The sequence below is a fragment of the Paenibacillus sp. Marseille-P2973 genome, assembly GCF_018101095.1.
Classification (GTDB): domain Bacteria; phylum Bacillota; class Bacilli; order Paenibacillales; family Paenibacillaceae; genus Fontibacillus; species Fontibacillus vini.
Genome location: NZ_JAGQEH010000001.1, coordinates 537,268 through 652,610, shown reverse-complemented (window position 1 = coordinate 652,610; position 115,343 = coordinate 537,268). Strand labels below are relative to the sequence as shown.

The 115,343-nt window shown below is 50.8% G+C and carries 90 protein-coding genes (1 of these 90 running past the window's edge); 72 read left to right on the top strand and 18 right to left on the bottom strand.

Features of this window, described 5'->3' with window-relative positions; genetic code table 11:
* Positions 1-15: 15 nt before the first annotated feature.
* Positions 16-1,632, top strand: coding sequence for a DHA2 family efflux MFS transporter permease subunit (locus tag KB559_RS02870; protein ID WP_211020064.1), 1,617 nt, complete (start codon positions 16-18; stop codon positions 1,630-1,632).
* A 327-nt stretch (positions 1,633-1,959) separates the two neighbouring features.
* Positions 1,960-2,637, top strand: coding sequence for a hypothetical protein (locus KB559_RS02865; protein WP_211020063.1), 678 nt, complete (start codon positions 1,960-1,962; stop codon positions 2,635-2,637).
* Positions 2,638-2,725: 88 nt separating this feature from the next.
* On the opposite strand, the gene KB559_RS02860 is transcribed toward KB559_RS02865, so the two are convergent.
* Positions 2,726-3,349 carry an acetate uptake transporter gene (locus KB559_RS02860; RefSeq protein WP_211020062.1) on the bottom strand — a complete coding sequence of 208 codons (624 nt, stop codon included), beginning with the start codon at positions 3,347-3,349 and terminating at the stop codon, positions 2,726-2,728.
* A 241-nt stretch (positions 3,350-3,590) separates the two neighbouring features.
* Here KB559_RS02860 and KB559_RS02855 point away from each other — a divergent pair, with 241 nt between their 5' ends.
* The 7 genes from KB559_RS02855 to KB559_RS02825 all read left to right on the top strand — a co-directional run bounded on the left by KB559_RS02855 (position 3,591) and on the right by KB559_RS02825 (position 17,813).
* Positions 3,591-6,221, top strand: a complete 2,631-nt coding sequence (locus KB559_RS02855) for a winged helix-turn-helix domain-containing protein (protein ID WP_211020061.1) — start codon at positions 3,591-3,593, stop codon at positions 6,219-6,221.
* Positions 6,222-6,444: 223 nt separating this feature from the next.
* Entirely contained in the window at positions 6,445-11,433 is a 4,989-nt protein-coding gene (locus KB559_RS02850; RefSeq protein WP_211020060.1) for an S-layer homology domain-containing protein, read from the top strand.
* 189 nt (positions 11,434-11,622) lie between these two features.
* Positions 11,623-12,603 carry a formylglycine-generating enzyme family protein gene (locus KB559_RS02845; protein ID WP_211020059.1) on the top strand — a complete coding sequence of 327 codons (981 nt, stop codon included), beginning with the start codon at positions 11,623-11,625 and terminating at the stop codon, positions 12,601-12,603.
* Positions 12,604-12,673: 70 nt separating this feature from the next.
* Positions 12,674-14,164, top strand: a complete 1,491-nt coding sequence (locus tag KB559_RS02840) for an arylsulfatase (protein WP_211020058.1) — start codon at positions 12,674-12,676, stop codon at positions 14,162-14,164.
* Between the two features lie 19 nt (positions 14,165-14,183).
* Positions 14,184-15,431, top strand: coding sequence for an anaerobic sulfatase maturase (locus tag KB559_RS02835; protein WP_211020057.1), 1,248 nt, complete (start codon positions 14,184-14,186; stop codon positions 15,429-15,431).
* Positions 15,432-15,442: 11 nt separating this feature from the next.
* On the top strand, positions 15,443-16,276 hold the full coding sequence (locus tag KB559_RS02830; RefSeq protein ID WP_211020056.1) for a helix-turn-helix domain-containing protein: 834 nt from the start codon (positions 15,443-15,445) through the stop codon (positions 16,274-16,276).
* 136 nt (positions 16,277-16,412) lie between these two features.
* On the top strand, positions 16,413-17,813 hold the full coding sequence (locus KB559_RS02825) for a sulfatase family protein (protein ID WP_211020055.1): 1,401 nt from the start codon (positions 16,413-16,415) through the stop codon (positions 17,811-17,813).
* 90 nt (positions 17,814-17,903) lie between these two features.
* Here KB559_RS02825 and KB559_RS02820 read toward each other — a convergent pair whose 3' ends face one another.
* Positions 17,904-19,682 carry a sensor histidine kinase gene (locus tag KB559_RS02820; RefSeq protein WP_211020054.1) on the bottom strand — a complete coding sequence of 593 codons (1,779 nt, stop codon included), beginning with the start codon at positions 19,680-19,682 and terminating at the stop codon, positions 17,904-17,906.
* Positions 19,679-21,115, bottom strand: a complete 1,437-nt coding sequence (locus KB559_RS02815) for a response regulator (protein WP_211020053.1) — start codon at positions 21,113-21,115, stop codon at positions 19,679-19,681. The genes KB559_RS02820 and KB559_RS02815 overlap by 4 nt, the downstream gene beginning before the upstream one ends.
* Positions 21,116-21,363: 248 nt before the next feature.
* On the opposite strand from KB559_RS02815, the gene KB559_RS02810 reads away from it, so the two are divergent.
* The 7 genes from KB559_RS02810 (at position 21,364) to KB559_RS02780 (ending at position 32,718) form a co-directional block, all read left to right on the top strand.
* Positions 21,364-22,305 (top strand): ABC transporter permease, encoded by a 942-nt coding sequence (locus tag KB559_RS02810; RefSeq protein ID WP_244861597.1) that lies wholly within the window; start codon positions 21,364-21,366, stop codon positions 22,303-22,305.
* Positions 22,306-22,341: 36 nt separating this feature from the next.
* Positions 22,342-23,229 carry a carbohydrate ABC transporter permease gene (locus tag KB559_RS02805; RefSeq protein ID WP_211020051.1) on the top strand — a complete coding sequence of 296 codons (888 nt, stop codon included), beginning with the start codon at positions 22,342-22,344 and terminating at the stop codon, positions 23,227-23,229.
* 52 nt (positions 23,230-23,281) lie between these two features.
* The gene (locus tag KB559_RS02800; RefSeq protein WP_211020050.1) at positions 23,282-24,916 is read left to right on the top strand and encodes an extracellular solute-binding protein; all 1,635 of its coding nucleotides are present in this window, start codon (positions 23,282-23,284) and stop codon (positions 24,914-24,916) included.
* 74 nt (positions 24,917-24,990) lie between these two features.
* A complete protein-coding gene (locus KB559_RS02795) occupies positions 24,991-26,892 on the top strand; it encodes a beta-N-acetylhexosaminidase (RefSeq protein ID WP_211020049.1) in 1,902 nt (633 codons plus the stop codon).
* 20 nt (positions 26,893-26,912) lie between these two features.
* Positions 26,913-28,661 carry a glycoside hydrolase family 35 protein gene (locus KB559_RS02790; RefSeq protein WP_211020048.1) on the top strand — a complete coding sequence of 583 codons (1,749 nt, stop codon included), beginning with the start codon at positions 26,913-26,915 and terminating at the stop codon, positions 28,659-28,661.
* Positions 28,662-28,866: 205 nt separating this feature from the next.
* Positions 28,867-30,387 (top strand): glycoside hydrolase family 43 protein, encoded by a 1,521-nt coding sequence (locus KB559_RS02785; RefSeq protein WP_211020047.1) that lies wholly within the window; start codon positions 28,867-28,869, stop codon positions 30,385-30,387.
* Between the two features lie 24 nt (positions 30,388-30,411).
* Positions 30,412-32,718, top strand: coding sequence for a glycoside hydrolase family 95 protein (locus KB559_RS02780; RefSeq protein ID WP_211020046.1), 2,307 nt, complete (start codon positions 30,412-30,414; stop codon positions 32,716-32,718).
* 153 nt (positions 32,719-32,871) lie between these two features.
* Here the strand turns inward: KB559_RS02780 and KB559_RS02775 are convergent, their stop codons facing one another.
* The gene (locus tag KB559_RS02775) at positions 32,872-34,290 is read right to left on the bottom strand and encodes a family 43 glycosylhydrolase (protein WP_211020045.1); all 1,419 of its coding nucleotides are present in this window, start codon (positions 34,288-34,290) and stop codon (positions 32,872-32,874) included.
* 323 nt (positions 34,291-34,613) lie between these two features.
* Here KB559_RS02775 and KB559_RS02770 point away from each other — a divergent pair, with 323 nt between their 5' ends.
* The gene (locus KB559_RS02770) at positions 34,614-36,140 is read left to right on the top strand and encodes a carboxylesterase/lipase family protein (RefSeq protein WP_211020044.1); all 1,527 of its coding nucleotides are present in this window, start codon (positions 34,614-34,616) and stop codon (positions 36,138-36,140) included.
* Here the strand turns inward: KB559_RS02770 and KB559_RS02765 are convergent.
* On the bottom strand, positions 36,121-36,894 hold the full coding sequence (locus tag KB559_RS02765) for a helix-turn-helix domain-containing protein (protein ID WP_211020043.1): 774 nt from the start codon (positions 36,892-36,894) through the stop codon (positions 36,121-36,123). The genes KB559_RS02770 and KB559_RS02765 overlap by 20 nt on opposite strands.
* A gap of 184 nt (positions 36,895-37,078) precedes the next feature.
* Here KB559_RS02765 and KB559_RS02760 point away from each other — a divergent pair, with 184 nt between their 5' ends.
* The 7 genes from KB559_RS02760 (at position 37,079) to sigK (ending at position 46,083) form a co-directional block, all read left to right on the top strand.
* Positions 37,079-38,644: a PucR family transcriptional regulator gene (locus KB559_RS02760; protein ID WP_211020042.1), complete on the top strand. Its 1,566-nt coding sequence runs from the start codon at positions 37,079-37,081 to the stop codon at positions 38,642-38,644.
* Between the two features lie 141 nt (positions 38,645-38,785).
* Positions 38,786-40,054 carry a cytosine permease gene (locus KB559_RS02755; protein WP_211020041.1) on the top strand — a complete coding sequence of 423 codons (1,269 nt, stop codon included), beginning with the start codon at positions 38,786-38,788 and terminating at the stop codon, positions 40,052-40,054.
* Positions 40,051-41,154 (top strand): DUF917 domain-containing protein, encoded by a 1,104-nt coding sequence (locus tag KB559_RS02750; protein ID WP_211020040.1) that lies wholly within the window; start codon positions 40,051-40,053, stop codon positions 41,152-41,154. Before KB559_RS02755 ends, KB559_RS02750 begins: the two co-directional genes overlap by 4 nt.
* A complete protein-coding gene (locus KB559_RS02745) occupies positions 41,147-42,700 on the top strand; it encodes a hydantoinase/oxoprolinase N-terminal domain-containing protein (protein WP_211020039.1) in 1,554 nt (517 codons plus the stop codon). The genes KB559_RS02750 and KB559_RS02745 overlap by 8 nt, the downstream gene beginning before the upstream one ends.
* Before the next feature lie 64 nt (positions 42,701-42,764).
* Complete coding sequence (locus tag KB559_RS02740) at positions 42,765-43,598, top strand: AraC family transcriptional regulator (RefSeq protein ID WP_211020038.1); 834 nt, start codon at positions 42,765-42,767, stop codon at positions 43,596-43,598.
* A 100-nt stretch (positions 43,599-43,698) separates the two neighbouring features.
* Positions 43,699-44,685, top strand: a complete 987-nt coding sequence (locus KB559_RS02735) for an aldo/keto reductase (protein ID WP_211020037.1) — start codon at positions 43,699-43,701, stop codon at positions 44,683-44,685.
* A 699-nt stretch (positions 44,686-45,384) separates the two neighbouring features.
* On the top strand, positions 45,385-46,083 hold the full coding sequence (gene sigK / locus KB559_RS02730; RefSeq protein ID WP_211020036.1) for an RNA polymerase sporulation sigma factor SigK: 699 nt from the start codon (positions 45,385-45,387) through the stop codon (positions 46,081-46,083).
* 218 nt (positions 46,084-46,301) lie between these two features.
* On the opposite strand, the gene KB559_RS02725 is transcribed toward sigK, so the two are convergent.
* Positions 46,302-46,853, bottom strand: coding sequence for a helix-turn-helix domain-containing protein (locus tag KB559_RS02725; RefSeq protein WP_211020035.1), 552 nt, complete (start codon positions 46,851-46,853; stop codon positions 46,302-46,304).
* Positions 46,854-46,997: 144 nt separating this feature from the next.
* On the opposite strand from KB559_RS02725, the gene KB559_RS02720 reads away from it, so the two are divergent.
* From KB559_RS02720 to KB559_RS02710, 3 genes are all read left to right on the top strand, one after another.
* Positions 46,998-47,411 (top strand): DoxX family protein, encoded by a 414-nt coding sequence (locus KB559_RS02720; protein ID WP_211020034.1) that lies wholly within the window; start codon positions 46,998-47,000, stop codon positions 47,409-47,411.
* Between the two features lie 46 nt (positions 47,412-47,457).
* Positions 47,458-48,228, top strand: a complete 771-nt coding sequence (locus tag KB559_RS02715) for a DODA-type extradiol aromatic ring-opening family dioxygenase (protein WP_211020033.1) — start codon at positions 47,458-47,460, stop codon at positions 48,226-48,228.
* Positions 48,229-48,440: 212 nt separating this feature from the next.
* Positions 48,441-49,313 carry a YitT family protein gene (locus KB559_RS02710; RefSeq protein WP_211020032.1) on the top strand — a complete coding sequence of 291 codons (873 nt, stop codon included), beginning with the start codon at positions 48,441-48,443 and terminating at the stop codon, positions 49,311-49,313.
* Positions 49,314-49,369: 56 nt separating this feature from the next.
* Here the strand turns inward: KB559_RS02710 and KB559_RS02705 are convergent, their stop codons facing one another.
* A complete protein-coding gene (locus tag KB559_RS02705) occupies positions 49,370-50,224 on the bottom strand; it encodes an SDR family NAD(P)-dependent oxidoreductase (RefSeq protein WP_211020031.1) in 855 nt (284 codons plus the stop codon).
* A gap of 173 nt (positions 50,225-50,397) precedes the next feature.
* Between KB559_RS02705 and KB559_RS02700 the strand changes: the two genes are divergently transcribed.
* The 13 genes from KB559_RS02700 to KB559_RS02640 all read left to right on the top strand — a co-directional run bounded on the left by KB559_RS02700 (position 50,398) and on the right by KB559_RS02640 (position 64,074).
* Complete coding sequence (locus tag KB559_RS02700) at positions 50,398-50,892, top strand: MerR family transcriptional regulator (protein WP_211020030.1); 495 nt, start codon at positions 50,398-50,400, stop codon at positions 50,890-50,892.
* A gap of 55 nt (positions 50,893-50,947) precedes the next feature.
* Positions 50,948-52,027, top strand: a complete 1,080-nt coding sequence (locus tag KB559_RS02695; protein WP_211020029.1) for an AI-2E family transporter — start codon at positions 50,948-50,950, stop codon at positions 52,025-52,027.
* A 271-nt stretch (positions 52,028-52,298) separates the two neighbouring features.
* On the top strand, positions 52,299-53,447 hold the full coding sequence (locus tag KB559_RS02690) for an amino acid deaminase/aldolase (RefSeq protein ID WP_481856409.1): 1,149 nt from the start codon (positions 52,299-52,301) through the stop codon (positions 53,445-53,447).
* Positions 53,435-54,775: a D-arabinono-1,4-lactone oxidase gene (locus KB559_RS02685; RefSeq protein WP_211020028.1), complete on the top strand. Its 1,341-nt coding sequence runs from the start codon at positions 53,435-53,437 to the stop codon at positions 54,773-54,775. Before KB559_RS02690 ends, KB559_RS02685 begins: the two co-directional genes overlap by 13 nt.
* 202 nt (positions 54,776-54,977) lie before the next feature.
* Positions 54,978-55,244 carry a CD3324 family protein gene (locus KB559_RS02680; RefSeq protein ID WP_211020027.1) on the top strand — a complete coding sequence of 89 codons (267 nt, stop codon included), beginning with the start codon at positions 54,978-54,980 and terminating at the stop codon, positions 55,242-55,244.
* 145 nt (positions 55,245-55,389) lie between these two features.
* A complete protein-coding gene (locus KB559_RS02675; RefSeq protein WP_211020026.1) occupies positions 55,390-56,040 on the top strand; it encodes a FusB/FusC family EF-G-binding protein in 651 nt (216 codons plus the stop codon).
* Positions 56,041-56,116: 76 nt separating this feature from the next.
* Entirely contained in the window at positions 56,117-56,425 is a 309-nt protein-coding gene (locus tag KB559_RS02670) for a hypothetical protein (protein WP_211020025.1), read from the top strand.
* A 560-nt stretch (positions 56,426-56,985) separates the two neighbouring features.
* On the top strand, positions 56,986-58,707 hold the full coding sequence (locus KB559_RS02665; protein ID WP_247681505.1) for a sensor domain-containing diguanylate cyclase: 1,722 nt from the start codon (positions 56,986-56,988) through the stop codon (positions 58,705-58,707).
* Positions 58,704-59,975, top strand: coding sequence for an ABC transporter substrate-binding protein (locus KB559_RS02660; protein ID WP_211020023.1), 1,272 nt, complete (start codon positions 58,704-58,706; stop codon positions 59,973-59,975). The genes KB559_RS02665 and KB559_RS02660 overlap by 4 nt, the downstream gene beginning before the upstream one ends.
* Before the next feature lie 250 nt (positions 59,976-60,225).
* Entirely contained in the window at positions 60,226-60,843 is a 618-nt protein-coding gene (locus KB559_RS02655; RefSeq protein ID WP_211020022.1) for a helix-turn-helix transcriptional regulator, read from the top strand.
* A 13-nt stretch (positions 60,844-60,856) separates the two neighbouring features.
* Positions 60,857-61,660, top strand: a complete 804-nt coding sequence (locus KB559_RS02650; RefSeq protein ID WP_211020021.1) for a pyruvate, water dikinase regulatory protein — start codon at positions 60,857-60,859, stop codon at positions 61,658-61,660.
* 22 nt (positions 61,661-61,682) lie between these two features.
* Complete coding sequence (gene glpX, locus KB559_RS02645) at positions 61,683-62,657, top strand: class II fructose-bisphosphatase (protein WP_211020020.1); 975 nt, start codon at positions 61,683-61,685, stop codon at positions 62,655-62,657.
* A 229-nt stretch (positions 62,658-62,886) separates the two neighbouring features.
* On the top strand, positions 62,887-64,074 hold the full coding sequence (locus tag KB559_RS02640; RefSeq protein ID WP_211020253.1) for an amidohydrolase: 1,188 nt from the start codon (positions 62,887-62,889) through the stop codon (positions 64,072-64,074).
* Positions 64,075-64,130: 56 nt separating this feature from the next.
* Here KB559_RS02640 and KB559_RS02635 read toward each other — a convergent pair whose 3' ends face one another.
* The 6 genes from KB559_RS02635 to KB559_RS02610 all read right to left on the bottom strand — a co-directional run bounded on the left by KB559_RS02635 (position 64,131) and on the right by KB559_RS02610 (position 71,677).
* Positions 64,131-65,018 (bottom strand): sugar phosphate isomerase/epimerase family protein, encoded by an 888-nt coding sequence (locus tag KB559_RS02635; protein WP_211020019.1) that lies wholly within the window; start codon positions 65,016-65,018, stop codon positions 64,131-64,133.
* Positions 65,015-65,746, bottom strand: a complete 732-nt coding sequence (locus KB559_RS02630; protein WP_211020018.1) for a rhamnogalacturonan acetylesterase — start codon at positions 65,744-65,746, stop codon at positions 65,015-65,017. Before KB559_RS02630 ends, KB559_RS02635 begins: the two co-directional genes overlap by 4 nt.
* 84 nt (positions 65,747-65,830) lie before the next feature.
* Complete coding sequence (uxaC, locus tag KB559_RS02625; protein WP_211020017.1) at positions 65,831-67,228, bottom strand: glucuronate isomerase; 1,398 nt, start codon at positions 67,226-67,228, stop codon at positions 65,831-65,833.
* Positions 67,229-67,653: 425 nt separating this feature from the next.
* Positions 67,654-69,141, bottom strand: a complete 1,488-nt coding sequence (locus tag KB559_RS02620) for a UxaA family hydrolase (protein ID WP_211020016.1) — start codon at positions 69,139-69,141, stop codon at positions 67,654-67,656.
* Positions 69,126-70,562 (bottom strand): tagaturonate reductase, encoded by a 1,437-nt coding sequence (locus tag KB559_RS02615; RefSeq protein ID WP_211020015.1) that lies wholly within the window; start codon positions 70,560-70,562, stop codon positions 69,126-69,128. Before KB559_RS02615 ends, KB559_RS02620 begins: the two co-directional genes overlap by 16 nt.
* Positions 70,563-70,681: 119 nt before the next feature.
* Complete coding sequence (locus KB559_RS02610) at positions 70,682-71,677, bottom strand: LacI family DNA-binding transcriptional regulator (protein ID WP_211020014.1); 996 nt, start codon at positions 71,675-71,677, stop codon at positions 70,682-70,684.
* Positions 71,678-71,847: 170 nt separating this feature from the next.
* Here KB559_RS02610 and KB559_RS02605 point away from each other — a divergent pair, with 170 nt between their 5' ends.
* Positions 71,848-74,100, top strand: coding sequence for a helix-turn-helix domain-containing protein (locus KB559_RS02605; protein WP_211020013.1), 2,253 nt, complete (start codon positions 71,848-71,850; stop codon positions 74,098-74,100).
* A gap of 84 nt (positions 74,101-74,184) precedes the next feature.
* Here the strand turns inward: KB559_RS02605 and KB559_RS02600 are convergent, their stop codons facing one another.
* On the bottom strand, positions 74,185-75,069 hold the full coding sequence (locus tag KB559_RS02600; RefSeq protein ID WP_211020012.1) for a carbohydrate ABC transporter permease: 885 nt from the start codon (positions 75,067-75,069) through the stop codon (positions 74,185-74,187).
* A gap of 386 nt (positions 75,070-75,455) precedes the next feature.
* On the opposite strand from KB559_RS02600, the gene KB559_RS02595 reads away from it, so the two are divergent.
* The 8 genes from KB559_RS02595 (at position 75,456) to KB559_RS02560 (ending at position 85,204) form a co-directional block, all read left to right on the top strand.
* Positions 75,456-76,313: an ABC transporter permease gene (locus KB559_RS02595; RefSeq protein ID WP_373316832.1), complete on the top strand. Its 858-nt coding sequence runs from the start codon at positions 75,456-75,458 to the stop codon at positions 76,311-76,313.
* A gap of 42 nt (positions 76,314-76,355) precedes the next feature.
* On the top strand, positions 76,356-77,897 hold the full coding sequence (locus KB559_RS02590) for an extracellular solute-binding protein (protein WP_211020011.1): 1,542 nt from the start codon (positions 76,356-76,358) through the stop codon (positions 77,895-77,897).
* Between the two features lie 122 nt (positions 77,898-78,019).
* A complete protein-coding gene (locus KB559_RS02585) occupies positions 78,020-79,132 on the top strand; it encodes a glycoside hydrolase family 88/105 protein (protein WP_211020010.1) in 1,113 nt (370 codons plus the stop codon).
* Positions 79,133-79,184: 52 nt separating this feature from the next.
* Complete coding sequence (locus tag KB559_RS02580) at positions 79,185-80,549, top strand: glycoside hydrolase family 28 protein (RefSeq protein ID WP_211020009.1); 1,365 nt, start codon at positions 79,185-79,187, stop codon at positions 80,547-80,549.
* Between the two features lie 12 nt (positions 80,550-80,561).
* Positions 80,562-82,160 carry a glycoside hydrolase family 43 protein gene (locus KB559_RS02575; protein WP_211020008.1) on the top strand — a complete coding sequence of 533 codons (1,599 nt, stop codon included), beginning with the start codon at positions 80,562-80,564 and terminating at the stop codon, positions 82,158-82,160.
* Between the two features lie 31 nt (positions 82,161-82,191).
* Positions 82,192-83,109, top strand: coding sequence for a dienelactone hydrolase family protein (locus KB559_RS02570; RefSeq protein WP_211020007.1), 918 nt, complete (start codon positions 82,192-82,194; stop codon positions 83,107-83,109).
* A gap of 101 nt (positions 83,110-83,210) precedes the next feature.
* The gene (locus tag KB559_RS02565; protein ID WP_211020249.1) at positions 83,211-84,200 is read left to right on the top strand and encodes a pectinesterase family protein; all 990 of its coding nucleotides are present in this window, start codon (positions 83,211-83,213) and stop codon (positions 84,198-84,200) included.
* 26 nt (positions 84,201-84,226) lie between these two features.
* Complete coding sequence (locus KB559_RS02560; RefSeq protein WP_211020006.1) at positions 84,227-85,204, top strand: sugar kinase; 978 nt, start codon at positions 84,227-84,229, stop codon at positions 85,202-85,204.
* Positions 85,205-85,228: 24 nt separating this feature from the next.
* Here the strand turns inward: KB559_RS02560 and KB559_RS02555 are convergent, their stop codons facing one another.
* From KB559_RS02555 to KB559_RS02545, 3 genes are all read right to left on the bottom strand, one after another.
* Complete coding sequence (locus KB559_RS02555) at positions 85,229-85,585, bottom strand: hypothetical protein (RefSeq protein ID WP_211020005.1); 357 nt, start codon at positions 85,583-85,585, stop codon at positions 85,229-85,231.
* 1 nt (position 85,586) lies between these two features.
* Positions 85,587-86,189: an ImmA/IrrE family metallo-endopeptidase gene (locus KB559_RS02550; RefSeq protein ID WP_211020004.1), complete on the bottom strand. Its 603-nt coding sequence runs from the start codon at positions 86,187-86,189 to the stop codon at positions 85,587-85,589.
* Positions 86,190-86,320: 131 nt separating this feature from the next.
* Complete coding sequence (locus KB559_RS02545; RefSeq protein WP_211020003.1) at positions 86,321-86,677, bottom strand: helix-turn-helix domain-containing protein; 357 nt, start codon at positions 86,675-86,677, stop codon at positions 86,321-86,323.
* Positions 86,678-87,143: 466 nt separating this feature from the next.
* Between KB559_RS02545 and KB559_RS02540 the strand changes: the two genes are divergently transcribed.
* Entirely contained in the window at positions 87,144-87,587 is a 444-nt protein-coding gene (locus KB559_RS02540; RefSeq protein ID WP_211020002.1) for a phage holin family protein, read from the top strand.
* 86 nt (positions 87,588-87,673) lie between these two features.
* On the opposite strand, the gene KB559_RS25345 is transcribed toward KB559_RS02540, so the two are convergent.
* Positions 87,674-87,796, bottom strand: a complete 123-nt coding sequence (locus KB559_RS25345; RefSeq protein ID WP_282103116.1) for a hypothetical protein — start codon at positions 87,794-87,796, stop codon at positions 87,674-87,676.
* Positions 87,797-87,962: 166 nt separating this feature from the next.
* Here KB559_RS25345 and KB559_RS02535 point away from each other — a divergent pair, with 166 nt between their 5' ends.
* The 22 genes from KB559_RS02535 to KB559_RS02430 form a co-directional block, all read left to right on the top strand.
* Positions 87,963-88,238, top strand: coding sequence for a hypothetical protein (locus KB559_RS02535; protein WP_247681503.1), 276 nt, complete (start codon positions 87,963-87,965; stop codon positions 88,236-88,238).
* Position 88,239: 1 nt separating this feature from the next.
* A complete protein-coding gene (locus KB559_RS02530; RefSeq protein WP_211020001.1) occupies positions 88,240-88,455 on the top strand; it encodes a hypothetical protein in 216 nt (71 codons plus the stop codon).
* A gap of 149 nt (positions 88,456-88,604) precedes the next feature.
* Positions 88,605-90,185, top strand: a complete 1,581-nt coding sequence (locus KB559_RS02525; RefSeq protein ID WP_211020000.1) for a DUF4127 family protein — start codon at positions 88,605-88,607, stop codon at positions 90,183-90,185.
* Positions 90,186-90,297: 112 nt separating this feature from the next.
* Positions 90,298-91,410, top strand: coding sequence for an amidohydrolase/deacetylase family metallohydrolase (locus KB559_RS02520; protein WP_211019999.1), 1,113 nt, complete (start codon positions 90,298-90,300; stop codon positions 91,408-91,410).
* Positions 91,376-92,482, top strand: coding sequence for a DgaE family pyridoxal phosphate-dependent ammonia lyase (locus tag KB559_RS02515; protein WP_211019998.1), 1,107 nt, complete (start codon positions 91,376-91,378; stop codon positions 92,480-92,482). Before KB559_RS02520 ends, KB559_RS02515 begins: the two co-directional genes overlap by 35 nt.
* 2 nt (positions 92,483-92,484) lie before the next feature.
* A complete protein-coding gene (gene dagF, locus KB559_RS02510) occupies positions 92,485-93,240 on the top strand; it encodes a 2-dehydro-3-deoxy-phosphogluconate aldolase (protein WP_211019997.1) in 756 nt (251 codons plus the stop codon).
* Entirely contained in the window at positions 93,233-94,249 is a 1,017-nt protein-coding gene (locus tag KB559_RS02505; RefSeq protein WP_211020246.1) for a sugar kinase, read from the top strand. Before dagF ends, KB559_RS02505 begins: the two co-directional genes overlap by 8 nt.
* Positions 94,250-94,260: 11 nt before the next feature.
* Positions 94,261-94,977, top strand: coding sequence for a GntR family transcriptional regulator (locus KB559_RS02500; protein ID WP_211020245.1), 717 nt, complete (start codon positions 94,261-94,263; stop codon positions 94,975-94,977).
* 1,584 nt (positions 94,978-96,561) lie between these two features.
* Complete coding sequence (locus KB559_RS02495; RefSeq protein WP_211019996.1) at positions 96,562-97,581, top strand: glycoside hydrolase family 130 protein; 1,020 nt, start codon at positions 96,562-96,564, stop codon at positions 97,579-97,581.
* Positions 97,582-97,898: 317 nt separating this feature from the next.
* Positions 97,899-99,206 carry an extracellular solute-binding protein gene (locus KB559_RS02490; RefSeq protein ID WP_211019995.1) on the top strand — a complete coding sequence of 436 codons (1,308 nt, stop codon included), beginning with the start codon at positions 97,899-97,901 and terminating at the stop codon, positions 99,204-99,206.
* Positions 99,207-99,328: 122 nt separating this feature from the next.
* Positions 99,329-100,204, top strand: a complete 876-nt coding sequence (locus KB559_RS02485; protein WP_211019994.1) for a carbohydrate ABC transporter permease — start codon at positions 99,329-99,331, stop codon at positions 100,202-100,204.
* Positions 100,205-100,222: 18 nt separating this feature from the next.
* On the top strand, positions 100,223-101,053 hold the full coding sequence (locus KB559_RS02480) for a carbohydrate ABC transporter permease (RefSeq protein WP_211019993.1): 831 nt from the start codon (positions 100,223-100,225) through the stop codon (positions 101,051-101,053).
* A 31-nt stretch (positions 101,054-101,084) separates the two neighbouring features.
* Positions 101,085-102,890: a sensor histidine kinase gene (locus KB559_RS02475; RefSeq protein WP_211019992.1), complete on the top strand. Its 1,806-nt coding sequence runs from the start codon at positions 101,085-101,087 to the stop codon at positions 102,888-102,890.
* Positions 102,880-104,475: a response regulator gene (locus KB559_RS02470; protein WP_211019991.1), complete on the top strand. Its 1,596-nt coding sequence runs from the start codon at positions 102,880-102,882 to the stop codon at positions 104,473-104,475. The genes KB559_RS02475 and KB559_RS02470 overlap by 11 nt, the downstream gene beginning before the upstream one ends.
* Positions 104,476-104,513: 38 nt before the next feature.
* A complete protein-coding gene (locus KB559_RS02465) occupies positions 104,514-106,838 on the top strand; it encodes a glycoside hydrolase family 3 N-terminal domain-containing protein (RefSeq protein ID WP_211019990.1) in 2,325 nt (774 codons plus the stop codon).
* 214 nt (positions 106,839-107,052) lie between these two features.
* Positions 107,053-107,880 carry an SDR family oxidoreductase gene (locus KB559_RS02460; RefSeq protein WP_247681502.1) on the top strand — a complete coding sequence of 276 codons (828 nt, stop codon included), beginning with the start codon at positions 107,053-107,055 and terminating at the stop codon, positions 107,878-107,880.
* Positions 107,881-107,912: 32 nt separating this feature from the next.
* On the top strand, positions 107,913-108,569 hold the full coding sequence (locus tag KB559_RS02455) for a ThuA domain-containing protein (RefSeq protein WP_211019988.1): 657 nt from the start codon (positions 107,913-107,915) through the stop codon (positions 108,567-108,569).
* Positions 108,570-109,028: 459 nt separating this feature from the next.
* Positions 109,029-110,516, top strand: a complete 1,488-nt coding sequence (araA, locus tag KB559_RS02450) for an L-arabinose isomerase (RefSeq protein WP_211019987.1) — start codon at positions 109,029-109,031, stop codon at positions 110,514-110,516.
* Positions 110,517-110,643: 127 nt separating this feature from the next.
* A complete protein-coding gene (locus KB559_RS02445; RefSeq protein ID WP_211019986.1) occupies positions 110,644-111,744 on the top strand; it encodes a GntR family transcriptional regulator in 1,101 nt (366 codons plus the stop codon).
* 121 nt (positions 111,745-111,865) lie between these two features.
* Positions 111,866-112,561 carry an L-ribulose-5-phosphate 4-epimerase gene (araD, locus tag KB559_RS02440; protein ID WP_282103115.1) on the top strand — a complete coding sequence of 232 codons (696 nt, stop codon included), beginning with the start codon at positions 111,866-111,868 and terminating at the stop codon, positions 112,559-112,561.
* A 54-nt stretch (positions 112,562-112,615) separates the two neighbouring features.
* Entirely contained in the window at positions 112,616-114,286 is a 1,671-nt protein-coding gene (locus KB559_RS02435) for a ribulokinase (protein ID WP_211019985.1), read from the top strand.
* 77 nt (positions 114,287-114,363) lie between these two features.
* A protein-coding gene (locus KB559_RS02430; protein ID WP_211019984.1) for a sn-glycerol-1-phosphate dehydrogenase crosses the window boundary here: on the top strand, positions 114,364-115,343 show its 5' portion. The gene runs 151 nt beyond the window's last position; only the first 980 of its 1,131 coding nucleotides appear in the window; it begins with the start codon at positions 114,364-114,366; its stop codon lies beyond the right edge, outside the window.

Genomic DNA, 115,343 nt, shown 5'->3' with positions numbered 1-115,343 from the left:
GGTGGAGATAGAAAAATGGAGCATTTGTCATTAAAACGCAAAGTGTCGATCATGATCGCCGTTATGGCAGCCATGTTCTTTGCGGCAATCAACCAGACGATTGTCAGTACCGCGATGCCGCGGATCATTGCTATCCTTGATGGCATGGATTATTACACCTGGACAATCAATATTTATTTGCTGACTTCCACGATCGCAACCGTACTTGTCGGTAAATTGTCCGATATGTTTGGGCGTAAGCCTTTTATATTGCTAGGGATCCTGTTGTTTATGATAGGGGCGTTCCTTACAGGTACTTCTTCCGATGTATTCCAATTCATTACTTACCGCGGGATCCAAGGGATTGGCGCCGGTATTATTCAATCGACGGCTTTTACTGCCGTAGGCGACCTGTTTGCTCCGCGTGAACGCGGCAAATGGATGGGTCTTATGACCGCAATCTTCGGTTTCTCCAGTGTTCTGGGCCCAACGCTTGGCGGATATCTGGTCGACAATATGGATTGGCACTGGTTGTTCTGGATCTTCTTGCCGCTCGGTATCGTCGCTTTCATTATGATTCTGACGTTGTTCCCGAAAATGGAACGCAAGCCTGGCGAAAGTATCGATTATCTCGGTTCCCTGTTCATGACTACGACGATCGTTCCGCTGCTGCTGGCGTTTTCGTGGGCAGGTACGCAGTACGATTGGGGTTCCGTCCAAATTCTCGGACTTCTCGCTGCAACTGTAATATCCGCAATTATTTTTGTATTCGTAGAATTGAAAGCAAAAAATCCGATTTTGCCTATGCATCTGTTTAAGAACGGCGTAGTTACCGTTTCTAACTTAATCGGTTTTATTATGAACTTCGGCTTGATGGGCGCGATGATCTACATTTCGTTCTTCGTTCAAGGCGTAATGGGTATTTCGCCGACTTATGCCGGTTATGTAACGATGCCTATGAGTATTTTCATGGTCGTTACAAGTGCAATAACAGGTCAACTCATTGCAAAACAAGGCAAGTACAAACGTTTTGCCCTGATCGGTGTGCCGATCATGATTCTGGGTATGGCGGTAATGGTATTTATGAACAGCGTCTGGATGGCCGTCGTGGCTATGATCATCTTCGGGATCGGCCTTGGATTGGGTATGCCGGTATTTTCGCTGGCAACACAAAATGCGGTTCCGCATAAAGAGCTCGGGGTTGTAACAGCTTCCACGCAATTGTTCCGTAACCTCGGGGGTACGATCGGTATTGCCGTCATGGGTACGGTTATGTCCAACAGCCTGACCAGTAACCTGAAGAGCGCAATGACCTCGTCCAGCGCTCCGGACATGAGCAAAATAGATCCGGAAATGGCGAAGCAACTGACGGCATTTGCGAACCCGCAAACGCTGATGAATAAGCCGTTGATCGAACAAACGCAGGCTAGTCTTCCAGCCGATATCAAGCCTTTGTTCACGCAAATGATCGCGGGAATCCGCGATGCGCTCGGCGATACGCTGTCCCATGTATTCTTGACAGGTACGCTTGTCTTGGTCGTAGCTTTCATATTGGTCTTCTTCCTGAAGGAGCTCCCGCTTCGCACTACGAACCAAGCGGCGCCAGCTGAAGCTGCGCCTGAGAATGCCAAAGAAGGCATCCCGGCACATTAAGTTTCAGGAGCTAAGATGCTAAGGATAGAATAGAGCAAGTAGTTATGTGAAATGTAGGGGTATCTCAGAAGGTCATAATTTGACCTGAAGGATATCCCTTGTTTTTTATTGACTGTTTGCATTAATATTTCGAAGTGAGTAATTCTTGACTTATAATAAGGTGTGGTATAAATTGTATTTCAAGGGAAATTTAACATTGTCATCATTTTAACCGACCAGGAGCCTTGCCCCTGGTCGGTTATTTTATGGAAGGTGATTCTCATATTCAAACGAAAAATGATCTTATTCATCTGTTTTTTAACGATGGTGACCGGGTTTTCTTTACTAGTGAATCACTTAACATCCGAAAAAAAAACTGTTGGAATTGAAACGATCAAAGACTATTTTGAAGAGGGAGGAAATATTTCCGGAAAAACGAAGGAGGAAAAGGCCGTATTCGCAGCACTGGACGAACTCATTTCCAGAACGAAGCGTACGGCAGAGAAAGAACTGCCGGAAAAGGAAAAAGAACTGGAGATGCTTAAATCCAATTTGATTGCAATATTAGATAAGGATAGCGGCAGCACCTTGTACATTCACCCTTCGGCGGAGAAAATAACAAAGGACTCTTTTCAGTTGTTAATTGTCGGGAACGGATCGTCGCACGGAATTTATGGAGGAGTAAGTTACGTTGGCGATAAAAAGTTGAATATGAAAAATATCAGACTTAAAATGCATAAGGTCGTATTTGACATACCCGTTGAGCCTTATTACCTGATCGAGGAATCGAGAGGAGAAAAAGTGAATGAAAGATACAATTTCATATTGGACTCGACTCAGTTGTGGGTAGTCAGACGCGGAATAAAGTCAGGTGATCTCGAGATTACAATCGAAGGTGAAGAGAAAGATGTCGACATTTCTATTAGCGAAAATGAATTACAGGCCACAATTGAAGTTCTTGAAGTGTATGATGCGATGAGAGAGGTTGAGTATTTGAAGGAATTATCGGCAGATCAGGAAGAATAATTGATTTTATATAAGGTGAATTAATAACAAAGCCGCCTAATTGCGCGTATCGGAGCGCTTAGGCGGCTTTGTTTTTTTGTATTGCGGCTTAGTCCCGTGCTTTGAAAATGCCAAAGGGGCGGCCTACCGGCAAAAATACCCGGCCAAAGTGAACGTTCAGTACCGCTGCACCGGCGCCGTAGAGCGAGAGCAGGCCGATGCCCATTTCTGCATAAGCCGCCAGACTATGAAACAACTCCGGGGCGATCCCGAATGCATCGAAGGAAAGGCCAAGGAACAACAGGTCGATCAAGACGAAAATGAAGAACAGGACCTTATGCGTCTCCATAGCGCCGATGGTCATAAATAGCGTAAATATGAGATATCCGGCAAACGCAAAGCCGAGCTGCTTGCCGTCCACGCCTGCTGCCAGCTCCGGGCCCAATACGCCAAGCTTGATCAGCCAGCTGGTACCCATAGCAAACCAGAAGAAGGCGTACGCGCCAAATGCGGTCATACCGAATGTGTTGTTATGTTTGGCATCTTGAATGCTGGCGAACAGCTGGGCGAACGCTCCGAGGAAAATCGCCCAAGGAATGGCGTAGCTCAAACCGTCTGTGATTCCTAGCTTTTGGGAAGAGGCGACCAACGTTACGATTGCCAGTCCAAACAGGCCGATTCCGCTAGGATCGGCCGTCATGATTTTTACGTGTGTAGATGATGCGTTTTGCATAGTTCAGTCAAAGCCTCCAGAAGATCATTTGCTTCTCATTCCGCCGATACCGGAATGAATACTGATGTATTGTAATGGATTTGGGAGGGTTCGTACAGTGTATAAAATTACAATTGCGCTTAAAGGCACTTATTCTCGTTGAATCAGAACCGAAAGGATGAGAGGGAATACTCCTGGAAAAGGGATTGTTTTGTAGTAAAATAGTAGTATAATGCGGCATGATTTAGGAGAGATGCATTCAATGTTTAACGATCCATCCGTACATCGCCATTGGCTCGATTTCATGATCGTTCCTTCGAAATTCGAACTACCTGAACTCCCGGAAGGTTATGTCAAGAGGACGAGGCTGGACAAAAAATTGCATGGAGCTCACCAACGGCGTCTGACCGTTATTGTAGGACCTCCGGGCTCGGGGAAAACAACGTTGATCAGCGGGTGGGCAGGAAGCCATTCTTCTCCGGTCGCCAGCATCACGCTGGAGGAAGCGGACAATCATCTGCTACGTTTCTGGCTCCAGGTTATAGCCGCGCTGCAACGGGTTACCCCTGGTCTTGATGCCGGGTTGACCGAACGATTTATCGAGCAATTCATGCAGCAGCCAGGACGGGCATTGAGCGAGCTCATTAATGAGTTTTCCAAGCTGTCGGCACCGGTAACACTCGTGTTGGACAACTATCATGTCATCGAAATGGACGAAATTCATAGCATGCTGACGGAATGGATTAAGAATATGCCTCCCCATCTTCATTTGGTGCTTGTCAGCCGCATCGAGGTGAAGTTGAAGCTGCCTAAAAGTGCGATGTACCGGATCGCTTGGCCTAGTCTGGCATTTACCCCGGCAGAAGCAAGACGGTTTTGCCATTCGCTGAAGCTTCGAATTTCTAATCAGCAGCTGGAAAATTTGATGGTGCAGACGGAAGGCTGGGCCCTTGGACTAAGAATGCTTGGAACCTCCGGTTGGTCCGAAGAACAATCATCCGAAGCAATGCCGAACCAAACAGAACTTCAGTTAGACTCTAAGGCAGACCATATTACCGTTTGCAGCCGGATGATGGATAAGGTGATGCTCAGATTATCTCAGGACGCCGTTGCCTTTTTACTCCGCACGTCGATCCCTGAGCGGATTAACGAGGAGCTCTGCAAGGAATTGGCGGGAACCGATCAAACCGCCGGGCTGCTAGCAGAGTTGGAGCGGGAGAATTTGTTCTTTCAGCGAGTGAGCGACGCCAACGGAACATGGTATAAGTATCACCCGCTTATAGCCCAAAAACTGCGCGATATGCTGCATCGGGAGGATGCCCGATTATGGCGGTCACTTCAGCGAATAACGGGCCGCTGGCTCGAGGACAGCCATTATCCGATGGAAGCGATGGAGCACTATCTAAAAGGCGAATGTTATGATGAAGCGGGACGATTACTTGAAGTGTTGTTTAACCAGTTTATCCTGCAAGAGGCCTGGACGCTTCGTAGCTTCTTCTCCAGAATTCCGGAGGAGATCATTCAAACCCGGCCGAAGCTGTATTTATCGTTTCTCTTCTTTGCCGCAAGCGAGCAGGATCCGGCCCGTACGCTGGAACAGCTTGATTCGGTGGAGCGAAGGATCGCTTCCGGCGAAGGAGGGCTAAGCGCAAACAAACGGGAGTATTCCATGCGCGTGATTAAAGTCATGCGTGCTTACGTATGCATTTTCAAAGGGGATATGGAAGGCCTTGCTTATCATTTAAATGATTATCTGGATATTGGCTTTTCGCCGACGGATGAAATCTTCACTTACATTGACTATGAGATGCATCATTTCTCCAGGTTAAGAAGCTTTCCGGGAATCACCGGGTATCTGCAACAGGCGGAAAAAGGTTTCGATCCGATCATGGCCCGATGGCAAAACATCCGATGTTATAACACAGCTTATTATGCGATCGGGTACGCAGAGCTTCTCTATGAACGGAATCGGCTGCGGGAATCGGAGACGTTTGCCGAGCTTGCCATTTCAATCGGGGAGGAGCTGGAGCAACCCGCGTTAATGGTTCCGGCGGCGATTGTACAAAGCCGCATTGATTATGGCAGGAACCGGTTCCATCAGGCGGTCCAGGGAATACGCGATATTAGTCAGCGCCTAAAGGGCAAGGAAAGCCAATATTGGATGCCGATATTGGACGCATGCGAAACAAAACTTCAGCTTCAGTCGCCAGAAGGTGAAGCAGACGCGGGAGCAAGGTATCTGAAGGATTATCCGAAACCTCCCGCGGAGCTTCGCGGTTGTAATGAAATGCTCTGCGCGCTGGTTTATGCGCGGGCGCTGATCTCAATCGAACAGGATGGCGAGGCTCGCGCCTTGCTGAAACGAATTCAGAAGCAATCCGCGGAGCAAGGGCGGTTAATGGAACAGCTTGAGAGCCATGTCCTGTTGGCACTCCTTTACGCAAAGCAAAACAAGGCAACTCTGGCGTCGAGAACTTTCGGAAAAGCGGTTCTTTTGTCGGGAGCGGAAGGTCACCTCAGAATTTATATTGATGAAGGGGAGGATCTTCGAAGAATCGCGGAGCATTACCGGCAAACGAGGCATGATTACAAAACGGAGGAGAGACAGGTTTCCGTCCGATATATTGACCAGATTTTATTTGCTTTTGAAGCGCAGTCTTCTGCTGGCGGCCAGGCTTCGGATATAGGCCGGAACCCTCTCAGCGCTATGGAGCGGGAGGTTCTTCGCGGAGTGTCGAGAAGCTGCTCCAGTAAGGAAATTGCAGCTTCGCTCGGTGTAAGCACGGGAACGGTCAATACGTATATTCAAAGAATTTTTACAAAGCTGGAGGTAAACAAGCGCAAGGATGCGGTACTGACGGCTTACAGACTGGGCTGGCTGGATCAAGAATAGTCATTCGGGTGAAAACCCCCACAAAAATATAGACAATTTCCTGATATCGAAGCAAGAATGCGGGGATTTGTATATATTTTTAGGGGGTTTTTTTACTATTTAAAAACTTTAAAATTAAATATATTAACGCAGAAGGAGGGAGTTAGACATATTTCTTAAGAATGATAGACGCTTGACGAATCTTGGCGCAAAAAGAGTTTTCCTCTTGTGCGGGGTTCTGGTTATGCTATTTAGCCACCTTGGACCTGGAGACAAGGCGCTGGCCTTCCCGGATACGGACAAGCATTGGGCCGGGCAACAAATTCAGGACGGGGTGTCAAGCGGCTGGGCAAACGGGTATCCGGACGGAACCTTTCAGCCGGACCGGGCGGTGACGCGCGCCGAAGCAGCTGCATTGATCAATCGGGCGCTCGGAATTCCGGGTGATCTGGGTGCCGATTTGACAGGATATCGCGACATGCATCAGGGAAGCTGGGATTGGGGTCCTCTTTCAACGGCGGTTGCGGCCGGATACATGAGCGGATATGATGACGGGACGTTAAGATCGGGCCGGGAAGTCAGCCGTCAGGAAATGGCGGTCATGCTGGCGCGTGTTGCCGGTCTGTCTGAGGATGGAAATAACGATGCCTCGATCACATTTACGGACTCGATTCCTGCATGGAGTCAAGGCGCAATCAAGACTGCGGTAAACGAGAGCTGGATGCAAGGGTATCCGGATGGCAGTTTTCAGGCGCAGAAATCCTTGACTCGAGCTGAGGCCATCGTGATTCTGGGGCGTTTTATCCAAGGAGAATCCTGGCCACCCCGGGAAACCCGCTATATGACAAGCGGCGTCTATGGTCCGGATACAGGGCGTCAGAATGTGGGGGGCAGCGTGACTGTCGGTTCCAGCGGAGTCGTCTTGCAGAACATGACGATCGCCGGTGATCTGACGATCACGGAGCAGCTTGGAGAAGGCGAGGCGGAACTTCGGGGCGTTGTAGTAACAGGAAAAGTTATTATCCAAGGCGGCGGGGAGAACAGCATCGTCCTTCAGGATAGCGAGATTCCGGAACTGGCCGTTCATAAAAAGAACGGAAAAGCCGTGCGGGTTTTGGCTACAGGAACTACAACCGTCGGACAAGCAAATATTCTGTCCAGTGCGATATTGGAAGAACATGATCTGACGGGTCCCGGCTTCAAGGAAGTTCGGATGCCAAAGGATTTGATCCTGAACAGCTTGGTCCGGCTCCGCGGGCATTTTGAAACGGTCGCCGTTCATTCCTTGGGAGCGATCCTTGAACTGGAATCCGGACGGATCGGATTGCTCGACATTGCTGGTGAGGCGCGTAACACCCGTATTTCGCTTCTGGCCGATACCGGGGTGGATGTTGCGAGAATCGGCGGTCCGGTTGAATTTAGTGGACAGGGAAGAATAGCGAATGCGGAAATAAAGGCGGAAGGCATTAAGTTTGACCGAAAGCCGGATCGCGTGAGCTGTGTATCGGGGATTAACCATGCTTTGTGCGTAACTAGTGCAGGTAGCTTCAGCTCCGGTTCGGGTTCTTCCGGAGGAGGAAACTCAGGGGAAGGAAATCAGCCCGCAACCGTTACTGCTTTGGTGTACGAACCGGAAACGGTCTTGCTTACGCAACCCGGAGATGCGTTGCAACTGAAACTAAGCGCACAATGGAGTAACGGGAACATGACGGACGTTACAAGTTCCGCGAAGTGGAACTCCCGAAATCCGGGCATCGTCACGGTAAGCGAGACCGGGTTAATCACCGCTGTGGAAGATGGTCTTACGGTAATTGAAGCGAGCTATGGAGGACTTCGGAGAGAAATCCCCGTCCGGGTAACCGGCGAGATCATACCGCCGGAAACTCCGACCGTGACGGAATTGGTATACCAGCCGAAAAGGGTCTTGTTGACTGCTTTTGGGGAGCAAGCCCCGATTCAGTTGACCGCCGTATGGAGTGACGGTACGTCCAGCGACATTGTCAGTGAAGCGTCTTGGCGCTCGCTGGATACGAAGGTGGCAACTGTCAGAAGCAATGGCGTGATCGAAGCGGCTGGGGAAGGATCCACAAAGGTGGAAGCTTCTTATAAAGGTCTAACTGTTTCCATACTGGTTGATGTGGTGCTGAATCCCCAGATGGGAGAGGCCAAGACGGTGACGGCTGAAATAGCCAATTTCGCTCCGTCCGCAGGGGCATCCAACACGCTCGATCTTATTGTTAAGCGTGCGGATGGAAGTCTCGATACAAGCTTTAGCGGTATAAAGAAGGTGACTTTGAGCCTGAGCGGACCTATCCGCGGTTCCATCTATGGATTCGGTACCTGGAATGGGGAGCAAATGATGCAAACCACTCATGAGTCTGAGGTATCTTTCCATGAAGGGAAGGCAAACGTAAATCTCGCGTTATTTAAAGCCGAACCGCATACGCTCACCATTCATGTGGAAGATGTTGCCGATCCGGAAGCCGTTCTGCATGTCACCCCGACAGCCGTGGAGCCTGCTCGCATGCTTGTGAGTAAGCAAGAGACGGAAGGAACCGCCAAGTCGGGCATGTTGTTCTTGAATCTGGCTGTCGACTTGCTGGATCGCTATGATAATTTGGCTGTGAATCCAGCAGTCCAAGTGAAGGTCTCCGTGAACGGTACCAGTTCGGGCGGTCAGGATCTTGTAGGTAACAGCAGGGTTACTTCAGTAAATGGGCGGGCGGTGTTTGAAGATTTGTACGGCCGGGGTGTGGGGAATTTGGTTCTCGACATTACGGCGGACGGTCTGCCTCGCTATGAAGCGCAGCCTATTCTGATTAAAGCTCCGTTTGCGGGAAGCGGCACGGCGAGGGATCCTTATCAGGTCGGCTCCGCCGAGCTTTTGAATGAGGTGCGTTATTATATGAGTGCTTCATTCAAACAAGTGGCCGATATCGATTTATCCTCCTACAGTTCAGGCGAAGGCTGGGCCCCTATCGGTGAAATTAACGTCAGGAACAACACTCAATACGCTAATCCCTTCAAGGGTTCTTTCGACGGGGGCGGTTATGCCATCTCAAATATGAATATCAAAGCTGAACGGAACTGGCTTGGGTTGTTCGGATATGTTAATGAGGCCAGTCTGAGCGATATCCATCTAAAGAATGTCTTTGTGGAGGGTACGATTTATATCGGAGGCCTGATCGGTCAGGCGGATCAGAGTCTTATCACCGGCAGCTCCGTAGAAGGTGAAGTTCGCGGAATTTCTGTTTTTGGCGGGCTGGTTGGCAGAGCTTCAGGTGGTTCGATTCATAGCTCATCCGCCCTCGTGAGCTTGGCAGCTACGAAGGCATCGTCTTCCGTAGTTATTGGTGTAAACGGCGGGATCGGCGGATTGGTAGGTAACGGGTTCAGCGTAGCGATCACCGACTCCTACGCGGAAGGCTCTATACTCACGGATGACTATGATTACTATAGCGGCATCGGAGGCTTGGCCGGTACCTTAAGCGGATTTACAACGAATCCGAGCTCAGTAGAGAAATCCTACGCTAATTTTGATATGCAGATCCAACACGGCTCCACAGCCGGGGGTTTGGCAGGAAGCATTATTAATAGTAAATTGATCAATAATTATGCGTTGGGGAAGCTGGTTATCGGTTCTTCGAATTATCATCAAGGAGCAGGCGGATTAGTAGGTAATAGTATCGAGAGCATTATACAATCCTCTTATGCCGCCGTTAAGATTGCAGCCGATCCGACCCAAGTGACGGGCGGGCTCGCAGGCAAGACGGATGCAAAGACTGACGTCCTGGACAGTTATTATGACAGCGAGGTATCGGGTCAAAATGATACGGGCAAGGGAGTGCCTGCAAATACAAATACGATGAACATGTATTCGACTTATACGGGATGGGATTTCCAGAGCGTCTGGTCCATCACCAACGGCTGTGGGTATCCTTTTTTATCCTGGCAAAAGAAGGATCCTTCATCCTTAGCCTGTTTTCAGGTGCGGCTGCTTGAAGAAGGCGTAAAGACGGAAGGCGAGAGGTTTCAACTCCGGATTACCGGGGCGAAGGATTCAGCAGGACGTGCTTTGACTGGTTACGTTGTCGTCTATGTGTATTTGAATACGACTTCTTCGGCTCCGATCTATTCGGGTCAGGTCGAACCCTTTGTAAACGGAGAACGAACGATGGACCTGGCAGTCCATGAATCGGGTCAGGTCCGTCTCATCATCCGCATCGCTAACGTAAGCGGTTCGCAATCCTTGGATGTTGAATTGGCACCGCACCCGTTCGATGGAGGAAAAGGGACTTCGGAGGATCCGTATCTGATCAGCAAGGCGGAGCAATTGGACAAGCTGCGGAATTTCTCAACTTCCTATTTTAAAATGACGAGAGATATCGACCTGAATGTCGCACCTTACAATTCAGGTGCGGGCTGGGTGCCGATCGGCGATGATTCCGTGCAGTTTCGGGGGGGACTGGACGGGAACGGATACGCGATCCGCGGGTTGAAGATCAATAACACAGCGGCTATTCCAACCGGATTGTTCGGCAGAACCCAAGGTGCGAAAATTCGCAATTTGCAGTTGACCGATGTGGATATCACTACGACCGCTCCACGAACGGGCGGTCTTGCCGGATACTTCTTCGCGGGTCAGATTGAAAACGTCTCCGTTCAAGGCAGAATTACTTCAACCGCAGATAAAGCGGGCGGGGTGGCAGGCATTCTTACCGCAGATGCCAAACATATCGAGACAGATGTAGCATTAAAGGGGAATTTTGATGTCGGAGGCATAGCCGGCGTGCTTGAAGTCGGCAAGATCATTGAATCTTCCTCTTCAAGAGGCAGTGTGGAGGCGTCCTATGTGAATGCCGGCGGTCTTATCGGAAACGCGATGCCGAACAGTATCATCCGCAATGCTTACTCGTTAAGCGAAGTAAAGGCGGACAACAATGCCGGAGGCATTGCCGGCAGAGCGTGGGGCTTGGTTGAAAAGTGCTACGCAGCAGGCCCGTTGCAAGGAAATGCTTCTATAGGCGGAATCGCTGGAGGAGGCACCGGAAGCACCATTACCGACTGCTATTACGATAGCGCCGCAACTGGTGTTACTAATGTAGCCGGCGGCGACCCGAAAACTCCGGAAGATATGAAGAGCCAGGGAACCTATGTGAACTGGGATTTTACGAATGTGTGGGTGATCACGGAAGGCGCAGGATATCCTGTGCTGCGGTGGTTTGCTCCTTAAAGGGTTAAATGTAAGTTGGGAGGCCAGCCCTTGGTGGGGCTGGCTTCTTTCATATGTAATTGAATCATTCTATAAAAACTTAATTTCGTTTTGAAAAAAAGTGTTATAATGAAGCTGAAATCAAAAAAACACTGATATTGTATTCACATCCACTTAGAGCAGGGATCATCGCAGATTGGAGATTTGAATATGGCAGATAACTTTAAAGCTTGCTGCTCAGCCAGTCGTCATCAAGTCAAGGTCAATGGTTCCCTCGATGGATCGTCCCAAGTGAAGAAATCGATCCAAGCATCGACCGGGAAGAAAGACTTATCGGGTATGATTCTTATCGAGGGAGGTCCATTTCTGATGGGGACGGATGATAAGGAAGGCTTCCCGTCGGATGGAGAGGGACCGGTTCGGGAAGTGACAGTCTCTTCCTTCTATATAGAAGCGACAGCGGTTACAAATGAGCAGTTCGCGCTCTTTGTAGAAGATACCAACTACGTTTCGGAAGCGGAGCGTTTCGGCTGGTCTTACGTCTTCCATTCTTTCGTTTCCGAAGAAACAGGCAAGAAGGTTACCCAAGTGGCAACTCAAACCCCTTGGTGGTGGGTCGTAGAAGGAGCGGACTGGCGTCACCCGGAAGGCCCCGATTCTCATGTGAAGGAGCGGCTGGATCATCCGGTTGTTCATATGTCCTGGAATGATGCCGAAGCTTATTGCCGCTGGGCCGGCAAGCGTCTTCCGACAGAAGCGGAGTGGGAGTATGCTGCCCGGGGAGGACTTGTCCAGAAACGATATCCTTGGGGGGACGAATTAAAGCAAGGCGGAGAACACCAATGCAATATTTGGCAAGGGAAATTCCCCGACAAGAATCATGCCAGCGACGGTTATGCAGGCACGGCTCCTGTAAAATCCTACCGGCCTAACGGTTATGGCCTTTACAATATGTCGGGAAATGTATGGGAATGGTGCGAGGATTGGTTCGCGCCTGACTATCACCGGTCTTCCGATTCCGTAAATCCGCGAGGCCCGGCAAGCGGTGTGGCAAGGTCGATGCGCGGCGGATCCTATTTATGCCATAAATCTTATTGTAACCGCTATCGTATCGCGGCCCGAAGCAAGAATACGCCGGACAGCTCTTCAGGGAATATCGGGTTTCGGTGCGCAGCGGATGTTATAAAGTAAATCCGTTGAGGAAACTCACTGAAGCTATAACTTGTATCGTCTAGTATTTCATCAAGAGGAGGCTTTTGAAATGGAATCAGGAACGAGTTCTAAACGTCCAAACATTTTACTGATTACGGTAGACCAGATGCGCTTTGATTGTTTAAGTATACTAGGGCATCCCGTCGTGGAGACGCCTAACCTGGATGAGTTGGCCCGAACCGGTGTGAGATTTGATCATGCTTATTCGTCGACGCCGACCTGTGTGCCTGCCCGGGCAGCTATATTCACGGGGATGAAGCAAACCTCTCACGGACGAGTCGGCTACCAGGAGAGGGTGCCGTGGAATTACCCGAACACATTACCGGGAGAACTGGCTAAATCGGGTTACCATACGCAATGTGTCGGTAAAATGCATGTCTATCCGGCACGGAGTCTGCTTGGGTTCCATAATGTTGTCCTGCATGACGGTTATCTGCACTATAATCGCGATAAACAGAATACTCCCCTACAAGAGCATTTCGAAGAAGTGGACGATTACTTGCCTTGGCTGCGCGGACAAGTCCCGGGAGCGGACCTCTTGGACCTTGGACTGGATTGTAATGCTTCCACAGTTGCAAGGCCATGGGCTCTGCCGGAACACCTGCATCCTACCAATTGGACTGTAAGTCAATCGATCGATTTCTTGCGGCGTAGAGATCCGGGCAAACCGTTTTTCCTGTGGATGTCGTTCGTGCGCCCTCATTCTCCTCTTGATCCGCCGCAAGCCTATCTGGATATGTACAAGGATCTCGATTTTCCCGATCCGGTGATTGGGGAATGGGCCATGAAGGAAGACCCGGAGGGGAACGGGTTTAATCCCGTGACTTCCAAGGGCATCGTTCCCAAGCGTCGCTTAAGAACAGCTATGGCTGCTTATTACGCGTTAATTACCCATATCGATCATCAAATCGGACGTTTTCTGCAAGTGTTGAGCGAATACGGCGAACGGAATAATACGATCATCATGTTTACTTCGGATCATGGGGAGCTGCTGGGCGACCATCATTTGTTTAGAAAGTCGTTGCCTTATGAAGGGAGCGCCCACATTCCATTTATCGTAAATGATGCGGGAGGACACCTGGATTTGGCTTCAGGATCCGCCGTGTCCGAGATCATTGAATTGCGCGATATTATGCCTTCTTTATTGAATGCGGCTTCGGCCGAGATCCCCGGTTCCGTCGATGGGGAGAGCATCTGGGATTTAGCGCGCGGCGATAAGGAGCCCCGGGAAAAGTCTTGGCGTGAGTACCTGCACGGGGAACATACCCAAGGCATCATGTCCACGCAGTGGATTACGGATGGGCGCGAGAAATATATATGGTACTCTCAAACCGGGGAGGAACAGTTCTTCAATTTGACTCAGGATCCCGGCGAACTGCACAACCTAATTCACGATCCGTCGCTGCAGGAAAAAATTCAATATTGGCGTTCTATCCTGATTCATGAGCTTCAGGGCCGCGAAGAAGGATATGTGCAGGGCGGTTGTCTGGTTGTTGGACGCGAACCTGTTTCTGTTTTGTCTCATATTAAACAGGCATAACAATGGGGGATAGAACTCAATGAGCGCATGCATTCAAACATCCAGGCCGCAACATCTTCATGTCATGTGGAAAACCGTCTCCGAGGATTGCAATCTGGCCTGTGATTATTGTTACTACAGTACGGCCGGCGGGGTTCCTCATCAACCGGTTCGAGTGATGGAGCCGGTACTTCTGGATCGGTTTATCTCTCAGTATATGAAACGGTCCTCCGGACAGGCTACATTCTCCTGGCAGGGAGGAGAGCCCTTGTTGGCCGGATATCCGTATTTTGAACAAGTGGTCTCGCTTCAGGCCAAGTATGCGCCGCCTCATACTCTGATAAGCAATGCGCTGCAAACGAATGGTACGCTTATAAATGAGACTTGGGCGCGATTTTTCAAACGTTACAACTTTCTGATCGGAATTAGCCTCGATGGACCGGAGCATATCCATAATGCCCACCGTGTAACGGGATCAGGAAAAGGCAGCTTTGACCTGGTTATGCGTGGGGTACGTCATTTGCAGCAGGCGGGTGTGGAATATAACATTTTGACGGTGATTCATGAAGATAACGTGACGAAGCCGGACGAAGTGATGGCCTTTTACAAAGAGCAGGGGTTTACATATATTCAGTTCATCCCTTGTATGGATTTTGTTTCTCAAAAGAGCGGGATGCCCGGAGTCTTCCGGATCACGCCGGAACAGTATGGGGAGTTTCTGTGCCGCACCTTTGACTTGTGGTACAACGAGGGGAATCCGGAAATATCCATTCGTATGTTTGAGAATATGGTACTTGCCATGCTGCATCGTCCGGCGGAGCTGTGCGTTCACAGCTCGCACTGTCCGAAGATGATGGTGCTTGAGACGAACGGGGATGCCTACCCTTGTGATTTCTTTATTGACGAAGAGCACAGGTTAGGAAATATCGGTCAAAGCGACCTGGAATCATTGCTTGCCAGCCCTGCTTATGAACACTTTTTGCAAATGAAGCCGATGATAAATGAAGCATGCCGCAACTGCGAATATCTCAGCTTTTGCCATGGAGGATGCCCCCGCAACCGGAATTGGCTCGATGTCAATGACCGGTCCGAGGTGGATTATTTTTGCCAAAGCTATAGGATGTTTTACGCCCATGCGTACGACAGGATGACTATACTTGCTAACCGGCTCAAAACGGAACAGTTACAAGCGTACAGGAACAGCGGTCAACCGCTCCCGGGCCGAAATGAACCTTGTCTTTGCGGAAGCGGGAAAAAGTTCAAGAACTGCTGTCAGCAGCTTGTTTAGGAGGGAGTTTCATGTCCTCTATCATTCAAAGTCAGTTTGGTGTAAACGTCCTGGACGTTATCAAAATTCAATACAAGACGCGAATCATTTTTGATTATGTTCAGTCTTGTTATACCGTCTCTTATATACAAAAGGGAGAGATGTTGACGACATCCTCCGAAGGGGAATATGTGGCTTCCGCCGGGGATGTGATGATTCATCGTCCCAATGAGCCTTTTAATGTCATTTCTAAAAGAGATGGCGTGCATTATTTGTTTAATATCAACGCTACTGTGGGTGCCGGGGATGACTTCTTCAAATTGTTTCCTTTAGGCAAGGTGATTCGAGTACGGGACCGGGACGTGTATGAGCGAAAGTTCGACGAACTGCGGAGCTTATGGCTGCAGGAGGAAGACGAATTAAGAAACGTTCAGGTCGGTTCGCTCGTTTTTTATCTCCTTTATGAAATTGTCGAAAGCACCAAGCATGGAGGCCGTCGCGCCTCTAGTGATCCCGCCGTTACGGACCGATTTAACGAAGCGCTGCAATTCATGGAGGACCGGCTGGATCAGGAGATTACCAGAGAAGAGCTTGCCAAGCTTTATCATATGAATCCCGTCTACTTTAGTAGGGCGTTCCAGAAAATATACAAGCTGACGCCGATGCAAATGCTTCGTAAGCTTCGGCTGCAGCATGCCAAGCAGCTGCTCGAGAGTACGGATTATACGATGGAGCATATCTCCGGCAGATGCGGATTTTATGACGCTTCGCACTTCAGTAAAGCATTTCAGACCGTGTATGGCAAAGGACCGTCCGAGTATCGAAAAAGTATCAAATTTACAAAAACAAGCATCGCTTCTCCATAGCCGGATGTGCCGGATTCATTTACGCTTATTATCATGAGCGGATCGCATTTGATCAGCACGATGTCGATTCGTAATCTTTCCCATTATCTATTTTATCAGTTCATCTTAGTATAAATAGAAAGGCAGGGAATCAATCATGAGAATCTTGTATTTGGATTTGGACTCGCTTCGCCCGGATCATCTGGGGTGCTACGGCTACCATCGGAATACGTCCCCGAACATCGATGCCATTGCTAAGGAAGGGGTCACCTTTACCAATTATTACTGCTCGGATGCTCCGTGTCTGCCATCCCGCTCCGCATTAATGTCGGGGCGTTTCGGCATTCATAACGGAATTGTAGGACATGGCGGTACCGCTGCCGATATGCGCAGGGAAGGGGCAAGCCGGGAATTCAATGACCGCCTGGGCATGGAGAGCCTTCCCGCTGTATTAAGGCAAGCGGACATGAAAACCGCGTCGATCAGCACGTTCTCCGAACGGCACTCCGCCTGGACGTTCAACGCCGGTTTTCACGAGGTGTTCAACGTGGGCGGAAGAGGGCATGAGACGGCGGAACAGGTGCTTCCCGTAGCGCTTAAATGGCTTGAGGATAACGGAAGCTCGGAGAATTGGTTTCTGCATCTGAATTTTTGGGATCCGCATACGCCTTATCGTACGCCCGAGGATTATGGCAATCCGTTCGCACAGGACCCCTTGCCCGCCTGGCTCACCGAAGAGGTATTCGAGCTTCACCGGAACAAGAAGGGGCAGCACAGCATTGAAGACATGAACGCGCTCGCCAAATCGCACTATCACCGTCATGCCCGTCACCATCGGAGCATAGATCAGCACGACGATTTGCGGGTTATTATCGACAACTATGATACCGGGGTTAAATATCTGGACGAGCATCTCGGGCAAGTATTCTCCAAGCTGAGGCAGCTTGGGGTGATGGAAGATACGGCTATCATTATCAGTGCGGATCACGGAGAGAACCTGGGCGAGCTCGGGATTTATTCCGAACACGGCACGGCGGATGAAGGGACCTGCCGTATTCCGATGATTGTTTCCTGGCCGGGCGGCAGGAAGGGAGCCGTGGATGACGGCCTCCATTATCATCTGGATCTCCCGCCGACCTTAGCGAGTCTTCTGAAATTGGAAGCCGCTCCATCCTGGGACGGAGAAAGTTATGCCGAAGCTATTACGGAGGAAATCCCGTCCGCCGGGCGAGATTATCTTGTCATTTCACAATGTGCCCATGTGTGTCAGCGCAGCGTCCGATTCGGGGATTGGTTATATATGCGTACCTATCATGATGGACATCATGGATTTCCGAAAGAAATGTTGTTCAATTTGAAGCACGACCTTTATGAACAACATAATCTCGCTGAAGAACGCAGAGATATTTGCAAAGAGGCCGTGTATTTGTTAAATGAATGGCATGACGAGATGATGAGCTCCATGGACTGCGATATTGATCCGATGCGGACGGTACTGAAAGAGGGCGGACCTTATCATGCCAAGGAGTACGCGGACGCCTCCGGTCATAAAGCATAGCGGTTAAAATGATACATTTTATTTGGGCTTAAAAAGGGGGTGTCCCATCTGTCATCTATAGATGACAGATGGGACACCCCCTACTTTCTGCTAAGCACCGTATTCTTGCGGTTCTATCAAAGTTCCGGGAAGCATCAACACGGTCTTCGTTCCGCTTCCCTCCCGGCTGTAGAGCCGGACACCGCAAGGATCTCCGTATTTAAGATGCAGGCGGTTATTCACGTTAAGAAGACCGATATGATCGCCCGATTCTATATTTTTCTGCGCCAGCAGTTTGGTGAGCTGTTCAAGCCTGTCGGCTGGAATTCCCACTCCATTATCTTCGACCGCGATCTCCAGCAGTCCCTCTTCGCTGGCCTCCACCGAGATCAGCAAAACTCCGCTGCCCTGAGCTTCAAGTCCATGAGCCAGCGCATTTTCGATAATGGGTTGAAGAATCATTTTTGGTACGGAAATATGAAGCCATTCCTGCGGACAGAACAGCGTGTACGTGAACTTGCCCGGAAACCTCCCCTGGTAAATCTTCACGCAAGCTTCCGCGATTTTGAGTTCCTCACCAAGAGTTACTTCCTCTTTGCCTTTGATGCTGTATCTTAGCATGGTGCTTAATGCGGTGGTCATTTCAAAGATCTCCCGGTTTCCTTTTACAATGGCAACGCCTTTAATGGTATCCAAAGTGTTGCTTAAGAAATGCGGGTTGATCTGGCTCTGCAAATAAGAGTATTCGGCCCGCTGCTTTTCCAAATCGGACTGGTAGAGCTGGGTTGAAGCATCCACTAATTGCCCCGTCAAATCATGAATCCGTGTGGTCATATCGTTGAACTGCCGGGAGATGATTTCCATCTCGGCATAGCCTCTAAGATCAACCTTATTGTTGAGCACCTGCAGGCTTCCAGCCTTCAACTGATTCATATAACGCATCAGCCGGGACAGCGGCCGCAAGAGATTCATCACAAGCACGGAGTATGGGATGGAGACGACCAACAGGGTTAAGGCCAACAGCCAAATGCTGAACTTCTTCAACTTCTCCAGTTCCTTCATTAAACTGTGGACAGGAACTGCGGTTACGATTCTTCCCGATATTTCAGGCAACTGAAAGGATTGAATGGCGTATTTCTTCCCGTTGATCGTTTCGACGGTTGACTTGCCGTCTTCGTAAGCGGCTCGGTTAAGAATCGGTTCCAACATAGCTTCCGGTTCGTTGCTATTGGAGTAAATTACGCCTTTATCATCTATCATAAAAAAGCTGGTTCCGGCCAGGCGGGGGTACTCCGAGAATTCAGTCTGAATCGCTCTCATATCCATAATAACGGCAAGATATCCGATCTTTTCCCCATATTTCGACGTATCCCCGGAAGCAAAGATATTCATCCCGAAGAGCAGCTTGCTCTTGTCGAGGATTTTATCAGGAGGGCTATAACCCCGATATTGAACGATCCCGTCATCTCCGGCTGTATCCATGAGATCTTCCACATATTTTGTTCTCCCCGCGATAGAAACTCGAGTGTTCGAACTTCCCGTCACAACAATATCCAGAATATCCGTATTCATATTTCGGGCGATGCTCAGCAACCCTTCTACCTTTTGAGATAAGTCATAGACCCGGAGCTTATCCTTCTCCAGGAGAAACTTCTGGACGGTCGAATCGTATCCCACGTTCATCATCATGGATGAAATGTTGGCGTAGTTGGCGGAAATCCGCTCTTTGAGTAGCGAGACCAGCTCCGTATTGTATTGCGTATTCTGGTTAATAATCGTTTCGCTGGATAGTTGATAGACCCGCGAGATAATAACGGGAATGAGAGCTATAATAAACAATCCGAATAACAGAACCTGGGTACGGATAGATAGTCTCTTAATTGTTTTCATTGGTTTTTGTCCCTATATTGCGTCGGCGTCATTTTAAGATGCCGCTTGAAGATCCGCGTAAAATAGAAGTAATCATGAAACCCGCATTTTTCCCCGATTTGATAGATGGAGAGATCGGTCTCCACCAGAAGCTTGCAAGCGCATTCAATCCTTAGGCGGCTAATATGCTCTACAATAGTCTCGCCGACTTCTTTCTTAAATAACTGGCACAGGTAATTGGGACTTAAGTAAAAATGATTAGCCAAATGCTGAATAGATATCTCTTGATTAAAATGGTCGCGAATATACAGCAAGATTTCTTTGACTTTTTTGTTTGAGATTTGCGAAGTATCCGCCTCGTACCTCTCCCTGAACGTATCAAGCGTCATCAGAACCAGATCATCGATCATCGCTTCGGCTGTGCCGTAACGGTAGTAGAGCTGTTCATATCCTTCAAAAAAGCGGCCGCTCACCCTGGCACCTTCCCGTGGAAATAAGTAAAGGATCGAGGTATAGAGCAGGTAAGCTTCTTTTATGGTGAAGATTCCCTCTCTGAATAACTTCTTTATCGATTCCATAGCCGCTATGAAGCCTAGCCGGTCTTTGTTTTGAAGCAGTTGAGAAATCTCCTTGAGCTTCTCGTCGATCGGATTCTCCACGGGTTGATTCCCCAAATAACATCCGGGCTTGCCTGTTGCAAACATGCTGAAGGCAGCCAGGGAGGCTGATTCCAAAGATGCGTCCAACTGGTGGATGTCCGATATTGGCGGGCCGATCCCGATGCCGCATTCTCGTGCAGCGTTCGCTTGCTCAAGGATCTGGAGGAAGGTGTCATATTGACTCTCTTCCAATAGATAGCCATATCGCCGGCGACTCATCGGAAAGACCAGGGAAGAGGTTGGTCCGACCTCGATGGGGGAACCGAGCCCTTGGATAACAATCGGGATGTGTGGCGTAGAGCGGGACAAGGGCACTCGCTTCTCATCCAACCATTGAGTGATTTGCTCGTGATCCCCTGAGCATACGGCTTCATACAGTTCATAGGTGTGATTAGAAACGGGGGGTTCCTTAACTGTTTTGGATTTGAGCTGTTGGGCTATCCGGTTGAGAATTCCTTCAATTTCTTCGATTTCAAAGGGTTTCAGGCAGTATCCGTAAGTGCCGTAATTCATCGCTTTTTGGGCATAAGCGAACTCGGCATGTCCGCTCAATACGATAAAAATAGTATCCGGCGCTACGGCTTTGCCGCGTTGTATAAGTTCCAGTCCATTCATGACGGGCATTTTGATATCCGTCAATACAAGAGTAGGGTGAAGCGATTGGATTAAGTTGAGAGCTTCTTGCCCGTTTTCGGCGTCGTCGATAACTTCAAAGCCGTATTTATTCCAATTCACCCCTGCTTTAATTCCTTCTACGATCCACTTCTCATCATCTGCAATAATCACGGAGTGCATAGGCAATCCCCCTGTCTCTCTGGTGTTCTTAGATTCATCCTAGCTATTGAAGGCCCTTGGGGGTATGGATTATTTTACGCTCACTATGTCGGATATTAAGGGTCACGGAAAGGCCAATCGAAGAAATATAAAAAATCCACATGCATGGAGTTGGATTCTCTATACTCGACAAATTCCTCTCCCCCTATAATTTATCATATAAAGCGCTTACTCGCATTGCAATCTCAGACAGAAAGGTGGGGGGAAGATTGGCTGAACCTGTAACCGTCCGCACTCCCAAGCGCAGCTTGGGCAAAACGATTTTACAGTATAAGTATTTCTACCTCATGGTGCTGCCGATATTAATCTGGTATGCCCTCTTCAGCTATGCTCCTATGTACGGTGTTACGCTGGCATTCAAAACATTTCATTACGGCAAGGGGATTTTGGGAAGTCCCTGGGTCGGCTTGGAGAACTTTCAGACCTTGCTGACCGACCCCGAGTTTCGCAGAGCATTTTGGAATACCGTCATTATCAGTTTAATGAAGTTGTTAATTCATTTTCCGATGCCTATCATTCTGGCCATTGTGTTATATGAATTTTCGAAGACCAAGATCAGAAGATTCTTTCAGACGATTCTGACCTTCCCGCATTTCATTTCCTGGGTTGTACTCGCGGGGATTGTTATCAATATTTTAAGCAAGGACGGGATCTATAACCAGATCATTATGTTGTTCGGCGGAAACCCGAGCTCCCCGCTCGTGGATGAAGGCGCGTTTAGGCCGGTGCTGTACATCACCCATGTTTGGCGGGAGATTGGTTGGGACTCGATCATTTACTTGGCAGCGCTTTCTGGAATTAACCCTGAGTTGTTCGAAGCGGCCGAGGTGGATGGCGCGAACCGCTTCCGCAGGCTGTTGAATATTGCATGGCCTGGTCTTAAGAGCACAGTAGCCGTCTTGCTGATTCTACAAGTTGGACAACTGCTGACTCAAGGGTCCAGCTTCGATCAGATCTTTAACCTGTACAGCTCACCGGTATATTCAGTGGCCGACACGATCGATACGTATATCTATAGAACTTCATTCACCGTAGGCGGCGATTTCGGTTATATGACCGCTGTAGGTATGGTTAAATCCGTAATCAGCCTGGCGCTCTTATGGGCGGCCAATACCTTCGCTAAGAAGATGGGGGAAGAAGGCCTGTACTAATTTGCAAGTAAGGGGGAGACACAATTGACTGACACAATGGAAAAAAAGACAAAGAAGTGGAGTGCTTTTGATATTGGTGCCTTCGTGATTTTGGGGCTGCTAGCGCTCATTACCTTTTTTCCCTTCTATAACGTTCTAATTATCTCGGTTGCCAAGTTTGAAGCGATCAGCAAAAGCGACTTCTATATCTTCCCGCGATCGTTCGATCTATCGGCTTACAAATTGCTGCTTCAGGATATGAAGTTTTGGACTTCTATCTTAAATTCGGTCATCGTAACCGTGCTCGGAGTCTTGTTCAGCATGACGATCTCTGTGGCTGGAGCCTATGCCCTGTCCAAACGGGGAATGCCTGGCAGAAACGCGATGCTTAGTTTGATCTTGTTCACGATGTTTTTTAACGGCGGATTGATTCCGTTTTATCTGATCGTGAAGGATTTGGGCTTTGTAAATAATATCTTCGTTATGATTATACCTGCGGGCCTGAACACCTTTTACCTGATTATAATGAAAAATTATTTCAACACGATTCCCGAAAGTCTGGAAGAGTCGGCCAAGCTTGATGGAGCGAACGACCTGTATATCCTGCTCAAAATTATTATTCCGATCTCTGCTCCGTTTATGGCAACATTTGCCCTGTTCTATGCCGTAGAAAGATGGAATGAATGGTGGTATGCTTTGATCTTTATCAGCGATGCTTCAAAAACGCCGCTTCAAATTTATTTGCGGGAAACGCTCATTACTTCTAATTCCTTACTCGGTCTCATGGCACAAACCATGGCCGAACAGCAGCAGACTGCGAAGGTTTACACGCCTGCACTGCAAATGGCAGCTGTTGTGGTGTCTAGCATCCCTATCATTGCCGTCTATCCGTTTCTTCAGAAGCACTTTAATAAAGGGATTATGGTGGGCTCCATTAAAGGATAAGAACATTCAAATACAGAGTATTATCCTAAACAATTAAAGGGAGGTTTCAAGCATGCGTAGAAAGAAAATATTAACGCTGGCAATGTGTATTACCTTAATGGCTTCGCTGCTGGCAGCTTGCGGCGGAGGCAATAATGACAAAGGGCAAACGGCAGCGAATGGGGAAGGCTCAAGCTCTGCGAACTCTTCTTCCACAGATAATCCCTACAAAGACCCTATGACCATTTCAGTAGGTTACTGGGACGCGGATGTCGAAATTGCTAACATTGAAAAAGATAAGATCGTTCAACAAATACTGGAGAAATTCAATATTACCTTAAAACCGGTCAATACGACTTGGGATGACTATGCTCAGAAGATTCAAATGTGGGCTGCCTCCGACCAATTGCCTGACATCTTCGCGATCGACGCCGTCGGCACGCAATATCAGCGCAAATGGGTTGAGCAGGGCGTCGTCAAGGCGCTTCCGGATCTCTCTCCCTATCCAAATCTTGCAAAATATTTCGAAGCTCCGGACATTAGCGGCTTAAGCGTTGACGGCAAGCATTATACCGTTCCTCGCCGGATGTTCCCAAGCGTGGACTGGAGTGCGTTGGACCGTGTTGTGCTCTATCGTTGGGACCTCGCCCAAAAAGCCGGCATCACCAAAGAACCTGAGACATGGGAAGAGTTTGAAGCCATGCTGGATGCCATCGTCAAGGCGGATCCGGAAGGCAAGAATATTGCAGGTTTGACATCGACTACTACCAAAATGCTGGGCGGTTTCTTCTGGCTGTACGGTAACCCGGTTGCCACGAGCGATGGCAGCGGCAGCGATTTCAAATGGATCAAAGAGGATGACAAGTATATCCCGGCTATTTTCTCCAAGAAGACGCTTCCGGCGCTTCAAAATATGAAAGACATGTATAACAAAGGATTGATCGATCCCGATATCGCACTAGTGAAGCCTTCGGATTCCTATGACAACTTCGTAGCGGGTAAATCGGCAGCTCTCCTGAGCGGCGGCGGGTTTATCAATTACAATAAAGAAATTTATGAAAAACGTTGGAAGTCCGCTTACCCGGATCAAGATATCACTCAGAGCGTTAAGGTACTTAAGCCGCTCGTCGGTCCGGATGGAGAACGTTCACACGCTATTTTCAAAACCTACTGGTCGGAAAGCTACTTCAGCAACAAGGTCGACGATAAAAAGATGGCCCGGATTATGGCACTCTATGATTATGTATTATCCCCGGAAGGTAAAGATTTGTTGACCTACGGCATCGAAGGCGAGGATTACAAGATCGAGGACGGCAAAAAAGTAATGATCGAAACGCGTTCTTTGATCGAGAAGTATCCGGCCCGTTTATTCCTGAAGGAATTGGTGGCTTACGAAACTTCGGACAGATACAACATGGACGACCCGACGATCGCTAACGAAGCCATACGAAAAGAAGCCGTCGATTATATCGACTGGATTTTGAAAAATACAAAGGTTCCGGACTACAATATTCTATTAACTTATATCTCCACGCCTACAAAGGATAAATTCTCGGTACTTGACCATGATGATTTGCTCAAAATCATGCTCTCCAAGGAATCGGTTGAAGATTCGTGGAATAGTATTCTGAAGGATTATAAGGCAAAAGGTCTCGATAAAATGATTGAGGAAGTAAATGAGAAGGCCAAAGAAGAAGGTATTGAGTAATCGGGTATAGAACCCGAACATACAGAGGGTGCGGCAGGGAATGGCCGCATCCTTCTACAATTTGGAGGGAAGCGATGATGATAACCGGAATTCACTTGAAGGGATTAAGTGTACAGCAGTTGTCGGCAGTCTCCGAAGTGGCGGAAATTCTGAGCATCCGAATGGATCAGGCAGGCATTCCAGTGGATTGCAAGAACCAAGGGAAAGGCATCCGTGTGTCATTTGGCGCGGGTCAGGCTACTATCGAGTTCGAGAAGGAGCATCAGTTGATTCGGGGGATCAGCCGGTTTCTCGAGCACGTACGCCGAGGAGAAGAAACGTTTGAAATCAAGGAACAGCAGGCCTATGAACAGCTAGGCTTTATGGCGGACTGCTCGCGCAACGCTGTTCTAAACGATCAAGGATATAAGGAATTGATCCGCCGTTTATCGCTCATGGGTTATTCGTCGGTTCAACTGTATACGGAAGACACGTATGAGCTGAAGGAATATCCTTACTTCGGTTATATGAGAGGGAGATATACCGGCGGACAAATTCAGGAGATGGACAAGTACGCTGCACTTTTTGGCATAGAGCTGGTTCCTTGCATTCAGACGCTGGCCCATCTGGGTCAAACCTTGAAATGGCAGGCTCATGCACCGTTGGTGGATTGTCAGGATATTCTCCTGATCGACGAGCCCGGGACTTATGATTTGATCGATCGTATGTTTGCTTTCATGGCCGTAAATTTCCGCAGCCGCCGAATCAATATCGGTATGGATGAAGCACATATGATGGGACTGGGAAAATATCTCGACAAGCACGGTTACCATGATCGTTCAACGTTGATGCTTAAACACTTCGGCAAAGTGATGGAGATCGCCAGGAAATATGGTTTCCATACGATGATGTGGAGCGACATGTTTTTCCGTCTGGCAAGCTCGGGAGAGTATTATGATACGGAGAGTCCGATTCGCCCCGACATTATAGAGATGATTCCGGAAGATGTTACGTTGGTCTATTGGGATTACTACTCGGAAAAGCAGGAGATTTATGACGGAATGCTTCGTAAACATAAGCAGCTCAGCGACAACATCGGGTTTGCTGGCGGAGCCTGGAAGTGGATGGGCTTTGCTCCGAACAACGAATTCAGCCGCAAGGTCAGCCTGCTGGCACATGAGAGCTGCATCAAATATGGCGTTAAAGACGTGCTGGTGACAGCCTGGGGAGATAATGGCGCCGAGGCTTCCGTCTTCTCGGTACTTCCATCCCTTCAACTATGGGCAGAGTTATGCTACACGGGACGTTCGGAGGAAGATTATATGCGGGAGAGATTCACCACTTGCACAGAGGGCAATTACGATGACTTCATGACCCTTGACGCGGCTAATCTGGTTCCAGGCAACCCCGCACCCGGAGGAAATTCCATCAATCCGGCAAAGTATTTGTTGTATCAGGATATTATGTACGGGTTGTTCGACCGCCATGTTGTACCGGATGCATATACGGAGCATTACCGGTTGAGTGCGGAAAGACTTGAAGCGGCGTTATTGCGCAATCCGGCTTGGAAGCCCCTATTCTCCGTCCAGGCAAGCTTATGCCGATTGCTTGAGGTCAAGAGCGAAGCAGGAATACGCATCAGGGATGCATACCGCCGAGGAGATTCGGAGACACTGGCCCGTTTTGCCGATGTGACTTTGCCGCTGCTTTCCGATTTGACCGAAAGGTTTATGGACGAATACCGGATCCAATGGGAGAAGGAAAACAAGATATTCGGGCTTGATGTCTTTGATCTGCGGATGGGAGGCTTGCTTCAGAGAATCCAAACTGCCATTCGTCGAATCCATCGTTATGTAGAAGGGGATCTGGACCGGATTCCGGAATTGGAAGAGGAACTCCTGACCTTCGACGGTCTCGTTGATGAAGACGGTCCAAGAGCGATCAGCGCGAATTTATGGCATACGATCGCAACCCCTTCCGTGATCGCAGGGGTTTAGGGAGAAAGGAAGAAGAAACTATGAGTAATTTATCCATATCGGGCGACCAGTTTCTGTTGAACGGTCAGCCGTTCCGTCTTCTCTCCGGGGCTCTGCATTATTTCCGGATCGTTCCGGAATATTGGCGGGATCGTATGTTGAAGCTGAAGGCTTGCGGACTGAATACGGTAGAAACCTATATTCCTTGGAATTTGCATGAACCGGAGGAAGGCCGCTTTTATTTTGAAGGTCTGGCTGACATTGAAGCCTTCGTTCGACTAGCCGGGGAACTGGGCTTGCATGTGATCCTGCGGCCGAGTCCCTTCATTTGTGCCGAGTGGGAATTCGGCGGCTTGCCCGCATGGCTGCTAGCGGATGACAACATGCAGCTCCGCTGCGATTATAAACCTTATTTGTCCAAGGTTGACGCTTACTTTGACGAACTGCTTCCGCGTTTGCGGCCTCTGTTAAGCACCCAGGGCGGCCCCGTGCTCGCGCTTCAGGTTGAGAACGAATACGGGAGCTATGGAACCGACAAAGCTTACTTGAATTATTTGAAAGAAGGAATGATCGCCCGCGGCATGGATGTACTGCTGTTTACCTCGGACGGAGCCGAAGATCGCATGCTTCAGGGCGGGATGATCGACGGGGTGTTCGCCACGGTCAATTTCGGATCCCGTGCCAAAGAATCCTTTGCCAAACTTCGCGAATATCAGCCGGCGGGGCCGCTGGTATGCATGGAATTCTGGAACGGTTGGTTTGACCGCTGGATGAAGCCGCATCAGACCCGCCCCGCAGCTGAAGTGGCGGAAACGCTGGATGAGATGCTGGCTTTGGACGCTTCTGTCAATTTCTATATGTTCCATGGCGGAACGAACTTTGGATTTATGAATGGGGCCAATCTGTTCGATGAGTATGAGCCTCTAGTAACCAGCTATGATTATGATACGCTGCTGGACGAATCCGGAAGGCCGACGGGTAAATTTTACGCAGCCCGGAAAATTATCGAGAAATACGTAGATCTGCCGCCGCTGGAATTGCCTCCAGGGATTGAGTCGCGGGCTTACGGGAAGGTACGGATGACAGAATGTGCGCCATTGTTCACCCAGTTGGACGCATTGTCTCATCCTGTGCGCAGATCGTGTCCCGAACCGATGGAGAAGCTTGGGCAGGCGTATGGATTTATTTTATATTCAACGAAGATCACGGGACCAAGCAGCGGAAGGGAGCTTATCCTGCAAGAAGTACGCGATCGTGCGCTTATTTTCGCCAACGGAGCCTATATCGGTACGGTTGAACGTTGGAATCCGAAGGGGATACCTTTGGAAGTCCCGGCGGAGGGATTGCAGATCGATATTCTGGTGGAAAATATGGGGCGCATAAACTACGGCCCTCAGCTCCGTGATCCGAAAGGAATCACATGCGGGGTGAGGCTCGGCTATCAGTTCTTGCATGATTGGACTATTCGGTCCTTGCCGTTGACCGATCTTAATGGTTTGTCGTTTGTTCCTGATGGTGATTGCGACGAACGCCTTGAGCCCGTCTTTTATCGGGGCAGTCTGCATGTTGACGAGCCGGCGGATACGTTCTTGCGATTGGATGGATGGGGCAAAGGGCAGGCCTTCATCAACGGCTTTAACCTAGGCCGTTACTGGGATAAGGGACCGACTAAGACGCTGTACGTGCCGGCTCCGCTTCTTCGCGAAGGCGGGAACGATATTATCGTGTTCGAACTTCATGGCGTAAAGGAGCCCGTCGTTTCTTTTGTAGATCAGCCTGACTTTGGATGAAGTCTTGATCGGCCCAAAATTTCAAATAGCGCAGGCTTCCTGAAGAGGAGGGCTGCGCTTTTCAATATAAGTTGGCAAGAGGCTTGTTAGGCCAAGGCGAAAAAGCTATGATAAGTTTTGTGTGCGCTTTCAAAAGTGGCAGGCAATCAAGGAACATCTTTTCAAATAGAGCATGTTTAAGACAACGAAGGAGGCAAGTGGAGCAATGGTCAAAACAACGATTACGAATCCGGTCATTTGGGCCGATGTACCGGACGTCAGCGTCATCCGCGTAGGAACGACGTTCTATATGGTGAGCACGAGCATGCATTCCATGCCAGGCTGCCCGATTATGAAGTCGGACAATTTAATGGATTGGGAGCTTGTGAACTATGTCTTCGATATGCTTGAAGATCATGACGCGCATCATTTACTCGATGGAGAAGGCATATACGGTAACGGCTCATGGGCTGCCAGTCTGCGCTACCACAAAGGAATGTACTACGTATGTTTCTCGTGCAATGATATGGACCGATTCTACGTTTACCGGACGAACGATATCGAGCACGGACGTTGGGAAAGATCCGTACTTGGCGGACTCCATCATGATCCGGGTTTGCTGTTTGATGATGATGGCCGCGTCTATGTGTTCTACGGTAACGGCGATATCCATATCACGGAGCTAACACCGGACGCGACGGCGTTGAAGCCGGGCGGTATTAACCGGTTACTGTTCGAGACGGAGCGTGAAGGGATCGGTTTACGAGCCGAGGGCTGTCATGCCTATAAGCTGAACGGATTTTATTATCTGTTCTTTATCGAATGGCCGAATACCGGCAATTGCCGCCGCAGACAGGTTGTCTACCGTTCAAGGGAACTGTTGGGACCGTACGAGCATCGCGTCGTGCTGGATGACGATATGGGCTACCACAACAAAGGGGTTGCGCAAGGAGGTATCGTCGATACGCCGGCGGGAGAATGGTACGCTGTTCTGTTTCAGGATCACGATGCTGTAGGCCGGATCCCCTGTGTCGTCCCTGTACATTGGGAGAATGACTGGCCGGTATTTGGAATCGACGGCAAAGTGCCGTCGTCCTTCGAGGCGGACCTGCCGGAGAGGCTGCCGAAGCCGCTTGTCATCAGCGACGACTTCGACTATGACGAGAATAAACTGGCGTTAAACTGGCAATGGAACCATAATCCCGACAACCTGTTATGGTCGGTGACGTCGCGTCAAGGGCACCTTCGGTTAATTACGGGGCGTCCGGCGCAAAGCGTTGAATATGCCCGGAACACATTGACGCAGCGTACGGAAGGACCGCGCTGCACGGCGATGACGACGGTTGACATTACCGGAATGAAGCCGGGTGATCGTGCCGGGCTGGTTGCCTTACAGCATGATTTTGGCACCGTCGGCGTGCAAATGGAGGAAGACGGCAGCCGGTACGTTGCAATGACTGCTGCTTCCGGAGACGGCGCTGAAACCACGGTCGAGCGTATTCGTTACGAAGGAGACATAATCTATCTTAAAATCAAGTTTGACTTCGAGGATAGTGCGGATACGGCCGAGTTTCACTATTCTTCGGACGGCCACCGGTGGGAAACCATCGGCCGCCCGCTGCAGCTTAAATATACGCTGGATCATTTTATGGGCTGCCGGATCGGCTTATACAACTATGCGACGAAGGAAGCGGGAGGGTTTGTGGACTTCGATTATTTCCGCTACGGTATGGATTCAGAACATTGATTAAGGAAGGAAGGCATGAATTAGATGACTGATTCATTGCAATTATGGTATCAACGGCCTGCGGAGAACTGGGACGAAGCCCTGCCGATCGGCAGCGGCCGACTCGGCGGCATGATCTTTGGCAGAACTGTGGAAGAGCGCCTTCAACTTAACGAAGATTCCATTTGGTCCGGAGGCCCGATGGACCGTAACAACCCAGACGCGCTGGAGCATCTGGCAGAGGTTCGGCGGCTGCTTGCGGACGGACGATTGTCTCAAGCGGAAAGGCTCGCTGCGATGGCGTTATCCGGAACGCCGGAATGCCAACGCCATTACGAGCCGCTCGGTGATCTATGGATTGAGATCGGACATGAGGAAGCGGAAGTGTCGGACTATCGGCGAGAGCTTGATCTAAAGAACGGAACGGCTACCGTCAGCTACCAATGGCGCGGCGAACGGCATGAGCGCGAACATTTCGCCAGTTATCCGGACGGTGTCATCGCCGTCCGATTATCTGCCGACCACAGCAACGCCGTTTCGTTCAGGCTGCGCTTCACGCGCGGGCATCAGCGTTTTCTTGACAGCTTGCGGACCGAGCCGGACGGCCTGCTCGTTATGAAGGCGGGCCTCGGTGGGGCGGATGGAATTAATGTCTGTTCGATGATCGGCGTTCAAACAAAAGGGGGACACATCCGGTCAATCGGCGAGTTTCTTGTAGTAGAGGATGCGGATGAAGCCGTTATTTTTATCGCGGCTGCGACCACCTATAGGCATGATAATACGGAAGCGGTGTGCCGGGAGACGATTCGGTCGGCTCGTACCCGCGGATATGCCGAGTTGCGGGAAAGACATATTGCTGACAACAGCAGTCTCTTCGGACGGGTCGAGCTCCGGCTTGGGAATGGAGAAGGATCCGCTGCAGCCGCTTTGCCTACAGACGAACGGCTCGCCGCGGTGCGGGGAGGTTCTGAAGACAATGGTTTAACAGCGTTATATTTCCATTATGGCCGATACCTGCTGATCGCAAGCAGTCGGCCCGGCTCGCTCCCCGCCAATTTGCAAGGCATCTGGAACGAGCATTTCACGCCTCCGTGGGATTCGAAATATACGATCAATATCAACGCGCAGATGAACTACTGGCCGGCAGAGAGCTGCAACTTGTCCGAATGCCATGAACCGCTCTTTGATCTGCTTGAGCGGATGAGGCCAAACGGTCGTGAGACGGCACGCCGGATGTACGGTTGCCGCGGGTTTGTAGCACATCACAATACCGACTTGTGGGGCGATACGGCACCGCAGGACATTTACATGCCTGCTACGGTTTGGCCGATGGGTGCGGCTTGGCTTTGTCTTCACCTGTGGGAGCATTACGCCTACAATCTTGATCGGTCATTCCTCGAGAAAGCGTATGAGACGATGAAGGAATCCGCGGATTTCTTTATCGACTACATGACGGAGACGGCGGATGGGAAACTTGTCACCATGCCTTCCGTCTCGCCCGAGAACGTTTACCGCTTGCCGAACGGGGAGACGGGCACGTTGTGCATTGCGCCTTCGATGGATAGTCAGATTATCGATGAATTATTCGGGGCATGTATCGAAGCTTCGATGCTGCTCGGCATCGACGATGATTTCCGGGATCTGCTTGCCGAAGCAAGGTCGAGGCTGCCGGAACCGAAGATCGGACGTTATGGACAGCTACAGGAATGGTTGGAGGATTACGAGGAAGAAGAACCGGGACACAGACATATTTCGCATCTATTTGCCCTGCATCCCGGTTCCCGTATTACACCTTACGGAACGCCCGAATTGGCGACGGCGGCCCGGATAACGCTCGAGCGCCGGCTTGCTAGCGGCGGCGGTCACACAGGGTGGAGCCGTGCTTGGATCATCAATCTATGGGCGCGGCTGCGCGACAGCGATGAAGCATATGGGAACTTCATGGCGCTCTTACGCCACTCGACGCTTCCCAACCTGCTCGATAACCATCCGCCGTTCCAAATTGACGGTAATTTCGGAGGTACCGCAGGCATCGCGGAGATGCTGCTCCAGAGCCACGAAGGCGTCATTGATCTACTGCCATCGCTACCGAAGGCATGGGGGGACGGATCAGTCAAAGGGCTGCGTGCACGCGGCGGGTTCGAAGTCGATATGAAATGGGTTGAAGGCAAGCTGAGCCAGGCGGTAATACGTTCTGAACACAGAGGAATATGCCGGATTCGGAAAGACGATTCGCGAAGGCTTGTCGTTGAGACCGATGCGGGAACGAGGGTCGATGCCGGAACGGAAGGAAATGAAATCACCTTCAAGATTTCCGCTGGGACAGCATACAAGATAACGACTCATTCATGAGGCGGATGGCATCATGCTGAATAATTCAATTTACGATAAATGCAAACGGCAGTCGGATCTTAGTCCGGCTGCCGTCTTTTTAATATTATTTACAACCAAGTAAGAGGATCTGGGGTAAGCAGAAGACGAAGCCAAATGTGAAACGCTCGCTCGTTATTCCAGTGTGAACGAAGCCAGACTCGCGTTGCCGATTCCCTTATAAGTGAAATAGAGGGCGTGAACTCCGTCCGGAATGGCGATATCGGCTTCATACGTCGTCCATACATTCGTGAAATCCACCGGAATCGAGCCAAGCGGCGGACCGTCCCATGCCGTCTTGACCTCGAAGCTTCCTCGGGCATAGCCTCGGACTTCGATCTTCATGCTCCGCACATTTTCGCAATGAAAATACTTGAACCCCGCCGTTGCGGAATCCTGCATATTGGCGATATAACCGACTTCCTCGTCCCCGTCCTTCCCGTCCTGCGTGATCTTCGGGAATCGGCCGTCCATCCAGGCGCCATGCGAGCCCGTATACCGCTCATCCGCAGCCGCCGTAAACAGATGGCAGGCCAGGTAAGCCGGGTACTCGCCTCGCCCTTCCAGCGGGCCGCCATTCGGTCCGCTCGTTGTAATCTCCACTTGCGGTATGGTGCCGTCTTCAAGGATAGCGATCGGCTCGATACAGCCCTGACGGCTGAAGCTTGTTCCGTTTGTATGCCGGTGATAGAAGATGTACCACTGTCCGCCCGTCTCCACCATACCGCCATGATTGTTTCCCCCATAGAACATAGGCTTATCCGCCGGTTTATAGGTATCGATATGCAGATCATTGTTGCTGACGATGACGCCGCGGTACTCAAAACCACTCGTTGGATAAAGACTGGTCGCATAGCACAATTCGTGCATGACGATCGAAGAATAAACGAAATAGTAGGTATCTCCGTGCTTTCGGATGGAAGGCGCCTCGAAGAATTCATGTCCTTCGAAGCCGGTTCCTTTGCCGTACGGTTCGCTAGGAGCAACGAATACCGGATCTTCGGAGATGGTGAGCATATCCGGTCCGAGTACTGTAGCCATCGAGCCATGACGCGACCGGTCACCGATCGCACAGAACCCGGTATACAGATAAGTGAGATCTCCTTCCGTCAAGACGCCCGGGTCGAATTGCGGTTCGTCTCCCTCCCGTTCACCTAAACGCGTACCGTCGGAATACCGCACATAACCGTAGAACTCATACTTGCCGGCCGGGGTGTCACAGACGGCGACCGAGACGACGGACACCTTGTCCAGAACGTAATAAAGGTAATAACGTCCGTCAGGGCCGCGGGTGACATCGGGGGCATAAAGACACATATGGCCGTCCGGATTGAGCGGATCATCACTTTTCTTATATATCACGCCTTCGTACCGCCAGTCCCCCAGATTGTCCGCTGGTGCCGACCAACAAACATAATCGTTCAGACAAAATACATGTCCGTTAAAACGATCATGCGATCCGTATACGTAGACTCTGTCCTCAAAAACATGCGGTTCCCCGTCAGGGATGTATTCCCATGACGGCAGATAAGGGTTAACTCCTTGTAGCTTCATCCGGTATCAACTCCCAATCATACTATTCAGCTGCAATGATATCGTATTGCTTGTTTTATTTGTGCTTTCGCGTGAATCGTAACGTCCAAAGGAATAAATGTCAACAAATTATTTTTAGAATAGAATAGGAAAGATCAAGTTTGATATCCCAAGTGAAAATAGAATAAACGTTATTAATAAATAGCCATTTGGCATTTATAAATTTAATGAATATTAGAATAAATCAATTACAAGTGAGGATGCATCATTGTTTTCAGCGGGGGCACATCTTATAATTTTCTGAATCGCCGGGAACGGCCGGAATAGAATAGGAGGCGTTGGTTATGCTTCGAGTCGCAAAAGTCGAAAATGGGATGGTTCAGGGACTGCCGGCAGCGGATCCCCGGATTACAAGCTTTAAGGGGATTCCGTTTGCAGCTCCGCCGGTAGGAAAGAACCGATGGCGTGCCCCCCAGCCGGTAGAAAATTGGGAAGGCGTGCTTAAAGCATATGAATTCGCACCGATTTCCTTGCAGGTAAGACAAGAGATTGACGATAACAACATTTATACCCGGGAGTGGGCCGTAGAACCGGATATCGTGATGGATGAGGATTGCTTGTATCTTAACGTGTGGACGCCGGCCAATAGCGTCGATGAGAAGCTGCCGGTGTATGTCTGGTATTTCGGCGGCGGGCTCCAGGTCGGCCATACGGCGGAAATGGAGTTTGACGGCGAACGGATAGCGCGAAGAGGAGTCGTGGTGGTAACGATCAATTATCGTTTGAACGTATTCGGTTTTTTAGCCCACCCGGAAATCACGGCGGAAGCGCCGGACGCTCCCGCTAACTTCGGCCATCTCGATCAGCAGGCGGCTACCAGATGGGTCAAGCGCAATATTGAGGCATTTGGCGGGGACCCGGACAATATAACGATCGGCGGACAGTCGGCGGGGGGCTGGAGTGTCTTGAGCCAGCTTGCATCTCCTCAGAACGAAGGTCTCTTTCAGCGAGCCATTGTTCAAAGCGGAGTATTTACGTCCCTTTATCCTAATAAAGGCATGCCTGATTTTTGGACAGAGTTGGGAGAAGCGGAACGGGCGGGCGTCACATTTTTTGAATATCTCGGCGTCTCCACGCTTGAGGAAGCGCGGCGGCTGGATGGAACCTATCTGCGGGACAAAGCGGTGGAATACCAGGGCTTTTGGGGAACCGTGGAAGACGGGGGATTTAACGTTGGCAACCCGTTTGATTGCTTCCTGCAAAATAAACGCTGGATGGTGCCGGTCATGTTCGGCCATACCTCCTCCGAGTTTTTCAGCGTCCCGAATGTCGAAACGCAGGGTGAGCTCGAGAGGATGGCCGCAGATATGTTCGGCAACGATGCCGAAGAATTCCTGAAATTGTGCGGCGGTCAGTCAGTCGACATTGAGGAGGCCAAGAAGAGAGCCTCGGTGAGCGGCATCGAGTATGCCATCCGCTTAGCCGCACAGGCTAATGCCGATAGCGGCGCCAACACTCCGTTGTATTATTATAATTTCGATGCGGACATCCCAGGCTGGGATAACCCCGGTACTTTCCATTCCGTGGATCTCTGGTTTTTCTTTGAGACGCTCGCCAAATGCTGGAGACCGTTTGTCGGCAAACACTATGATTTGGCTCGACAAATGTGCAACTACTGGGTGAACTTCATTGCTTCAGGAAACCCGAATGGAATAGATTCCACCGGAGAGGAGCTTCCTCATTGGAACCCCCTCATGCCCGAGACTCCTTATGGAATGCTGTTTGCGGACCGGGCCGAATATCTCGAAGAGGAACCTAGCGAAATGATGAAGTTTCTTGTAAAGCAATATTTTAAGAAAGAGCACTGTTAAGCTTCTGAAAATTTCTTGGCGTGTGGCCCGTGATTTGTTTGAACTGCCTGCTGAAGTGTTCGACATTTTGATATCCGCAACGGGAAGAAATTTCGGCGATCGATTGCGTGTTATGAATCAAGTATTCTTTGGCTATACGGATACGGTGGTTGATGACGTCATCCATGCAGGAAACGCCGAAGGTTTTCTTGTAAATGTTCTGTAAATAGCCCGTACTGATCTGAAGGTACTCCGCCATTTTCGAGACCGACCAGTCATCGCCGGGATGGTTCTGAATCGCGGTCCGCAGCCTCAATAGATTGTGGTATTGCGGCGTAAGCTCGCCGCCGTGGAAATAGGATTCAAGCAGCTTGTTGAACAGCGTACGGAGCAAGCAGTCGAGGGAAGAATGTTTATAGTCCCGTTGATTGTTGTGTTCGATGACCAGTAATTCAAACAGCTTGCCGCAATATTCCGGATCGATCAAGGCGAAAGGTACACCTGTCGGCAGCGGCGATTCCGCTATGTAAGGCTCGTTGGTCTCGAAGCGAATCCAATCATTGACGAACTGGTCAACGCTGGAACGGTAATAGACTTTTTGGTTCGGACGGTAGATGACGGCGCAATGTGCGGGATACGTCTTGAGCTCTCCGTCGACCCAGAATTGAGCCGGGGTTTTGGTGAGAACAAGCAGCCAGTGATAGCCCACCGGCACGTCGACCACAAAATTACCGGCGTGTGACGTATTGCTTTCAACATAATGAATCGTCGTCAAACGTACTCCTCCTTTTTAGGCTGCCATCATTATATCATAGCGCGAAATCGGGAAATCCACGGATAAGGCAGCCTTTTTTTATTCGATTGGCTTTTCATCCCCATTCACTTTAAAATTTAGGAATAGCTTCAATAATCACTGAACAAGAAAAAGTGGTGAACAACATGGGGTAACCGTTAAAGATATGCTGCAATTGCCTTCATTTCGAGGGGCCAAGGTGCTGGCCGGAAAGAGTAGCCTGCATCGCATCGTCTCCTCCTTATCCGTATTGGAGGTGTCGAACGCCGATTTTTCTTCCAAAATCGTTCAAACCGTTCAGGAGGAATGGTATGCGGAAGAGATTGTAATCAGTTCCTTATACACGATTAAGGACAGCGTGGAGAAACAGTGCGAGACGATCCAGTACTTGATCGATCTCGGCGAAGTGGGACTGATCCTGTATTATGTAGGAATCATCGTTCCGAAAATCCCGGAGGAAGTGCTGCAATTAGCCGAATCGCACAATTTTATCATCATCTGCATGCCAGAGAACGATATCTCGCTTCGTTATAATGAAGTGATTTATGAAGTGATGGAAGCGATTGTGCTCGACAATCAGACGATCAACGATAATTTTGTGAATGAAACGCTGGAGAAAGTATCGTTCCTGCCGGAGCATTCGCGCAGTGTGGAAATTATGCTGAAATTGTTGTCCGACCGGCTGAAGGCCAATCTCGTACTGACGAATACGCAGCTGAACATTGCCAATCAAGTCATGTGGCCGCGCAACTCGACCTTGGACGTGGTGAGCCTCATTCGGGGATACGCGCCTCATTATATCGACGGCCGGGCACGGGGAGAGAACAACGATTCCGCTTGTTTTATCGGTCATCAAATCATCCGCCAGAAGAATGGAGAGCCTCTGTACCTGTTTGTCATTAAAGAAAATGCGAAGCTGCCGGTAAAAACCATAGATAAAATCGGCGAGGTCGTGCAAGTGGCCGTCAATCTTTGGGGAGACAAGCATAACGAGGTCAGCGAATACGCTCTGGTCAAAGCGATCCTCAACGATGAGAGCGAGAAGATGCGGAGGCTTGCCCATCTGCTTCATATCGATGTTGCGGCGGTTCAGATGATGTGGCTCGTCTACTTCGAGGATTTATCGGAGGAAAAAGACATCCGGGAGGACCTGGCGGAACATCTCTCCAAATATTATCAAACGGCCGTCATCCAGACGATCGACTACTGCATTGTTGTTCTGTTGGGCAACGGTTCGTACAAATTCAATGAAATCGAAATTGCCGAAGAGTATATGGAGACGACGAGCTTCTTGTCTTCGATATCCGAAATGGTATACGCACCAAGGATGAGAAACACGACGGACGTGCGGCGGATGTATCAGCTTGTGAATCAGGTCAGGAAGCAGATTCATCTCATTTACCATGAGCGAAAATGGTTTACGGCGGCGGAAATTCGCTCCATGAAGCGGGCCGTGGATTTGAGCGTGCAGGGCGAGGAGGTTGTGGAGGAGTGGATGTCCGTAATTGCTCCTGTGCTGGAGGATCCGGAATCCGTCAGAACCTTGATGACGTTCCTGCTGGATGCGAAGGGGAGCTTTGATGAATGCAGCCAACTCTTATTCGTTCACAAAAATACAGTAAAATACCGCGTCAAAAAAATCAGCGAGCTGCTGGGATACGATATCACGAAGAACTCCGAATTTTACGATGTGTATCTGGCTTGCATGATCTACCGGTTAATAAACAGCTAAACCTGCTAAATCCGAGTCTTTGTCCAAACGACAAAAATTCGGATTTTTATTTTTATTTCCGAAAAAGACGGTCCTCCCCGGTTCTTTTACAATAAGAACAATCGTTTTTAGTTATTGATCAAGATTGGGGGGACAGGAGTTATGGGCAATAAAGAGAAAACTCAGTCTTGGTTTACACTGGGGATCGTTTGGGCCGGAGCGATGATCAGTATACCGGGGCTTTTGGTAGGGAACACGCTGATCACTGGAATGAGCTTATCCAAGACATTAACAGTTGCGTTGATCGGGTATGGCATTATCGTTGCTATCATGATTTTACAGGGAATCCAAAGCACGGATCTAGGAAAGACCACCGTTCAAGTGGCGAGTCAGGTATTCGGTAAAAAAGGATCACGTACCATTCTTTCCATCATTCTGACCATTGCCTGTCTTGGCTGGTTTGGGATTCAGGCCAATGTGTGCGGGGCGGCGCTGGCGAATTTGTTAGCGGAGCTTGATATCGCGATGCCTGTTCCTGTAGCTTCCTTAATCAGCGGCCTGGTCATGGTTGTATCTGCCATGTACGGAATAAAAGTGTTACGTGTTCTAAGCTATGTTGCCGTTCCGCTGCTGGTCGTCCTTTGCGTATACGGTCTGATTCAGGCGATAAACGGAGAAACTGTGCAGCTTATTTCAAGCTACAGGCCCGAGCAGAAGATGGGCTTTATGGACGGTCTTGCGGTAACGATGGGTTCTTTTGCGCTCGGCGCGGTCATTGCCGGTGATTATTCGCAATTTTCCGGGAAGCGTTCCGATGTGTGGAAAGCGGCGATCTTCGGAATTATACCGGCAGGCGTCCTTATGATCAGTGTAGGGTCCGTTTTGACACTGGCCTACCAAACGAATGATGTTACGGCTGTCTTTTTGAATATCGCTACTCCGTTTATCGGCGGTGTCGTTCTTATACTGGCGGCATGGAAGACCAATATGGTCAATGCCATTTCGGGCGGCTTCGCCTTAATCAATGTCTTTAACGTATCCAAGGAAAAGGAAAAATGGGCCGTAGGGGTTGCCGGGCTAATCGGAACCGTGCTGGCGGTCATCGGCATATTGGATTACTTCACACCTGTGATGTCTATCTTGTCGGCGATGGTCCCACCGGTTGCGGGTGTCATGATCGCATCGTACTGGGTGATGAATAAGGGAGATAAGCGCAGTTGGAAGGAGACGGAGGGTGTGAATCGCTTGGGCGTCTATTCCTGGCTCGTCGGTTCGGTCATCGCTTGTACTCCCGTCATTTTGTCTTTATTCCCGGGCTTGCCTCAAGTATCCAATCAACCCTTGCTCGGCATTGTCATTTCATTTGTCCTGTATATCGCGGGCTATCGTTTAACGGCTTCAAAAACTGTCCTATTGGAGGAAAATCAATGAGATATCTAGATAAAGCTGCTATTGAAAATATTGCAATCGGAGCCGCGTTCCTGGGAACGGGCGGCGGCGGAGACCCTTATATCGGCAAACTGATGGCCATCTCCGCCATTGAGAAGAACGGGCCGGTCAAATTGGTTTCGGTCGACGAAATCGGCGACGAGGACTTTTTTATTCCGGCGGCCATGATGGGTGCGCCTTCCGTATCAACGGAGAAATTTCCGAACGGAAGCGAGTTTGTGAAGGTATTTCAAAAGCTGGCCCAGTACTTGGGCAAAGATAAAATTGCAGGCACCTACCCGATGGAAGCGGGCGGCGTCAATTCCATGATTCCGATCGTCGTTGCGGCGCAGCTTGGTTTGCCGCTGGTCGATTGCGACGGGATGGGCAGAGCTTTTCCCGAGCTTCAGATGGTGACGTTCAACCTGGACGGCATTTCGGCAACCCCGATGGCGATTACGGATGAAAAGGGAAACATCGGCATTTTCGAAACGATCGATAACAAATGGACGGAACGCTTAGCTCGTGTAGCCACGGTCGAAATGGGGGCCAGCGCTTTGGTTAGCTTGTACCCGACGACAGGGGCTCAAATGAAGAAAAGCGGGGTTCATCATATCGTTACCTTGTCCGAACAAATCGGGGAGATTATTTCCTCGAAACATCGGGATGCGAAGGAAAAACTGCAAGAACTGTTAAGCTTGGTATCCGGCTATGAGCTGTTCCAGGGGAAAATCGTCGATGTGATCCGGGAAACCAAGGGAGGCTTCAACCTCGGAAAAATGAATCTGGAGGGCATCGAAGCCCATAAAGGCGGCCATATGCAGGTTCATTTTCAAAATGAAAATCTCGTTGCGGAACGGGACGGTCAGGTAGTTGGGATGACCCCGGACTTACTCTGCCTGGTCGATTATGAAACATTGCTGCCCGTGACGACCGAGAGCTTGAAATACGGCAAACGCGTGCGGGTGATCGGGCTCCCTGCCCATGAAAAATGGAGAACGGACAAAGGAATTCAAACCGCGGGGCCGAGATACTTTGGATACGATTACGATTATGTTCCGATTGAACAATTGGTAAAAAAGGCGGTGGCTGATCATGTATAGAATCGGGATCGATGTGGGCGGTACGAATACGGACGCCATAATTTTGGATGAGCGGCATCAATTGATTCACGCCGTGAAATCTCCAACCAGTCTGGACATCAAGACAGGGATTGAAACCTCATTGTGGAATTTGCTGCAGGAATCGAAAATCGATAAAACCTTAATTACGCATGCCATGCTCGGCACTACGCAATGCACCAACGCGATTGTGGAACGCAAAAAGCTGGCGAAAGTCGGCGTCATTCGTTTGGGCTATCCCGCAACGGCTTCCGTCGTTCCGTACACGGCTTGGCCGCAGGACATGGTCGAGAAGCTGTCGGGGAATTACGCATTGGTTCGGGGCGGCTATGAATACGACGGACAAGTTCTCGGCGAAGTCGATGAGGATGAAATTCGGGCGCTATTGGGAGAATGGCGGGGAAAGGTTGAGTCCATCGCGGTTATCGGCGTATTCTCTTCCATTAAGAATGACCAAGAGCTGAGTGTCCGAGATCTTGTTCATGAGGTATATGGAGAGGAGTTCCCGGTTTCCTGCTCTTCTCTGATCGGTTCGGTCGGACTTATTGAACGTGAGAATGCGACGATCTTGAATGCGGCGTTATGCAAGGTGATTGAGACAACGACACAAGGGTTTATTCATGCGTTGGAGGAAGAAGGAATTACGGATGCGGCCGTGTATTTATGTCAGAACGACGGTACTTTAATGTCCATCGACTACGCAAAACAATTTCCGATCCTCACGATTGCTTGCGGTCCGACGAACAGCATCCGCGGCGCCTCTTATTTGGCGCAGATCAAAGATACGATGGTGCTTGACGTCGGTGGAACAACTTCGGATATCGGGGTGCTGCAAGACGGATTTCCAAGAGAGTCGTCGGTTGCGGTCGAAGTCGGGGATATCCGAACCAATTTCAGAATGCCGGACATTATCTCCGTCGGACTAGGCGGGGGCAGCATTGTTCGCGTGGCTGACAACGGTAAGATTATGGTTGGACCTGACAGCGTAGGGTACAAGATTAGCGAAGAAGCGCTCGTGTTTGGAGGAAGTACACTAACGGCCACGGACATCGCCGTCCGGCTGGGACTTGCTGATGTAGGGGACAAAAGCTTGGTGTCCCACATCGATGAAGACTTCGCCAAAGCTGCGCAAGCCGAAATTTCGGCCATCGTCGAGCAAGCCATCGATAAAATGAAGACATCGTCCGAAGACATTCAGCTCGTTCTCGTCGGCGGTGGCAGCATCATTATCCCGGATTCCATTCGCGGGGTAGCGAGCATGATCAAACCGGAAAACGGCAGTGTGGCTAATGCGATCGGCGCCTCGATCGCCCAAATCAGCGGGCAATACGAGCAGATCTATATTTATTCGCGGGAACCGCGCGAGGCTTCGTTGAAGGATGCCGAGGAAAAGGCGGTACAACAAGCCGTCTTGGCCGGAGCGGACCCAGGTACGATCGAGTTGGTCGAAGTGGAGGAAACCCCGCTCGCTTATCATCCTGAGAATGCGACAAGGTTACGAGTTAAGGTCGTCGGCATAATGAAATAAAGATATGGATCCGGGTTCATGTGATACAATAGCAGCGAATACTGCTATGGGAAGGTGTTACTTCATGCCGGCGATATTTCATCATAATCCGGATCGCCCGTTTCGCGAAAGCCCTGAACTTTATTTAAGCTATTGGGGAAAAGAACGCTGCGCCCCGCTCCATTCCTTCGGTCCCGGGGTTCGCGATATTTATAAAATTCATTTTATTCATGCGGGAAAAGGTGTCGTAAGCGCCGAAGGAATCACGCATGAATTGACTGCCGGACAAGCGTTTCTCGCTTATCCGGAACGGGTCATTTTTTATCAGGCTGACGAAGCCGATCCATGGACGTATTCCTGGATCGGTTTTTACGGCGACCAAGCGGCCGATATTTTAAGCCGGACCCGGCTGAGCCCGGAAAACCCCGTATTTTCGATGGACACGAGGTTTATGCCGCAGCTGTACGAATTGCTGAACGAAGCGGAGGATAATTCCGCGACCCGGGATTTGCGTCTGCAGGCGCTGCTGCACGAATTCTTGAGTATGCTGGTGGAGCTTGCTCCGGCTTCTGGGCCGCCCGTTTCGGCGCGGGATCAAGCCAGGGATTCTTATATTCACCGCTGCCTCGATTTCCTGCATGGGCATTACAGTGAGGAAGTTACCGTCGGCCAGTTGGCCGCAATCGTGGGGTTGGATCGCAGGTACTTGTCATCCCTGTTTAAACAGGCAACCGGTTTGCCGCCGCAGCAATACTTGCTCCATTACCGGATGGATAAAGCCTGCGGGCTGTTGAGAGCAGGCCAATACTCAATCGGTGAGGTCGCACGTTCGGTCGGATATCAGGATGCGCTGTTGTTCTCCAAAATGTTCAAAAAATCGGTCGGCGTTTCGCCCTCCGAATATCGGGATCAATCATGAAATAAGACATCATGCCATATTTAACATCCTTTCTGATATAGGTATGCTGCTTCATGTGTATTATATTGGAGCCATATCTACTTTAGGAGGGCAAGCATTCATGTATCAAGCAATGGATAATAGATATGAAACTATGACATATAACCGTTCAGGGCGGAGCGGATTAAAGCTACCTGCTATCTCGCTGGGCTTGTGGCATAACTTCGGAGGCATCGACGTGCACGAAAACGGGCGCGCCATGGTACGAAGAGCTTTCGACTTGGGGATTACCCATTTTGATCTGGCGAACAACTACGGACCGCCGCCGGGATCGGCAGAGGAGACGTTCGGCCGGTTGCTGCGCGAGGACTTCCGTCCATACCGCGACGAGATGATCGTCTCGACCAAAGCGGGATATTACATGTGGCCGGGACCCTACGGCGAATGGGGCTCAAAAAAATATTTAGTATCCAGCTTGGATCAAAGCCTGAAGCGGATGGGTCTGGAATATGTCGATACTTTTTACCATCACCGTCCGGATCCGGACACACCGCTGGAAGAAACGATGGCCGCGCTTGATCTGATCGTGCGTCAAGGAAAAGCCCTGTATGTTGGACTCTCCAACTACAACCCGGAGCAGACGCGGGAGGCTTCACAAATCCTGAAGCGGCTCGGGACGCCGGCGGTCATTCATCAGCCGAACTATTCTTTGATGAACCGCTGGATCGAGGAGGGCTTGCAGGACGTCCTGGCGGAAGAGGGTATCGGTTCAATCGTGTTCTCTCCGCTGGAAAAAGGCATCCTGACCGACCGCTACCTGAACGGGATCGCAAAGGATTCCCGGGCCGCCGGCCCTAGCGTTTTCCTGCGTCCCGAGGATTTGAACGAGGAACGGATCGCGAAGGTACGGCAGTTAAACGATCTGGCCGCCGAGAGAGGACAAAAACTGTCGCAAATGGCTTTGGCCTGGGTATTGCGCGGCGGCAAAGTGACCTCGGCGCTGATCGGCGCCAGCAAGGTGAGCCAAATCGAAGATGCGGTCGGCGCGCTAAGCAGCCCTTCGTTCACCGCCGAAGAGTTGAGCAAAATCGACGAGATTTTGGATTAATGAATTGCAAAAGATGGCAAGCACCCCCGGAAGATTTCCGGGGGTGCTTTTTCGCGTGTGGCAGTTAATAACAACAAGAAAAAGTAAAACCCACCCTAAGATTGGAAGCCGAAGGTGGGTTTCAGTCCTTATCTGACCTAGAAGGGATAACCATCCAAGCCAATTGTACTGACCAAGTGTTAGCGCACTGAATCAAAATGGGCAAATCCGAACATATAGACTCTAACGGACATGAGGTTCCTTATTTGCACGAAAATATGCTTTTTTCTAATCTAACGGTCAGGAGAGCCGCTATTAGTATCAAAACAACTAGTATCAAGCCTATTTTTGCTAAATAAGGTCCGTGGAGTCCGTTAGAAATATAAAGTGGCCAAATTCATCGAAATAAGGTCTCGCGTGTCCGTTAGCTGATGGCTTTTTCACTTCAACCTAACGATACTCGCGGAAGTATACGGTGGAAGCAACACATTTTCCCGCGAATAAGGTAGAGGCTTGATTACGGCTTTTCATGCTTGTCCTTGCTAAAATATTCGGTCTAGAGATAATCAATCTGTTATTGGCAAGGTGAATCGGGACAGCAGCGTTTGCTGTCCTTTTTGTTTCCCGTACAGGCACAGATGGGCGCCTACCTACATACAATTGAAGTGACCCGGAAGGAATGCTTAGGTTGCTCTAGTGATTCAGCAGGAGGTGTCTTCTATGCCCGGATTGTTTACTGCCATTGCTTTATTCATCAAACAGCTGACTTTGCTCGTATCTTATGTGAAAAACAACGCGTTTCCCCAACCGTTGACGGAAGAGGAGGAAACGAAGCATTTGCAGCGGATGGCCGAGGGTGACGCGGTGTCCCGCAATTTGCTTATCGAACATAACCTGCGGCTGGTGGCTCATATCGTCAAGAAATTCGACAACACCGGCGAGGACCTCGAAGACCTGATCTCGATCGGGACGATCGGTCTGATCAAAGCGATTGAGAGCTTCCGGCCGAACAAAGGCACGAAGCTGGCCACGTTTGCGGCCCGTTGTATCGAGAACGAAATACTTATGCACTTAAGGTCGCTAAAGAAGACTCGGAAAGACGTATCGCTTCACGACCCGATCGGAACGGATAAGGAAGGCAACGAGATTACCCTGATCGATATCTTGGGTACGGAAGCGGACGATGTCGTGGACCGGGTACAACTCAAAATGGAGAAGAGCAAGATTTACCGGAATCTTGATATTTTGGATGAGCGGGAGCAGGAAGTCATCAAGGGGCGGTTCGGGCTGGAACATGGGGGAGAAGAACGGACCCAGCGCGAAATCGCCAAAGAGCTCGGCATCAGCCGGAGCTATGTGTCGCGGATCGAGAAAAGAGCGCTCATGAAGCTGTATCATGAGTTTTATAAGAAGAAATAAATATTTGTTGAAAGTACAATACAATCTAGTGTCGGACCGAGCCATGCTCGGTCTTTATTTTATCTAGGGAGCCAAGTGTTTTAACAGAATGAAAGATTCTTTCCCAGCAATCGGAACTACCCGTCTTCATTATAAGGAAAAGACCATGCCACCGCGGAGAAATTCCTCAATTGCGAAAAGCCCTCATCAGCCAGCATGGCTCGATTGAGGGCTTCCTCTTAGATGAGGTCCTGTCCGATTTCATGTTCAGTGTAGATGGAAATCAATACGATTGCCGTGTCCTCACCAATATTTCGTACTAAATGGGGAGTACATGCGTTCCAGCTAAAGGAATCGCCTTCTTCAAATTCAGCTCCGTCTTCCCCTTGTTCTGCGTATATTCTTCCTTTAATGACAACATGAACTTCTTCCCCTTCATGCGCATGGGGAGCGACACCCGTCGAAGCACCAATGGGGAATTCCACAAGCATCATTCTCCCATTCTTTGTCGAGCTTAAATGCTCGACCTTTAAGTTCTCTGGGCCGCTTGTTGTGATAGTCCGCTCATCTTTCCGAACAATCCGCATCCGCTCTTCCTTCTTTAAAAGTAAATACGCCAGCGGCACTTTCAAAGCTTGGGCTATACTTTCTAAGGTCGAGATGGACGGGGAGGTTTTATTTGTCTCCACCTGACTCATAAAGCCTTGGGACAGGCCGGTTGTTTCGCATATTTGAGCGATGGTAATATTTTTTCGCTTCCGAATCGCCCGTATTGTAGAGCCGATATCCATCAGATCTCACCTCAAGAATATTTGTAATACAAAAGTTAATTTTATATTATCAATTTTTTTATTGACAAGTCAATGTGACTCGCGTTAAATTACTGATATAGAAATTATATTCCTATTACTAATATTCAAGGAGGAGAATAACGAATGACAAAATCAAATATAGTTTCGTTAATTATGCGAGTGGTGCTGGGCATTATATTCGTATTCCACGGTGTAGACAAGTTTCAAATGGGACTTAGTAACGTAGAGGCTTGGTTTAGCTCCATGGGTATACCGGGATTTTTGGCATATGTCGTAGCGGTGATTGAACTTGTCGGCGGGATCATGTTGATTGTGGGGTTGTTTACTCGCTATGTTTCGGTTTTGCTTGTTGCCACGCTCATCGGAGCAATTGTAACAGCGAAGCTGTCGGCCGGACTTCTCGGCAATGGCAACATGGCCGGATATGAATTGGATCTCGGATTTATTTTGGTTTTACTGCATCTAATCATTGCAGAGTCGCCGCTCTCCATCGACCGTCTTATTTCTAACAAGCGTAATCCAGTCCCTGCAAGATGAGGATGGTCAAGATGATCCGGAATTATATTAAGGAGTGAGTGTAAACATGCTGCCATCCTATTTTTTTGCGCACGGTGCACCATCCATCGTCCTTGAGGATAATAAATATACAAATCTTCTGAAGCATTTTAAGAAAGATACGCCAAGACCGAAAGCGATTGTCCTATTCTCCGCACATTGGGAGGAACCGGTACAGACGGTTAGCGCCGCTGAAACCTATGAAACCATTTATGATTTTGGCGGGTTCCAAGATGAGCTTTACCGGATGACTTATCCGGCTAAAAGCGACCTCAAACTAGTGGAGCAAATTCAATTGTTGTTTACAAAGCATGGTATTGGGAATGTTCGAAATGAAAAACGAGGTTTGGATCACGGGGCTTGGTCAGTTCTCAAACTACTGTACCCGGATGCAGATATTCCTGTTATTGCATTGTCCGTCAATCGTCATCTGCCTAATGAACAGCAATATCAAATCGGCAAGGCGCTTGCGGAGCTTCGCGAGCAGGATGTTCTGATCATTGGCAGCGGGGGAACCGTTCATAACTTAGGACGATTAAACTGGCGTTCCCAAGGAGTTGACGAGTGGGCGGAGCAGTTTGATACCTGGCTTCAGAGTAAAATCGAATCATGGGATATGGAATCGCTGTTTCAATACCGTGAATTAGCTCCTAACGCCCATGCTGCCGTACCGACAAATGAGCACTTCATACCGCTTCTCTTAGCCATGGGAACGGGCGATGCCAACCGTAAAGCGGAGCTTCTTCACCGCAGCTACCAATATGGAAATCTAAGTTTAAGCTGCTGGCAATTTAATTAAATTATTAACATAGGACATGATAATGTAAGTACCCAGCAACCGGATGTCGGTTGCTTTTTTTATTGAGCTGATTGTTACGATATGGAATTATTCGAGTTTATAAACGGGCTCCCCATTTGCCTTTTTTGTGAAAAATATTATAGACTGTTTTTTATCAGCTTTTATTAAGCGATCATTGTGTATGGTACATTAATTCTGAAAAGGGGAGTTAGATGAATAAAACGAGCAAGCGAAACTCAAGGATTCTAAGAATCATCTCAAGAGGATTATTGATTATTATAGGAGCTTTTGTAGCGGCATATGGCCTGGAATCCGTGTTGATACCCAATAATGTATCGGATGGTGGGGTGACCGGCTTAAGTATCGTCGGTTCTGAGCTGTTTGGATTACCATTAGGGCTGCTGATTGCCGTAATTAATATCCCTTTTGTCTGGCTGGGTTATAAGCAAATTGGTAAAAGCTTCGCTTTCTATTCCATTCTCGGGATTGCCTCGTTAGCGGTCGGCACAGTTCTTATGCACCATGTACCGACCATTATTGAGGGGGACACACTCTTAGTTACCGTTGTTGGCGGAATTATCATCGGTTTCGGAATGGGTTTGGCCTTGAGAAATGGCGGAGCCTTAGACGGGATCGATATGTTAGCTGTATTGCTGTCACGGAAGCTTCCTTTTGGGACAAGTGACTTAATTTTATTCTTGAATGCTTTTGTCTTCGTAGTTGTTTCGACTGTATTTGGATTGCAGGGAGCTATACTTTCGGCACTCGCTTATTTTATCGCATCCAAAGTTATACATATTGTTGAAGAAGGCTTGAGCGGGTCGAAGACCTTCAAGATCATTACCACTCAACCCGAAAAAATGGTGGAAACGATCCGCGACCGGTTAGGGCGCAGTTCAACCTATACGGATGCTTACGGCGGCTATTCCAATGAACAATACAAAGAAATCACCTGTGTCATTAACCGTCTGGAAGACAGCAAGATTAAACAAATTATTCATGAACTCGACCCGAATGCGTTTGTGGTCGTATATGATGTAGCCGAGGTTAAGGGCGGCAGTTTCAGAAAGAAAAATATACACTAATCATCTGAGTGACGCGTTGGCGGAGAAGATAAGGCTCTTTCGCCAGGGCGTTATTTTTATTCGGAACGAAGAAATTCCTGTTCATAAATCGCTTGAATCCTGTCCAATACATTCCGCGCCTGGTCTATAAATTTTAATTCCACAACTTGACCTTTCACCAAATACACGCCGGTCTTATTCCGGTGTTCCCCGAGTGCTCCCTCATACAGTCTGTCAGCGCCGCGAGTAGGAGGTGGGAAAAATAGCTTCATTAATATGCCAACCGGGAAGGGTAATCCGGATGTTTTCCCTTTTCTTAACGTATTGTTGCCGCCGGGGTCAACGCTGCGGATCAGGATGTCATCCTTGGCAAGTTCCGGCACGATGGCGTGAGTCCAGAGCGAAAGAGCCAGCTTTGATGTGGCGTAAGGGCCAATTAGCTTGCGGAAGGTTTTGGGACGTTCCAGGATATCGATCGAAAACTCTTTCGTAAATTTTTGCGCGGAGGATGAGGTGTTGATTACCGTTTTTAAACTGCCGTTGTTTAGAAGTTCTTTCAACTCCTTCAGAATAATATACGGAACGACCGTCAACAGCTCAAAATGCTTCTCGCGGCCTTGTTTCGAATAGCTTAGCTCGGGAAAGGATCCTCCGGCGTTATTGAACAGAATATCGATCCGACGCTCCTTGCCTTTGATTTCTCCCAAAGTACGTTTCAGGCTGGCATAGTCGGCAAGGTCCTCTGTTGTATAAATTCGCAGCGATCCCTTCTTGATTGCATTTTGGATGCTCATATCGTCCTCGGGAAAACCGGAACGGTTCAATGCAATCACTTGCCAGTCTTCCGACAGCAATTTCCGGGTTAATTCCAAACCGATCCCGGCGTTGGCGCCTGTAATCAATGCGGTATGTTCTCGCGGGTTTATATTCATTATGCATTTCCTCCTGTTTCGGAATATTTATTTGATAGAGCAAAGTCTATAACTTGAAGTCGACTCCAAGTCAAGGCGCAAAAAACAAAGTTTTTTCCTAAGAACAAGAGACTTGACTTGGAGCCAGCTCCAAGATGTATAATGCACAATATGCAATTTACGGAGGGTACAAAATGAAGGAAAAGCAAACCTTTACGATAAAACAAACCGCCGAGCAAACCGGAATTACTGAGGATACGATCCGTTATTACGAAAAGATCGCGCTCTTGCCCCGTGCAGAGCGGAAGGACAACGGGCACCGCATCTATCGACAGGAGAGCATCGATACGATCCGGCTGATCGCATGTCTCAAAAAAACGGGGATGCCGCTAGAGGAAATGCGGCCTTTTTTGACGGTCTCCGTCGATACCGATCCTGCGGAATATCCCGAACTGGTGGAACTCTTAAAGAGCCACCGCGAGAGTATTGTCAGCCAAATCGCCTCACTGCAGCAGGTCGTCGATTTTATCGACATGAAGCTGGAAGAAGGGAAATACCGCCGGGATTGTTCGGATGAAAGTCCGGGGAACGAGTTGTTGGAGAAAGGGATGGGGGAGCCGGAACCCAAGCTTGTCTCACCCATGGAGATGAGTTTTTTTTCGAAGTCAGCCAAACTTTATAAGCAGTAAGGTTTATACTATAATATTTGGCATGTACAATTAATATAGTTAGGTGTGAATGAAGATGAACTTGCTGGATAAATGGACGCGCGGTGGGAAGTTTGTTCTGATTATGCTGGCCATCGTTTATTTATTTTCTCTTGTAAAACCCTTTTTCTTACCGATGCAAGCAGTCATAGGGGCGATCTTAATCCCTTTGCTGCTTGCGGGATTCTTTTATTATCTGCTTCGGCCAGTAGTTGCTTACATGGAAAGATATAAAATTAAACGGTCTTTAGCGATCCTTATACTTTATGTTGTCTTGGTGATATTGACTATTGGATTTATTGCAGGGGTCTGGCCGCTCCTTGGCGATCAGTTGTTTAATTTAGTGCAAAACATTCCGAACTTTTTGGTTAAGCTTGATCTCCAAATTAAAAATCTGGGGGAGGATTCATTTCTTTCGAAGATCCTTCCTTCTGATTCGAACTTGCTTGCTAATCTGACTGATTATTTAAGCAAAGGAATCGCTTTTCTAAGCAATTATTTATCCAGTTTTATTTCTTTTCTGTCCCAATTTGCTATCGTTTTATTTACTTTTCCGATTTTGCTTTATTACATGCTAAAGGAGGGGCATCGCTTCAAGCGAGGTCTAGCCAAACTTTTTCCTCTTCGATACCGGAGAACCGTGTTTCGCGTAACCAGAGATATGGACAAAGCATTAAATGATTATATTATCGGGAGGGTCATTGTCAATTTAGCATTAGGAGTTCTTATGTTTATCGGATTTATTATCATAGGACTTCCTTACGCACTTTTATTGACTTTGATTGCGGTTATACTCAACTTTATCCCCATGTTTGGCGCTATCATTTCATCAGTCCCGATTGTTATTATCGGTTTAATTGAGTCTCCATCTACCGGTATTTGGGCACTGGTAATAATTTTAGTGGCACAGCAAATTCAGGATAATGTGATCTCACCGTATGTTTTCGGGAAGAAGCTGGATATTCATCCGGTAACGACGATCCTCCTTGTTTTGGGAAGCGGAAATTGGTTTGGCATTATCGGGATGCTGGTAGTCATTCCGGTATACATGATTCTGAAAATTGTCTGGAGACGCATTTACATTTTGTTTATCAGCTCGCGTTGGGAGAATTTATAAACCGAGGACCGGTGAACGCCAGTATCTTTGAATTCAAATGAATAGCCATCAAGAGCTCCCCTTTGTGATTCCATTTGGAACCGCAAAGGGGAGTTTCTTTTTTTCGATCAAGAAGTCTCCATCCTCTGAAGGCCCCGGAAATCATGGACTATCCCTCTGTTAATCAGAATATTAATAGTACAAGAAAATGGCGTATCTACTATAGAAAGAAGGGAGGTCGAAGTAACTGCGCGATTATCGGTACTATAAAGAAGTTTGCAGCGGGCTTCCGATGCCTTTTGCCTTCGTTGATCTGGATATGCTGCAGCAGAATATTCAGAGCATTCTTCAGCGGGCAAACTGGAAGAAAATCCGCATTGCGAGCAAATCGATCCGTTCGGTTGATGTGCTCCGGCGGATTCTGAAGGCCAATGCCCGGTTTCAGGGCATCATGTGCTTCACCGTGCCGGAAGCAGTTTATTTGGCGCAGCAAGGGTTCACGGACTTGCTGCTGGGTTATCCGGCGGTGGACGAGAGTCTGCTGGCGTCCGTCGCCATGCATCAGCGTGAGGGTGGTTGCAGCATCACGCTGATGGTCGACTGCGAGAGTCATGTCGAGCAGGCGGAAGCGGCAGCCGCCAAGTACGGCGTGGTGCTGCCGCTCTGTGTGGACATCGATTTGTCGATCGATGTCCCTGGGCTGCATTTCGGCGTATGGCGTTCGCCTATACGCTCCACAGCTGCGGCGCTGGACCTTATCCAGCGCATCGTACAATCGAGACACGTCGTGCTCGAGGGGCTCATGGGTTACGAAGCGCAGGTTGCAGGCTTAGGCGACCGGGTGCCGAGGCAGGCGCTGAAGAACGCCATCGTACGGTTCCTTAAGCGCCGCTCGATCCGTGAGGCCGCAGACCGGCGGGCGGAACTGATCGCGGCGATTGAGCGAATGGGCCTTCCTCCGCTGCGGTTCGTGAATGCAGGCGGCACGGGTAGTCTGCATACAAGCAGCAAGGAGTCCGTTGTCACCGAGGTTACGGCCGGTTCGGGCTTCTATTCACCCGGTCTGTTTGACCACTACCGGGACTTCTCTTTGCTTCCCGCCGCAGGGTACGCGATCGAAATCGTGCGCCAGCCGCGCAGTGATCTCTACACCTGTTTAGGCGGAGGGTACACGGCATCAGGTGCTGCAGGCAACGATAAACTGCCACGACCCTATCTGCCGCAAGGTGCGGCACTCCTTGCGATGGAAGGAGCAGGCGAAGTCCAGACGCCGATTCGCTACAACGGGCCGGAAAAGCTGGAACTAGGCGATCCGATCTTTATGCGTCATAGCAAAGCAGGGGAGTTATGCGAAAGATTCAAGCACCTCTATTACATTTCAAATAACGGTATCGTTGGCGAGACAACGACATATCGTGGGGACGGGCTATGTTATCTATAAATTTGAAGGAACGTAATACGAAGGAATGGCGCAATTGGTCAGGATTAGTACGCGCACTGCCGAGAAGCATCGTATATCCGGCCAGCATCGATGAGGTAGTCGAGGTTGTAAAGGCCAGTGCCTCCGAAGGACGCAAACTTCGTGTCGTGGGAACCAGACATTCTTTTACGAGGCTCGTTCAGACCGATGATGTATTGGTCTCTTTGGATCAATTGCAGGGCGTGATTGCTGTTGATTCAGAGAAGGGTATCGCTGAAGTATGGGGCGGCACGAAACTGGACCGACTCGGGGAAGAACTTCATGCTTTTGGGGTGGCGCAAGAGAATCTGGGCGATATTAATGCACAATCCATTGCAGGAGCGATCAGTACAGGAACGCATGGTACGGGCGAGCGGCTTGGGAGCCTCGCAACACAAGCGGTAGGCATGACGGTGGTTACGGCGAAAGGGGATATTCTCGAATGTTCGGCCGAGCAGGACGAAGAGCTTTTTCGGGCGGTGCAGGTTTCATTAGGGATGTTCGGGATTATCGTGAAAGTGAAGCTGCGTGTTGTGCCTTCGTATGCGCTCCGGTATACAAGCCGCAAAATATCATTCTCCCAATGCCTTGAACAGCTTGATCTATTCAAAAAGGAGAACCGTCATTTCGAGTTTTATTGGTTCCCTTATACGGACGTCGCTCAAATCAAGCTGACAAATAAGACGAATGAGGTTCCCGGGCCGCCGAGCCGGTGGAGTTATTGGAAAGTCCTGCTGATGGAAAATGTACTGTTCTGGGTATTGTCGGAGTGCTGCAGGCTCATCCCGCGCCTTTGTAAACCGGTAAGCCGATTATCGGCGGCCAGCGTGCCGGATGTACAGGAAGTGGGGTATAGTCACCGTATTTTCGCGACGCCGCGGCTCGTTCGGTTTAACGAATTAGAGTACAGCGTACCGGCTGACCGCATGCGAATCGTACTTGAGGAAATACGCGAAATGGTAGATTGTCACCAGTTCGCCGTTCATTTTCCCATCGAATGCCGCTATGTTCAGGGAGATAATTTGTGGCTTAGCCCCGCGAATGGACGCGATTCCGCCTATATCGCCGTACATATGTATCGGGGGATGGAGTACGCTGACTATTTTGCCAAAGTGGAGGAGATCTGCAGGCAGCATGGCGGAAGACCTCACTGGGGCAAGATGCACACGATGACTGCGGACCAGCTCCGTTCGATCTATCCGAAGTGGGATGCATTTCACCGACTTCGCCAAGAACTTGATCCTTCGGGGATATTTTTGAACCCTTACTTGGCAGAAATGCTGCAACAAGGAGACGAGAAAATGCATTGACCCCTATGGTATACTGGAAAAGTAAAGGGGGTGCGTTACTGATGGAGAATCCGTTAGGATTGTCTGTGACTTCTTTCACTCATGCAGAGCCATTATTGGAGAAGCGTTACTTTGCATGGGGTCAAACTTTTTCTAACGCTAAATAAGCTTTTCTAATAGTTGGCTTTGCGCCTTATTTATTCTTAATAAGGAGTGAAGCAAGTTGAAATATACGAACGCCAAAAAAGTATTGCCCGAAAAGCTGATCACAGAAATTCAACAATATATCCAGGGGGAAACCATCTACATTCCAAAACCGGAGATGGAATATAAGCCTTGGGGAAGCAGGAGCGGCAGCAGACAATGGCTAGATCGCCGGAATGCCGCCATAAGACACGATTTCAAGAATAATATCAAGATTGAGCAGCTTGCTCAGGACTATTTTCTGTCCATGGAAACGATTAAGAAAATTGTCTATTCAGCAAAATAGTAACGACGGACACTGATGAAGTTATTCTTCATCAGTGTTTTTCTGTCTTAATCGATTCTAAGTTGTTGTTTACATAGGAATGACTTCATTCACACTTTAAAATAAGGGTTAGGTGATTTTTTTGCTGGAATGAGGAGGAGAACAAATGCTAACGCCATTTATGAGAAACCATGAATATAATCTAATCAAACGCCTGGTGGGGCGTCTCGATAACAATATTAAGACCACAGCCGACCAGAAAGTAATAGCTGCTACCCGCCACACCACTTGGACCCGAGTTATGGAGATGTTCCCGTCTGCGACGGAGGAGCAGAAGCGATTCTTCGATCGGATTCCGGCATTGAACCGTTCGGAGGAATTCCAAGCTTATCTAAGCGAGCTGGAGGAGTACGTTACGCCCCTCGAAAAGGTAACCGAACAACAGTTGAAGAAGCTTTTCCGAAAAGTTAAAAAGTTGAAGCTTCCGCCGCTGGCCGAGCTCGATTTCCGGTTTCTGACCTATATCGGATGGACCGATATTTCAAGCAATAAACTCTTTATCGTCTACAACTTAGACGGGAAGATGGCGGGCGTAGAAGGACGCTTCAGTCCGACGAACAAGAAAGGGGTCTGCTGCCTCTGCAACAAGCATGAGGAGATCGCCTTTGTTACCGCACAGACGAAAGTCAAATCCGGATCGGCCCTGGATCATTTCGGGCGGGTCGGAAATTATATGTGCATCGACAGCGCCAAGTGCAACCGGAATATTACCGATGTGTCCGGGCTGGAGAGGTTTATGAATGACGTCTTAAACTAAACAGCCTTCATTGACAGAGACAAGCTTAACGATTAAGGTAATGGGGAATACAAGGTCATTTTTTTGGAGGATACTTATGAATCAACGCTTTCGAATTACGAGATCCATGCAACCAGACTCAAGCGGGCAAGAGATTTCATTGGAGGAATGCCAGCAATATTTTTCTTCCAAGGCGGATTTCACTTATCAGACGGTGCTGACTGTAAAAGGTGAGGAGAGCACCATGTCTATAAAAGGGGATTTCTTTATGTGGAAACACGGAGAAGACCTTATTCCATTCAGACACTATATGGGTGATCTGTATGTAGCTATCTCCCATCAGGAAATCGTGCCCCTCATGGTCGAAATTGCATCCGATCTTCGGGCTGATATCGTGGAAGGATAAGAAGTGCTAAATCAAACACGAGCCTAATCCTGGGCAACCTCCACCGAGGTTAAATTAACTACAAGGTCTCTCCCTTCTAGACATGAAGCGGCGGGGCCTTTCGTTGTTGGATTGATTTTATTCTGCATTGAGGCGGACGCAGAGATTAACTATTTGAATTTATACGGCACCTCCGCGAACAGCGACAATTAATACAATATTGATTATCTGGAGGAACTCATCGGTTATAAACCTCTGGATGATGCAACCGAATTGCTTGAGCAAGCCAAGGCAGCGGGGCGCGAGGTGCGTCAGGATGAAACCCAGTATCAAGGCGGACAAGAGTAGGTATAAAAAAATGTTCGTAACTGTCGATAAAGGAAGTATTATTAGAGATAGGTTTCTATTTTTGTTAATGTATCATTTGCGGAGGCAACGACACTATGCGGGGCTCAAACCATCGTCTGCAAGCCAGACTGACACTCACTATATTACTGCTGATTTTTAGCTTGCTGGGCGATTTTCTATCTTTGCCTATGCTATATGGAATGAAATTTCACTTTTCTACCCTCTTTATTATCATGGCATTTATACTTATCGGAAGCCCGGCGGCAATTCTAATAGCATTTCTTACTGCCTGCAGTAATTATTTTCTGCTGGAGCTGTCCGTCTTTGACTCCGTAATTGTCTTTGCCGAGATCCTGTTCATTGCGCTCGCCTTCAGGCTTCGCAAAGGTTCTGTATTTGTGTATGACCTGCTCTTCTGGTTCATAACAAGCGCACTGTTTCTCTTCTTATCCTTGTACGTTCATCTGTTTCAATCGCATACGCAGTTGCTTCTACTCCTTGCCAAATCAAGCGTGAATGGATCCTCGAACGCTTTGATGGCAGAGGTGCTGACAACCTATCTTCCTTTTATACGCCGATTGAAAATTAAGAAGAGGAACAAGAAAATTCCCCTTCAACAAATTTTCGTCCATCTTTCGATTAGCGGCCTGATTCTTCCCTTTGTCTGCTTTATGATTATGACGGGAATCTCACAGAATCATGTCGTTAATTTACGTGCATTGCAGTTGACACAATCTACGGCCAGCAGTGTCCAGGAGCAGGTTAGCAGTTGGAGCAAGGCGGATTATCGCGCATTGGAACTTCGGGATATGATCCAGTTAGGCAAGCTGAGGGCGATCGTCAACAATGTTACGTCCGGAGCTGTTGAAGTCGTTATAAGTAATCCTGGCGGTGACGTCTTGGCAGCCAGCTCCAAGGACATTGCCGCACATACTTCAGTTAGTAATCTTCCTGAGAAAATCAACTTATTCCGGTACAATTCCAATTTATATTTGACGCTGCCTGACAACAGATATTTTACCGAGTTGTCTATGTGGAGCGGCGGATTTTATTGGTATAGCATTCCTATGAATGAGGACCTGGAATACAACATCAATGTAAGGGTTCCCGCCTCTCATTTTTTGTATGAGGTATATAGCATTTATGCGATAGAGTTTGGACTCATCATTGCGTTTATTCTGGTCGTGCTGCTCGTTGTATATTGGTTCAGTAAGCTGATCGTCCAGATATTGATTAAACTCACTCACGAAACGACCGGCCTGCCTGATAAAATAGCGGCGACCTTTGAGAGTTATAGCGCCGAAAGTCATATTGTGGAGTTCGATAAGCTGTATAGGAACTTTCAGAAGATGGCGGTCAGGCTCAAGGAGATGTTCGCCGAAGCTATACGAATGAACAAGGTTCTAACGGAGCAGGCGCAGCAGATCAGGAAGTCTGAGCAGGAATTTCAGAAACTAGCATTTACGGACGCTCTGACAAAAATCCCGAATCGCCTCTATTTCCATAAGAAGTTGAAGCGGTTAATTGAGGAACGTTCACCAGCGGTTACGGTAATGTTTATGGATTTGAATAAATTCAAAGAGATCAACGATACATACGGACATGAAGTAGGGGATAGGCTGCTGCAGCATGTCGCCGGTTTATTAACTACTGCGGCAGGGGCCGATCAAGTATGTCGTCTCGGGGGAGACGAATTCGTCGTCGTTCTTCCGACAGCGGATCCGATGCTTGTACTACAGACAGCTGAACAGATCCTGGAGCTGTTCAAGACACCGCTGCGAATTCAAGATCTCAAGCTTTTGCCGCAAACGAGTATCGGGATTGCATCCTATCCCAAAGACAGTGATAATCCGGATCAATTGTTAAGGCTTGCGGATCAGGCCATGTACCTGGCCAAACAGTCCGGAACTGCATTGGTCTGGGAAAGTAATGGACAAGGAGATAGTGAGGCGTGATTAGATTCTGGAGGCTGACCATCCTGACAATGCTGTTCGTAATGACGGCATGCAGCAGTTATTTGACGGAGCTGACACCCGTTTCCCTCGATACTGAGGATTCGCAACAATCCAAGGACACTCATGGGAAAAAGGATGAACTGCTTGTTTGGACTTATTATGATACTACCGAAACGGACCGGCAATTTTTGAAGCTTTATCCTCAAATAAAGGTGAAAACCGTACGATTAAAATATGAAGATATTGCGGATGCATTAATCAAGGCTTATGGAACCAGCGAGTCGCCCGATGTGGTTTTTCTCGATAGTTCCATGGCAGGGAAGCTGAACGGTCTTGATATTTTGAGCGACCTTCGGGAACAAGGGAATCAAGTTGGCAAATTCGAGCAACAAATCCCGGCTGATATGCTTCCCCAGTTTTCGGACGTGAAGATGGATAAGCTGATCGCTTTGCCCATTGAGTTATCGACGGCCTTTACGTACTATCGTGCTGATTTACTTGAAGAGAATGGCTTCCCTGCAAATCCGGACAAATTGGCCGAATATTTAAGCGAACCGCAGAACTGGGTAGATATGGCCATCAAGCTGAAGGAAAAAGGGATTTTTCTTTTTCAGCATTATACGGACCCTATAGAGGTTGCTGCGATGTCTTCCAGCATTCTCGATCGTAATCTTGAGTTCGCCTGGGATAATCAGACTTTTCAGGATGCGATTTATGTAGCGCGTGAGATTCGCCGGAACGGACTTGCGCTTCGAAGTTCCATATGGGATCCTTCAGGTGAGCAGGCGCTTCGTGACGGACAGCTGGCGATGCTGCACGGGGGGCCATGGACAACGGATTCACTAAAGAACTGGGCTCCGGATCAGGCGGGGTTATGGCGCGTTTCAAAGCTGCCGTTTCGTTTATACGGCTATCGGGATGGGGCAATGATCTCTATTACCAAAGACAGCGAGCATAAATCGGAAGCATGGAAATACGTTCAGACTGTAGTATTGTTGACGAAAACGGCCGATGATTCGGGTAAAGAGAGCTACCTTGGCGGACAAGATCCGAAGAGTATGGCTAAAAGCTATGCGCAATTCAATAAGGGAATATATCCAACACCTCTCGACGCAGAGCTTAAAGTGCTATGGGATAAAAATATTGCCGGGATTATTGAATCCGACCAATCTATCGCGGGTCAGCTAGCGCTACTTAAGGAGCAAATGGATCAAGTAACGGAAGAAGAGAGGACGATTATAAAGGAAGCGATCGAGTCGAAAGATTAATAACTTAGTACAAAAGAGTCTGCGACCAGCAGGCTTTTTTTGTGTTAATTGATGTCACTATGTCCCCGGTACGATCCAAGTAAACCATCACAATTAAAATATAGTGCGTATTATATATTGAAAAATAATTATATATGACGTACTATATATTCAGAAAACATTTCCAGCGGAAGGAGGCACCTCGTTCCGCTCGGCAGAGCGGGCATATACGAAATACGGAGGGATCACTATTAAACTGACATCCCGTCAATTGGAAATCGTGGATATCGTGAAAAAACATGCGCCCATCACCGGGGAACAGATCGCCGAGATGCTGAATTTAACCCGTCCGACCATTCGTTCGGATTTGTCGGTCCTGGTGATGCTCGACTATATCGATGCCAAGCCGAAGGTAGGGTATTTTCTCGGAAAGCGGGCTATATCTGAAAATGAAAATAAAATCCGGCTGCTGGACATGAAGGTCGGTGACGTTCATAGCGTTCCCGTGGTCGTTCGGGAAACGACGACGATCCATGATGCGGTCGTAACTCTTTTTCTGGAAAATGTCGGGCATCTGATCGTCACGGATGAAGAGGGAAGGCTGGCGGGGATCGTGTCCCGCAAGGATTTGTTAAAGGTCACGCTCGGAAATGCGTCGGCTTCTACGATGCCGGTAAGCTTCATTATGACCCGCCGGGCCAATGTCATTACCGTTTCGCCGGAGGACACCGTTCTGGAGGCCGCGCGGATTATTATCGCCCATCAGATCGACAGCCTGCCTGTTGTAGTTCCCGCTCCTTCCGGGGGAGAAGGGGAATGGAACGTGGTCGGACGCATTTCCAAAACGAACATCATCAAAATGTTGCTCGAAACGTTAGCAGAGGAATAACGGGAGGAATGGAATGAACCAGGAGCAAGCTCACTTCATAGCAATCTGCTCGGACTCGGTCGGCGAAACCGCCGATGCGGTCGTCCGGGCCACGCTTCGCCAGTTCGAACTGCCGAATACGGAAATCAAACGCATGATGAACGTCCGCTCTGAAGATGAGCTTAGCGCAATCATGGAGGAAGTAGCGGGACGCGGCGGCTTTGTTGCCTATACTTTGGTCCAGCCTGAACTGCGGGAGGTCATACGGGAGGAAGCCGTTCGTCTTAACGTCCGGGCCGTGGATATTATGGGACCGATGATGCAGGCTTTTATAGATACGTTCAATGATACGCCGAAACGGACTCCCGGCCTGCTGCACCGGCTGGACGAGGATTATTTTCGCCGCGTGGAGGCGGTGGAGTTTGCGGTCAACAATGACGAAGGCAAAGACGTCGGGGCTATCCTGAAAGCCGATCTGGTGCTGCTCGGGGTCTCAAGAGCGTCTAAAACGCCGCTGTCGATATTTTTGGCCCATAAAGGCTTAAAAGTAATGAACTATCCGGTGGTGCCTGAGTTGACGCCGCCCACGCAACTGAAGGAAATAAGCGCCGGCAAAATCATCGGCCTGACGATCGACCCTACGCATCTGGTCAAAATCAGGTCGGAGCGTCTAAAGTCGATGGGACTGCCCGACGATGCCCCGTATGCCTCACTGGAACGGGTACAAGATGAACTGAAATATGCGCAGTCTCTGTTTGCTTCGCTTGGCTGTCCGGTGATTGATGTGACGGATAAGGCGATTGAAGAAACCGCAGGCTTGATTATGAAGCAGCTATAGATAATAAACGGGAGGGATCCATATGGAACGTCATATCGCTTTGGAGCTGGCAAGAATTACGGAGGCGGCCGCCCTGGATGCGGCTTGCTGGACGGGAAGGGGCGACAAGCACAGTGCGGACGAAGCCGCAACGGTGGCGATTCGGAGCTTGATTTCTTCCGTGGATATGGATGGCACCGTCGTGATCGGGGAAGGGGAAATGGATGAAGCGCCGATGCTTTATATCGGTGAGAAGGTTGGAAACCGTCGGGGGCCGAAGGTCGATATTGCCGTGGACCCTCTGGAAGGGACGGAGACGGTGGCGAATGGGCTGAACAATGCCATTTCCGTCATTGCGGCTGCCCCGCAAGGTCATCTGCTGCATGCGCCGGATATCTATATGGCGAAGCTGGCCGTCGGACCTGCACTGGCGGGGCGGTTGTCCCTGGACGATCCGATCGAAGTTACGCTCACCAAAGCGTCAGACATTTTAAGCAAGCCGTTATCCGAGATGACGGTCTCGATCCTGGATCGTGAGCGGCACCGGGACATGATATCGGCGCTTAGACAAGCCGGCGTCCGGATCAAGCTGCTGAGCCACGGAGATGTAATGGGAGCCATCGAGGCTGCCGTCGAGAGCGAAGTCGATCTCTATGTCGGCTCCGGCGGCGCTCCGGAAGGCGTGCTGGCCGCAGCGGCTCTCCGCTGCCTCGGCGGTGAGATGCAGGGACGGCTGTTGCCGGGGAATCCCGAGGAAGCGGAGCGCTGCCGGCGGATGGGCCTGAGCGATCCGCAGCAGCTGCTAGGCATGGACGAGATGGTGGGCCGGGGCAGCGTGCTGTTCGTCGCCACCGGCGTAACCTCGGGCGATCTGCTCAGCGGGGTCCGCTATTTGCCGAATAACACAGCCGAGACCCATTCCGTTATTATGCACTCCTTAAACCGGACGGTCAGCTATTTGCGGACGATCCATCATTTAGCCGGAGCGGCGGACCACATCACTGAAGCTGCTATTTAATTTGTTCTAATTCTGCCGGTCAGAACAGCACCCGAAATTGTTTCGGGTGCTGTTCATTTTGCGAGATATTTTTCATTTGTCGATCGTGTTATAAGTAGGAGGTGAAAAAATGGATGGCTATTCTGCAGCACAATCCCGGCCTGATCCCACGTCGCGGTGGCTTGCTCAACTCCCTCCATAGGTTTATCATAAATTTCATACAAAAGAGACCGAGGGGATGGGTTTGAAGATGCATAATGGAGCCGGAGCATGGAAAGAGCAGCTTGAGCAAATAGGTGATCAAATGATTGAAATGCGGCGTCACCTTCATCGCCACCCTGAGTTAGCGAATGAAGAAAATAACACGACCCGGTATATCCGGGAACGGCTGGAGGAAGCGGATATCCGGATTGCTACGGAATTTCCGCTGCAGACCGGATTGATCGCCGAGATCGGAGGGCTTCAGGGCGGGCCGGTGATCGCGCTGCGCGCCGACATCGATGCGCTGCCGATCGAGGAGCAGAGTGGTGTGCCCTTCGCTTCCACGATTCCCGGGAAAATGCATGCCTGCGGGCATGATTTCCATACGGCGGCGCTGATCGGAGCGGCCTTGCTGCTGAAGGAGCGGGAAGCGGAGCTGCAGGGCACGGTCCGGCTGTTGTTCCAGCCCGCGGAGGAGATTGCGACGGGAGCGAAGCTGGTTGTCGCGAGCGGTGCGCTGGAGGGAGTGCAGGCCGTGTTCGGTATGCACAACAAACCCGATCTGCCGGTGGGCACGATCGGGATCAAGGGCGGCCCGCTTATGGCGGCCGCGGACGGGTTTGTGGTTGAAGTGGACGGCGTGGGCACCCACGCGGCCGTGCCCGATGCAGGCGTAGACCCGATTCTCGCCGCCGCGCATATCGTGACGGCGCTGCAATCGATCGTCAGCCGCAACGTTAGTCCGCTGCAAAGTGCGGTCGTGAGCGTCACCCGGATCCAGGGCGGTACGGTGTGGAACGTCATCCCACAGCAAGCGGTGATGGAGGGCACGCTCCGCACCTTTAATCTGGGGACGCGGAAGCGCGTGATGGAGCGATTCGCCGCCATCGCGGAGACCGTGGCCGCCGCCTTCGGCGCGACCGCCAAGGTGCGCTGGGTCGAAGGGCCGCCGCCGATCGCCAACGATGATGCCCTGGCCGACTTGGCCTGGAGCGTTGCCTCCGAGTTGGGACACAACCCGGTCGTGCCCCAGTTGTCCTCGGCCGGCGAAGACTTCGCCGTATACCAGCAAACGGTGCCCGGACTATTCGTCTTCATGGGCACCGCCGGCACGCAGGAATGGCATCATCCCGCCTTTACGCTGGATGAAGGCGCATTGCCGGTCAGCGCGGAGTTCTTCATGCGCCTTGCCCAGCGGGCGTTAGAGCAGCTAGCCGGGACGGAGTCCGCCAAGTAGGCTATCTGCCTTGCTGACGACTATTTTATAGGCCTGCTCTCAAGCTGCAAGCCAGGTTATACTTCAGCGTATAATTGCTGCAGGAAGGCAATGCTGTCCTTCATATCCGGTTCGGGCGTACTTTCGAGAATCCCGTGGATATGGGGGCGTTGATATTTCATATAGCTTAGTATGGGGCGAAAATGCAGCAGCCCCTGACCCACAGGGACGATGTGAATTCGTCCCTGTTTTATTGTGAAATCCTTAAGATGAACGACAGCAATTCGGTTGCCCAGAAGCTCAAAAGCCTCCTCAATAATGCGGTCCTGATCCGTATAGTTCTCCGGGGACATCAAGTTTGCGCAATCGAGAATGACCTGAAGGTTGTTAGACGGCACCTCGTCGAGCAGCCTGCGGGCCAGTGGGGCCGAATGGAGCGGATGGTTCTGCCCTGCCTCGATGCCGACAGTGACTCCAAAACGCTCGGCTTCGGCAACCATGATCTTAACGGAGGCAACAACCTGCCGAAACGCTTCTTCCGTAAAATTATCGGGCGTATAGCCATCCCCGACGCTGCCGGTCTCCGTACCTACCAGACTGGCGCCAAAGTCTCTCGCCAAACGCAAATGAGTGACGAAGCCGTTCAGCGCCTCCCCCCGTTTTGCGGGATCGGTAGCGACGATATTGACGTAGCAGCCGAGCACCGCCAGGTGAATGCCTGCTCGCCGGAACGCGCCTCCAAAGTAGGAGGCGGCACCGGGACTTAGTTCGGACAGGCTTCTCACGCTGTCGGGAAACGACTTTTTGACGGCAAACTGGATGTTCGAAAAAGAATGCTCCTGGATTTTCTTGATGAGCAGGTCCAGCGGTACCCGCCCGAAATCATGGGCACGTACGCCAAGATTGAGCGGGGGAAGCGCCTCGATTATTGAGTTGTCTATTGCCGCGTCGTTTTTTAAATTCATTCCGGCATCGCCACCTTTCCAGGGAGATAACCTTCTGTCGTTCTTATAAGATGTTGTCTCAATTCTTGAAGGGTAGCGCATTGATGAACCGCTTGGGCTACCAGCCTGGCGATATGACGGGCGCCGACATCCGAGAAATGAGTGTCATCGCTGATCCCTTCAGGATAATTCGGATGGGCCTGCTCCGGCAAATGCATAAAAAGATGGCGTGTGCCCTCGATCCCGAGTGCGCGGTAAAGCTGTTGTGAAGCCGCAAATATGTCCAGCAACGGGGTTGCGGTGCCAGCCGCAACCTGGCGAATGGCCTCGGGATAAGCGCCCACCGCATCAGGGTCGGGGCTCCCATCCGCCAGGAAGCGCCGCCGGCTGACCGAGGTCAGCAGGACGGGCGTCCCGCCCTTCCGGCGGGCGGATTCGATAAACCGCTCCAGGTTAGCGCGGAATTCTCTTTCCGGGTCGGCATAACGCAAAGGATCTTCCTGTTTGCCGTCGTTGTGGCCGAACTGGATGAAGAGGTAGTCTCCCGCCTGGAACTCTTTTTCGATCGCTTCAAGCCTGCGCTCGGCCAGAAAAGATTTAGTACTCCGCCCGTTCACGGCCCTGTTGTCGATGCGGAGAGAAGGACCGAAATACGCCTGAAGATGCTCACCCCAGCCCGTCATCGGTTTTTCGGCGGCCCCTTTGATCGCCGCAGTAGAGTCTCCCGCTATAAACAAAGTACATGACATCTCGTAATCCCTCCCGATTTCTTGCAGAACGCTTCAGCTTCTTCTTCGGAATCATTTTATCCTTGCCTGCCCTGTATTTTTAGTTCATTTCATATCGAACCCGAAGTAGCTTGCGGCATTGTTGTATGCGATATCCTCAACCATGCCGCCGAGCAGGTCCTCGTCGTCAGGCGCTTCCCCGCGCTGAACCCATTCCCCGATCAGTTCGCATAAGACCCGGCGGAAATACTCATGGCGCGTGTATGAGAGAAAGCTGCGCGAATCGGTGAGCATCCCCACAAAGCCCGCGAGCAGACTATGCTCGGCAAACAACGTTAATTGCTGGCGCATACCGCTGCGGGTATCGTTATACCACCAGCCCGAGCCGAGCTGCAGCTTGCCCGGAGTTTCCTTCTGGTAACAGCCCATCAGGGTAAGCAGGGATGGATAATCCTTGGGATTCAAGGAGTACAGAATCGTCTTCGGCAGACCCGCTCCGCATTCGGCCCGGTCCAGCAGCTGTGAAAGAGAGGCGGTAATCGGCAGGTCATTCAAGGCGTCATACCCGGTATCCGGTCCCAGTTTATTGAACATCGGAGTATTGTTGTTTCTGTAGGCATGGAGATGCAATTGCATTGTCCAGTCTTTTTCACGGTACATGCCGATGAGGGCGGTCAAAAGCTCTGTACGATAAACCGTGACTTCCTCTTGTGTCAGCACTTCTCCGGTTGTTCTTTTCCGGAAAATATCTTCCAACTCCGAGACATCGCCGGCCTTGTAACGCAAAATATCGAGCGCATGGTCGGACAGGCGGCAGCCGTGGTCATGGAAGTAATCGACTCTGGAGCGAAGTGCCTCTACCAGATCGTTATATGAAGCAATCGTCCGACCGGACGCCGCTTCCAGGCGTTTCAGCCAATCCGGGAAACCGGGCGCGTCGATGTTTAGTGCCTTGTCGGGACGGAAGGTCGGCAGGACGGAGAAGCCCTGTTCTTCTTCTTTCAGCAACCGGTGATATTCCAGGGAATCCGCGGGATCGTCCGTCGTACATACTAGCTTTACGTTTGCGTTTTTGATGATGTTGCGCCGCTTGAACGGCTCACCCGCAAGCTTTTCGTTCACGGACTTCCAAATTTGCGGGGCCGACTGTTCATTCAGCAGTTCGTTGACGCCGAAGAAACGACGTAGTTCCAGATGCGTCCAACTGAATAGCGGATTTCCGATCGTCTTGGGAACCGTCCGGGCCCAAGCGAGGAATTTATCGTAGTCCGAAGCATCTCCGGTGATATGGGATTCCGGCACGCCGTTCGCGCGCATCAGGCGCCATTTATAGTGATCTCCGTACAGCCAGGCTTCAGTGATATTTTTGAAAGGCTGGTTCTCGTAAATTTCCTTTGGATCGAGATGGCAGTGATAGTCGATGATCGGCATGTGGTTCGCATGTTTATGAAACAGGGTTCGGGCAGTCTCGGTGGAAAGCAAGAAGTCATCATTCAGAAACATGGGGTAGGCTCCTTTTTAAAGTTAATAAATTAATGACGTTTCGAACATTAGCTGTAAAACATACAGGTAATTTAGCACTTATTGAACCGAATGATTGAATAGCTGTAAAACATGCAGGTAATTTACTCCAAATGCATGAAAAGTGAGAGATAGCGGCGAATTAACTGCAGATTTTACATCTAAAGTTTAGGAAATGAAGAATATCCTTAAATTAGCTGCATATTTTACAGCTAATTTGCTTTACTGCTATGGGCCGGGCCCAAGGCGAGACTTTGGCTGAGATCAGGGCAAGGCCAGGCTTCGCGACGGGATCACCGGACCGTTCGGGTCCAGGCCTCCCCGGACGGGCTTCCCAATCCTGTATCAAGTCCAGCCCCCACCCGGCCCAGCGCCCTGTCCGGCCCAGCCCCTGGCCCCGCCCGTGATCACAACGTCACGCCGGTTTTAAAGATCGCGAGCTCGCGTACTTCGTTTTGTTCGTTCCGCGTTTTTTGTCCGCTGGCGACGGCTATGATGTATTCGATAAATTGCTCCAGCACTTCGGACATGGGAGTTTCCAGCAGCGGTCCTGCGTTGAAGTCCATCCAGTGCTTTTTGTTGTTGTACAACTCGTTGTTTGTCGCGACCTTGACGGTCGGCACGAAGCTGCCGAAAGGCGTTCCGCGCCCGGTCGTAAACAGGACGAGCTGGCAATCGGCGGCCGCCAAGGCCGAGGAAGCGACGAGGTCATTGCCCGGGGCTTGCAGCAGGCTGAGGCCTTTTTTGCGCAGCTTTTCCCCGTATTGCAGCACATCGACGACGGGAGCGGTTCCCGCCTTTTGGGTGCAGCCGAGCGATTTGTCCTCCAGCGTGCTGATGCCGCCCGCCTTGTTGCCCGGGGAAGGATTCTCGTAGACCGGCTCACCGTAGGACAGGAAGTACTGCTTAAAATTGTTGATCAGGGAGACGATGTCCTCATAGACCTCCCGGCTTTCCGCGCGGGCCATGAGCATTTTTTCGGCGCCGAACATTTCAGGCACTTCCGTCAAAATGGTAGTCCCGCCCTGGGAGATGAGGAAATCGGAGAAGGCGCCCAGCAGCGGGTTGGCGGTAATGCCGGAGAATCCGTCGGAGCCGCCGCATTTGAGGCCCACATTGAGCTCGCTGATCGGCACGGGCTCGCGGCGGTCATCCTTCGCGGCCTGATAGATTTCCTCCAGCAGCGCGAGGCCCGCCTCGACTTCGTTCCCGACTTCCTGGGCCACCAGGAACTTGATACGGCTCTCGTCATAGTCGCCCAGCATTTCACGGAATTCGGCGACGATATTGTTCTCGCAGCCGAGCCCGAAAACGAGCACCCCGCCCGCATTCGGGTGATTTACGGCGTCCAGCAGGATGCTGCGCGTCATCCGGTGGTCGTCGCCAAGCTGCGAGCAACCGTAAGGATGCTTAAGCACCGTGACGTTATCGAAGCTCCCGAGATCGGGATGGATGGCCTTAAATTCTGCAATCATCATCTCGGCGACGCCGTTCACACAGCCGACCGTTGGGACGATGAAGAGATCGTTCCGGATGCCTACCTTTCCGTTACTGCGGCGATACCCGTCAAAGGAGAGGGAGCGTTTGGGATAGGTTACGGGATGCAGCTCAGGCTGGTATTCATAATTTTCTTCTCCGACCAAATTGGTCTTCAGATTATGGGTGTGCACATGCTCGCCCTTGGAAATAGAGGTTGTTGCATGCCCGATCGGATAACCGTACTTGGTGACGATATCGCCCTCACCAAAATCGGTCAAGGCCATTTTATGGCCCTGCGGAATATCCTGGCGGGCGGTGTACGTCTGATCATCGAATATAATTTCTTCCCCGGCTTGGACCGGGCGCAGGGCGACGGCTACCGTATCCCTGGCATTCATTTTCATGAGTCGCTGCATTGAATTTCCCCTCCGATCGTTTGTTCCAGCGCGGTCCGGCAGTCTACGGAATCTAGCATCCGCAATCCGTCCTCCAACGCTTCCTTCAAGCCGGGAACTGATAATAAATTTTCTCCCCAAAGCGAGTTGTTCTGAAGAATGACCTCAACAAAAGACTGCGGATCCTTCCAGGCTGCATCAAAAACAGCCAACACTTCAGGACCGTCCTGGCGTTGAAGGCGATCTCCCCGGTATCCGAGCAGCAGCCCGGCAAAAGCGAGGGTGATCAGCTTCGGCAGTTCTCCACGTTCCTTCCAGTAACGGAGCAGTACAGGCAGCAGGCGGGTTTTGAACTTGGAAACGCTGTTGAGATAAATGGAAGTCAATTCGTGCCGGATAAACGGATTCCGGAACCGTTCCTGTACAGCTGCCGCATAGGATTGTAATTCCTCAAGAGGCAAATCCAGCATAGGAATGAGTTCATCCTCAATCAATTGACGTACAAATGCGGAGAAGACACCGTCATTCATCACGTCTTCGACGGTTTCCAGACCGGCGAGAAGCCCAAGCGATACCATCGCGGTATGCGGCCCGTTGAGTAGATGGACCTTGCGTTCCCGATAAGCCGTCATATCCTCCGTTACGACGACGTTCAAACCGGCCTCCGCCAGCGGCAGCTTTTCTTTCAGCCATGCCGGACCCTCGATCACCCAGAACAGGAACGGTTCGGCGGTGACCATCAGGTTGTCCCGGTAGCCCAGTTCCTGCTCCAGTTCGCCTGCCTTGTCGCGCGGATAACCCGGTACGATCCGGTCGACCAGACTGCAGCAGAACGTGTTTTCCGTCTCCAGCCACGCGGCAAACTCCTCTCCCAGATTCCATTCGGACGCATAGCGCTGCACGATTTCGCGCAGCTTCTCTCCGTTGCGGTCGATCAGCTCGCAAGGAATGATGACGAATCCTTTTTTGCCTAATTGAAAGCGCTTGTAAAGCAGGGCCGTCAATTTGGCGGGAAAGCTCTTTTGCGGCGCATCTTCCAGCCGGTCTCCGGGATGGTAGGCGATTCCGGCTTCCGTGGTATTCGAGGTGATGAATTCGAGCGCATCATCCTCCGCTAAGGCAAGAAAATCTTGATAATTGCTGTATGGATTAATAAGCCGATTGACGCTGGTCATAATTTCCCGGTCGCTGATGGTCCGCCCGTCCAGGATGCCGTTCAACAGAACGGTATAGAGGTAGTCTTGTTCGGCCAGCATCCCTCCAAGTCCTTGTTCAAGCGGCTGGATCAGAACCGCACTGCCTTGGAACAGCCCTTTGTTGTTCATCTGCTGCACTTGCCAATCCACAAAGGCACGCATAAAGTTTCCTTCCCCGAATTGAATCATCCGCTCGGGATAGGAGGGCAAAGCGGGAAACGAGTTTCTGGAAAGCGGTTGTGTCATGGTCATGTTTCGCTCCTTTTCATCATATAATCGTTTAATGCACACGTGAACATTTTTGTATAAAAAAAGAGATAAACTCTTTTTTTAACGAAATTAAATGGGCTTTCCGGACATGCCGTTTAACAGCTTGCGACAGTCCGGCGAATCATGAACTCCGTTTGGACCAGGGATTGCTCGGGCCTGGTTTCCGGGTCCAGCATCAGCTCAATCAGCTTCTTGGTGCCGAGCTCGCTGATATCCGTAATCGGTCTACGGACGGTGGTCAGCGCCGGGTTAGTATATTGGGCGAATACGATATCGTCGAATCCGATCAGGGATATTCCGTCCGGGACGGGAACTCCGGCTGCATAGCAGGCATTCATCGCACCGATCGCCATATCATCATTCGCGCAGAATACCAGTGACGGAGGGGCGGAAAGGGCGAGTAAAGAGCTCATCGTCCGGTAGCCGCTTTCGATGCTATAATCCCCTGAGGCAAAATACTCCGGGTTCGGAAGAAGGCTGTGAGCCAGCAAACTATCCAGAAAGCCTTGCTTCCGCTCGGCGGACGACTTGAAGCCTGCTTTGCCTTCGATCATCGCCAGTTTGCTGTGGCCTTGGGCTATGGCGTAGTCGATCGCTTCCCGGACCCCGCCTCTGTCGTCGGCAACGACGTTCATGATCCCTTGATCCTCCAAATGGCGGTTAAGAACGACGAGCGGGATGCGGGTTCTTTTGACATGATAAATAAATTCGTTATCCGCGTCGCTCTGGCTCATGACGAGAATGCCGTCAAAACGCCGCGGCGAGATGCTGTCCAAATGCTTGATACTGTCGATCCCATGCACCGTCAAGCTGTAGTTTTCGTCGAGCATATGATTGATTCCCTTGATGACGTCGACAAGAAAACTTGCCGAGGTTCCCTGATCAATACTGGAAAAAAACAGTCCGATAGTATACGATTTTTTCATGACCAGGCTTTTGGCGCTAAAATTGGGAATATAATTCAGCTCGGCGGCGATTTTTTCGATTCTTTCCCTGGTATCCTTCCTGATGAGGGGGTTTCCGTTTAGCGCACGGGAAACCGTCGTATGCGAAACACCAGCGACTTTTGCAATGTCTTTGATCGTGACCATGGAATCTCTTCTTCCGGGAAATGATATTGGTTTAACGATTTCATTTTAAGTCCAAATTTCCTTGAAAGTCAAGGGAATTATATTATGCACACGTGAAAATTATCATTGCCGCCGATCCCTTGTAAGCGCTATAATTGGAATTGATCACAACTGACAAAGGAGCAGCGCGGATGCACAAAGGAAGCATGTTCTATAAAATTTTCATTCCGATTCTTATCCTAGGGATTGGCCTTGTGGCCAGCTTTGCCAGTTACATCTATTTTAGTACGGTAAGCTCCGTAAACGAACGGATTGCGGGCAGTAAGCAAAACTTTATATCGCAAACCAAAAATAATTTAGAACAGCAAATCCGAACCATCGAATATGCGTTTGACACATACAGTACAACTACCTCGTTTAGCGAGGTCGTAAAGAACCCGATCACGGAGCAGGACTTCATCGCTTACCGGAACGTCAACACCCAGCTTAATTACATCGCCACGCTGGGCATGGAGCGGACGAATTATGCATTGATCAGCTTGGAGCAGAGCTGGAAAATTTCGAACGGCAGGTTGTCGAAGCTGAACGAGGAACAAAGGGAAGAACTGATCCACACCTATGTGGAAAATAAAGACCAGAGCCTGTTCTGGACCAAAACGGAGACGGGGATCCGTTTCGTCAACACGCTGCCCGTCTTCTCCAAAAATAAACAAGCGATCGCCTTGTCCGACATTTCGCTGGAATCGCTGGATCAAACGATTGGGACCGGAGACGACAGCGTCGTGTACATACTGAATCGGCAGGGCGAGTTAATGTATGAGAGCAGGCCGGAGAAATCCGTTCTCAACGATGGACAATTGAAAAGGGCGGCGGCCAGCATCACTGATGAACCTGGACAAACCGGCGTTCTGTCCCTGCAGAAGGGAAGCGGCGAGTCTTCCCCCCTAAAAATAATCTATGCCAAGTCGGAATATAACAATTGGGTTTACTTGACCCTGCTGGATCAAAAAGAAATTTCCGGCGCCCTTAAGCTGGCCAGATTCGGGATTATCACGATGGGTACGGTACTGACATTGTTGATCGTCATTGTGGCTTACCTGTTCGCCCTTTACTTTACGAGGCCGATCCGGCAAATCAAACGCAGTCTGTCCCTGGATGGCGAGACCGGCTCCAAAAACGAGATCGAATCGATCATTCATTCCATCGATACGATTTTGACGGAGAAAGAAAGCCTGGAGAACCTGATGGAAGCGGAGAAGCCGCAGCTCGAGACGCAGCTGATCATGAATCTGTTCCGTAACCGTGTTACCGCGGACGAATTGGCATCAAAGCTGCCTCGACTGGGATACCGGATGCCCGAAAATACGCTTTACGTCACGATGCTGATTCAATTGGACAATCTCGGCGAGCGGGAAGCTTCTGATAAGGACGTTTTACTGCTCGCGATCAACAGATTGGTGGAAGAACAGATCCCGCCGGAGCAGCGGATGCTTCCGATTATTTTGAATGATAAATCCCAGGCTACCATCCTGATGTTCACGGGCAAGACCGAGCAGGAAATCCGTAAACAACTGTTTGAACAAGCTACGGCCTTAATGAAGAACGCCAGGGAATATTTGAAAGTGTCCATCAGCGTCGGAATCAGCAAAACGGTTGAAAGCTTGCTGGAGAGCAAAGAAGCCTGCGAGATGAGCAAACAGGCGTTGCACCACCGTCTCAATCTGGGCAAGGAATCGATCATCTTTTATGAAGACATTTCCGGAGTCGTGTCCGGGCCCGTGCTGCTTCACTATCCAGTCGAGCTGGAGTCCCAACTCTTCGATGCCATTCGTCTCGGCGATGAAGAACAGGTCAGCCGCACATTGTATTTGCTGCTCGCCGAAATGATGAAGAAAAATAAATACTCGATGAATTTCGAGGTCGCCCTGGTCCGGTTCGTGAACAATCTGATCCAGCTTGAACAGCTTCTCGGCATCGAGGTGCTGCTTACGCAGGACAATCACGCCCTTTATCATGTGCTGCTGGACACCCGCAATCCCGAAGAAATCGAACGGATGCTGGTTGATGAAGTGATCTTCCCGATGGTCAGAAGCATGAAGGACAAAACGAACAAGCAGTTCCGTTGCCTGTCCGAAGAAATTGCCGTAATCGTCAGGTCTGAATACGACCAGGAGTTGACATTGGAGCAGATCGCGGACCGGCTGCATTACAATCCGAACTATTTAAGCAATATTTTCAAAAAGGAATATGGGATCACCTTCAGCGACTACCTGATGAACTACAGGCTGGACATGGCTCAGAAATGGCTGGTCGAGACGAGCATGACGATTAAAGAAATTGCCGAGCGGCTCCAGTATCATAAACCGCAAAACTTTATCCGTTCTTTCCGTAAAAGAGAGCACATTACGCCGGGAGAATACCGCAAAGCCAGGAAAGCGAATTAGATACAGAAAAGGAGCCTTTCCGCTTGGAGAAAGGCTTCTTTTGGGATGTCTACACAGCGGCTTGTTTCTATTTAACACTTGCCATTATCCTTTCACCGATCCGAGCATGGCTCCCTTGACGAAATGGCGCTGAACGAAAGGATAAGCGGCTAGCATCGGCAAGGTAGCGATAACGATTACGGCCATCTTGATGGTTTGGGCCGGCGGAATGATATCCACGGAACTGTTATCTCCCTGCATCCCGCTGGAGACGATGACGATCTGCCGCAGCAGCACCTGAATCGGCCATTTGAGGGAGTCATTGATATACAAAATGGCACTCATGTAGGTGTTCCAGTACGCGACCCCGTAAAAGAGAGAAATGGTTGCAATCGACGGAAGGGACAGGGGAAGCATGATTTTGAAAAATACGCCGAAATCGGTACATCCGTCTATTTTAGCCGATTCTTCCAGGGCGTCGGGCAAGGATTGGAAGAAATTTCGCATAATGATCAGATTAAATGCGTTGATCGCGGTCGGGATAATCATGGACCAGTAGGAGTCGATGAGGTGGACGCCTTTCACTACCAGGAAAGTAGGGATCATTCCGCCGCTGAACAGCATCGAAAATACGACGATAAAGTTGATGGAGTTTCTGCCATAAAGATAACTTCGGGAAAGGCCGTACGCCATTAAGGCAGTCAACGCCATGCTCAGGAGAGTTCCTATCAGGGTAACCCCGACGGACACGCCCAATCCTTTAAAGATCGTAGGCGTCGAAAGAATGTATTTGTAGGCATCCAGAGAAAAGGTGGTCGGGAATAAGATGAAACGCTTTTCCACCATTTCCTGGGTCGAAGCAAAAGAACTGGCGATGACATTCAAAAATGGCAAGAGACAAGCTAAAGCAATGAGAATCAGCAGGGTGCTGTTGACAACCGTAAAGATACGATTGCCGATGGACTGTTTTTTACGTAAAGTTTGAGCCACTTGTGTATCCTCCTCTTCGTCGATTAACAATACAAGCTAACCATGCGAGAAGGATTACGTATATAATCTCCATTTTAGGTCTTTTCCGGCCGGCGAAAAGCGTTGAACAAACGAGAATGCTCAACAGCTTAGTTCGTAATCACCAGGTTAGGCGAACAATCGGAAAATACTGCTGCAATCGGGTTTTGTAATCGCTGTCATCTAATGATTATATACGGAATGCCTCCTATCAAGTACGCTAATGGACGTAAAAAGGAACATCCAAGGAGGTCGCACTAGTGAAAGCATCAAGTGTCGCATCGATGGACGTGAGAGTGGAGCCGGAACTTCAACGAAAGGCTTCCCCGATCCTCACCAGCTTAAAACGCAACAAGCTTCTATACCTCATGATTTTTCCCGGACTTCTCTATTTCATTGTATTTAAGTACTTGCCGATGGGAGGATTGGTAATCGCCTTTCAGGATTATCAGCCTTACCTGGGGATTACGGGAAGCCCCTGGGTTGGGTTGAAGCATTTCGAACGATTGTTTACGGAGCCTACGTTCTTCATGCTATTGAGGAATACGCTGATCCTGTTTGCGATGAACATCGTGTTTTTCTTCCCGTTACCAATTATTTTGGCGCTGATGCTGAACGAGGTGCGGAACAAATGGTTCAAAAGCGCTGTGCAAACCATCATTTATATCCCGCATTTCATGTCTTGGGTCATTATCGTATCGATCACGTACGTGTTTCTGAATGTGGACGGCGGTGTCATTAATGAACTCCTTGCCGTACTCGGCTTCAACAAGATCAGCTTCCTGACCTCTCCGGAGTGGCTGCGGACGATGTATATCGGACAAATCATTTGGAAGGAGCTTGGGTGGTCGACGATCATTTATCTGGCCGCCATCACGGTCGTGGATACTCAGCTTTACGAAGCGGCGGAAATGGACGGCGCGGGACGATGGAGAAAAACATGGCATATCACCTTGCCGGCGATTCGCCCCGTCATTATTACGTTGTTGATCCTGAAAATCGGAAGTACATTGGATCTTGGTTTCGAGCATATGTACCTGTTGCTGAATTCCTTGAACCGTGAAGTCGCTGAAATATTCGATACTTACATTTACACCGCCGGTTTGAAGAACGGTCAATTGAGTTTCAGTACGACCGTCGGATTGTTCAAGGGCGTGGTCGGGTTGATCCTGGTCATGGCTTCCAACAAGTTGGCGAAGAAATTTGGGGAAGACGGCGTGTATTAAACCGCACAACCAATAAAATTTTGAGAAAAAGGGGTAGAGAATATGAAATTCAAAATGAAGCAAGTGGGAGTTCTATTGCTCGCGAGCGTCTTCTTGTTGTCGGCTTGCGGCGGGGCGAAAAACAACGGCGCTGCTGACGCCAGTAATGCCAAAACGGGAGCCAACGGCGAAAACGCGGCGGTAGACAAACCGGTCAATATCACCTGGATGAATATTTTGCATACCGCTTCAACGCCGACGGGGAAGGTCCAATCTCTCATTGAAGAGAAGACGAACACGAAAATCAAATTTTCCTGGGTACCCGATGCATCCAAGGAGGAGCGGATCAATACCGCGCTCGCCTCTAACTCTTTGGCCGACATTGTCACCTTGACGATTCTGGACAATTCATCCGTTCGGAACGCCTTGAAATCGGGCATGTTCTGGGAGGTCGAGCCTTACCTGGACGAGTTCCCGAACTTGGCGACGATTTCCGAGGACAAGCGGCGGTCCGCTTCGATTGCCGGCAAGCTCTACGGGGTGCCTTTCCAAAAAGACGTGGCGCGCAACGGCGTCATTATCCGCAAAGACTGGCTAGATAAGCTGGGGCTTCCGGTACCTAAAACAACGGATGAACTGATGGAAGTAGCCAAAGCCTTTACCGAGCAGGATCCGGACGGAAACGGAGTAAAGGACACCGTCGGATTCATCGACCGGAATGATTTGATTTACGGGGCATTTAAAACGCTGGGCTCCTATTTCGGGACTCCTAACTATTGGCAACATAGCGAAGACGGAAAAATGACGCCTGAGTTTGAGACCGAAGGTTACGTCAAGGCGATGGATTTTATGAAAGCCACTTACGATAACGGCTATATTAACAAGGACTTTGCCGTTACGGCGAAGACGGATCAGCAGGAAGGGTTTGCCCAAGGCAAAGCGGGCATCTATGTCGGCGCCCTGTTTGACGGCAAGAACCTGCTGAATTTGTCCAAGGGGATTCAGGACGACATGGAATTGGTGCTCGTCAACAATATTACATCCACCGGCAATGAAAGCGACCGGGCCATCTGGGCCGGGAACAACGGAATCGGCGGGCTGCTGGCTTTTCCTAAATCGGAAGTTAAAGACGAAGCGGAGCTGAAACAAGTTCTGAAGTTCGTGAATGATTTGATGGACGACGATATTTATGCACTGATGACTTACGGTATCGAGGGCGTTCATTACTCCATCGACGGGGATATGGCCGTCACCATTTTGGATAACGATCTGTGGAAACAGGAAGTACAGCCGTTCGCCTCTTCCCGCCCTAAGGAGCCGGGTTACAAAATCCATGATGCGGATCCGTTGAAGGTCGAAGCTACCAAGCTGATCCTGGAAAACGAGGAGTTTGCTGTCCTGAATCCGGTTTATTCGCTGGAATCGGAAACTTACACAACGATGGGCTCGGAGCTACAGAAGATCATTACGGACGCCACGTACAAGTACATTCTCGGATCCATCGATCTGAACGGCTTCAAGGCGGAGGTCGAGAAATGGAAAAAGTCCGGCGGCAGCAAAATTATTAGCGAGTACGAAGCTGCGTATAAAGAAGCCAATTCTTAAGTTCGCTTGTTAATTCACTTTATATAGGCAGACTGTTTAAGCTTGGACAATTTTTAAGAGGTCCTTTCCATGAATCTGTGGCAAGGACCATCATTTTTTGACCGGGAGGATGTGCAGATCAGATGAGTTGGGCTACTAAAACAGCGGAATCCCTGATGGAGCGGATGCCGAAAATGCATGAGGGCAAAGGATATGCCGGCAAATGGTCATATGATTACGGTGTGGTGTTAAAAGGCTTTACGCTGCTCTGGAAGCAGACGGGTGACCGGAAGTATTTTCAGTATATCCGGGACAACATGGATGACTTTATCGGAGGAGACGGTAGCGTAAGAGGATACCGTAAGGATGAATACAACATCGATCATATCAATAACGGAAAACTGTTGTTCATGCTGTATGAGGAAACCGGTCTGGAGAAATACCGGCAGGCGGCCGATCTGCTGAGATCGCAGCTGGCAAGTCATCCGCGCACGTCGGAAGGAGCCTTTTGGCACAAGCAAATCTATCCTTATCAAATTTGGCTGGACGGACTTTATATGGGATCGCCGTTCTATCTGGAATACCTGCTGACTTTTGAAGAGGGAAAAGGACTGGACGATGTAACGAAGCAATTTATCCTGTGCGAAAAACATACGAAGGACCCTGAAACCGGGCTGTTATATCATGCCTGGGATGAAAAAAAGATACAACCCTGGTGTGACCCCGCCACCGGATTGTCTCCAAATTTCTGGGGCCGCTCCCTGGGGTGGTATGTGATGGCTTTGGCGGATGTGCTGGAGCTGCTGCCCAAGGAGCACGGTGATTACACTGAGCTTGTCCGGATATTCAGGGATGTGCTGACGGCTTTGAGAAAATATCAGGACGAGGCCAGCGGCGTATGGTATCAGGTTGTAGATATGGGCGGACGCAAAGGCAACTATTTGGAGGCTTCGGCTTCCAGTATGATCGTGTTTGCCATTGCCAAGGGAATCCGGCTAGGGATTCTGGAAGGGGACGGCTGGCGGGAGACATTGGATTCGGCATTTCAGGGCTTGATCGTTGAATTCGTATTGGAAACGAAAGAGGGCTGGGTCAATCTGAACAAAAACTGCATGGTGGCAGGCTTAGGCGGAGAGGACCGCCGGGACGGCACCTATGCGTATTACATTAGCGAGCCGATCATTACGAATGACTTAAAGGGAGTCGGGGCGTTCCTGCAGGCGTGCGCCGAGGTTGAAGGGTTGCTGGCTCAATAAATGCCGAAATGCCGCTTGGATTATTAAAGTCGTTGGAACAGGAGGAAGAAGCATGCGAGTATATGACATTACCGATTACGGAGCGGTTGGCGACGGGCAAACCTTGTCAACAGCGGCTATTCAATCCGCAATCGATGCAGCCGGAGCCGCGGGCGGAGGAACCGTGTTCGTTCCGGCGGGTACGTATGTGACGGGCGCGATCTTTATGAAAAGCTATATCGAGCTGAATCTGAGTCCCGGTGCCGTGCTGTCCTTCAGCACGAATCCCGAGCACTATCCGGTCGTTTCCTCCCGCTGGGAGGGCGTGCTGCAAGAGGTGCACGCGTCGTGTATTTTCGGCCAGGACCTGGAGAATATCGCGATTACGGGAAGCGGCAAGCTCGACGGAAACGGCCAGCCATGGTGGGATAAGAAGCGGAGCGCGCCAGAGGAGCTGGAATATCCCCGGCCGAAGCTGATCAGCTTTGACGGGTGCCGCAGGGTGACGTTGAGAGATCTGAACCTGGTCAATTCGCCAAGCTGGACCGTGAACCCGATTCGCTGCCAGGACGTCACGATCGACAATTTGTCCATTTGGAACCCTGCCGATTCGCCGAATACGGACGGCATCGATCCGGAATCATGCCGGAACGTGCGGATCAGCAACTGCCATATCGATGTGGGTGACGACTGCATTGCGATCAAGGCGGGCACCGAGGAGACTGCGGAGCGGATCTCCTGCGAAAACATTACGATCGTGAATTGCACGATGGTTCATGGTCACGGCGGCGTGGTGCTGGGCAGCGAGATGAGCGGGGATATCCGCAACGTTACGATCACGGGCTGCGTATTTCAGCATACCGACCGCGGCATTCGCCTGAAATCCCGCCGCGGACGCGGGGGAATCGTCGAAGATATCCGCATCAGCAATATCGTCATGGATGATGTCCTGTGCCCTTTTATTCTGAATCTTTATTATTTCTGCGGGCCGCGCGGCAAAGACAAATACGTCTGGGACAAAAATCCTTACCCCGTGACGGAGGAGACACCCCGCTTCCGGCGCATCCACTTTGCGAACATTACCGCACGCCGGGTGCATGCGGCCGCGGGATTCCTATACGGCCTTGCAGAGCAATACATTTCCGAAGTTACGTTCGACCAAATCGATATTTCCATGGCGGAGAATGCAATTCCGGGAGTTCCGGCCATGATGACGGGCATCCGCGAAATGAACAATCGAGGCTTCTTTCTCGGTAATGTAAGGGATATCCGCTTCCACCATGTCACGATCGAAAATCATGAGGGACCGGCAATTCATGTGGAGAATGGAGAGCGGGTCGTCGTGGAACATTGCGAGTCCAGAAATACGAAGCAGGAAGAAATGCTGTTGGAGCAGGTTACTGTTCCGCCGAGTAATCCGGGCGAGGAAGAGGCTTAGAGGAGGCTGATGATGGTGAATGTCGAAGGAAACAAGGCTGGCTTTATTCAAAACCCGATTCTGCCGGGATTTAACCCGGATCCTTGTATTGTACGAGTGGAAGAGGTTTATTATATCGCGGTTTCTTCATTTGAATGGCTCCCCGGCGTCCGGATTTACGAGTCGAGCAATCTCGCCGATTGGGAACACTGCCGCGACCCGCTGACCCATCAAGTGGATTTGAGGGGTAACCCGAAAAACTGCAGCATTTGGGCTCCGCAGCTTAGTTATCATGACGGTTTATTTTATCTGATGTACACCGATGTGAAAAGCACGAAGCGCCCTTTTAAGGATTGCCATAATTATTTGATAACGGCTCCGTCGATCCATGGCCCTTGGTCGGAGCCGGTATATTTGAACAGCAGCGGATTCGATCCGTCCTTGTATCACGACGACGACGGCCGCAAATGGCTGCTCAATTGTCTGTGGGATTACCGGATCACCGAAGGCAACAAATCGAGCGGAATCGTAATCCAGGAGTATGATTCCTTGCAAGGCAAGTTGATTGGTGAACCAAAAAAACTGTTCGACTGTACACCGCTGAAAAAAACGGAAGCGCCTCATATCTACAAGCGAAACGGCTACTATTATCTCATTACGGCCGAAGGAGGAACCGGCTCCGGGCACGCCGTTACGGTGGCTCGCTCCAAGGAACTGCTCGGCCCATATGAAGTGGATCCGCAGAATCCGATGCTGACTTCGCGAAATCATCCTGAATTGGAGCTTCAATGCGCCGGGCATGGCAGTTTAATAGAGACGCCACAGGGCGAATGGTATATGGCGCATTTGTGCACGCGTCCGGTAGAAGGTGAGTTTGCCATCTTGGGAAGGGAAACCGCTCTGCAACAGGTATATTGGGACGAGCAAGGTTGGCTCCGCTTAACTGCGGGGGGGAACACGCCGCAGATCCGGGTGCCGCTGCCTAAAGGACTCGATTTCACACCGATAGTGACGGTGACGGATTTTGAAGATGATTTTACGGGTCCCGGCTTGAAAAAGAACTGGAACACGCTTCGAATTCTGGCGGATGAAAACTGGTGTTCGCTGTCGGCCAGAGCGGGTTACCTGAGGATTCAAGCGGGAGAATCGCTGCAAAGCTTGTTTAATCACCATATCGTGGCGATCCGTCAAACGGACAAGTCGTTTCGGGCGGAGACAATGGTGGAATTCGATCCGGTGTCCTATTTGCAAATGGCCGGGCTGATGCTCTATTTGAACGAAGATAACTATTGGTATGCCTACGTAAGCCATGAAGAGGGAAAAGGCAAGGTCCTGAGGCTAATGCGCTGCGAAAGGGATGAATTTGAGCTCGAACCTGTCATGATGGAATGGAACGGCGACGGAGCGGTCCAACTGGCCGTTGACGTCTCCGGTGCAAAGGGACAATTCTATTACCGGGCGGACGATCAGGACGAATGGCATGCTTGGGGAGACGCCCGGCATATAGGTTTTCTCTCAGGCGGATTTACCGGCAACTTCATCGGAATCGCAGCCCATGACATGAACAGGTTCGGCGGAATCTATGCCGACTTTGATTATTTCCGGTATCAAGGCAGAGATAGACAAAGTTAAGTTAGAGGAGATGAAAGGAGGGAGCCGCCGCATGAATTGGAGCCCGCAAGAGGCACGGAATAAATTGCTCGAATTGCTGGGGGATTTACCGCCGGAAGAGCCGATAACGGCTCAAGTCCTGAAGGTCGAGGAGCGGGACGGATATGTCCTTGAAACGCTGCAGCTGGAATTGAACGGGATGGAGCCGGTGCCGGGTTACGTGGCCAAACCCCGGGAGAGCAGCGGGCCGTTTCCGCTTGTGATCTTTAATCATTCCCATGGCGGAAATTACGGGAACGGCCGCAAGGAGATGATTGTGAGCAGCCCCTATCTGCAGGAGCCTTCGTTTGCTAAGGTGCTCACCGACTTGGGCTGCGCGGTCTGCTGCATCGATATGTGGGCCTTCAATGAGCGCGGCGGTAAGACCGAAAGCGAGCTGGTTAAGGAGATGTTGTGGAACGGCCGGGCCATGTGGGGCATGATGCTGTACGACAATCGCCGTTTGCTCGATTATATGTGCAGCAGGCGGGATATCGACAGCTCCCGGGTCGCCACGATCGGTATGTCCATGGGCGGCCTGATGGCGTGGTGGTCGGCCGCGCTCGATGAACGGATCAAGGTGACGATCGACATCTGCGGGCAGGTGGAGGCGGGAACTCTGATTGCCAAAAGAGGGCTGGACCACCATGGCTTCTACTCCTATGTACCCGGCTTATTGAAGCATTTTTCGACTTTGGATATTCAAAGGCTGATCGTGCCGCGGCCCAGGATGAGCCTGGTCGGGCGGAACGACCGGCTTTGTCCGGTCGAAGGCGTGGAACTGCTCGCTACCGGGCTCCATGATGCCTATAGGGATGCCGGGAAGCCGGAGCATTGGCAGCCCGTTCTCGGTGGAGGCGGCCATATGGAGACTGCAGCGATGCGGGCGGCCTGGGTTCCGTTTCTGACGAAGCATTTACTGGAGAGATAATTTAGGATGCGGCCGGTTTGGTAGGGCTTGGCTGGGCGTATCATTGCACCATAGATTTGTTTTAGTTAAGTGGAAACTGGAGGTTTCATGGAGATATGAAGTTGCTTGTGGGAAAGGAACCATTTTGTGATTTCGCATACATTCAGGAGGCGGTTGATTTTCTGGAACGTAAACCGTCTGAAGTTTCCGCACAGATTCATATTTTGCCGGGCGTCTATGAAGAGTCGGTAAAGATCTATCGCTCGAATCTGGCCCTGATTGGCATTGGACAAGTCGAGATCGTTATGAAGCGTTATGCCCGGGAGCGGGATGAGCGGGGGGAAGAGATCGGCACGTTCGCTACGCCGACCTTATTTTTGGGAGGCAGCCGCCTGCTTCTTGAAAATCTGGTCATCGCCAATACGGCAGGACAAGGGGATGACATCGGACAGGCGCTGGCCGTGTATGCTCATTGTGATTATACCGTGTTCAGCAACTGCATCCTGAAAGGCCATCAAGATACGTTATTCACCGGGCCGCTGCCTCCGTCTCCGAAAGATCGGCCGGAATTTGGCGGCATCCCGTTAAGGGAGCGGCATGCCAATTGCCGCCAAATATACCGCCGTTGCCTGATCGAGGGCACGGTGGATTTTATATTTGGCGGGGCTACGGCGTATTTTGAGCATTGCGAAATCCGAAGTCTGCGCCATGCGAAAGAGGGCGGCACGGGTTATATTACGGCGGCCTCCACGTTAAAGGAACAGCGCTATGGATTGATTTTTCGGGAATGTTACTTGACTGCGGCCCAGGATGTGCCGGAAGGCTCGGTTTATCTGGGGCGTCCTTGGCGGTCTCATGCCAAAACCGTATTCGTAAACTGCAGGGCGGACAGCCACATTCACCCGGAGGGCTGGGATAACTGGAACGACCCGGCCAATGAGACGACGGTCGGCTATGGCGAATATGACACCTCAAAGGCCGATGCGTTGCGTTCCCAACGGGTTAAGTGGGCGGAATGCTCCGGCGCCGGGGGGGACTTATGGAGCAAAGAAAGGGTGTTTTCCGACAGTGAGGGAGAACGGAAATGGTGGTTACAAGACGAGTATCTTTAGAAAAGTAGTTAAAGGAGCGAATGGACATGAAACATGCCATGACAGTGGAGGCGGCTGTGACGCCTGATGTGATTACGTTCGGAGAGTCGATGGGACTATTGATCTCGGACGATCGACGGGGGTTGGAGTACGGCTCCGAACTGAATTTGTCCTTCGGCGGAGCGGAAAGCAATGTCGCCATCGGTCTGGCGAGGCTGGGCTGCCGGTCCGGCTGGTTTGGCCGGCTGGGAAACGACCCGCTTGGCCGCCGTATTTACAAGGCGATCCGCGGTGAAGGAGTCGACGTGTCTCGAGCAGCTCTTGCCGAGGACTCTCCAACCGGATTGATGCTGCGGGAGAAGGCCTTCGGCAACAATTCGGTATACTATTACCGCCGTCACTCCGCCGCGAGCATGATGTCGCCGGAGGATCTCGATGAAGCTTACATCGCCTCCGCCAACATTTTGCACGTGACCGGCATCACCGCGGCTCTCAGCGACACGAGCCGGGAAACGATCTTCCGGGCGGTGGAATTGGCCAAGAAGCATGGAACTAAAATAAGCTTCGACCCCAATCTGCGGCTGAAGCTGTGGAGCCCGGATGAGGCCAGAGACACTTTGCTTGCGCTCGCCGGGCAGGCGGATTACTTTTTGCCGGGCCTGGACGAACTTCGGCTGCTTTATCGCAAAGAACATCTCGAAGAGCTAGTTCCCGAGTTGAATAAACTACCGGGTGTAAAAATCATCAAAGGCGGCGACCGTGAGACTTACATATTGGAGAATGGAGAGTTGTCGAGCGTCCCGTATTTTCCGGTGGAGCAGGTCGTCGATTCGGTCGGAGCGGGCGACGGATTCTGCGCCGGCTTTCTGGCCGGGGTGCATCAGGGAGATGATCTCAAAGACGCGGTGCGGCTCGGCAACCTGATCGGCTCCATGGTTATCCAGGCTCCCGGCGACTGGGAAGGCTTGCCGACCCGGGAGGCGGTCCGGGGCATTATGAGCGGCCGGGTGCATGTAGAGCGTTAGCAGGTTTCTTTGTGATCCGAAATCCTATTCAATCAACCCGTCCTCCATCAATCGGTCTCCCCATTTATACTCCAGCACTTCCTCCGCATCGCTAATTTGGATCACGAGCAAGGTGATGTCGGCTCCGGGGTGCCGGAGGGCGAGGTTGGGCAACACGACCCCAAGTTCCTCATTCCCCCCGCGTTTCAGGACAAGATCCTCCAGCAGCACGGATGCGCCGATCTTGTCATCGAACTGCTCCGGCTCGAACCGCTCAAACGGACCCGAGAGCGGCAGATATAAAATCTCCGTCCAGTCCAGCTCACCGGGCTGAGTTTGGACCACTAGCTGCAAGGGGCGTATCCCGTCGAGAACGAAGTCGCAGTATAAAGCCAAGCGCACTCTATCTTCCTCGCTTTCCGCTGCCGCTTAACTGCTTCTCCAGTTGGGCCAATACTCGTCTGGTTTCCCCCGACCAGCCGCTCACTTGCTGGTGCTGGCGGTCCGCTTCCTTGGCGGCGGCCATCAGGCTTCCGTGCAATACCCGCCGCTGGATCTGATCCAGCCTGTGTTCGGCCAGTTCGTACGGAACGCGGAAGGTTTCGGCGAGAAATGGAATCGCCTCGCAATGCTGATCGGGAACAGGCAGCTTCGCAAACATGTAAAAAGGAATCGCCGCGTACAGCACGAACTGTTCCGCTTCGGTTTCCTGCGCATTTTTGAATAGGACGGGCATCCTCCTCTGGTCCCCTGCATGTCTCAGTACATGGCATAATTCATGGAAAAAGATCACTCTCGCCGTCACATCATCCGCATATTTATTGAGAAAAATCACCTGCTCCTCGTTATCGGAAAAAGAGGGGCATTCCTCGTAAACGAGTTCCACGCCAAATGCCTGGGCGATATGCTCGATATCATGCTCGGCCGTGCTCGCAATCCCATGTTGTAAATATTTGCCGCTGATCCACTGCTCCAACTCGGTTTCCCTGTAGTAGGAGAATAACATAAAATCACCCCAAAAGAGAATGTATGTTCGGTATGTATCGGAAAAGAAGGGCCCTCTGGGAAGGGCCTGTTTCGTCATCTCATTCATTGTTTTGCCTTAGAGTTATATTCGACGTTCAAGTTGTAATTCCTTTAATTTTTTTCTATTTCGCCATCTAGCAATTTTTTCTTTTGCTCGCGATAGGCTTTCAAGGCCGCTTCCATCATCGCAATTTCGTCCGCCGTATAAGCTTCCGGCCCGCCGTAAAAAGACATGCTCATCCCTTTATCATAGGAAGGAGACGGGTCTTCGTTGCGTCCGAGCAAATAATCGGCATTCGTGTCCAAAGCATCGACGATGCTTCGCAGCGATTCCGGGTCGGGTTTGCGATCATTCGTCTCATATCGGGACAACTGAGCGACGGTCAATCCGGCCATGGCCGCGAGATCCTTTTGCGTCAGAGACTTATTTTCCCGAAGGATTTTGATTCGATCCCCAAGACTTTGCATAGAAACTCCTCTTTTTCCGTTTCGGATAGTATAACACTGAGTTACCGTTTTGGTAAATAGGAATATATAAATTTTGTCATTATGGAAAACATTTGACATTACCAAATCGGTAATATAAAATGGGGATAAGTTACCGAAATGGTAATTATGATGTGGTATAAGAAAAATAAAGAGTGTTTGTTCTAAAAATTATAGTTAATAAAACGTTAATTTTAATGAATGATAGTTGCAAAACGTTCTGATTGAAGCTTACTTTAAATTACCAAATTGGTAACTTTTCAAACGAAATGGATTGTTTTTGTTATGGAGGAATCACCACGTAAAGAAAACGGACAGGCTTGATATTGATCGACTAGATACCATACCCATCAATGGCAGAGATGAGGTTCTTCCTGTTCATAATAACTTCAATTTATCTTAACCGCATGAGAATAGGACGCAAATAGTTCAAGGAGGCACAACCGACATGAATGATCAAATTAATTACTTCACTAATAGCCTAGCCTCTATTTTCGGATCTGTGATGGAGTATGCGTTAGGCGGTTGGACCATCCTACTTCAGGTACTGTTTGTTTTTGCGATAGCGGATTGGATTACTAGTTGGGTGGCAGCGTGGATGAATAGAGAGTTGCGCAGCCGAATGGAGCCTGAAGAGATCATCCGAAAGAGCATGATCTTTATTCTGGTTTCAATCGCGCATTTGATCGATGGGATTTTAGGCGAAGGGCATTATATTCGGGATGCGGTAATCTTTTTTTATCTGGCGATGGAGCTTTTGTCCATTATTAAAAACATTGAGCGGATGGGCATTCCAATGCCGGGAGTACTACGTAACGCGGCGAAGATATTTCTATCCAAAAGTGGAGAAAAAGAGAATGACGAACAGCACGCGGACAAGAAATCTCCGTAGCCCACATGCTGGAGTAGATTGGAAGAGCAAAGTGTTTTACGGGAAGGAAGCTCCGCTAGTTCCAAGCCTCCTTCCTAATCTGTTCTCTATCCCCAATACACCGAAAACAATGTATACACCACATACCCACAGGCCAGCAGGATAGCGAATGCGCTGATCCAGAGCACGGCTTTTCCCCAATTCCGATAACGTTCTCTTTCTTTCCACATATCGATTCGACCCCTTCCTGTAGAAAATCCGCATATGTATAACTTAAGTTAATATGGCCTCTTTTAAACGACTTCCTGGATAAGGAAAATCGCTCCAATTGACTCAAGACTCGCAGCATGCGCATTTAAGTTCCAGATAATCTCCGGTAAACAAGGACTTTTTTTCTTGTTGAATAAAGAACGAATGTTCGCATATAATACAAACAAACGTTCTTATTTGGAGATGGTGCTGGTGGAAAAATACATCGGAAAATTGCTCGAGATTATTTATATCGATCGGGCGGGAAACGTGTCTCAGCGGCGAATTGAAGTTCATGCGGTAAAGGGGGACCTGGTACGGGCGACCTGTTTAAAGACCGGAGAGCCGAGGGCTTTCCGGAAGTCCAATATTTTGGCTTATGCACCTGTGAAAGTGAAAGGCCGTGACAGCGATGCTTCCTGATTTGGAACGCAAATTGCTGCGTATTTTGTTCAATTTCTCGACGCAGCGGGGGCGAGTGCCGATGATGGGTGAACTGGAACGCATGACCGGCAGAAGAAAAGAGGATATTCTTGATGGGCTGCGAGCACTGGAGCGTGAGCGATATATTCATTGGCCGGATTCGGCGGCATTGGCAGGCATTCTAGTGCTGGAAGCGTGGGATCGGGGAGCTCGTTAGAGGCCCTGATCTCTTTTTTTTAGATATTTTCGTAATTTTATGGGATAGTCCTTTAATTCGGAGAGAGCTAAGATTATATTAAGCATATAAATTCCTGAAAGCGCTTAAATAATAATTTAGTTAGTTGAACCGGAGGGGAGAATAATCATATGCCAAAAGTAGTCTACTTGCCGCTCGATGAAAGGCCGTGCAATTACCTGTTTCCGCGGCGGCTGGCCGAAATGACCGATCTGGAACTCGCGGTGCCGGACATCCATCTGCTTGGCCGCAAAAAACAACCGGCCGATACGGCGGCGGTCCGGGAATGGCTTTTGCACGAAGCCGAGGGAGCGGACTATTTGCTCGTATCCATTGATTTACTGATCTATGGCGGAATCGTACCGTCCCGCTTGCATCATTTGACGTTTGAGGAATGCATGGAACGCTTGTCCGTGCTGGCCGAAATCAAGGAGTGTCATCCGGGGATCCGGATTCACGCTTTTAATCTGATTATGCGGGTGCCAAACAACAATAAAGATGAGGAAGAGCCGGATTACTATAAATTTCATGGCGGCCAGATTTTTAAATACAGCTATTTGACCGATAAAGCGGAACGCGACCAGCTGAATGATAACGAACATATGGAGCTTGAACAGTTAAAAACATTGATCCCAGAGCCTTATCTGAATGATTTCGTCGAGCGCCGGGGCGTTAATCAGCAGGTGAATCATTATACGTTGAAGCTGGCGGAGGAAGGGATCATCGATCACCTGATCATTCCGCTCGACGATAATTCGGAGTATGGCTTCTCCCCAAAAGAGCAGCAGATGATGATCTGCCGGGTCGAGGAACTGGGTATCATGGACCGTGTGATGATTTATCCCGGTGCCGATGAGATCGGCTGCACGATGTTCGCGCATATTTTTTGCGAATTGAAACAGTACAAGCCGGAGATTTTTGTGCGGTATTCCTCGACTAAGGGGCCGTTGACCAAGCCGAAATATGAGGACCGCAGTCTGAACGAGAGCGTCAAATCCCATCTCACCGCCTCCGGGGCCGTGTTGGCGGATCATTCCGGCGATACTCCATTCGTGCTGATCGTCCATTCCCCGGCAGTGGATCAGGCGGGTATGGCGGAGCAGATTCCTTTTAGGGAGCGGCATCGTTCTTATTTTTCCGAAATTCATTATCGGGAGATCGTCGAAAGGATGGAAGCTTACTTGCGAAAGGGCAAGCATGTTGCTCTGGGTGACGTGGCGACGTGCAACGGCGGAGATCCGGTTCTAATAAATTTGCTGAAGAAAAAAGGATTGCTGGACCAATTGACCGCCTATGCGGGATGGAACACATCCGGTAACGCGCTCGGTACGGTGATCGCTCATTTCGTGATCATTTCGTATTATTTGGAACGCCAGGAATCGGCAACTTATCCCGAAATCATTCGGGAGAGCCGGAAATTTTACTATGAGCGCCTGGTTGAGGATTTCATTTATCAGTCCCTTGTCCGCCAGGACATGCTGGAACACGATCTGCCCCGACTGGATGCAAGCTATTATGTGATCGGACATTGTTTGGACGAAGTGCATGGTATTTTGGCCGAAAAAATGAACCGGGCAGCCGAGCGGTACTTCGGGGATATTCCGGAAGGGCGGATCAGGCTTCAACGGCTTCATTTTCCATGGAAGCGTATGTTTGAAATCGGATTTGAGCTTAACATAGAGACGGAGTCTACTACTATTGCTGCTGAATAGATTCAGAAAAGCAAGTCTAATTAAATCACAAACATTATAACGTTATATTTACTTAAGGTAACGATGGTGTTATTGTAAACATTATAATGTTATATCGAAAAGGGTGAAGATCATGACAGATTCATGGGTCCTGCGCCGCGTCAAACGCGTGAGCGGGGAAGAGATCGATATCGTGATCGAGAACGGGCTGATCGCGGAGATCACCGAGCCTGGAAAAGGCCGAGCAACGCGGGAGTATGACGGCACCGGCACGTATGTATCCAGCGGCTGGATCGATATGCACGTTCATGCGTTTCCCGAGTTTCATCCTTACGGGGACGAGATTGATGAGATCGGCGTCCGGCAGGGCGTCACGACGATCGTCGATGCCGGAAGCTGCGGAGCGGACCGGATCGCGGATCTGATTCGGAGCGGGGAACAAGCCAAGACGAACGTACTGGCGTTTCTAAATATTTCCCGTATCGGCCTGCTTCGCATCGACGAATTGTCGCAAATGGCGTGGATCGACCGGGAACGGGCCAAACATGCCATCGCCAAATTCGGCGAATCCATCGTCGGCTTAAAAGCGCGCATCAGCCGGAGTGTGGTCGGTGAGAGCGGAATCGAGCCGCTGCGAGTCGCGAGGGAACTGTCCGAAGAAACGGGGCTTCCGCTCATGGTTCATATCGGCTCGGGACCGCCGGACATTCGGGAGGTAATTCCGCTTTTGGCGCGAAAAGATATCATAACTCATTATCTCAACGGAAAAGCGAACAATTTATTTGATGCAGAAGGCCGTCCGCTCCAGGTCCTTACCGATGCGGTGGCTCGGGGAGTTCATCTGGATGTAGGACATGGTACGGCAAGCTTTTCATTCCGGGTGGCCGAGGCGGCCAAACGTCACGGGATTGCACCGGATACGATCAGTACCGACATCTACCGCGGCAATCGGTTGAACGGGCCGGTATACAGCATGGACAATGTGCTGTCCAAATTCCTGCTTCTCGGGTATTCCCTTGAAGAAATCATCGGCATGGTAACCGTCAATGCCGCTGCCTGGCTGGGCAAGCCGGAACTGGGGCGCATCCGGGTGGGCGACACCGCGAACCTTACGCTGTTCACACTGGCCGACGGTCCGGTCATGTTGACCGATTCGGAAGGAGAACAGAGAACGGCGAATCAAATTATCCAAGCAAAAGGAGTTGTGGCAAATGGGGAATTCATTGAATGCGAAATACGGGCTTAAGCGAGTGATTAATGCCAGCGGGCGCATGAGTATTTTGGGCGTGTCCGCACCGACCGATACGGTAATGGAAGCGATGAAGCAGGGCGGACAGAGCTACGTTGAAATCGCCGATCTGGTCGACAAAGCGGGCGATCATATCGCTGGGGCGCTTGGTTCCGAAGCGGCCGTCATCGTCAACTCCGCTTCCAGCGGGATTGCATTGTCCGTTGCGGCTGTTGTGACCCGGGGGAACCGGCGGCTCAGCGAACGGCTGCATCAGGAGATTATTCCCCGCAATGAGATCATCATTTTGAAAGGCCACAATGTACAGTACGGCGCCCCGGTGGAGACGATGGTCTATTTGGGCGGCGGGCGTCTGCTGGAAGTCGGCTACGCCAATGAAGGCCGGGCCGAGCATATCGAAGACGCCATCTCGGAGAGAACCGCGGCGATTTTGTACGTGAAATCTCATCATGCGGTTCAAAAGAACATGATTTCCGTCGAGGAAGCCTGGGACGTGGCGCAAAAGAACGGCGTTCCGCTCATCGTGGACGCGGCGGCCGAAGAGGATCTGCATAAATACGTGACTTGTTCGGATCTTGCGATCTACAGCGGCTCCAAAGCGATTGAAGGACCGACCTCCGGAATCGTAGCGGGGAAACGTACTTATATCGATTGGCTCAAGGTTCAATTGCACGGCATCGGCAGAAGTATGAAGGTAGGCAAAGAAACAAGCTTTGGCCTGCTTCAGGCACTCGACGAGTATCTGGTCAAGGTAGACAAGAGCGAGCAGGAAAAAGCCTCTCTCGAAGCGCTGTCCCCGCTAAACGACATACCCGGCGTGAAGGTGACGATCGTTCAGGATGAAGCGGGCCGCGCGATCTACCGGGGTCGCATTCATATCGATCCGCAGCAGACGGGAACGAACGCCAAAGAAGTTGCGGCGGGACTCCAAAACGGTGAAATAGCGATTTATACGCGGGACTATGGGGTTCGTCAAGGCTATTTCGACATCGATCCGCGGCCTCTGCTCGGGGACGACATTCAAGTTATAGAGGAACAATTGCGTAAATTATTGACGGGGGGAAAATAAGCATGTCACAGATCGAAAAGCGTTTTTACAAAGGGCGCGTCGCCTTGAACGTGTTGGCGAAGGATATCGCCAATGCCAAGGAAGTTTTTGAAGCGGCGGAGGGGCATGTCCTGGTGGGTGTTCTGTCCAAGGCTTATTCTACGGTAGAGGAAGCCGTGACCGCCATGAAAGCCTATGGCAAGGAAATCGACGAAGCGGTATCGATCGGGCTTGGCGCCGGCGACAATCGTCAAGCCGCGGTTGTGGCCGAGATCGCGAAGCATTATCCGGGCAGCCATATCAACCAGGTGTTTCCGGCCGTGGGAGCGACCCGCGCCAATCTCGGCGACAAGGACAGCTGGATCAACAGTTTGGTGTCCCCGACGGGACGCGTCGGATATGTGAACATCTCCACAGGGCCGGTCAGCGCGGCGCAAAGCGAGGCTGCGATTGTTCCTGTGGCGTCGGCGATTGCACTGGTGCGCGACATGGGCGGAAACGCGCTGAAGTATTTTCCGATGCAAGGCCTTAGCCGGGAAGATGAGTACCGCGCCGTTGCGGCGGCATGCGCCGAAGCCGGCTTCGCGCTCGAACCGACGGGCGGCATCGACATGGACAATTTCGAGCCGATTTTGCGCATCGCCCTGGAAGCGGGAGTGCAGCAAGTCATCCCTCACGTGTATTCTTCCATCATCGATAAGGAATCCGGAAATACCAATATTCAGGATGTGCGGGACTTGCTCGGCATCATGAAAAAGCTGGCGGATGAGTATGCCTAAGCGGGTAGCTGCATTTGGCGAGGTAATGATGCGTCTCCAGGTGCCGGGGCATGATATGCTGTCACAGGCCAGCACCTTGAATTATTCGTTCTCCGGCACCGGAGTGAATGTCGCCTCGGCCTTAGCCCGCTTCGGACATACGGGGTTATTGGTAACCCGCTTGCCTCTGGGTCCGCTAGGCGACGCGGCTTCAGCGTATTTGCGGAAGCTCGGTATTGAGGCGGAGTTCGTTCTTCGCGGTGGAAACTACTTGGGACTATATTTTTTGGAGAACGGCTTCGGGGCTCGTCCAAGCCGGGTAACGTATACTAACCGGTTGGAAAGCAGCTTCAATACGTCGCCGCAGGGTACTTACAATTTTGAACGTATTGCCGAGTCGATTGATGCGGTACATTTCTGCGGCATCACGCTGGCTATGAACGACGGAGTCCGGGGCCACATGATAAACCTGGCCAAAGCCGTCAAGGGTCGGGGAGGCAAAGTTATTTTTGACTGCAATTTCCGTCCTTCCCTTTGGGGAGAAAAAGGCCATAGCGTGGCTAGACCGCACTATGAAGAGATGCTAAGGCTTGCGGACATTGTGTTCATGAACGAAAAGGATGCTATGTTCACGCTGGGAATGGGCAGCACTGCCGAGGGGCGGGAAGAGAGACTAGCCGAGTTGATTCCGGCGGTGGCGAAACAATACGACATCACGGCGATTGCCGGGACGCACCGGGATATCCACGGTGATAACTCTCACTCTTTGCGCGGCTTTTTGTTCAAGGAAGGGCGCTTTACGTTTTCGGAGAGACTGACATTTTCCGTCTATGATAGAATAGGGGCAGGAGATGCCTTTGCCAGCGGCATTATTCATGGCGAACTGGAGCAATTCGAGCCGGAGCGGACCGTGAATTTTGCGGCGGTGGCGGGCATGCTGGCCCATACCGTGGCTGGAGATACGCCGATGGCTTCGGAGGGAGATGTTTTCCGGGCCATGGAGAGTACGATAGGCGATGTGGAAAGGTAGTGGATTTTAAAGTGAGCTTGTCCCGAAAAGACCGGCCGTTATATTTGCAGATCAAACAAATTTTGAAGGACCGGATTTTGCACGGCGTATATCCTTTGGGGAGCAACATTCCTTCGGAGCCTCTTTTGGAGCGGGAATTCGCCGTCAGCAAAATTACCGTTCGCGGTGCGATCCAGGAACTCGTGCAGGAAGGCTATCTGGAAAAAGGCAGCGGCAGAGGCACGAAGGTGATCCGGAATAAAGCGGCTTCCAAGCTGTCGAAATGGAAACATTTCACGGAGATTCTGGTCGAGTCCGGCCACCGGATCAAGAAGCAGTGGCTGCGGGCGGGAGCCGTGCGGACTGTGCCGGGAACGGAACAGCATCGGCTGTTCGGCGAGACCTGCCTGAAGCTGGAGCGTCTCTATTATCTGGACGATGCCCCATATATTTATTACGAGCATTTCTTGAGCAGCGATCTGGAAGAAGGTCTGACGTTGTCCGACCTGAATGATCAATCGCTCTACGAACTGCTCGAAGAACAAGGATTGTCCCTCGACAACCTCCGGGACGAGTTCGGCGTGGCAGCCGCTAGCCGCGAAATCGCAGAGATCCTGGGAGTGCCCGAAGGAGCTCCGTTGCTCAAGCGCAGCCGCTATTCCCGTGATGAACAAGGCAACATTATCGAATACAGTGTCGGCTACTATAACACCGAGCTGCAGAGCTACATCGTAAATTATGACGCATAGTTTTCGTTCACTGAAAAGTACCGTTGGACAGCCGGGATGGGATGGCATTTTTGCCTCTCGTCCTGGCTGTTTTGGTTTTTAACGGACATCACCGAGACGACGTATTTTACCACTCTTCTCGGCTGTTTCTTTCCTAACGGACATGAGAGCCGTTAAACTCCGAAAAATCACCGTTCTGGAAATTTAACGGACACCAGAGCCCTTAAATGGTCGCGGTGACCATGTTTTCCTGCGAAAAAGGGTATTTAACGTCTCCTGTGTCCGTTAGCCGATCCAACCTCTGTTTTTTGGCAGAATAAGGTCTTCTGTGTCCGTTAGAATTGTCGTGCTGTAGTGGTCTCGTAGCCTCATAGCCTCGTATCCTCGTAGTCTCGTATTGCATCGTTATAAAATGACGCGTTTAGGTGCAACCATCTAAAAATATGCCGAGTTACGATATTTTCATCGTCGGAAGCCGAGGTGGAACGCCATTTTGCCACTTATCCCGGCTGTTTCTTTTTCTAACGGACATGAGAGCCGTTAAACTGCGGAAAATCACTGTTTTGGAATTTTAACGGACACCAGAGCCGTTAAATGGCTAGGATGTCCCTGTTTTCTTGCGAAAAAGGGTATTTAACGTCTCATGTGTCCGTTAGCCGATCAAACCTCTGTTTTCTAGACGAATAAGGTCTTCTGTGTCCGTTAGAATCTGCGAGACCTGGCGTGACTGATGTGACTCATGTTACCTAAGTGACCAATGTTGATAAATGTGACTAATCCGTCAAAGTTACCGATGTGACCAATGTGATCAATCTGACTTATGCGACTAATGCGACAATGCGGCCAATGTGACCAATGCGATCAATCTGACTAATGACTAAAGCGATCAATGTGACTGACGTGACCGAAGTGACCGGCATGATTAACGTGACTCCCCCAACCCCAACTCCTCCAACTACCCCGACCGTGTGAATCATCATATCCTAGTTGATTTTGGTTAAAATGAGCGGAAAATTACTGAAACAAATTCGAGGTCATATGATCATCGTGCCAAGTATATTTTTGCCAGGGGGCAAGTGACGGAGGCGCTTACGGTTACTCATGATTAATAAGGTAATTTTGAATTTATAAGGTTAGTTTAGGTGCGGAGTTACTTTTAGCCAACGGAAGTTGGTTTGTTGTAATAAGGGTTACTACCTCGGATTATCTCGAAACCACTGACGTGCCTGCCACGCCAAGTAAATTAATCGCCCGTGTCCATCATGGCATCGTTTGTACGAAACGTTCGGTCCGACTCATCCACCGCTTTACCTCCCCAGCGTGCTTCACCAAGCTTGAGCTGGTATCAGGCTCCTTCTGCCAAAGTCTTCCTCAAATCTCTAGTATTTTGTGGCTCTTCTATCACCAGTTCGGAGCGCCCGAAAACCAGCCCTATTATTCAGATGTTTTCTATAGTTCACAGGATATTTTGCAATAAGAAAGCGTTCTATAATAACCCTATAAGACATTGCCAAGCTCACGCGGTGCCGATAATCGACCTTTTCGGCGGGTGCTGCAGCGGTTTGGCTCATAGAACTTTTAAGGTTTACATGAGGAGGCATACAGATGAAGATTGAGAGACATCCGGACAATCCGATTGTGGTACCGGGGGGTTACGAATGGAGAATGGTAACCGTTTTCAACCCTGCGGTCATTATTGATAACGGAAAGTTCTACATGATCGAGCGGACGGCCGGGTCGTTGACCCCGTGCAAAAACTTTCTCGGCTTGCTGGAAAGCGAAGACGGCGTGCATTTCACGCATGTGAAGGACGAGCCGATCGTTACGCCGGACATGCTCGGATTCCCCTACGGTAGCGTCCAGGATCCCCGCATCGTCAAGATCGATGATACGTTTTATTTGAACTACGCGCTGCGTCCTTGCGCCATGAGTTACTATCCGACCGGCAGAGGCGTGCCCGAGCGTTCGATTCCGGAATATCCGGACGGTTGGGGCGAGCAGGAAGGCCATTGGCTGACCCGTTCCTCGATCCTCACCTCCAAAAATCTGGTGGACTGGGAGTTCCTGACGGATACGACACCGCTTGATATTAACGACCGGGACAATATTTTGTTCCCTGAAAAAATAAACGGCAAATATGTGCTTCTGCGTCGGCCGGAGGAATATGTAGGCGAAGCATACGGTACGGAAAAAGCGGGCATGTGGATTACCTATTCCGACGACCTCATTCATTGGGAAGAGCCGAAGCTGCTCGCCAAAGGCGAAAACCCGGCTTGGGAATGTCGCAAAATCGGCGGATCGACGCCGCCGGTGAAGACGGACCGCGGATGGCTGGTGCTGTATCACGGCGTGGACGACGAAATCGTATACCGCGTGGGAGCGATGCTGCTCGATCTGGACAATCCGGAAAAAATCATTGCGCGGACGAAGAATTTCATCATGGAGCCGGAGACGTACTACGAAAAGTTCGGGTTCCAGATCCCTAACGTGATTTTCCCGACGGGGAACGTGGTGAAAGACGGCTTGCTGTATATCTACTATGGAGTTACCGATACGGCGATCGCCTTGGCGACGGTGCCGCTTGAGGAACTTGTGGATTATATTCTCAACGAGCCGGAAAACTAATAGAAACGTAAGCAGGGAACGACCGCGGCAAGCGGTTCTTCTTGAAAACAACTTGAAAACGCTTACTATATTACATCTGTTTTCATGGTTATTACACAATGTGTTACATTATATAACATAAAGCCACGAAACGGCCATTCTAAAGTCGCCGAAACTTCCACATTCATCTTGATTTTTCGGATATAATCAAAGATTCATGGGATATAGAGCGAATAACAGACCTTTTATAATAGAAACATAACGAGTCAAGACAATAAATAGATCATGGCTTGTTAGGTTCTAAACCGAATTTCATTATTAAGAAAAGAGGGTTGGTTATGAACAAAACAAACAAAGGCAAAAAGGCGGTAATTTTGGGACTGGTCGCGTTGCTGGCGATTTTTACGGCAGCTTGCGGAAAAGGAGACAATGCTTCCTCTAAAGGCGGCTCGGAAACGGAAACCATCACATTGAACATGATGCATCCGTGGACATCCCCGAACGTCGATAACGAAGTGTATAAGGCGCGGATCGCTGAATTCGAGAAACAGCATCCGAACATTGTTATCAAACAGGACGGCGTACCTTCCGCTCAGTACAAAACGAAGCTCCGCACGCTCGCCGCGGGCAATAACCTGCCGGACATCAACGTAGTATGGCCAGGCGCGGACCTGGATCCGCTAGTTGATGGTAACTTGCTTGAGCCGATTAACGACCTGATGGAAAATTGGACTTCCATTTTGCCGGAGAGCGCGTTGGCCGGATTTAATGTTGACGGCAAACAATATGCGGTGCCGACCAAGCAAACCTTTGTCGATATTATTTACTACAACAAAGAAATGTTTGCGCAAATTGGATACGATACCTTCCCTGACACCTATGACAAATTCATCGACGCGGTCAAAAAGCTGAAAGAAGCAGGCATTACACCGATTTCCCTCGGCAACAAGGAGCAATGGCCGCTGCAATCTTCCTATATTTCGATCATCGGAGACCGGTTTACTGGCAGCGATTTCTTGCCGGCTGTTCTGGAGAAGAAAGCAAAATTCACCGATCCGGAATTCGTCAAGGCGCTCTCGGTCATTGATGAACTGACCAAACTGGGCGCGTTCAATACCGATGCCAATAACATGGACTCCGTACAAGGGCAGGATTATTTTATCCAGGGTAAAGCGGCCATGCATATTTCTTCCTCCACTGTTGATGCACGGGTGCGGATCAACAACGATGAAGGGGACAAGTTCGGCATTGCGCTGTTCCCGAGCGTGGAGGGCGGCAAAGGCGAACCGGCCAAGAGTGCGGGCGTCGTTCAATACGGCATTGCCATCAAGAGCGAACTGAATGAGAAAAAACGGGCTGCTGCCGAAGAATTCTTGAAATTTTTCGTGAGCGAGGACTTGTATAAAGAACTGATCCGTAACGGCGTTGTCGTGCCGGCAAAGGTTGATGTGCCGGAAGATGCGAGCAAGTACCTGAAAGAGATGCTGGAATTGACGGGTAACGGTACGGCGCCGGTATTCGACAGCGTGATTCCGACCCAGGTCGTCGATGTGCTGCAAAACGGGCTTCAGGCTTTGACCGTAAAACACGGTACGCCTGAAGAACTGGCCAAGGAAGTCCAGGAAGCTTTCGACAACATGAACTAAACAACGGACATATCCATCACCCTGACGTTTGAATCCGAGGGGCAAGAAAACCCGAACATTCCGGGTTTTCTTGTTTCATCGGGCTTGGAGGCCAAGGGTGCGAAGAAAAGGAGGAATCCCCGATGCAAACGCTAAGAGGGACCAAATTTGCCATTTTCCTCGGTTTGTTTCCGGCGCTGATCATCTATCTGGGTATTGCCATCGTTCCGATCGGGTTGTCCTTGTACTACTCTCTGATGAATTGGAACGGAATCGGCTCCATGTCTTTTGCCGGACTTGATAACTATGTGAAAATTTTGAGCGACGACACCTTCTGGCTGTCGGTAAAAAATAATGTCATCATCATGGTGACCGGCCTGGTCGGTCAAATTCCGCTGGGCCTGCTGCTGGCGCTGCTGCTCAACCGCGGGTTGAAGGGCTCGGGAATTTTCCGGACCATCGGATTTATGCCGGTCGTTATTTCTTCGGTAATGGTCTCCCTGATCTGGGGGATGGTGTACAATACGGAATACGGCTTTCTGAATAGTCTGCTGGGGATGATCGGGCTGGATGGCTGGCAGCAGAACTGGCTCGGTGATTCGAAATGGTCGATGCTGTCGATCAGTATTGCGTATATTTGGCAAAATTGCGGCTTGTACATGGTTATTTTCCTGGCCGCGCTGCAAAATATTCCGGAAGAAGTCAACGAGGCCGCCGAATTGGACGGGGCCACCGGATTGAAACGGACCCTGCGGATTACGATCCCTATGGTCCGGGGAACGATTATGGTAGGTGTAGTTTACAGTATAAGCAACTCCTTCCGCGTCTTTGACCTGATTCAGATTTTGACGGGCGGCGGACCTGCGCATCAGACGGAAGTCATGACGATCTATATGTACAATAGCGCCTTTATCAACATGCGCTACGGCTACGGCAGTGCGGTGTCCATTCTGGTATTGCTGTTCAGTCTGATCGTCATTTCACTCATCAACCGGCTTGGCCGGGAGAAAGATGCATAAGGAAGGGAGGATTGCGCCATGAGGAGAAAATCCGGGCTGTTTCAGTTTTTCGCATACACTTTTTTAAGCCTGTTCGCTATTATTAATATAGTTCCTCTCTTTTGGATGGTAGTCAACTCCTTCAAGAAGGAACAGGAATATGCGGCAGATCCGTTTTCGTTCCCGAAAGTTTTGCAGTTTTCGAACTATGCCAAGGCTTGGGAAGTCGCCAATATGAATGTGTACTTTTTAAACAGTTTGATCGTTACGTTTGTCTCCTTGCTTGTTACCGTGCTGCTGGGGGCGCTTGCCGCCTATTTCCTGTCGCGGTTCAAATTCAAGCTTCAGGGAATGACCTACGGACTATTCTTGTTGGGGATGCTGGTTCCGATCCATGCTACCCTGATTCCGATATTTCTGATCATGCAAAAACTGCATTTGCTGGATACGTACTGGTCGCTGATTTTGCCTTACACGGCATTTCACTTATCGTTGACCGTATTCATCCTGGAAGGATTCATGCGGGGGTTCCCCAAAGATTTGGAGGAATCCGGCGTCATGGACGGCGCGGGGGTATACCGCATCTTTTGGTCGATTATTTTGCCGATTACTAGGCCGGCCTTGGCCACGGTTATTATATTGAATTTTATTTATAACTGGAACGAGTACTTGTTTGCACTAGTGCTGATCACCTCGACGGAACTTAAAACGCTGCCGCTTGGCCTGGCTAATTTCGTCGGTATTGAAACGGCCAGCCTCACCTTGCAGATGGCCGCGCTGACGATTGCGCTGATCCCGATCCTGATATTCTACCTGCTGCTGCAGAAACAACTCGTTAATGGTATGACGGCGGGAGCGGTTAAGGGCTAGACCGGGCGAAAGTGAGAGGGGAAGATACGACATGAAGATACGCTACAGAAAATACCTCGGAAACTTCGGACTGAAGCGAAAAGCGCTCGTCATCTTCCTGCTCTTTGTCATTTTGCCGACCTTCGGCGTCGGCGTCGTCGTTCAATACAAATTCAATCAGGTGTTAAGAGATCAATTTATTAATTCTACCAAGCGCAATCTGGATAACGTGACCAGTCAGCTCGGAGAACAGACGAAGATGGTGGAGGATATCGCCAACTATCTGATTCTAAGTCCGGATATGAGGAATTTCCTTAGAACGTCTCCGCCCTTGAACACCGACCAGAGAGCCAACCTTCAAAAAAATATCGAGGAGTTTCTCACCTTCCAACTGATGTCGCGCAGCTATATCCGATCCATCGAAATATCCGGTTATAACGGCAGTTCCATCGAGATGGGTGAACCGTTCAGCGGGGACGAATCCAAATGGGAGCGGCAGGCTGAAGCCGGTAAAGGCTCGATTATTTGGACAGAGGGCTACAACTTGAATAGCGATTGGTACGGCGAAGTGCAGCTGATTTCGATGTTCCGGATTCTGAATTCGTACAACGAAATTACCAGACCGCTAGGAAGGTTGACGATCAGGATGGATGAAGCCAGCATCCTCCACCTGCTGGAAAAAGGCATATTTGAGGACGGAGCGGGCAGCGTATTTATCATCGGAACGCAAGGGCAGATCGTATTGGGCTCCAAAGACAAGCTGAGCGAGAATTTCAAACCGGACGAAATGCTGCTCGGCAAGCTGGCAACCGGAAGAGAAGGTTTTTTTAATTATTCGGTAAAAGATAGCCGGTACTTGACGCTGTACAAGCCGATCAATAATACAGGCTGGAATGTTGTAGCCATGATTCCCGAGGCGACGGTCGCCGATGAGTTTCGGGGTATCAAATGGTTGATGCTGTTTATTCTGACCGCAATATTGCTGCTCGGCCTGACGGCGCTGATCGGGTTTCATTATACGATCATTACTCCGATTTTACGGCTGAAAAAAGAGGCGCACCGCGTTACCCACGGAGACTTTAGCGCACGCGTACCTATCGAATCCAGGGATGAGATCGCGGAGTTGAACCATAAGTTCAATGAAATGGTCGCTACGATTGAGCAGCTTATCGAACACAAATACAAATTAGAGCTAAGGGAACGCGAATCCGAGTTGAAGCTGATGCAGAACCAGATGGATCCGCATTTTCTCTATAATACGCTGGACATGATCCGCTGGACGGCCCGTTTGGAAAAGGCGGACAAATCGAGTCAGCTGATCGAGATGCTTTCGAAATTTTTCCGTTCCAGTGTGAATAACGGCAGTTACGAGACGACGCTGCGCCGGGAAATGGATTTTGTGCAATCCTATTTGTATCTGCAACAGCGCCGATTAGGAGACAAGCTTAGCTATAGGTTGAATATGGAATCCGGTCTGGAAAATACATTGATCCTCAAAGCTACGATTCAGCCGTTGGTGGAGAATTTTATCAAGCACGGGTTTGACCGTTCGAAACCGGTCAATGAAATTTTAGTCAACGCTTATGCCGCCTTCGATGAAATTTGGATCGATGTGATCGACAACGGGAAAGGGATGTCTCCGCTCCGGAAAAAGGAAATTCAAGCCTTGCTTCAAGGCCGGAATAAGGACGACAGCGTGGGCGGAGCCATGTCCAACATCCATGAGCGGCTCTCGATCTTTTTCGGACAGGGCTATGGCCTTGAAATCGTAAGTACCTCTCCGCAAGGGACCTGGATACGTCTGAGAATTCCTTTGGGAGAAAGTCAGGATCATGGTGGTGAACAGCATGAACAGTAAATTGGAGCGTAAACATAATTGGATCAAGATGCTGATCGTGGATGGCGAGCCCATCATCTGCGCAGGATTGCGGCACACGATTGATTGGGAGGAACTCGGCATTCAAGTCGTTGGCGAAGCTTATGACGGCGCGGAAGCCCTGCGATTGGTCGAAGAACATGAGGTTGACGTGGTGCTTTCCGATATCCGGATGGAAGGCATGGACGGGTTAAAGTTGGCGGAGCGTCTGAAGGAACAATTTCCTGAAGTTCGCGTCGTCATGATCAGCGGTTATGAGGATTTTGAATATGCGCGTCAAGCCATCCGTTTGGGAGTTAGCGATTATTTACTCAAGCCGGTCGAAATCGAGGAATTGACCCGGGTTGTGGAAAAAATCGTCAAAGACCTTCAAGCCGAAACTAGGGACGGGGGCGTTCAGGAAGCGAAGCTGTGGTTGTCGAATATGGCCCGTCACGGCATTGCTTACGGCAAAGAGGCTCCACCTTCCCTGCGTGGTGTTCAATTTCGCGTGCTGATTACCCAGTTGGATCGGTTTGTCGAGCGGTTTGGAGAGCGGCCGCCGGAGCGCTACCGGGAAATCCAGGATAAGTGGATTCGAACGCTGCATACGGAACTCAGTCACCCGTTCCTGCGCGCGGTTTCCGTGTTTGATCATGAAAACCTCCTCGTCACCCTAATCATGTCCGACACCCGATTGGATCGAACAACATGGGACGGGCTGCTGGAACAAGCGCTGCCTGAACTTCGGGAGGGCGGTCTGTATTGCGCGGCTTCCGAGCCTTATGACGATCTCGAAGAGACGGCAAAACACTGCGCCGAGGCAAACGGGCTGCTTCCATATCATGTAGTGGAGGACAAGGTTCTGCTGTTGCCGGAATACCGGGAGTCTGTCGAGCAGGGGCGGAATCTGCCGGCCTTCGATGCTGCCGAAATGGCGAAGAGCTTGCTGGCGGCCATGTTCAAGCAAGATCATGAAGAAGTTACCTCCCGGGTGGAGAGAATGTTCGGTTTTTTCCGGAAAGAAGTCTTTTTGCCGGGGGATATTTTGCTTGCGGTTGAGGAATTGTCGGCCCTGCTCCGGCAGCGACTGCGAAAAAGCGGCATGACCGAGCTGGACTACGGTCACAAAGCCAACCCGGATTTGAACCTTTTCAATTCGTATGCTTCGCTGGAGGCATTGGTCAGGGAAGAGATGCAGGAGTTGCTGCGGCAAATTGACCGCCATGGCATCGATAAATCGTACTGGATCATTGAGAAGGCCAAAAAATATATGGACGAGCATTACCGTACGGATCTGAAAGCTTCTGAGGTGGCAAGTTGGCTGAAAATCACGCCGAGTTATTTCAGTTATATTTTCAAGCAGAGCACGGGCAAAGGTTTTACGGAATATATGAACGAAATGCGGATGGAGCAGGCGAAAGCCCTGCTGGCCACCACGCATGACAAAGTTTTTGAAGTAGCGGATAAAGTGGGATACAAGGAGTACAAGTATTTCGTTTCCGTGTTCAAATCGTATACCGGAATGACGCCAAAGGAATACCGCGGGCTAAGCGCAACGAGGGACACGGGCAGCCAGAGAAATTAAGAGCCCGTATCATTAGTATGAAGCGGGGGAAATGCGGGATGGAAAAATATAAAAAGGCACATGTGCCCATCGAAGAGCGAATCAGCGACCTGTTGGAAAGAATGACGCTTGCGGAAAAAGTAGGACAGCTTAATCAGCGAATGTATGGATGGAACGCTTATGTCAAACGGGAGGACGGTTTTGTCCTGACCGATGAATTCAAAGAGGAAGTCGCCCGGGGAGGCGGAATGGGCGCGCTCTATGGCTTGTTCCGCAGCGACCCCTGGTCCGGCGTTAATTATAGTAACGGAATTACAGCCGCCGATAGTGCAAAGGCGGCCAATATGGTGCAAAAGTATATCATCGAGCATACCCGGCTCGGAATCCCCGTCTTGTTATCGGAGGAATGTCCCCATGGACATCAGGCGCTGGATGGCACGATGCTTCCGGTGAATCTGGGCGTCGGGGCAACCTGGAATCCGGCGTTGATGGAAGAGGCTTATGGCTATGTGGCTTCCGAGATCCGCAGCCGCGGAGCGCATGTGGGACTGGTGTCCGCGCTGGACATTCTCCACGATCCGCGCTGGGGCCGGTCCGAGGAATGCTTCAGCGAGGATCCGTATCTGGCGGCGCGGTTTACGGAAGCCGCCGTGCGGGGGATGCAGGGCGACAACCCCCAGGACCTCTCAGGCATGAGTAAAGTCGCGGTAGTTCTTAAGCATCTTTGCGCCCAGGGTACCGCTCAGGGCGGGCGTAATGCCGGTCCCGCACCGATCGGAGAGCGGGAGCTGCGCGAGATCCACCTTCCCGCCGCCAAGGCCGGGAAGGAGGCTGGGGCCGCCGGATTCATGGCGGCGTATAACGAGATCGACGGCGTGCCATGCCATGCGAACAAGTCGCTGCTTACGGGCATATTGCGCGACGAATGGGGCTTTGACGGCATCGTCATGGCCGACGGCTGCGCGATAGACCGGCTGCTGGCACTGACGGGCAGCCATGAATCCGCGGCGGCCCTCGCACTGGAATCGGGCGTCGATCTGAGCCTGTGGGACACGGCGTTTACGACGCTGGAAGCAGCGGTCCAGCAAGGGCTCGTGCCCGAAGAGGAAATCGACCGGGCGGTGCGGCGGGTACTGCGCCTGAAATTCAGGCTTGGGCTGTTCGACCGCCCGTATGCCAATGAAATGACTCCGATCGCTATGGTCGGCAGACCGGAGTTCCGTGAAGTGAATCTGCAGTTGGCCCGCGAATCGGTCGTGCTGCTCAAGAATGAGGGCGGCTTGCTGCCGCTGGGGGGAGAACGGAAGCGCATCGCGGTGATCGGTCCCAATGCCGACCGGCTGTATAATCAACTCGGCGATTATACGAGCGTCCAGCGCGAGGGCAGCGGGACTACGGTGCTGCAGGGCATCCGGTCGACAGCGCCTGCGGGCGCAGAGATCGTGTACGCACGCGGATGCGGCGTTCGCGACCTGTCGGCGGACGGCCTGGCGGAAGCGGTGGAGGCCGCGAAGAACGCGGACGTGTGCGTGCTGGTGCTGGGCGGCAGCAGCGCCCGCCGGTTTGACGGGGAGTTTGACAGCAATGGCGAAGCCATCGTGTCGAACGGCAACCCGTCGGAAATGGATTGCGGGGAGGGCGTAGACCTCGCCGATCTTTCGCTCGGCGGACAGCAGCGGCGGCTGGTCGAGGAAGTGGCGGCCACCGGGACGCCGGTGGTGGCGGTCATCATACAGGGCCGGCCGCATGCACTGACTGGTGTCGACGAGCATTGCGGCGCGGTGCTGTGCGCCTGGTATCCGGGACCTGAAGGCGGTCGCGCGATCGGTGACCTGCTGTTCGGCAAGGCGAACCCGAGCGGCAAGCTGCCGGTATCGCTCCCCCGGTCCTCGGGACAGCTCCCCGTTTACTACAATCAAAAAGATCCCGGACGTGAGCGTGTTTATGTCGACATGCCTTCCGCAGCGCTGTACCCTTTCGGTTACGGGCTCAGCTACACGACGTTCGAATACATGGAGATTGGCTTGTCCCGGCATGAAATTACCGCAGCCGAGCTGGAAGCGGGCCGCAAAATAACGGTAACGGTGCGGCTCAAGAACACCGGGACCCGCGCCGGAGCCGAAACCGTGCAATTGTATCTCCGTGCGCGCGAATCGGGGATCACCCGGCGTTTGGCGGAGCTGAAAGCTTTTCAAAAGCTGGAGCTGTTCCCCGGAGAAGAACGGGTTGTCAGTTTTACCCTGGGCAGGGAGGAACTTGCGATATGGAACCGGGAGATGAGATTCGCGGTGGAACCGTGCCGTGTCTCCGTGCTGGTCGGAGGCAACTCCAAGTATACCATCGGTAAGGAGTTGAAGATTACGGCCGTTCGATCGGAAGTGTAGTGTGTAGTGTGTAGTGTCGGCTTTGCTTCATCTTGTTCGTAGCAGCCTGTTCAAGCCTGTTGCCTCACCCTTCGGGGTGGGGCTTTTCTATAGCTGTATTTAATTTAAATCTTTAAAAATAAAGCGGTTGCATAAAGTCCCGGGAACAGGGACAATGGGAGTTGTATGAAACATGGTCCTCGTTGGAGTGGGCGAGCAAAGGAGTGTGAGCAGCATGGAATTGACGGCTCTGGTTACGGGAGCGGATCATGGTGTCGGGCTGGCGTTGGTCGAGACGCTGCTGAAACAAGGCAGCCGGGTATTTGCCGGCAGATATCAAACGGAGGAAACTGCGTTGGAAGAGCTGCAGCTTCGTTATCAAGGCAGCTTGACCCTGATTCCGCTTGATATCGGCAGCGATGAAAGCGTGCAGGATGCGGCGAAGACCGTCCGGGCGCATACCGACCGCCTTGATATCCTGATCAACAATGCGGGGATATTGGGTGATATCGAAGCAACGGTTATGGACGAGTTGAATTACGACGAGATGCTGAAAGTATTCAATGTGAATGCGCTTGGCGCATTGCGGATGACGCAGGCTTTTGTGCCGCTGGTGTTGAACAGCGCCTCGAAAATGATCGCCAATATTTCTTCGGAGGCAGGCAGCATCGGACAGAATGAACGCAGCAGCTGGTTCGGCTATTGCATGTCGAAGGCCGCGCTTAATATGGGCTCCAGCCTGGTATACAACGGATTGAAGGAAGCGGGCGGCCGCGTACTGCTCATTCATCCCGGCTGGGTTCAGACCTTCATGCGCGGTGAAGTGGATGCGTCCGCAGACTTGACTCCGGCGGAGTCGGCGGCCAAGATTATCAGTCTGATCATGGAACGGATCGGACAGCGCAACGGAAGAGGGTTGGGATCGAGCGCGGACAACGCACTTGATGGTGCATCCGGTAAAGCTTTTAGCGACACGCTTGATAGCGCTAACAACACATCCGGCAACGTCTCTGGCGACGGTCCGGAATATATAGATGTTTACGGCAATCCATTGCCTTGGTAAGTTACTATTCCGCTGAAGGAGGACAATGAAATATGCATACAATTCTAAAACCAAAAGCATTGCTGATCGGTGATTACATCGAGGCGCCATACCATCCTCTGGGGGCAGTGGAGGAGCGGCTGCGCGAAATTTTGGAGGCGGAGTGGCAGGTGACGGCTACGGATGATTACGATTCTCTTCAATACGAAAACATTTCTGCCTATCAGCTCTGCATTTCCTATGCGGATCGTTGGGATCATCCCATAACCTCCAGTCAAACGGCGGGATTGATTTCGTACGTCGCCGGAGGAGGGGGGCTGTTGGCATTGCATAACGGCATATCTCTTCAAGCCCGGCCTGAAGCCGCACAGCTCCTCGGAGCGCGGTTTACCGGACACCCCGCTTATCAGGAGCTGGATTTTCGCGTCGAAAATACCACTCATGCAATGATGAGGGACGTTTCGCCGTTTACCCTGGAAGAGGAGCCTTACCGCTTCGACATCGACGACTTTAGCGACCATGAAGTGCTGCTGACCTACCGGCACGAAGACCGGGATTGGCCTGCGGCTTGGGTTCGCCATTTTGGCCTGGGCCGGATCGCCTACTTGATGCCGGGGCATCATCTGGACTCCTTCATGCATGCCGGATACGCCGACCTTGTACGGAACGGGGCGCGCTGGGCGGGACAGTCCCGCAATAGATCGGTTTAGTTGCGCGCTCTCACTTCGACTGAATATAGAAATAAGGGTCTTTTAGGGCGCTATTTGCGTGATTTTCAACCGCTAATTGGAAATAAAGGACTTTTAGGACCCTATTTCCGCGCTAGGGGTACTAGAATGCCCATTTTACGCAGGTTTGAGATAAATAAGGCCCAAAAGGCCCTTATTAACGGGAAAAAGCGCAGATTTGCGAGGATAAGGCCCAAACGGACCTTATTACTGCGCACAATCCCAAATTTGTCGGAACAAGTCCAAATAAACAAGACCGAATTCCCCGACCTAAGGGAGTTCGGTCTTTTGCCTTTATTTTTACGCTTGATATTTGGCCGGAACCGGAATAGAATGAATCTAGAACCACTTGTACGTACAACAATAGGATATGGCGATTTGTATAAGATATTGTATGTACAAGTTACTTGGCAACTTAAACTTTTGGGAGGCGTTAGAATCATGAACTTGAAACCGCATTCATTTTGGTTTGTAACCGGAAGCCAGCACTTGTACGGACCTGAAACTTTGGAGCAGGTGGCTGAGCATTCCCGCATTATCGCGGAGCAATTTGATAAAGACCCGGTATTCTCCTATCCGGTCGTATTTAAGCCGATCGTAACGACGCCGGACGAAATATACAACCTGTTGCTGCAAGCGAACGGCGACGCATCTTGCGCGGGCGTGATTACGTGGATGCACACCTTTTCTCCGGCAAAAATGTGGATCGCGGGCCTGTCCCAGCTGCAAAAGCCGCTTTTGCACTTGCATACGCAATTTAACCGTGACATTCCATGGGAATCGATCGACATGGACTTCATGAACTTGAACCAATCCGCGCACGGAGATCGTGAGTATGGCCATATCGGCGCACGTCTCGGAATTGCCCGGAAAGTAGTCGTCGGCCACTGGGAAGACGGCGAAGTGCGCAGCGACATTGCCGGCTGGATGCGTACGGCGGCATCTTATGCCGAAAGCCGCAGCCTGAAGGTAGCGCGCTTTGGCGACAATATGCGCGAAGTGGCCGTTACGGACGGCGACAAAGTATCCGCGCAAATTCAGTTCGGCTGGTCCGTCAACGGCTACGGGATCGGTGATCTGGTTCAGGTCATGAATGAAGTAAGCGATGCGGAAGTGAAAGCGCTGCTGAACGAATATGCGGAGCAGTACACGATTACCAAGGAAGGGCTAAGCGAAGGGGCGGTACGCGATTCGATCGCCTATCAGGCGCGGACGGAAATCGCCTTGAAGCGGTTCCTCGAAGCGGGCAACTTCGGTGCCTTCACGACGACTTTTGAAGACCTGCACGGAATGAAGCAGCTACCGGGACTTGCGGTACAGCGTCTGATGGAAGCCGGATACGGATTCGGCGGCGAAGGAGACTGGAAAACGGCGGCTCTGACCCGCGTGCTGAAAGTGCTGGCCGACAACAAGAGCACCTCGTTCATGGAAGATTACACATACCATTTCGAGCCGGGCAACCATATGATCCTCGGCGCGCACATGCTGGAGGTATGTCCGACGATCGCGGCTACGAAGCCTTCGATCGAAGTGCATCCGCTCGGAATCGGCGGCAAAGAAGACCCGGCCCGCATTGTATTCGACGGACAAGACGGCCCGGCGGTCAACGCTTCGCTGGTCGATCTTGGACATCGTTTCCGCCTGCTTGTCAATGCGGTTGACGGCGTCAAAGTCGAGAAGCCGATGCCTAAACTTCCGGTAGCCCGCGTTCTATGGAAGCCGCAGCCTTCCCTGCGCGAATCCGCGGAAGCTTGGATTTTGGCCGGCGGCGCGCATCATACGGTCCTGTCTTACACCATTACGTCGGAGCAACTGACCGACTGGGCTGAAATGGCGGGAATCGAGGCCGTGATCATTGATAAGGACACTTCGGTGCGCCAATTCAAGAACGAGCTCCGCTGGAGCGATGCGGCATACCGTTTGCGGTAGCATTCACTCCCTCCGGATTTGCCCGGCCTGTGATACAATAGCGGTTAGAGTGCAAGGTGCGCCGCAACACATAAGCTGCACTAATAAAAATGTACGGCGGCTGGAGTAAATGAAGGATGGATAATAGATGAACAATCGGAAAATTCCAAAATACATGCAATTGAAACAGGAATTGCTCTCGTGGCTGCAATCGGGCAAGCTGCAGCCCGGGGCGCAATTTCCTTCCGAGAATGAAATCTCGGAGCAGTTCGGCCTTAGCCGGCAAACCGTCCGGCAGACCTTTGGTGAATTGGAGAAGGACGGCTGGCTGGAGCGGATTCAGGGCAAGGGAACATTCGCCCGGAACCCGCAGCGGCGTGAAGGCGAGCAGGTCAAGACGATCGGAATCATTACGACGTATATTTCCGATTATATTTTTCCGCACATCGTTCGCGGAGCGGAGGCGGAGCTGCGCAGCAGAGGATACCGGCTCCTTCTCAGCAGTACGGACAACACGAAGGAGAAGGAAATGGAAGCCCTGCAGCTGATGACCAGCCAGCCGCTTAGCGGGCTGATCATCGAGCCGACGCGGAGTGCCGAAGGCAATCCGAACCTGCGTTACTTTCTCGATCTTCAAGAAAAGGGGATTCCTTACCTGATGATCAACGAGAAATACCGGGAATTGGAGTGCCCCTGCCTGAAGGTAAATGACGAGAGCGGAGGGTATCAGGCGGCGCGTTATTTGCTGGATGCCGGGCACCGCTATATCGCCGGATTTTTCAAAACCGACGATTTGCAGGGTGTGGGACGGTTGAAGGGTTTTTTGGCCGCCCATAAGGAACAAGGAATATCGGTTGCCTCAAACCGGGTCGTTACTTACACGACGGAACAGAAACAAGATCTCCCTTATCGGGAAGCAGTTAAGCTGCTGAAAGCAATGAATTCGCCTGAAGGGGAGCGCCCGACGGCGTTTGTCTGCTATAACGACGAATTGGCTTTGCTGCTGATGGAAGCGGCTGCCGAGTGCGGGCTGCGCGTTCCGGAGGACTTGTCGCTGATCGGCTTTGACGATTCAAGCCTGGCGGCGGCCTCGGGGACGAAGCTTACGACGCTCACGCATCCCAAGACCGAGATGGGAATCGCGGCGGCAAGGCAGCTCATCGGTATGATCGAACAGGGGGCTCTTTTTGAAGATACGGTTTACGATCCTGAGTTGATTGAACGGGATTCTGTAGTCAGACGTAGCTGAGAGAAACGGCAGGGCTCGCTTGGTAATGGTAGAGGGAGTCCCTGCTCCTCAGTAGGGTAACTTGTACGTACAATTGAATTGAACTAGTGGATTAAAAGAAATAGAAAGGAAGTGCCTTAACATGCTGGAAGCATTGAAGCAGCAGGTGCTGGAAGCCAATCTGGAGCTGCCCAAACACGGGCTGGTTACTTTTACTTGGGGAAATGTGAGCGGAATCGACCGGGAAAGCGGGCTGTTCGTCATTAAGCCGAGCGGGGTGCCTTATGAAGAGCTGAAGGCCGAGCATATGGTCGTTATGGATCTCGAAGGCAACGTCGTCGAAGGAAATCTACGCCCTTCTTCCGACACTCCGACTCATATGGTGTTGTACCGTTCGTTCCCGGAAATTGGGGGCGTAGTACACACGCATTCTCCTTGGGGTACGAGTTGGGCTCAGGCTGGACGTTCACTTCCGGCTTACGGGACGACGCATGCGGATTATTTTTACGGGGAAATCCCCGTGACGCGTCCGATGACCAAGGAAGAAATCGAAGGCGCTTACGAACTGGAAACGGGAAATGTGATTGTGGAGCGGTTCGCTGACCTGGGCGTGGATCCGAACATGGTGCCCGGCGTGCTGGTGCATGCTCATGCGCCGTTCGTGTGGGGCAAGGATGCCCATAATGCGGTGCACAATGCCGTAGTTCTTGAAGAGGTAGCGAAAATCGCCGCCCGCATGCTGCAAATCAATCCCCATACGCCGCCGATGGACCAGACTTTGCTGGATAAACACTTTTTGCGTAAACATGGGGCAAACGCTTATTACGGACAAAAGTAAAAATAATACGATTCGATCTCTTCATCATTCATTTCATAATCTGGAGGGTTAGTTATGAGCAAAAAATATACGATCGGGGTCGATTACGGAACCCAATCGGGCCGCGCCGTACTGGTGGACTTGTCGAACGGTCACGAGGTTGCCGACCACGTTACTCCATATCCGCATCATGTCATCGACGAGGAGCTCCCGGTTTCGGGCATCAAGCTGGAATATGACTGGGCGCTTCAGCACCCGGACGATTATTTGGAGGTATTGAGAAAATCGGTGCCCGCGGTTATCCGGGAATCGGGGATAGATCCGGCCGAAGTGATCGGGATCGGCATCGACTTTACGGCCTGTACGATGCTTCCGGTGGATGAGCAGGGCGAGCCGCTATGCTTTGACAGCCAATATAAGGATCTGCCGCATAGCTGGGTGAAGCTGTGGAAGCATCACGCGGCCCAGCCGGAAGCCGACAAGATTAACCGGATCGCCGAGGAGCGGGGCGAAGCGTTCCTGCCGCGCTACGGCGGGAAGATTTCCTCCGAATGGATGATCGCGAAGGTGTGGCAAATCCTCGACGAAGCGCCGGAAATTTACGAGCATGCGGATATGTTCCTGGAAGCGACGGATTGGGTCATTTCGCAAATGACGGGTAAAATTGTGCGCAACAGCTGTACTGCAGGCTACAAGGCTATTTGGCATAAGCAGGACGGATACCCGAGCAAGGATTATTTTAAAGCGCTCGACCCGCGTCTGGAAAACCTGACGGAGACCAAGCTGCGCGGAGAGGTTATTTCGCTCGGGACGAACGCCGGCGGCCTTACGCCGGAAATGGCCGAGATGATGGGCCTGACGCCAGGCATCGCCGTGGCGGTAGGCAATGTGGACGCGCATGCGGCTGTTCCTGCCGTGGGCGTCGTAACACCGGGCAAATTGGTCATGGCGATGGGAACCTCGATTTGCCACATGCTGCTGGGCACGGAAGAGAAACAGGTGGAAGGCATGTGCGGTGTCGTGGAAGACGGCATTATACCGGGGCTTTATGGATATGAAGCCGGGCAATCCGCCGTTGGCGATATTTTTGAGTGGTATGTGGAAGAATCGCTGCCGGCTTACGTCAAGGAAGCGGCATCGGCGGAAGGCATCGGCGTGCATCAGTGGCTGGAGAGAGAAGCGGCGAAGTACAAACCGGGCCAAACCGGACTGCTTGCCTTGGATTGGTGGAACGGGAACCGGTCCGTCCTGGTGGACACGGATTTGACAGGGCTGATCCTCGGCATGACGCTGTTGACCAAGCCGCAGGAAGTTTACCGCGCCCTGCTGGAAGCGACCGCCTTCGGCACGCGTAAAATCGTCGACGCGTTCCATTCGAACGGCGTAGCGGTGGATGCGCTGTACGCCTGCGGCGGACTGCCGCAGAAGAACCGGCTGCTCATGCAAATTTATGCGGACGTGACGAACCGCGAAATCTTTGTCGCCGATTCGAAGCAGACGCCGGCGCTCGGCGCAGCCATGTTTGCAGCCGTTGCAGCCGGACAGGAAGCGGGCGGCTATGATACGATCATCGACGCCGCGGCTCAAATGGCGCGGGTCAAAGAAGAGACATTCAAGCCGATTCCGGCCAATGTGGAAGTTTATAACCGCTTATATGAGGAATATAGCAAGCTGCACGATTATTTCGGCCGCGGCGAGAATGATGTGATGAAGCGGCTCAAGAATATCAAAAAATCGGCGGAATAAAGGAAATAAGCAAAACTATAGAGAAAAAGCTTTACATCGCCGAGGATCTCAAAACATTGGAGTGGGAGGAACAAGCGATGTCGAATGTTAGTGAACTGCCCTTTTTTGAATGTCTTGTCCTGGAAGCCGGAGCCCTGAACCAGGTGGCGCCGTTTCTTGTGAAGCACGAGAGCAAACGGCTGGTGCTTGCTGCGGACGGGAATACGTATGAAGCGGCCGGTAGAGACCTGGAGCTAAAGCTCCGGGAGGCCGGCTTGGAAGTAACGCTCTGTTTGCTGGAGCCGGCCGGTACGGGCGACGTGGTCGCCGACGAGGCCTCTATCGTTCAATTGCTGTTGGCGATCGAACCGGGCTTGACGGATGCGCTGATCGCAGTGGGTTCCGGAACGATCCACGATATCGTCCGGTTTGCCGGGCATAAGAGCGGCATTCCGTTCATCTCGGTGCCGACGGCGCCGTCGGTGGACGGGTTTACGTCGGCGGGTGCCCCGCTCATTATCCGCGGAATCAAGAAGACCGTACCGGCCGTGCCGCCGACCGCGATCTTCGCCGATTTGAACATCCTGATGAAGGCTCCGCAATCTCTCGTTGCGGCCGGATTCGGCGACATGCTCGGCAAATACACCTCCCTGTTCGACTGGAAGTTCTCCCATCTGACGGCGGGAGAGCCGTACAATGAGCAGTCTGCGCTCATCACCGAGCGGGCGCTGAATTCCTGCGTGAAGCATGCCCGGGAGATCGGGCAGCGCACGGAGGAAGGGATCACCGTGCTGATGACCGCGCTGATCGAATCGGGCATCGCGATGCTGCTTTTCGGGCAGTCGCATCCCGCCTCCGGCGCCGAACACCATCTCTCCCATTACTGGGAGATGGAATTTTTGCGCCGGGGTCACCGGGCGCTGCTGCACGGCGCGAAGGTCGGCGTGGCCTGCGCCGAGATCTCGCGCCTGTATCATGCCGCCGCCGACAGCGGCATGTATCCGGCCGGCGAGCCGGAAGCGCTGCGGCAGCACGGAGAGCAGGTTCGCGTCTGGCTTGCGGACGTGCCGTCCGAGGA

Coding starts and splice junctions, on each gene's coding strand:
- KB559_RS02870 (WP_211020064.1), top strand. CDS start 16: ATGGAGCATTTGTCATTAAAACGCAAAGTGTCGATCATGATCGCCGTT.
- KB559_RS02860 (WP_211020062.1), bottom strand. CDS start 3,349: ATGCAAAACGCATCATCTACACACGTAAAAATCATGACGGCCGATCCT.
- KB559_RS02855 (WP_211020061.1), top strand. CDS start 3,591: ATGTTTAACGATCCATCCGTACATCGCCATTGGCTCGATTTCATGATC.
- KB559_RS02850 (WP_211020060.1), top strand. CDS start 6,445: ATGCTATTTAGCCACCTTGGACCTGGAGACAAGGCGCTGGCCTTCCCG.
- KB559_RS02845 (WP_211020059.1), top strand. CDS start 11,623: ATGGCAGATAACTTTAAAGCTTGCTGCTCAGCCAGTCGTCATCAAGTC.
- KB559_RS02840 (WP_211020058.1), top strand. CDS start 12,674: ATGGAATCAGGAACGAGTTCTAAACGTCCAAACATTTTACTGATTACG.
- KB559_RS02835 (WP_211020057.1), top strand. CDS start 14,184: ATGAGCGCATGCATTCAAACATCCAGGCCGCAACATCTTCATGTCATG.
- KB559_RS02830 (WP_211020056.1), top strand. CDS start 15,443: ATGTCCTCTATCATTCAAAGTCAGTTTGGTGTAAACGTCCTGGACGTT.
- KB559_RS02825 (WP_211020055.1), top strand. CDS start 16,413: ATGAGAATCTTGTATTTGGATTTGGACTCGCTTCGCCCGGATCATCTG.
- KB559_RS02820 (WP_211020054.1), bottom strand. CDS start 19,682: ATGAAAACAATTAAGAGACTATCTATCCGTACCCAGGTTCTGTTATTC.
- KB559_RS02815 (WP_211020053.1), bottom strand. CDS start 21,115: ATGCACTCCGTGATTATTGCAGATGATGAGAAGTGGATCGTAGAAGGA.
- KB559_RS02805 (WP_211020051.1), top strand. CDS start 22,342: ATGGAAAAAAAGACAAAGAAGTGGAGTGCTTTTGATATTGGTGCCTTC.
- KB559_RS02800 (WP_211020050.1), top strand. CDS start 23,282: ATGCGTAGAAAGAAAATATTAACGCTGGCAATGTGTATTACCTTAATG.
- KB559_RS02795 (WP_211020049.1), top strand. CDS start 24,991: ATGATGATAACCGGAATTCACTTGAAGGGATTAAGTGTACAGCAGTTG.
- KB559_RS02790 (WP_211020048.1), top strand. CDS start 26,913: ATGAGTAATTTATCCATATCGGGCGACCAGTTTCTGTTGAACGGTCAG.
- KB559_RS02785 (WP_211020047.1), top strand. CDS start 28,867: ATGGTCAAAACAACGATTACGAATCCGGTCATTTGGGCCGATGTACCG.
- KB559_RS02780 (WP_211020046.1), top strand. CDS start 30,412: ATGACTGATTCATTGCAATTATGGTATCAACGGCCTGCGGAGAACTGG.
- KB559_RS02775 (WP_211020045.1), bottom strand. CDS start 34,290: ATGAAGCTACAAGGAGTTAACCCTTATCTGCCGTCATGGGAATACATC.
- KB559_RS02770 (WP_211020044.1), top strand. CDS start 34,614: ATGCTTCGAGTCGCAAAAGTCGAAAATGGGATGGTTCAGGGACTGCCG.
- KB559_RS02760 (WP_211020042.1), top strand. CDS start 37,079: ATGCTGCAATTGCCTTCATTTCGAGGGGCCAAGGTGCTGGCCGGAAAG.
- KB559_RS02755 (WP_211020041.1), top strand. CDS start 38,786: ATGGGCAATAAAGAGAAAACTCAGTCTTGGTTTACACTGGGGATCGTT.
- KB559_RS02750 (WP_211020040.1), top strand. CDS start 40,051: ATGAGATATCTAGATAAAGCTGCTATTGAAAATATTGCAATCGGAGCC.
- KB559_RS02745 (WP_211020039.1), top strand. CDS start 41,147: ATGTATAGAATCGGGATCGATGTGGGCGGTACGAATACGGACGCCATA.
- KB559_RS02740 (WP_211020038.1), top strand. CDS start 42,765: ATGCCGGCGATATTTCATCATAATCCGGATCGCCCGTTTCGCGAAAGC.
- KB559_RS02735 (WP_211020037.1), top strand. CDS start 43,699: ATGTATCAAGCAATGGATAATAGATATGAAACTATGACATATAACCGT.
- sigK (WP_211020036.1), top strand. CDS start 45,385: ATGCCCGGATTGTTTACTGCCATTGCTTTATTCATCAAACAGCTGACT.
- KB559_RS02725 (WP_211020035.1), bottom strand. CDS start 46,853: ATGGATATCGGCTCTACAATACGGGCGATTCGGAAGCGAAAAAATATT.
- KB559_RS02720 (WP_211020034.1), top strand. CDS start 46,998: ATGACAAAATCAAATATAGTTTCGTTAATTATGCGAGTGGTGCTGGGC.
- KB559_RS02715 (WP_211020033.1), top strand. CDS start 47,458: ATGCTGCCATCCTATTTTTTTGCGCACGGTGCACCATCCATCGTCCTT.
- KB559_RS02710 (WP_211020032.1), top strand. CDS start 48,441: ATGAATAAAACGAGCAAGCGAAACTCAAGGATTCTAAGAATCATCTCA.
- KB559_RS02705 (WP_211020031.1), bottom strand. CDS start 50,224: ATGAATATAAACCCGCGAGAACATACCGCATTGATTACAGGCGCCAAC.
- KB559_RS02700 (WP_211020030.1), top strand. CDS start 50,398: ATGAAGGAAAAGCAAACCTTTACGATAAAACAAACCGCCGAGCAAACC.
- KB559_RS02695 (WP_211020029.1), top strand. CDS start 50,948: ATGAACTTGCTGGATAAATGGACGCGCGGTGGGAAGTTTGTTCTGATT.
- KB559_RS02690 (WP_481856409.1), top strand. CDS start 52,299: ATGCCTTTTGCCTTCGTTGATCTGGATATGCTGCAGCAGAATATTCAG.
- KB559_RS02685 (WP_211020028.1), top strand. CDS start 53,435: ATGTTATCTATAAATTTGAAGGAACGTAATACGAAGGAATGGCGCAAT.
- KB559_RS02675 (WP_211020026.1), top strand. CDS start 55,390: ATGCTAACGCCATTTATGAGAAACCATGAATATAATCTAATCAAACGC.
- KB559_RS02670 (WP_211020025.1), top strand. CDS start 56,117: ATGAATCAACGCTTTCGAATTACGAGATCCATGCAACCAGACTCAAGC.
- KB559_RS02665 (WP_247681505.1), top strand. CDS start 56,986: ATGGCATTTATACTTATCGGAAGCCCGGCGGCAATTCTAATAGCATTT.
- KB559_RS02650 (WP_211020021.1), top strand. CDS start 60,857: ATGAACCAGGAGCAAGCTCACTTCATAGCAATCTGCTCGGACTCGGTC.
- glpX (WP_211020020.1), top strand. CDS start 61,683: ATGGAACGTCATATCGCTTTGGAGCTGGCAAGAATTACGGAGGCGGCC.
- KB559_RS02640 (WP_211020253.1), top strand. CDS start 62,887: ATGCATAATGGAGCCGGAGCATGGAAAGAGCAGCTTGAGCAAATAGGT.
- KB559_RS02635 (WP_211020019.1), bottom strand. CDS start 65,018: ATGAATTTAAAAAACGACGCGGCAATAGACAACTCAATAATCGAGGCG.
- KB559_RS02630 (WP_211020018.1), bottom strand. CDS start 65,746: ATGTCATGTACTTTGTTTATAGCGGGAGACTCTACTGCGGCGATCAAA.
- uxaC (WP_211020017.1), bottom strand. CDS start 67,228: ATGTTTCTGAATGATGACTTCTTGCTTTCCACCGAGACTGCCCGAACC.
- KB559_RS02620 (WP_211020016.1), bottom strand. CDS start 69,141: ATGCAGCGACTCATGAAAATGAATGCCAGGGATACGGTAGCCGTCGCC.
- KB559_RS02615 (WP_211020015.1), bottom strand. CDS start 70,562: ATGACACAACCGCTTTCCAGAAACTCGTTTCCCGCTTTGCCCTCCTAT.
- KB559_RS02610 (WP_211020014.1), bottom strand. CDS start 71,677: ATGGTCACGATCAAAGACATTGCAAAAGTCGCTGGTGTTTCGCATACG.
- KB559_RS02605 (WP_211020013.1), top strand. CDS start 71,848: ATGCACAAAGGAAGCATGTTCTATAAAATTTTCATTCCGATTCTTATC.
- KB559_RS02595 (WP_373316832.1), top strand. CDS start 75,456: ATGATTTTTCCCGGACTTCTCTATTTCATTGTATTTAAGTACTTGCCG.
- KB559_RS02590 (WP_211020011.1), top strand. CDS start 76,356: ATGAAATTCAAAATGAAGCAAGTGGGAGTTCTATTGCTCGCGAGCGTC.
- KB559_RS02585 (WP_211020010.1), top strand. CDS start 78,020: ATGAGTTGGGCTACTAAAACAGCGGAATCCCTGATGGAGCGGATGCCG.
- KB559_RS02580 (WP_211020009.1), top strand. CDS start 79,185: ATGCGAGTATATGACATTACCGATTACGGAGCGGTTGGCGACGGGCAA.
- KB559_RS02575 (WP_211020008.1), top strand. CDS start 80,562: ATGGTGAATGTCGAAGGAAACAAGGCTGGCTTTATTCAAAACCCGATT.
- KB559_RS02570 (WP_211020007.1), top strand. CDS start 82,192: ATGAATTGGAGCCCGCAAGAGGCACGGAATAAATTGCTCGAATTGCTG.
- KB559_RS02560 (WP_211020006.1), top strand. CDS start 84,227: ATGAAACATGCCATGACAGTGGAGGCGGCTGTGACGCCTGATGTGATT.
- KB559_RS02550 (WP_211020004.1), bottom strand. CDS start 86,189: ATGTTATTCTCCTACTACAGGGAAACCGAGTTGGAGCAGTGGATCAGC.
- KB559_RS02545 (WP_211020003.1), bottom strand. CDS start 86,677: ATGCAAAGTCTTGGGGATCGAATCAAAATCCTTCGGGAAAATAAGTCT.
- KB559_RS02540 (WP_211020002.1), top strand. CDS start 87,144: ATGAATGATCAAATTAATTACTTCACTAATAGCCTAGCCTCTATTTTC.
- KB559_RS25345 (WP_282103116.1), bottom strand. CDS start 87,796: ATGTGGAAAGAAAGAGAACGTTATCGGAATTGGGGAAAAGCCGTGCTC.
- KB559_RS02525 (WP_211020000.1), top strand. CDS start 88,605: ATGCCAAAAGTAGTCTACTTGCCGCTCGATGAAAGGCCGTGCAATTAC.
- KB559_RS02520 (WP_211019999.1), top strand. CDS start 90,298: ATGACAGATTCATGGGTCCTGCGCCGCGTCAAACGCGTGAGCGGGGAA.
- KB559_RS02515 (WP_211019998.1), top strand. CDS start 91,376: ATGGGGAATTCATTGAATGCGAAATACGGGCTTAAGCGAGTGATTAAT.
- dagF (WP_211019997.1), top strand. CDS start 92,485: ATGTCACAGATCGAAAAGCGTTTTTACAAAGGGCGCGTCGCCTTGAAC.
- KB559_RS02505 (WP_211020246.1), top strand. CDS start 93,233: ATGCCTAAGCGGGTAGCTGCATTTGGCGAGGTAATGATGCGTCTCCAG.
- KB559_RS02495 (WP_211019996.1), top strand. CDS start 96,562: ATGAAGATTGAGAGACATCCGGACAATCCGATTGTGGTACCGGGGGGT.
- KB559_RS02490 (WP_211019995.1), top strand. CDS start 97,899: ATGAACAAAACAAACAAAGGCAAAAAGGCGGTAATTTTGGGACTGGTC.
- KB559_RS02485 (WP_211019994.1), top strand. CDS start 99,329: ATGCAAACGCTAAGAGGGACCAAATTTGCCATTTTCCTCGGTTTGTTT.
- KB559_RS02480 (WP_211019993.1), top strand. CDS start 100,223: ATGAGGAGAAAATCCGGGCTGTTTCAGTTTTTCGCATACACTTTTTTA.
- KB559_RS02475 (WP_211019992.1), top strand. CDS start 101,085: ATGAAGATACGCTACAGAAAATACCTCGGAAACTTCGGACTGAAGCGA.
- KB559_RS02470 (WP_211019991.1), top strand. CDS start 102,880: ATGAACAGTAAATTGGAGCGTAAACATAATTGGATCAAGATGCTGATC.
- KB559_RS02465 (WP_211019990.1), top strand. CDS start 104,514: ATGGAAAAATATAAAAAGGCACATGTGCCCATCGAAGAGCGAATCAGC.
- KB559_RS02460 (WP_247681502.1), top strand. CDS start 107,053: ATGGAATTGACGGCTCTGGTTACGGGAGCGGATCATGGTGTCGGGCTG.
- KB559_RS02455 (WP_211019988.1), top strand. CDS start 107,913: ATGCATACAATTCTAAAACCAAAAGCATTGCTGATCGGTGATTACATC.
- araA (WP_211019987.1), top strand. CDS start 109,029: ATGAACTTGAAACCGCATTCATTTTGGTTTGTAACCGGAAGCCAGCAC.
- KB559_RS02445 (WP_211019986.1), top strand. CDS start 110,644: ATGAACAATCGGAAAATTCCAAAATACATGCAATTGAAACAGGAATTG.
- araD (WP_282103115.1), top strand. CDS start 111,866: ATGCTGGAAGCATTGAAGCAGCAGGTGCTGGAAGCCAATCTGGAGCTG.
- KB559_RS02435 (WP_211019985.1), top strand. CDS start 112,616: ATGAGCAAAAAATATACGATCGGGGTCGATTACGGAACCCAATCGGGC.